This is a genomic window from Sporofaciens musculi (genome assembly GCF_009830285.1).
Lineage (GTDB): Bacteria > Bacillota > Clostridia > Lachnospirales > Lachnospiraceae > Sporofaciens > Sporofaciens musculi.
Window position 1 is genome coordinate 173,014 of sequence record NZ_WUQX01000001.1, and the last position, 115,343, is coordinate 288,356.

Sequence of the window (115,343 nt, forward strand, 5' to 3'; positions counted from 1 at the left end):
ACCGACCGCACCGATATTTTAAAGCCCATCGGTTACAAAAGACCCCAAAACAGCCCCATGACCGACACGGACATGAAATATATCCGGCTGTATCTGGAAGAAACTTACGGCCTGACAAGCGAAAAGAAGATACAGGACGCCGCCGACCTTGCCGCCAATGAGAACAGTTACCACCCTGTCCGGGAGTATCTGAACAGCCTGACATGGGACGGAACCGGGCGGGTGCGCTTCTGTCTGCGGCATTTTTTAGGGGCAGACACAGACCAGTACACCTATGAAGCCCTGCGCCTGTTTTTGTTGGGAGCCATCCACCGGGCATTTTTCCCCGGCTGTAAATTTGAGGTCATGCTCTGTCTGGTGGGCGGGCAGGGAGCCGGGAAGTCCACCTTCTTCCGTCTGCTGGCAGTCAAAGACGAGTGGTTTTCGGACGATTTGCGGAAGCTTGACGATGACAATGTATACCGGAAGCTGCAAGGTCACTGGATAATCGAAATGTCGGAGATGATTGCCACCGCAAATGCAAAGAGCATAGAGGAAATCAAGTCCTTTTTGAGCCGTCAGAAGGAAGTCTACAAGATACCCTACGAAACCCACCCGGCAGACCGCCCAAGGCAGTGTGTGTTCGGCGGCACATCCAACGCCCTTGACTTCCTGCCCCTTGACCGCTCCGGCAACCGCCGCTTTATCCCCATACAAGTATGCCCGGAACAGGCGGAAACGCACATTTTAGAGGACGAACCCGCTTCCAGAGCCTATATCAGCCAGGTGTGGGCAGAAGCGATGGAGATTTACAAAAGCGGCAGATGGAAGCTGACATTCAGCCCGGAAATGGTGCGCCACCTAAAGGAACGCCAGCGGGACTTCATGCCGGAGGACACCAAGGCCGGGATGATTCAGGCTTTCCTTGACAGCTACCCCGGCGATACCGTCTGCTCCAAACAGCTTTACAAAGAAGCCCTGAACCACTCCTTTGACGAGCCGAAACAATGGGAAATCCGGGAAATCAACGAGATAATGAACCAGTGCGTCACCGGCTGGAATTATTTCTCCAACCCCGGATGTTCGCCGGGTACGGCAGGCAGAAGGGATGGGAACGGGAGCAACCGGCAACGGACATCAGCAACGGGCGTGGAAAAACCCCGGAGGGATTTACGCCAGTGCCGGAGCAAATGGAGCTTCCCTTCTGAAAAAAACCGGCAAATAACAGCCCAATGCTATCCCGTTGCACACTTCGTTGCTATCCCGTTGCCGGGCCGGTTGCCGGGCAAAATCCCGTAACTGCGGGCTTTTCTCCCCTTTAACAACCAAAGCAACAGAAAAATAAAAGAAAAAGTATAAAATACCCCAACCGCCAGACAAGGATTAGTTCCAAGGTTTTTTGAAGCCCGTTGCCGGACTTCGTTGCCGACCGTCCCTGTCTGGCCTTTTCATGTATGGAGGACAACTGCCTATGGCGAAAAATAAAACAGAGATTCATGTCACCACAGTATTTGACGGTGAGCTGGACGCTACGGACGTTTTCGTGAGCCTCATCGCACAGAAACACAGCAGAAAAACAGATAAAGAATATCTTGCTAAACCACAAGAAATAGGGTATAATAAAGATGAGGTTCCAAGTGACCGTGTTCCGTCTGGATTGTGCGGGTAAACGGTTATGATGAACGCAATGGAATATACAGGGATGGACACACTTCTTGCCGGGAGCTTCCGGGCAGCTATCTATTGCAGGCTGTCCAAGGACGACGACCTTGACGGGACGAGCGCCAGTATCGAGAACCAGCGGGATATGCTGGAAAAGTTCTGCCAGAAGCAGGGATGGGAGGTTACGGCAGTCTATCAGGACGACGGCTTCACCGGCCTGAACATGGAACGCCCCGACCTGAAACGGATGTTGAAAGCCATTGAGCGGAAACAGATAAACCTTGTGATTACAAAGGATTTATCGAGGTTAGGACGGAACTACTTGCAGACCGGGCAGCTTATCGAGGACTTCTTCCCAAGAAACGGTGTGCGCTACATCGCCATGAATGACGGTATCGACACCATGCGGGACAACAACGACATTGCGCCCTTTAAAAATATCCTGAATGAGATGTACAGCAAGGATATTTCCAAGAAAGTCCATTCTTCCTATGTGCTGAAGGCGCAGAAAGGCCAGTTCACCGGCTGTATCGCCCCGTTTGGCTACAAGAAAGACCCGGAGGACAAGAACCACCTTCTCATTGACGGGGAAACCGCCCCGGTTGTCCGGCTGATTTTCGGATATGCGCTGGACGGCCACGGCCCCAACTACATCCGGCGCAGGCTGGAGGAAGAAAAGCACCCCTGCCCGACATGGTGGAACCGGAAGCGGGGACACCGGAACATCCGCACCAAATGGGAAAAGAAAGACCCGGAAAACGGGCGGTACGTCTGGGACTTCTCCGTGATTAAGGAAATCCTGATGAACCCCGTCTACACCGGCGCAATCGCTTCCCAAAAGACCGAGTACCGCTTTAAAATCGGCACTATCCGGGATAAGAAGCCGGAGGACTGGATTGTGGTGGAGGGGACGCATGAGCCGCTGGTGGACAAAAAGGACTTTGCGATTGTGCAGGAAAAACTGAAATCCCGCCAGCGACCGGGCAAATCCGGGGAAATCAACCTCTTTGCAGGGCTGATAAAATGTGGGGAGTGCGGAAAGGCTCTCACCATCCGCACCACGCATGAGAAGTTCCCGAAGCGGATTTTCTCCTGTAAGACCTACAATGCCTATGGGAAGCAGCACTGCACACAGCACCGGGTTGAATTTGACACGCTCTATTCTCTTGTGCTGAACAAAATCCGGGAGTGCGCCACCGCTGCCCTGACCGACAGCGAAGCGGTGGCCGGACGGCTGACCGACACCTGCCAGGCCGAGCAGAAAGACCAGCGGGAAGCGATGGAGCGCACCCTTGCCAAAGACGAAGAACGGATTGAAGTGCTGGAAAAGATGGTATTGCGGCTCTATGAGGACATGGTAGCCGGACGAATCACAGAAGAAAACTTCAATCTCCTGCTGGAAAAGACACAGAAGGAACAGGCGGAATTAAAGGCTAAAGTTGAGAAAGGCAGGAAACACCTTGCCAATGAAATCCGGCTTGCCGTGGACGCAAGGCAGTGGGTGGAATCCATACAGGAATACCGGGACATCACCGAACTGGACGCTTCCATCCTGAACCGCCTGATTAAAGAAATCGTTGTCCATGAAACCATAGACAGCGACAAAACAAGACACATTTCTATCGAAATTCATTTTAATCTCAAACCCATACCGGAAGTGGAGCAGGTCACAGGCTGACCGCTCCCCTGCTCCGGGGGATTCTTTAAAAACTCCATATATATTTCTTGACGTGCCGCCGCCCGCCAGAAAGCTGTATTGTTCCTACTAATTGGGGATAACACAACTGATGGCCGGAGGCGGGGTTGTCCTCATCGGCACACAGTTGATCCCGCTTCTTGGAAACCTGTTCGGTTAATGGAGGAAAGGGGACTCACTCATGTTCGATGGCATTTTTGAAGCAATCGAGGAGTGGATGAGAGAGCTTTTGACCAGGATGGTAACGTCCAACCTGACGGAAATGTTCACGGATGTCAATGAGAAAACCGGGGAGATTGCCGCTCAGGTTGGACAGACGCCGCAGGGATGGAACGGGAGCATTTTCAGCCTGATACAGAACCTTTCAAATTCGGTGATTGTGCCGATTGCAGGCATGATTATCACGTTTGTCCTCTGCTATGAGCTGATCTCCATGCTGACGGAGAAAAACAGTATGCACGAGATAGATACCTGGATGTTCTTCAAGTATTTTTTCAAGATGTGGGTGGCTGTGTATCTGGTCAGCAATACCTTTACCATAACAATGGCAGTCTTTGACGTGGGGCAGCATGTGGTGAGCGCCGCAGGCGGTGCCATCAACTCACAGACTGCCATCAATATAGATTCCATGATAGAAACGATAGAAACGACGATGGAGTCAATGGAGATTGGGGAACTTGTGGTGTTAGCTTTGGAAACCATGCTGGTCAGCCTGTGCATGAAGATCATGTCCGTAGTGATCACGGTGCTTCTGTACGGGCGTATGATAGAGATCTACCTTTACACTTCGGTTGCGCCAATCCCCTTTGCAACCTTTTCCAACCGGGAATGGGGGCAGGTGGGGAACAATTATTTCCGAGGGCTTCTGGCGCTTGGGTTCCAGGGGTTCTTTATGATGGTGTGCGTCGGCATTTATGCGGTGCTGGTATCAACCATCCAGATTTCAGACAACATGCATTCGGCGCTGTTCGGGGTGGCGGCATATACCGTAGTCCTCTGTTTCAGCCTGATGAAAACAAGCGGCTTGAGCAAGGCAGTGTTCAATGCGCATTAGACGCAGGAAGGGGGATTTTTTGAAGATTGGACTGATAGACGTGGATTCCCATAACTGGCCGAACCTGTGCCTGATGAAGTTGTCGGCTTACCATAAAGCGCAAGGGCATTCCGTAGAGTGGTGTGAGTCGGAAGGCAGGTATGACGTGGTTTACAAAAGCCGGGTGTTTACAGACACGTATTCCAAAGACACGGTTACTGTCAGGAATGCCGGGAAGGTAATCATGGGCGGCACAGGCTATGGGATGAAGGAATGCCTGCCGGATGCAGTGGAGCATAGTTATCCGGATTACGGCTTATATCCGCAGTTCCCGGATACGGCGTATGGCTTTTTAAGCCGTGGATGCCCACGGAACTGTGGGTTCTGCATTGTAAGCGGCAAGGAAGGGAGAAGGAGCGTACAAGTTGCTGATTTGTCTGAATTTTGGGATGGGCAGAAAGAGATAAAATTGATGGATGCGAACCTCCTGGCCTGCCCGGAACATGAAAAGTTGATACAGCAGCTTGCAGAAAGCCGGGCCTGGGTGGATTTCTCCCAGGGGCTGGACATCCGCCTGGTCAACCCGGACAATGTTTCGCTGTTGAATAAAGTCCGCACAAAAGCGGTTCATTTTGCATGAGACAATCCAAACGAAGATTTGACGGGTTATTTCCGGCGTTTTCTGGAACTGACAAATATAAAAAATAACCGGAGGCGGCGTGTATATGTGCTTACCAATTATGGGAGCAGCCATGGGCAGGATCTGTACCGGATAAACACATTGCGGGAGATGGGGTATGACCCATATGTGATGGTCTATGACCGGCCAAATGCGCCGAAGATTACCCGCCAGCTTCAGCGGTGGGTGAACAACAAACGGATATTTTATACGGTAAAGGATTTTGCGGATTATGCGCCTGCCAGGAAGGAGTGATTGATAGATGGCATTTGTATCCGTGCCAAAAGATTTGACGAAGATTAAGAATAAGGTGGTCTTGAACCTTACAAAGAGGCAGCTTGTCTGTCTTGTGGTTGCGGCGGCTGTGGGGCTGCCTTTTTATTTCCTCACGAAAAATTATATCGGGACGAGCAATGCGGCAACGGGCATGGTGCTTTTCATGCTCCCGGCATTTTTGTTCGCCATGTATGAGAAGGACGGGATGCCGCTTGAGAAGGTTCTTTTGAATATCATCAACGTGAAGCTGAAAAAGCCGGCAGTCCGAAGGTATGAAACAAAAAATATCTACGAGATGGAGGAAAGAAAAATAGAGACAAAACAAAAGAAAGGGGGAGGGACGCATGGGAAGAAAAAGAGAAAATAGGCAGACAGTCCGGATGACTGGCAAGGAGGATGCAATCAATCTGGATGACTGGCTGGACGAGCCGGAGGATGATTACATAGATTTTGAGAACAGTATCGCTTATTCCGGGCCGGGTGGAAGCAGGGGAATTAACAGAAAACTCACACGCCGTGAGAAAAAGGCGATGGAGAAAGCGGCGAAGGAGGCAGAGAAGCTAAGGAAGATCCAGGAGGAAGCAGACCGGAAAGCAGAATTGAAAGCCGCCCGTGAAGCAGAGAAAGAGGCAAAGAGAGAGGCAGCAAGGCAGAAAGCGGAGAAAAAGAAAGCCGTTTCTAAGAAAAAACCACATGCGGCATCGGCGGCACAAAAATCCGTTACGGGAAATGCGGCAACACATAAAGGCAGGAATACGGCAAAGGCGAAAAAAGCAAAAGAGAAACAGGTTTCCGCACAGCAGTCGATCCCCTACCGGGAGATGGCGAAGGACGGGATCTGCCGGGTGCAGGATAAATATTATTCCAAAACCATCCGGTTCTATGACATCAATTATCAGTTGGCGCAGAATGAGGACAAGAACGCTATTTTTGAAAACTGGTGCGACTTCCTCAATTATTTTGACAGTACCATTCATTTTCAGTTATCTTTCGTGAATCATCACAGCAACATGAAAGAGTTTGAATCTATTATCCAGATCAAGCCGCAGAACGATGATTTTGATGATGTGCGGATGGAGTATGCGCAGATGCTGAAAAACCAGCTTGCGAAGGGCAACAACGGGCTTGTCCGCACAAAATATATCACGTTTGGGATTGAAGCGGACAATATCCGAGAAGCAAAGCCGAAGCTGGAACGGATTGAAGCGGACATTTTGAATAATTTCAAGGTGCTTGGCGTATCTGCCTATCCTTTGAATGGGGAGGAACGCCTGCAGGTACTGTATGAAACCTTTAACCCTGAGGAAAAAACGCCGTTTCAATTCTCCTATGACAACGTGCTGCGTACCGGGATGGGGACGAAGGATTTCATTGCGCCCACCAGTTTTGTATTCAGGAACGGGAAGGATTTCCAGATGGGGGATACCCTTGGGGCGGCGTCCTACTTACAGATACTTGCCCCGGAGCTGACGGACAAGATGCTTGCGGAGTTCCTGGATATGGACAGGAACCTGATTGTAAACCTCCATATCCAGTCCTTAGACCAGATGAAGGCGATCAAGCTGGTGAAAAGCAAGGTGACGGACATTAACCGGATGAAGATCGAGGAGCAGAAGAAGGCAGTACGTTCCGGGTATGATATGGACATCATCCCCTCTGACCTCAATACTTACGGTGGGGAAGCGAAGCGGCTGTTGGAAGATTTGCAGTCCCGGAATGAGAGGATGTTCCTTGTAACAGCGCTGTTCTTAAATACGGCAAAGACAAAGCAGGAGCTGGACAACGCCGTATTCCAGACGGCGGGCATTGCACAGAAATATAACTGTTCACTGCGGCGGTTGGATTATATGCAGGAGCAGGGACTGATGAGCAGCGTCCCACTGGGATTGAATTTAGTCCCCATTAAACGTGCGCTGACGACCACATCCACGGCAATTTTCGTCCCGTTTACCACACAGGAATTATTTATGGCAGGGGAATCGTTATATTACGGCTTAAATGCGTTGAGCAACAACATGATCATGGTAGACCGGAAGAAGCTGAAAAACCCGAACGGCCTGATACTCGGTACGCCTGGTTCTGGTAAATCTTTTTCAGCGAAACGGGAGATTACCAACGCTTTCTTTGCCACGCAGGACGACATCATTATTGGAGATCCAGAGGGAGAGTATTATCCCCTTGTCCATGCGTTAGGCGGGCAGGTGATTCATATTTCTGCTACGAGCCGGGACTATATTAACCCGATGGACATCAACATGGATTATTCAGACGATGATAACCCGTTAGGGGTGAAAAGCGATTTTATCTTATCTTTGTGCGAGCTGATTATGGGTGCGAGAAACGGCATCGAAGCGGAGGAAAAATCGGTGATTGACCGCTGCCTGCCGATTGTGTACCAGAAATATTTCGATAATCCGGTTCCAGAGAACATGCCGGTGCTTGGGGATTTATACCAGTGCCTCCGGGAACAGAAGGAAGTGCAGGCACAGCGGATTGCGACGGCGCTTGAAATCTATGTAAACGGTTCTCTGAAAGTGTTCAATCACCGTACTAACGTGGAATTGGAAAACCGTATCATCTGCTTTGACATTAAGGATTTGGGGAAACAGTTGAAGAAGCTGGGGATGCTGATTGTCCAGGATCAGGTGTGGAATCGTGTCACCGTCAACCGTGCTTCACATAAGTCCACCAGATACTATATTGACGAGTTTCATCTGCTCTTAAAAGAAGAACAGACGGCAGCATATTCGGTGGAAATCTGGAAGCGTTTTCGGAAATGGGGCGGTATCCCGACAGGCATTACACAAAACATCAAAGATTTGCTGTCAAGCCGGGAAATCGAGAATATCTTTGAAAACTCGGACTTCATTTATATGCTGAACCAGGCGGCAGGGGACAGGCAGATTTTAGCGAAGCAGCTTAATATCTCTCCCCACCAGTTGTCCTATGTGACGAACAGCGGAGAAGGTGAGGGGTTGATTTTTTATGGGAGTACCATTATTCCTTTTAAAGACAAATTTGACCGTTCATTGCGCCTCTATGCGTTGATGACAACGAAACCTTCTGAGATGGAGCAAAATAGCGAAAGGGGAGATAATTTATAAAGCAATTAACACATTTAAGCCTGTTTACAGGCATTGGCGGCATTGACATTGCCGCTGAAGCCGCAGGTTTTACCACGGTCTGCCAGTGCGAATGGGCAGACTACCCGACTGCGGTATTGGAACGGCACTGGCCGGACGTGCCACGTTTCAGGGACATACATACATTGACAAAGGAGGCTTTTTATGACCGGACAGGACAAAAGGAACTTACGTTGCTCTCAGGGGGATTCCCCTGCCAGCCGTTTTCATCCATTGGAACCAGGAAAGGGTTTGCGGATGCCCGCTACCTCTGGCCGGAAATGTGCCGCATTATTGAGGAACTACGGCCCCATTACGTGCTTGGCGAGAATGTTGCTAACTTCATCAATATGGGGCTCAGCAAGACGCTCTCTGATTTGGGGAAGGCGGGATATTCCGTCTGGACATTCGTACTTCCTGCTTGCGCCGTCGGTGCGTGGCATGAGCGGAAGCGAACTTTCATCGTGGGGATTGATGTTTCCCACTCCCCTTGCATCAGACATTGGGACAAGGGCGGCTGTGCCAAGGGTGGAAATGACACCCAGGGGCGCTTTCCGTGGACTGAGGAAAAACGGCGGGAAATGGACGGCGGGACTGTCAGAAGTGATTTACTTTCTGGAGGAAGGAGCGGATGCAGCTATGCGAATCAACCCGGAATGGGTGGAATGGATGATGGGATTCCCGAAAGGGTGGACGGGAAACGTATCTGGGGCATAGAGCCTCCGTCAATACCACGTTTATGCTTCGATGTAAAAGACCGGAGCAAGCGCTTGAAAACATTAGGGAATGCGGTTGTTCCCGCACAGGTATATCCAATTTTAAGATATATTGCGGATATAGAAACAGGGAAATGCGCCCAGTGGTGCGTATGGGAGGGCGGAGTATGAAACGGTGGGTTGCGGGAATGATATTGCTCTGCTCCATGATTCTGTTAAGCATCAGTGGATATTTTTTCACAGATATGCTTATGCAGGAGCGGAAGGACGATGGATTGAAAGAGCAGTTGAAGGAAATCTATGAGGATTCTGAAAATATGGGACTGGAAGAAACGTCAGAGGAAAAGGACGGTAACGGGAATACGGATAATGGGGCAGCTTCTTCTTCTGTCCATCCGGGGCTGCTTGCGCTGCACAGGGAAAATCCAGACTGTATCGGATGGATTCGGATAGAAGGGACAGTGATTGATTATCCGGTCATGTACCGTCCATCAGAAGAAAACTACTATCTCCACCGGGATTTTTACGGGGAGTATTCAGCAAACGGCTGTCTGTTTCTTTCGGAACTGTGCAATCCAGAGACAAGTGACAACCTGATTATCTACGGACACCATATGAACAGCGGAAAGATGTTTGCGGCGCTGGATCAGTACAAGGACAGCGCATTTTATCTGGAACACCCGCTGATTTCCTATGACACACTGCACGGCAGTGAAACCTATCAGATTTTTGCCGTATTCTGTACGCCGGTATATACGGGAAGTGATTTTCCTTATTATACGTTTACAAAGGCGGAGGGTGCGGCAGATTATCGGGAATATATGAAAGCTGTCAAAGAACGTGCGTTTTATGATACAGGAATTTCGGCAGTTTTCAGGGATAAGCTGCTGACCTTATCCACCTGTGAGTATTCCCAAAAGAACGGAAGGGTTGTGGTAATGGCAAAGAAGATCCGCTAATAAGAAACAGATTGACAGATCCTGATACTTTGCGACATCGTGTCGCAAAGTTGGATAATGAAAGGAACAGCGATATGCGGGAACAGGAGTTTAAAGCAAGGGATAAAACTGTAAATAAAATGAGCCGTGATGGTCTGGTGGAAGAAAACCTGCAGAAGAAAGATTCTGTCCGGGTAAGCCAGAGGGAGCTGGGCAGCCTGACATTGCCTGGACAGGCGGTTGATTCTATTAATTTCCAAAAAGAAAGGGCAGATGCTAACAGGCATGGGCAGAGGGACAATATTTCTCCCGATGGGGAAAATCCCACAAAGGCAAGCAGGCAGCAACGGCAGTCTGCAAAAAAGCGGCGGCTGTACGAAGCGCAGACAAGGAATGCTGTGCCTGAAGCGGCAAACGAACCGTTATCTGGATTGCATTTGCCGTCTTTACCAGAAAACCATACACATTCCGTGCAGGAGCAGGACAGCGGCGGGGATGTGGAACCGGAAGTCCCGGAGGCAGGTTCGGTTCGGGGACTGTCGGAACATTCCTCACGCATGGGGAGCATCCGAGGGCATCCGTCCAGCGGAAGGAACTATGTTGAGGCGGTGGTGGAAACAAGCCACAACCGGAAGAAAAAGCTGGTGCAGTCACATTTCCAAAAAGAAAATGGACAGCAGGCAGGCGATGAAGATGGCAGTAAGGATTCCGGGAAAAAAGATACCCGATACCGGGAGACATCAGGGGATGCGGGAGAATCTTTTGATTCTGCCCGTGAAAGCATTAAGAAAAAGCAGAAACGGGAGCAGCTACATAAGGAACAGAAAAAGCAATCCACCAGACTTTCTTTCGATGATGATGAAGGCGGCATGGTACACGGGGCAGGCGTGGGGATCGGTAAAAAGGCTGCGTCTGCGGCGTCACATTCCATGTCAGCCTATGCACACGGGAAAGTGCATGAAGCGGAGCAGGATAATTCAGCGGCAGAGGGCGCACACCGGGCAGAGGTTATGGCTGAACATTCTTTACGCTATGCCATGCGTACCTCCCGCCGGATGGTGCAGAGGAAGCTTTCCCGGTGGAGGGAATCCCCGGAAGGGGAAGGCGTGAAAAGCCGCCTTCAGTTTGAAGCTTCACAGGAAACGGCAGAATCCATAGGAAAGCAGTTAGAAAAAACAGAGCAGGCAGAGAAAACAATCTGGAAAAAGTTCTGGCAGAAACAACGGATTAAAAAATCCTACCAGGCGGCAAAGCGGGGCGAGAAAACAACAGCGGAGGCGGCAAAAGCCACACAGCCCGTATTTGAAAGGATAAAGAGCAAAGCAGCGTTCGTCTTAAAAAATAATAAAGGGATATTTGGGGCAGCGGCAGTCATAGGGCTGCTTTTTTTGATGCTGTCGGCAGGACTGTCAAGCTGCAGTGCCATGATTGAGGGGGCGTCCTCCAGTATCATCGGCTCCACCTACCCAAGCACGGATGAAGATATTTATGATACGGAAAATGCGTATGCGGCATTGGAAGCCGCCTTAGACAGACAGATCAACAACATGGAATCCACCCATCCGGGATATGACGAATACTGGTATCAGGTAGACGAGATTTCCCATAATCCTTACCATCTGATTTCCTATTTCACTGCGAAATATGGGGAGTTCACTTACGAACAGGTAAAAGACGAAGTGGAGGAAATTTTCCGGGAGCAGTACAGCCTGTATGTGGATGAAGCGGACGATACAGTGACGGAGACAAAAACCGTTCGTGTCGGGGAATCTCTGGGGCAGGTGGTAACGAGCGGGTATTGTAACTGTTCCATCTGTTGCGGTGCATGGTCAGGCGGGCCGACTGCCAGCGGCGCATATCCTACGGCAAACCATACGATAGCGGTGGATGCCGCCAATCCCTTTGTGCCGATGGGGACGAAGGTTGTGATGAACGGCGTAGAGTATGTGGTGGAGGACACCGGGGCATTTGCCCGGTACGGGGTACAGTTTGATGTTTATTATGACAGTCATTCCGCTGCGTCTGCCCACGGGCATCAGACCTGGGAAGCGTTTATTGCGGATGATAATGGCAGTCAGGAAGTGGAAGTGACCACAATGGAAGTGATTAACCGTTTGGAGGTGACGCTTACAAACCATAATCTGGATGCCGTCCTGCGCAGCCGCATGGATGAAAATGAGGAAAAGCGGTATGACCTTTACAACGGGACTTACGGCAACCGGAATTATTTATTTGACGTGGGAAGCCTGCCCGGTGGTGCTGGTTCGGATGGTTATGGGTATGAAATCCCGTCCGAGGCATTGTCGGATGAAAAGTTCGCAAGGATGATCCATGAGGCAGAAAAATATTTAGGCCGTCCTTATGTATGGGGCGGGGCTTCACCGAGTACCGGGTTTGACTGTTCTGGCTTTGTCAGTTGGGTAATCAATAACTGTGGAAATGGATGGAACGTGGGAAGGCAGACGGCAGAAGGCTTACGTGGGTGCTGCGCTTATGTATCGCCGGCACAGGCAAAACCAGGTGATTTGATATTTTTCCAAAACACCTACCCGACATCCGGCGCAAGCCATGTAGGGATTTATGTAGGCGACAATATGATGATCCACTGCGGTGACCCAATCCAATATACGAACATAAGTTCTGCATACTGGCAGCAACATCTGCTCGGATTTGGCAGATTGCCTTAAAGATGCTGTCTGGTAGGAATAAAGATTGACATTATGATAATAAAGTAAGACATTTTCACAAGAAAATAAAGGAGAAGAATGGATATAAAAAGAAACCAAATATACGAAACCGACTGCATGGAAATATTAAAAAGACTTTCAGATTCAAGTATTGATTTAATTATTGCAGATCCGCCGTATTTCCGCATGAAGGGAGAGTTTGATTTTGTTTTCCAAACCATCCCTGAATATCTGGAATGGTGCAGGGGATGGGTAGAAGAATGTTACAGGGTATTGAAACCAACGGGGGCATTTTACTGTTGGGGAAGCTGCCAGACAATTGATAAACTTTCGGTTCTTGTCTTAGACCGGTTTGATTGGATTAAACGGAACCTAATTGTCTGGAATTTTTCGACAGGACGGCCGGGTAAAGCATCTTATCGGTATGAAAGTGAATTCCTTTGGTTTTACAGTAATCCCCTGCATGAAATCAATCAGGATAATATCCGTATTCCTTACCATGCCGGAGGTGAGAAAGATAAAAGAAAAAATCCAAAAGGGAAAACCTGTGGGAATGTATGGGAATGCCCAAGGATTATGCCGAATTACCGGGAAGCAACAAAACATCCGACACAGAAACCGGAAAAGCTGTCTGAAAGAATTTTATTGGCCAGCAGTTCTCCGGGGGATTTAGTATTGATACCATTTGCTGGATCAGGTACGGAAATTGTTTCCTGCATGAAAAAGAAAAGAGATTTTATTGCGGCAGAGATAAATCCGGCATATGTGAGGGAAATTATTCTGCCACGATTGGAAACAGTGAAAAAGGAGGGATTTTTTGAATAAAAAGCTACATCGCGTCTTGGATGAAATTCAGAAAACGGAAGAAAAGATTGCCGCATGGCAGGAGCATTTAGGGGAACTGAATGTCCAGAAGGAAATGCTGGAGGATGCAGAGATCATTAAGAGTGTCCGTGCTATGCGGCTTGGAAGCCGGGAATTGTTATCTGTCTTGGAGGGCATACAGAATGGGGCAGTCATACTTACTGAGAAGCTGGAAATGACGGATGGTTCTGACAGTAATGAAAGTACAGAGCCGGAGAACCTATCAGAATTAGCAGGGGGTATGGGTATGATGGAAACGGCAGAGAGCCGGACGGAAACAGCAGAGGGGATTATCTGCAGAACAGGAATTGCCGGAAGATACGGCAACGGAAAGGGAGGATTTTTAAGATGAAGGATAAAATCAAAAAATATCTGATGGTGGTTACAATGGCCGTGGGGATTCTGTCCTCTGCGGCCATGCCTGCATTGGCGTATACGGGCGGTGCAGAGCAGACGGAAGGTGATAGTTCAAATGCAGGAACCGTCACCGGGAATATCAGCGTGGAAACAGAAGATTCAGAGGATGAGCCAATCACAGAGGAACCGTCAGACACAGAGGATTCAGAAGAGGAAGAATCACAGGGCAGGGTGCAGGGGACGCCGTTCTCTGTGCCAGGGAACGGGCAGTTGGTGGATGATAAGACAGATGATGAAAGCAAACAGTTCTTAACGATCCAGACCAAAAACGGCAATACCTTCTTCATGGTATTAGACCGTTCCAACAATACGGAGAATGTCTATATGCTGTCCATGATTGATGAAAATGACCTGGCAGAGTTTATCGGGGAAACGGAAAAAGAGCCGGAACAGGAACAGCCTTCCGTAGTCATCCCGGAAACAGAACAGCCATCTGTGCAGGAGGAAACAGAAACGGAAACAGAGGAAGCGCCGGAAGAAAAGAAAGGCGGCATGAATACGGGTGCCCTGCTTGCGGTAATCGTGCTTTTAGCTGGCGGCATCGGAGGTTATTATTATTTTAAAGTGCTGAAACCAAGGCAGGACGGGGACGAAGCGGACGGTGAGGATCTGGAATTTTACGACGGCGGCGCATACGTCAATGAAGATCAGGAAGATTCTGATGAAGAAGGGGAGGATGAATAATGTTTTTGGTCATTGCGGAGAAACCGAGCGTATCACAGAGTCTGGCCAGGATTCTTTCCGCCGGGGAGCGGGAGGACGGCTATCTGTTCGGGAAAGACTGCATTGTAAGCTGGTGCCTGGGGCATCTTGCAGAATATGTTTCCCCGGAGCATTACGATTCTAAATATGAAAAGTGGGAGTTTGCCGATCTCCCCATCGTGCCGGAACAGTGGGAATTATCCGTTGCAAAAGATAAGAAAAAGCAGTTTGCCGTCTTAAAAAAGCTGCTGAACCGGAGTGACCTGGATTACGTTGTCAATGCCTGTGACGCAGGCCGGGAAGGAGAACTGATCTTCAAGCGTGTCTATGACCTGTCGGGCAGTAAAATCCCGGTCAAGCGGCTGTGGATCAGTTCTATGGAGGACAGCGCAATCCGGGAAGGGTTTGCCAACCTGAAAGACGGTAAGGAGTATGAAAATCTCTGCGAAGCCTCCGTATGCAGGGCAAAAGCGGACTGGCTGATCGGGATGAATGCAACTAGGGCATTTACCACGAAATATTATAAGCGGCTGACCGTGGGGCGTGTGCAGACACCGACACTGGCAATGCTGGTGGAGCGGCAGGATGCCATCGACAGGTTTGTGAAGGAAGCCTATTATAAAGTGGCGGTTGAAGGGGATGGGATTCGTGCCGTATCGGAATCTATTAAGGATGAAGCGGAAGGCATTGCCCTGGCTGAAAAATGCAATGGGAAGTCTGCAGTTATCCGCAAAGTGGAGAAAATACAGAAGAAGAACCAGCCGCCGAAGCTCTATGACCTTACTACGCTGCAGAGGGAAGCGAACCGTTTCTTTGGGTATACGGCGCAGGAAACATTAAGGGAGCTGCAGGAATTGTATGAAGCAAAGTTAGTCACCTATCCCCGGACGGACAGCCAGTACATTACGGCTGATATGGAGCAGACAGCTTTAGAATTGTTGGATTTGTTGCCGGAGTTGCTGCCTTTCTTACAGGAAGAATCTATCGGGAAGAATGTCAGGCATATTATTAATAATGGCAAAGTTTCAGACCACCACGCATTGCTGCCGACAAAAGAGGCATTGGAGCAGGATTTTGAAGAAGTGTCGGAACGGCAGAGGAATATCTTCCGTCTGATCGGGCAGCGTCTGGCGCAGGCAGTGTCCGAAGAATGTATTTATGAGGAAACGGCGGTTACGGTGCTGTGCGGGGGGCATGAGTTTTCTGCAAAAGGAAAGGCTATTGTCCAGCCTGGATTTAAAAGGATTGAAGATGTCTTCCGTAATGCTGTGCAGAAAGGGAAGCAGGTGGAGAAAAACAGTACAGACGATACGGCAACCATTCCGGAAGGATTGCAGGAAGGGATGGGGATTGCAGAAGTCCGGGCAGGGAACAATCGGCATTACAGTTCCCCGCCGAAACCATATAGCGAAGACACACTGCTTGCCGCAATGGAACGTGCCGGGAATCAGGATTTTGACGAGGATACCGAGAAGAAGGGGCTTGGAACACCTGCAACTAGGGCAGCTATTTTAGAAAAACTGGTTTCCTCCGGCTATGCCAAGCGGAGCGGTAAGCAGATTCTCCCGACTGCAGACGGGAAGGAGCTGATTGCGGTACTACCGGATTACCTGAAATCTGCCGCCATGACTGCGGAATGGGAGAATAAGCTGCTTCTGATGGAAAAAGGGAAGATGGACAGCAGCGAGTTCTTACAGGAGATTACAGATTTGATTGATACGATGATTGCAGGGTGCAGCGCCATATCCGGGGAGGAACAGAGCCGTTTCCATCAGAGGGAAAGCGTTGGAACCTGCCCGGTATGCGGGAATCCTGTGTATGAGGGGAAGAAGAATTTTTACTGCAACAACCGGGAATGTTCTTTCTGCTTATGGAAAGAGAACCGCTATGTTTCCAGTATGAAAAAGCTGGTGGATAAGAAGATGGTAATGGATTTACTGGCGGAGGGGCGTACCCATGTGAAAGATCTCTATTCACAGAAAACAGGGAAAACCTTTGCGGCAGACCTGTTGATGAAGGCAGAGGATGGACGTGCGAATTTCAGCCTGGAATTTCCCAAGAATAAGGGAAATGCGAAATCCGGCAGAAACACAGGTAGAAATAAAAAATAAAGAACATACCGCCCTTGTATCTGGAAAAGTATTGTGTATAAGGCAACTTTCCGGTGCAGGGGCGATATTTGATATGGAGGTTTTATATGGCAATGTTAAATGAAATCCGTGGGCTTGCGGAGTATGAGGCAAAGGCTGTCACCAGTTCCCCGCGGGACTGGATGAATTATCTGGATACGGCTGCAAAGCTGTACCGCTATTCCTTCCCGGATACGCTTTTAATCCATGCGCAGCGCCCGGATGCGACCGCCTGTGCATCGTTGGAACTGTGGAATGGGAAGATGAACCGGTGGGTGAACCGTGGGGCAAAGGGGATTGCGCTGATCGACGATACCGGGCCGACACGGAGGCTGCGGTATGTATTTGATATTTCCGACACCCATATGGTGCGTGGCGGCAGGACGCCGAACCTGTGGAGGATTGAAGATGCACAGAAAAAGGACATCCTTGGCCATCTGGCGGACACTTACGGGCTGTCAGAAGTGGACAGCGCAGACCTGCCGTTTGCTTTATCCGAAATTTCCCGCCAGTTGACGGAAGAAAACTTAGAGGAAGCGATGGACGGTCTTCTATATGAAACGGAGGGGACATTCTTAGAGGGGCTGGACGGGGACACGATCCGTGTGGAGTTTCGGCGGCTCCTGATGAACAGCGCCTTTTATACGCTGGCTGTCCGCTGCGGCCTTGACCCGATGGAATATTTGGAGGAAGAAGATTTTTCGGCAATTACTGATTACAATGCGCTGCCTGTGCTTACCTTCCTTGGGAATGCCACAAGCCAGCTTGTGGAGCCTGTCCTTGTGGACATTGGACGGACAGTGCGGAAAATCCTTATAGAAGAATTACAGAAATCGGTTGCAAATAAAGAGGACATCGGTTATAATGAATTTAGCGCTTTAAAGCATGAAAGTGAAAACAGAGAAGGAGGAAATGAGAATGGAACTGACTTACCACCGCAAAGGGGATTACCTGTTCCCGAACCTGACGATAGAGGAACCGAAAGTGGCCATCGGGAAGTACGGGATGCTGCGCCGGACGTTCCTGAAGGAGAACCGGAAGGGATGGTATCAGAGTATGATGCTGTCGGGGAAACTGGACAGGCACTTGATGGAGATCGAGCAGGCAGCGACGGAGAGGATGGAAACCCTGATGAAAGGGTTACTGGAGAAATACCCGGCTCCGGACAAGGAGAAAGACCAGATGGCGTGGGCAGCACATATGAATGGACTGACGGCAATGGCGGAAGAGAGCATCTTGAAGGAATTGGTATACAGCTAAATGAGGAAACAACAGAACAGGATCTGAGTGAAGCAGAGGAGAAACAAGCCTCTGCTTTATCTTTGCCCGATTTACCGACCGTGGAACAGCAGAAACGGGAGATTGAGGGGCGGATGCAGGCTTTGTATGCCGGGGAGGTTGCGATCCCTGCGGATGTGATAGATGAAGTTTTACGGAACGGCAGCAACCGGGACGGGAGCCAGCTTAGGATCATCTATAATTTTATGATAGACCAGACGCCGGAGGAATATACGGAGTTTGTCCGCAGGGAGTATGGCACAGGCGGCATCGGGCTTACCATAGGCGGCACAGAGTATTCTGTCTGGTATGACGAGCTTGGGATGCAGGTTGCCGTAGGGCATACGGTGACAGACCGGATACTGGATAAGGCATTTTTATCCTGGGAAGGTGTGAGCGGGCGTATCCACCAGCTTTTGAAACAGGGGGAGTATGCGCCGCAGGAGGTATTGGACGTCGCAAGGGATAACGCTTTGAATGAACACGCAAACGCACTCGCCTATCTGTATCAGGATATGGCGGATGGCGTTGCGGAGCTTGTATTTGAAGATGTGGAGGTATTCCGTGGCGGGTTCCCGGATAAAGTGGAACGGTTGCAGGCATTGTTGGCGCAGCCGGAATTTTTAAAGGACTTGAATGAACGTCTGGCAGGGCTGGCAGAGGCATATTCTTTGGACAAGGAGATTATGCGGTTCCACTTTTACCGTCCAGACAGGGTGTGCGAAAAATTTGAGAAGTTTGCAAAGGAAGCCGTACCATATCAGGCGAGGGACGGATTTGCATGGGAGGAACACCCGGTTTTTATCACAGAGGATGAGATTGACGCTTTTCTGCGGGGAGGCGGCGCATATTCGGACGGGCGGCTGGCTACTTATGCGTTTTTTATCCAGGATAAGACGGACAAGGAAAAAACAGACTTTATAAAAGAAAGATACGGGATAGGCGGCCAAAGTCATGCGCTGTCCGGTGCAGACCATTCCCATGCGGATTACAGCGGGAAGGGGTTGAAGCTGGCGAGAGGCTCTTATAGTAAGCCGGATGTGGAAATCTTATTAAAATGGCCAAAAGTGGCAAAACGGGTAACGGCTTTGATTGAAAACGGCACTTACCTGAAACCATCTGATTATTCCCGGATGCCTGTTTATGAGCGGGAGCGGATGGCAGGCAGGGTAATCAATTTTTATTACCATATGCCGGATGAAATTGAGCGGCCGTTTACAGACAATTTCCTGCATGAAGAGGCAAGGGAGGAACTGCCGCTTTTACTGGAAAATCCTAACACTGCGGAACAGCTCTTGGCAGATATGGACGCTGCCTTTGCCGCACTGCCGTTGGATTTTGAAGATTATGAGAAGCGGGCGCAGATCCTTACTGACCTCCACGGTTATGTGGAAGGGACATATACGATTTTCCCGGAACGGAAAAGAGAAGAAGTACAGATTGAAAATGGAGGGCAGTTATCCCTCTTTGATTTTATGGTTCCAGAAAAAACGCCAGAAAAGCAGGAAGAAACAAAAGAACCGCAAAAAAAGGCAGAACTAGGAATTAAGAGTGCGGAACCAGCAGAAGATAGCAGCGGCTCCGGCGAAACCAGGAAGTACACTTACGCAGTGGGGAACTTTATATATCTGGATACGGATAAGTTACACCGCATTACAGAAATCAAGAATCAGCACATATCGGTAAAAGATATGGAACATCCAGACCATAAAGAAAGCATAATATTTCTTGATTTATATGATGGGAGGTTAGATGTCTGCCCGGAACTGAACCGGCATCTGCTGATTGGCGGAAATGCATTAGGGAGGGACAGCCGGGCTATTTACAAAGAATGTCTGTATACTGCCCTTGCCGCCATTAAAAGCAGCGCAGCCTATGATGTCATCCGTTCCAGGGACGTAGATGAAGATATGGCGTATGATATTGTCCAGGAAGAACTGGACAATTTAATGGTGCGTAACAGGGAAAACGCCCCCGTTATGGCAGAAGCCTATGAGAACTGGGATGACTTCCGGGACTGGATGGCAGAGGATATTTTCCAGAGGACATACCAGGATTACCTTGTAGACAGCCGGGACGCCATTGCCCTGCATGAAAATGACCCGGAAGCACCGGAGTGGGCAAGGGGCATGGAGGTGGACGCAGAGTTACAGGAGATTGCGGCATTTCCAGAAGAAGCAAAGGAAAATTTGCGGGAAGCGGAAACGGCGGCAGGAGCAGAAACCGTAGATTCCACAAAATCCGCAGAACCGGATCTTATGCAAAGAAAACCAGGCATATTTGAATATGGGGGATTTCATTTTGAAGCCGTTGGGAAACTGCAGGAAAACTTCAACACACAGGACATTATCCGGAATACCGGGTCGCATAACGAACTTGGCATATCTGATTATGAAGATGGGGAGCATCTGTATTCGCACAGCAGCTTTTATGAAGCAAGCACAGACAAAACCGCAGATGTTTTCCGGTGCGTGGAAACGGGGAAGAATTATCTTCCAGGGGAGCATGAGCTGTTTGAGTATGTGGGGGAATTTATCCCTTTTATACAGCAGGAAAAGCAGGCGGAAGAAGCGGAGCTGCCACAGACGGGCGTAGCGTTTTCTGATCCGGAAGAATTGCAGGAGGAACCGGATGATGAGGAATACGATCTGATTGAAAACAGGCTGTTCCTTGCAATGGAGGAAGCGGACGTATATTTGGATGATTTTTCGCCGGAGCAGGTGGATGTGATTTATGAAGCAGCGGAGAAGGGCTTAAATCTTGTACCGATGCTGAACCCGGAGTTCCCGCCAGAGCAGATGCAGTTGATTGCTGACGTGATGGAGCGGATGGCTGCTAATGAGCAGGCAGCGTTTGGGAATGAGATCAATCCCCTGACAAACCATGTAATGAATCCCGAAGAGATCAACCACATCCGCAAAGACCGCAGATTACCTTTAGAGCCTGTTGCCGTAGATGGGATAGATGGAGCCGGAGAGATCGGAAACGGCAGTACCCGGCAGGCTGGAAGGGGAGAACTGTCACCGGAACTGGAACGCAGGGAAAAAATAAATTTCCATATCACCGACGATGACTTAGGCGCAGGCGGCCCGAAGCAGAAGTTCCGTGCCAACATGGACGCAATCCTTCTCCTGAAAACGCTGGAACAGGAAAGCCGACTTGCCACGCCGGAAGAACAGGAAACCTTATCACATTTTGTCGGATGGGGCGGCATCCCGGCAGCGTTTGACGATAAGAATGAAGCGTGGGCGGCGGAGTATGCGGAGCTGAAAGCGGCGCTGACGCCGGACGAATACCGGGAGGCAAGGGCGTCCACATTAAATGCGTTCTACACTTCCCCTACGGTCATCAAGGCAATGTATGAAGCATTGGGGAACATGGGATTACAGAAGGGCAACGTATTGGAGCCGTCCTGCGGGATTGGGAATTTCATGGGATTAGTGCCGGAGACTATGGACGGGCTGAATATGTACGGCGTGGAGATTGACAGCATTTCCGGGAAGATTGCAAAGCAGCTTTACCAGAAAAATAATATCTCCGTGCAGGGCTTTGAAACCGCCGCATACCCGGACAGCTTCTTTGACTGTGTGGTCGGCAACGTGCCGTTCGGCGCTTATAAGGTGGCAGACCGCAGGTATGACCGCCACAACTTTATGATACATGACTATTTTATCGCAAAGTCACTGGATCTGGTGCGTCCGGGCGGCGTGGTGGCGGTGGTGACGTCAAGCGGCACGATGGATAAGCAGAGTGCATCCGTTCGCCAGTATATAGCCAACCGCGCAGACCTGCTTGGGGCAGTCCGCCTCCCCAACAATGCGTTCCAGAGGAATGCCGGAACGGGTGTTGTTGCGGATATTTTATTCTTCCAGAAACGAGACCGGGCGTCCCTGGAGCAGCCGGGGTGGGTGGAACTTGGCACGACATCAGATGGGCATACGGTCAATTCCTACTTTGTGGAACACCCGGAAATGGTGCTTGGAGAATTTACCAAAGAAAGCACACAGTACGGAAAACAGGAAACTACGGTGAAACCGATAGAGGGCGCTGTCCTTGCGGAGCAGTTGAAGGAAGCGGTGAAGCATATCCGGGGGACGATTACGGAGCTGGAGTTGGAAGATTCCGAATTAGAGGAAACCGTAACATCTATCCCGGCAGACCCATCCATCAAGAATTTCAGCTTTGCAAACGTGGACGGGAAAGTATATTACCGGGAAAATTCTGTTATGAATTTAATGGAGCTGCCCGCTTTAACAACAGAGCGTGTGCTTGGGATGATTGAACTGCGCAATCTGACGCAGGCACTTTTGCAGTGCCAGATGGAGGATGGCAGTGATGCGGAAGTTGCCATGCTGCAGAAAGAATTAAACACGCATTATGATCGGTTTACCGCACAATACGGCCTGATCAGCAGCAATGCCAACCGGAGGGCCTTCTCCCAGGACAGCAGCTATTGCCTGTTAGCGTCTTTGGAACTGGTGGACGAGGAAGGGAAGCTAAAGCGGAAGGCAGATATTTTTACGAAACGTACTATCCGTAAAGCGGTGCCGGTGACAAGCGTGGATACTGCCAGTGAAGCCCTGGCCGTTTCCATCGGGGAGCGGGCAAGGGTGGACGTGCCGTTTATGGCAGAATTATCCGACAAGACAGAATCCGAAGTCACAGAGGAACTGGCGGGGGTAATTTTTAAAAATCCGCTGACAGACCGGTAGTGTAAAGTAGCCTATGAAAAACTGGAGTCAAAAAAATAGGCTCCATTAGAACTTTGATAATTGTAGATACGATAGATTTTGGCAGTGTCCGCCACCCTTGACGGCACACCAAAACAATGCTCTGAACGTCTTACCGACGGCGAAGAACTCAAGAACAGATACCAGTTTCTCCGTCTGATTCACAGCATTGTAGCATTGTTTTGGCGTGCCATCAAGGGCAGGTCCCTTCGGGATGGCTAGGTAATTACCTCTGGCTCGGAATCTAAGAACAGATGTGGGCTTAGCCCTGTTGCTGCTTTAAGAGTTCCTGTTGGCCCAGATAGATCAGGAGTTGCCATTTGCCGGGCATATTCCCAGCGCCTTCCAGCAGTTCCACTTTATTCAGCGGTTCCCTGCCGCCGGATTTCTCATGAGGACGCAGGAAGTTATAGTAAGCGACCCAGAGAGAAACGCTGTGTATTGCACCGCCATCCGTACCGTAACCGCAGGTGACACGATAAGATTCCCTGAATGTACGGTTCAAGCGTTCGATCACCTGTTTGAATGGCCGGAATTTTTTGGATACTTCGTCGTCATTGGTAAGGCCGATCACCTGCGTGATGAATACGTCCCAGCCTTTTTCAATCTTGAACTGCTGGGCGGCAAGCGGATACGCGCTGTATCCGTCAGCAATGAATTTCAGGGTTCTGTCAGGGAATTCCTTAAATTTATCAAATGCCATGCGCATGGTAAGAATACAGGGGCCGACATCTCTTGAAGTTGAGACCTGATAGCCGAGGATGGAGCGAGTTACTTTGTCCATGATGAGCCAGACATATGCTTTTATACCTTTGATTTTGATGTAGGTTTCATCAGCAGCAAGTTCGTTGGAAGGATTGTAGTCATAGGAATCTACAAAGGGACGGATGATGACAGCGGCTGTTTTGGCATAATTGTTGACCATGGTATGTGAAATGTCAATACCATGGATTTCTTTAAGGGCCTGTACGGTCTGCCGGAGAGAGAGTTTTAAGTTTACCCGGTAGGTAAGGCACAGCCCCATGATATAGGCGTTGTTTTTCTTATATCTGAAGGAGGTTGCCCACTTTGGGAGCTGGTTTAGTTCCATATCAAAAAAGTTTACAGAAAACTCGCGGTAAAGATAACGTAGTTTATATTTCCAGTATTCGGATTGCGGAAGCCCTTTAGGAAGCTTTGTGAGATTCCGCCGGTAGTAAGGACAGCTGTCGTTGACACACTTATGGATACGGAAATGTTTCCGGTCTTTGACAGGCTTTAGGGCATGCCCGCAATAAGGGCACTGTAGTTTGAACGGGGATGTTACTTTTTCACCGTTGACAAAGGTTTGCCCGCAGATCTTGCACTTAAACTGTCCGCGGCCGCCAGAGTTGTCATAGATATAGTCATGAGGGGCGCCGCAGAGAGGGCAGGCGGTATCAGTCGGAACGTTACGGGGTTTGCCTTTCTGGGGTTTGACAGGTTTTACGGCTTTGCCATAGCGGAGGAGGTAGTATCCGTTCCAGAGTTGCCAGTCCTGTTTGATGAATGGTTTGATGACAGGAAGTTTATCCGTGAGGAACTTTTGGTATTTAGGGCTGTGGAGTTCATCGTGAGCCCACTGCTTAAGAGGAATGTATCTGCAAATAAAAAGAATGAGCCAGCAAATTTGCTGATATTGTTCTTGAATGATTTTAAGTAAATATAGTATAATGTTATCCATAAAGCAATGATTTACCTTTCGTATTTTGTTGAGTGTGGTGCTTACATTATACACGAAAATAGGGGATCATTGCTTTTTTAGTTGTAAAAAGCTAAAAATTCCCTGAAAACATGAGGTTTTTAAGAAAAATAGGATTGTAATACTTTACAATACCGACAGACCAGTGGGAGGCATCGGATGAATATTTATCCGGCAATGTCCGGGAGAAACTTACGGTCGCAAAGCAGTTTGCAGAAAATCATCCGGAATATGGGATCAATGTGCAGGCATTGGAGCGTGTGCAGCCGAAAGACCTGGAAGCGTCGGAGATTGAGGTGCGGCTTGGGGCAACCTGGGTAGATCCGGTTTATATCACGGAGTTCATGGGGGAGCTGTTCCATACGCCAAGCCATTTATTAGAAAACCAGATTGACGTAAAGTATGCGAAAGTCAACGGCCAGTGGAACATTTCCGGGAAAAGTGCGGATTCCCGTGGAAATTCCCTTGTCACAGCCACTTACGGGACACAGCGGGCAAGCGGCTACCGCCTGTTAGAAGATGCGCTGAACCTCAAGGACACAAAAATCTTTGATACGGTTGTGGAGGACGGCAAGGAAAAACGTGTCCTGAACAAAAAAGAAACCATGATCGCACAGCAGAAGCAGGAAATGATAAAGGAAGCCTTCAAGGAGTGGATTTTCCGGGACATTGACCGGAGGGAGGATTTGTGCAGGAAATACAACGATTTATTTAACAGCGTCCGTCCCCGTGAATACGACGGGAGCCATATCCAGTTCGCAGGCATGACACCAGAGATCACGCTGATGCCCCACCAGAAAAATGCGGTGGCGCATATTTTATATGGAAACAATACGTTGCTTGCGCATTGTGTAGGGGCTGGCAAGACATTCCAGATGATTGCCGCCGGGATGGAGAGCCGGAGGCTTGGGCTGGCACAGAAGAACCTTTATGTCGTGCCGAACCATCTGACCGAACAATGGGGCAGCGATTTTCTGCGCCTGTATCCGGGTGCAAATGTCCTGGTTGCCACGAAAAAGGATTTTGAGCCTGCAAACCGAAAGAAGTTCTGTTCCCGTATCGCAACAGGTGATTACGATGCCATCATTATCGGGCATAGCCAGTTTGAGCGCATCCCCCTTTCCAGGGAACGGCAGATTGCTGCCATCGAACGGCAGATGAACGACATCACGGCGGCGATTGCAGAGCTGGCAGAGGAAGAAGGCACACGCTACAACATTAAGCAGATGGAAAAGACGAGGAAAACACTGGAAACAAGGCTTGCGAAGCTGAATGACCAGAGCCGGAAGGATGATGTGGTGACATTCGAACAGTTAGGCGTGGACAGGCTGTTCGTAGACGAGAGTCACAACTATAAAAATATGTTTTTATACACAAAGATGCGCAATGTTGCCGGGATTTCACAGACGGACGCACAGAAAAGCTCCGATATGTTCATGAAGTGCCAGTATCTGGACGAGATTACTGGAGGGAAGGGCGTCACTTTTGCAACCGGGACTCCTGTGTCGAATAGCATGGTAGAGCTATATACCATTATGCGTTACTTGCAGTATGACACCATACAGAGGATGGGTCTGGGGCATTTTGATTCCTGGGCGGCGGCTTTTGGCGAAACGGTGACAAGTATAGAATTAAGTCCTGAAGGCACAGGATACCGGGCGAAGACAAGGTTTGCCCGTTTTTTTAACCTCCCGGAGCTGATCGCATTATTTAAGGAGAGCGCCGATATTCAGACAGCGGATATGCTTGATCTTCCGGTTCCCGAAGCGGAATATATCAACGAAGTGCTGAAACCAAGTGAAGAACAGCAGGATTTGGTTAGTTCTTTTGCGGAACGGGCAGAGGTCGTCCGTGCCGGGAATGTAGACCCGTCACGAGATAATATGTTGAAAATCACTAACGACGGGAGGAAATGCGCCCTGGATCAGCGGCTTATCAATGACATGCTGCCGGATGCGGAGGAAAGCAAGGTCAACCGCTGCGTGAATAATGCTTTTAATATTTGGGAAAAGACTTCGGCAGACAAAGGCACACAATTAATTTTTTGCGACCTGTCTACGCCAAAAAACGACGGCACGTTCAACGTTTATGACGATGTGCGGGAAAAGCTGGTGGCGAAAGGGATCCCCAGGGAGGAAGTGGCGTTTATCCATGAGGCCGGGACAGAAACGAAAAAAGCGGAATTATTTTCAAAGGTACGCTCCGGGCAGGTGCGTATCCTGCTTGGCTCTACGCCGAAGTTAGGAGCCGGGACAAATATACAGGACAGGCTTGTTGCCCTACACCACCTGGATGCGCCTTGGAAACCGGCCGATTTAGAGCAACAAGAGGGCCGTATTCTTAGGCAGGGGAACCAAAATGATAAGGTTCAGATCTACCGGTATGTTACCGAAAATACATTCGATGCCTACATGTGGCAGATCCTAGAGAACAAGCAGAAGTTCATCAGCCAGATCATGACCAGCAAATCCCCGGTACGTGCCTGTGAGGACGTGGACGATACGGCGTTAAGCTATGCGGAGATCAAAGCCCTTGCTACGGGTAATCCCTACATCAAAGAGAAGATGGATCTCGACATCCAGGTGAGCAAACTGAAACTTTTAAAGGCAAACCATACCAGCCAGAAATACCGTCTGGAAACGGAGATTGCAAGGAATTACCCGGTAAAGATTACTGCATTAAAAGAGCGGATTGCAGGCTTAAAAGCAGATGCAGAGGACGTGAAGCCAATCCTTGAGAAAGAAAAGGAAAAAGACGATTTCTCCATCGTTATCGGCGGAAAAACCTACACAGATCGGAAGGAAGCAGGGACAGCACTGATAGCAGCCTGCGCCGGGCTGAAAGCAGTGGATGCGGCCGGGCAGGTCGGAGAGTTCTGTGGGTTTAGGCTGTATTCTGACTTTGACAGTTTCAACCAGGTTTACAAGCTGACCATTAAGCGGCAGTGCAGCTACCAGATTGAAGTTGGGAAAGATCCGTTAGGGAACCTGCAGCGCATTAGCAATGCACTCTCCGGGATTGGGAAGAAGCTGACGGAATCCGAATTGAATTTGGAAACTGTACAACAGCAGCTTGCCACGGCAAAGGAAGAAGTGGAGAAGCCTTTTGCAAAAGAGGAAGAATTAACGGAGAAGATGGAACGGCTGTCGGAATTAAATGCTTTGCTGAACATGGATGATAAAGGGCCATCGGAAGCGTTGGGTATGGAGGAAGATGTGCAGGGAGTGGCAGATTGTCCGAAGAAAGCGGTCAACTATGCAGGTCGGGTGTCGGATGCTTCACGGATTGCAGATGGGTCAAGGAAGCCTTCGGTGCTTGGAAAGCTGAAAGAGGCAAAGGAAAGGATTGCCGGGAATCATAGGGACAGTCAGAAGCTGGAAAAGAAAAAGGAACAGGAATTATAAGTAGAGAAGCCATACCACAGTGAATGATGGGATGGCATTTTTTATGCGGGTAGCCGGGAATAATACAGAGTTTTTCCGGCTGTCTGTTTTTTGCAGATAAGTAGAGTGCCTGACAGTGCGCACTTTGCAGGATAGGCATAGCCTGTCCATGAAAGCAGAAAAATAAGCTGGATATGCCAGGAACCTGTTTTTTATATTTTTTGGGACAGTCCTATGGCATATGACGAAAAAGAATGGAGGGAATTTATAAGAATGGCCGGAAAACGGGAAGAGCAGTTGAAAGAGATTACGGAACGGCTGGAACAGGGCGTAAAGGATTTATTTACATCGGAAAAATATACGGAATATCTGAGAACCATGTCGCAGTTCCATAATTACAGTTTTAACAACACGCTTTTGATTGCGATGCAGAAGCCAGCGGCAACCTTGGTTGCGGGCCTGGCTACCTGGAACAAGAAATTCAACCGCCGGGTAAAGCGTGGGGAGAAGGGGATCAAGATCATTGCCCCTGCGCCGATCAGGGAAAAAGAAGAAGTAGAGAAATTTGACCCGGAAACAAATGAGCCGGTGCTGCGCCCAGACGGACAGCCGGAGACAGAGGAAGTGGAGCATTTCATCCCACGGTTCCGTGTGGCAACGGTATTTGACATTACGCAAACGCAAGGTGATCCACTCCCAGAGCTGGACACGCCGGAGTTGATGGGGAGTGTGGAGAACTTTGAGATTTTTATGGAAGCAATCCGGATGGTGTCCTCGGCTCCTATGCGTTTTGCAGAGATTGAAGGAGATTCCAAAGGGTATTATAGCAATGCCAATAAAGAAATCGTAATCCGGGATGGCATGAGCGAGAAGCAGACCATGAAAACAGCTGTCCATGAAGTGACACATGCCATGTGCCATGACCGGGATCTGATGGAGGAGCTTGGGGAAAAGAAAAACAAGATGACCATAGAAACGGAGGCCGAAAGCGTAGCCTTCACAGTCTGCAGTTTCTTCGGTTTCGATACGTCAGACTACTCATTCCCATATTTGGCGGGATGGGCCAGCAGCATGGAGATGAAGGAACTGCGCAGCTCTATGGATTTTATCCGGAAAACGGCAGGCACATTTATTGACGGCATGGTGGAGAACATCCAGATGCTGCAGAAAGAAAAAGCGGCAGAACGGGAACTGGCAGAAGATGATTTCGTATTCCAGTTTGCCCCGCTTGGGGAAGATACAAAAAAGTTCTACCTTGTAGATAATGTCGGGCGGGTAGATTTTCTAAGGCTGTTACATGACTTTGCTGACCAGAATGGGGGAAGTGGAAACCCGGAGCAGTTCTTAAAAGCCCATGGGGTACACCTGGATTTGTGGCGGGATTCGGAAGATGTGGAGAAAAACCAAGGGATGCCGGAATTTTATGATGTCCTGTATATGGATGCAGATCATATTGTGGATGCAGCAGAATTTTCTATTTTAATACAGGTGGAAATGATGATCAGCCGTGCGGAGTACGGGCATACCGCTTTGGGGAAGGAGGCGCATAATCTGGCTGTCCTGTATGCCTATAAGCTGGACAATCCAAGGGACACAAGGGAGCTGGTGAATAAACTTGCGGAGGCTGTGGAAAATCCAGAAGCGCATAATCTTCAGGAAATCATGGAGGACGCACAGGCAGAGATTGACTTCCTGCCCGACAACCAGACCGGACTTATGCAGATGCATGAATTTGGTTACCGCAATGATTCCATCCTGCCGCTTACAATAGAAAGGGCTGTTGCGCTGCACAATGCGGGGCTGCATATTTACAGCCTGCAGAAAGATGGGAGTTCAATTTTGATGAATACAGAAGATGATATTAGGGAAACCGGAGAAGATGGCATGTTCGGCATTGACGCAAGGGCATGGGAAAGTTACCAGGTGATGGAGTCTGTGCGTGAGGAACATGCAGGGCAGGAGCATTTGGACGAAGATATGCTTTTCAGCGACAGCCAAGACCGCTATGCCATCTACCAGATCAGGGATGACGGCAAAGGCAGGGAATACCTGTTTATGGGTACGGAATATCTGAAAGGGCAAGGGTTTTCGGTAGAATATGAAGATTACCGGATGGTTTACAGTGATGTGCTTAGGGAAAATGAAACGCTGGATTCCCTGTATGAAAAATTCAATATAGGGCATCCGTTGGATTTTACAGGGCATTCCCTTTCCGTCAGCGATGTAGTGGCCATAAAGAGGGATGGGGAGGTTACGGCACACTATGTGGATTCCTTTGGGTATACAGAGCTGCCGGAGTTCTTTTCACAGAGGGAGAAGACCATAGAGCAGGAAAAAGAAGCAGAGCCACAGGAAAGCAGCCTGCAGGAGCCGCAAAGAGACGATACAGAAAAGCAATATCAAGAAATAGAGATTTTTGAAGTCCCGGCATTATTTTCTAATGGAAGGATACCGGAAAAAGAAGTGCCATCTGAGCTTTACCGCTATGACCTGCGTGGTTCTGATTATGATCCGGGCATTCCGGTCACTGTGGAATATTATGTGGGAGTCAACCATGCCGGCACAATCCTCTCTTCGCTCTGTCTGCCTATCCCGGAAAGAGAGTATTTGTATCTTGGGGAAGAACTTAACTTTACTGGCGGGATGGCGACAATCGAACAGCTAAAGCAATCAGCAATAGCGCTCAATGAAAGCCTGGATACAAAAGAAAAAAACAAAAGCAGGAACAACGGATACAGAATTTGATAATTCATTCCAATGAGGAACTTTTATATACAGGTACAGATGATTGTTACGCTCTTTTTCAGATCAATGAAGATACGAAAGGCCGGGATTATTTACTTTTAAGTATGGAAGCGATCAAAAAAGACGGCTTAGAGGTGGATGGTGCGGATTATTCCCTGATTTATGGCGGCAGGCTCAAGCTATCAGATGATTTGGAAAGCGTCCGTACAGAAATAACATTTTCTCTCCCGGAAGGCTATACAGGGCATTACCCGACTACCGGTGATGTGATGGTTATGAACCGTAAAGGTAAAGTGACGGCTTATTTTTTGGATACTTATGGCCCTGTGGAACTGCCTAGTTTTATTGAACAGAGGAAACATGTACTGGAGGAAGAAGCAAAACGGCGGATTCCGGAGGAAGAAATGTATCCGCCACTTTATACGCACACCATTGCTTACGCAAAGGAACATGGAAGGATAGAGGATTACCGGGAATCAAGAAAGCTGAACCTGGACTGTAAAAAAGCAGTTGAGGACGCAATCCGGGAGAACTTTGATGGGATGCATCTGGCGCATGACGCCGCTAAGGGAGTCCTGGAGGAATATGGTGCAGAACGTGTGGTATTCATCCTTGCCAACACGGTACAGCATTTGGAGTATGACGGAAGGTTCTCCTTCGGGAATAAAGCGTGGGCAAAGGGTTATGAGATACCGGAAAACGTAAACCGGGGGATGGATATGAACGATGATTATGTGGTAAGTAGCCACCCGGCTGTGCTGGACGGGTTTATCGGGCTTGCGAGGGATGAGATACAGGAACAGGAGTTAGGGAAGGAAGAACGTGTGCAGATTAATGAGGAAACAAAAGGGTTTATTGTAAATGGGCATTTTGGCACATGGGATACAGTAGAAGCAAAAGAGATCAACGGCGAGCTATTTTACCGGATGGAACATGAGGAATACGGGGATTCTGTGGCCTCTATTATTGTCAATCAGCAAGGGGAACTGGTGGCGGAGGATCTGGAGCATGGGTTTGACCAGGGGGCAATGGAAGCCATTGGCGAGTATTTTTCGGAAAAGGGGATAGAAATGGAGCCAGAGCCGCCGTTCATTGCACAATACTATGTCATACAGAACGACAATGGAGGCAAAGCAGAAAGGGAATATCAGTATTTTGCAGATATAGATGCGGCGGTTGCTGCCTACCATCAGATCCCGAACCATATGGATAAGCGGCTTGGCATGGAGAGCAGCGAACAGCCGCCCTCCCGGATGTCATTGATTGAATGTAAAAATGGATTGGAAACACTTACGGACATAGAAAAATATTCCTTAAGCGGAAAATGGGTGTGTGAGGAAACAATGGAAGCGTCAAAGAAAGCAAAAGCGTATCTTGATAACTATGATACTGAAATTGCATACCAGACCGGAAAAGGGTATTTTTCCATCCAGACTGTTTCTGACGGCTACGACTATACGATTTACGGTAAGGATTTCCGGGAGATTGACGGAGGCGTGTATGACAATCCGGATATTTCCATCGGTGAAGCGATGGAAGCAATCCTTTCTGATGAAGGCATCCCTATGACAGCATGTAAAGTTATGGACTATGAAGAACTGCAGGAGAAAGCTGAAACAGCGGCACAGGAAGATCTGCAGAAGGCGCAGGCGAAACTGCCGCTTATTTCTGATATGACAGAGCCGGAGCCTGCCTTAAACGGCCAAAGCCGGGCAGGGATAGAGGAAACCGTACTCTGCTATGCCCAGGCGCAGATTGATGAGATGGGGCTGTCGGAGGAAGTGGAGCTGCTTGGCGCAAGGGTATATGGGAGCCGTTCCAGGGAAGGGCTGTACCATGAAGGCTCGGATATAGATGTGGTGGTGTCTTACAGCGGCGATTTGAAGGAGGATGCTTTCTTCAATGCGTTACATGAGGGGGATTTTAAGATAGCGGGAATCCCGATTGACATCAATCCAATCTCTACGGAAAAGACGGGGACGTTGGAAGAATATTTAAAGAGTGCGGAAGAATATCTGGACGAAAAACAGAGCCATATGGAGATTTCTGAAAATAACGGACAGACAGAGCAGGAGACAGCCATTACGTTTTATGTGGCGGAATGTACGGAGTTTCCCGTATTGGGTGAATACCATGAGCGGCTGGAAACACTGCAGGAAGCGATGGAACTGTATGAAAAAATTCCGGCAGAGAGGATGAATGGCATTAAGGGGATTGGCTTCCGCTTGGAGGATGGCAGCATCTATGACGGGAATTTTGACTTAATGGTGATGGGGGAAATGCAGACGGAATTTATCAATGAGATCCCCCAATACCGGGACAGCCCGTTAGTACAGAAGGCGATTGCGGATATGGAGGCAATCCTTTTGGAACGGAGGACGGAGCAGGAAGTATCGGGATCAGCAGAGAAAGAAGAACCGCAACAGCCAATGCCAAAGTTAAAAAAGGAAGAAAAAGCTGTGCAGACAGCGGAAAACAGGAACCCAGACACAGTGGCACAGGAATCCGGCAGAGATACGGCGGGAGTGGAAAAGCAATCTGCAGAACCGAAGAAAGCGTCTGAAAACGCCCCCAAAACAGACAGGAGCATATCCGGCGTTAGTAAAAAGCAGTCCGTCCTAAATGCCCTCCGGGAACGGCAGGCAAGGATGAAAGCGCAGGAGAAAGAAAAGCCGGGGCAGGAAAGACAGGGGCAGAAAGCACAGTCAAAGAAGAAAGGAGAACCGGAATTATGATGGTGAGGTTTGAGGAAAATGAATATTTCCTGATAGCAATGTTTCAGAAGGAAAGCAGGCAGGCAACCATAGAGGAAATACATAACGTAATCCCCTACATCGGCAGGGATGAAGAAATGCTCGCACTTATTAACAGCACATTGGAAAAGCTGTGGTTCCTTACGGATGAGGCATTTTTAAATCTGGATTTGGAACCATACAAAGAGGAGCCGGTGGAGGAGGAATGATGGATGTGAACCAATTTGCACTCTACCAGCTTAAAAATATCCCGGAAAACAGGCAGATACGATTCCGGGCTTACAGTATGCTGCAGGAAAAGGGAATCCAGATACAGTATAAGGACTATGAGCAGGTGTACCTGGCACGGATGCAGCCGGGAGACGAACCGGAACAGATCCGCAGGCGTTTCAATGAGAAACTGCCACGGACATTTCATGGCCATTCGATCAGCGTCAGCGACGTGCTTGTGCTGAATAAGGACGGCGTTGTGGTTTCCTACTATGTTGAGAAAGATGGGTTTACCGTCATAGCAGGGTTTATCCAGAAAGGTTCATCCGGCGCACTTGTGTCGATTGATACGTCAGATTTCCATATCGAAGGGAAAGAAGGGAGCTGGCACGCTTTTGACAGCATTATCATAGACGGCAGGCAGTTCTTCCTGATGGAGCATGAAACCTATGGGAAAGAAGTGGCATGGGTTGTGCTGGATGAAGAAGGGAAGATAATTGTAGACCATACATATCAGGGATTTGACCAGACGGCCTTACAGCAGATTAAGGATTACCTCAATCCACCGCAGCTTACCGCAGAGCCGCAAAAACAGGAAATACCCGATGGGAATATCCAGATGCCGTCCGGCAATACTATGGATAGGCCACCTATGGAAAACTGGCAGAAATATATGGAGAATGGGGAGTATCTCCGCAGTTCCGAGATAGAGGAAGAACAGAACTACAACATGATTGACGGCAGACGCAATAATATGTCTCCCAAAGGGAAGAATGGCAGGGCATCCGTCCTGGCAAAGCTGCGCCGCAAACAGGCGGAGATTGCAAAGCGGTATGGGAAGCCTGCGCAGCAGATGGCAATGGCAGAGGATATGGAGCGCAGACGGAAGTAAGGGATGGAGAAGTGTCTGGCGAACGCTGCCGGATGCTTCTCCCTTTTTATGTCTTGAACAATCGGGAGTTTCTCTGTATAATAAAACCATAACAGGCAGGGCATAGCTGATCTGCCAGGCCGATTGGCAAAAACCGGAACCGGGGTGATATTATGCAGGGTGAAACATTACAGGAAGAACCACAAGAGAAAACAGCGGAGAAAAAGGAGACATTTGCAAAATACACGGCGAAAGACAGTGTTTTCGGGGCGCTCTTCCAGGATAAGAAATATCTGATGCAATTATACCGTACACTCCACCCGGAGGATGCGGAGACGACGGAAGATGCGCTTACAGACATTACGATAAGGAACGTCCTCACGAACGGGATCTACAATGACCTGTGCTTCAGAGTGGGGGATAAAGTCATGTTTCTGGTCGAGCATCAATCTTCATGGACGATGAATATCATTATACGTGTGCTGATGTATTTAGTGCAGATTTACCATGATTACTTTGAGGAACAGGGTGCAGACTTATACGGGAGTAAGAAAGTCCATGTTCCAGTACCAGAGTTATACATGATTTTTACAGGAGAGCGTGCCGACAGGCCGGAAACGATCTCACTTTCTAAAGAATTTTTCGGTGGGAAGGAATGTGCCATTGAAGTAAAGGTGAAAGTGCTTTATGGCGGCAAAGGAAATGACATTATCAGCCAGTATGTAGATTTTACAAAAGTATATAATGAACAGGTGAAACAGTATGGAAGGAGCCGGGAGGCTGTCACGGAAACCATCCGTATCTGTAAAGACAGGGATGTGCTTCGGAAGTTTTTGGCAGGCAGAGAAAAGGAGGTTATATCTATTATGATGGCTTTGTTTGATGAAGAGAAGATCATGCGTACCCATATCGCAAGTGAAAGGCGTGAGGCCGCAAGGGAAGCAGTAAGAGAGGCAGTAGAAAATATGTTAAAGACTGGGAAAATGTCAGCTGAGGAAATCGCTGGGTATTTTACGGAGCTTTCCGTGGAAGATGTCCGGGAAATTGAAAAAGGGCTGTTACAAACGATATAATACCTGGTGACAAACAGACACACAAGAAAGAATATTGGAATCCCCGGCTGCAAATGGATACAGCCGGGGTTATTCATATGGAGGATAAAGTGAAGGAATCAGAACTGATAGGGAAAATACATTCTGCTGTCTATCATCAGTGCCAGCAGAGAGGGTACGCCGCCCCGGCAGATGTATTGGTTGACGTGGGAGTGCTGCCTAAGCAGAAATATGAGGACTGGAGATTCGGGAAAGTACGGTATCTGGAAGCGGTCTGTACGTGTAATTTAAAGAAACTTTCTTTTATTATGAAACAGATCCGCTCCTATGCAAAGAAAACAAATTTAAAACCGTCATTCTGCTATTACAAGCGGTGGGGCGTGAAGAAAAAGCATGGGCATAAGCCGGTAATCCCCTTGCGGTTCAGCAAAAGCGGAAACCCGGAGATTGAAAAAGCATATGCGACACACTATGTGGATTTAGGACGGACAGAGCAGTTGAAGAAAGAAAAGATGGAGAAAGCGGCAGCTGCAAACCAAGCTGGAACATCGGATAAGACACAAGATATGCCAGTAAATATTCCTGACAGCAGAAGCGGAGCGTAAAGTGGGGGAAGAAATGGGAAAAGAACCGGACAAAAAATATAAAACCATGAAGAAAATCATGGATGCTTTAGAGGATATTTTATGCTCCTACCAGGGCAGGGGACATCAATCAGTATATGTTGATCTGGATTCCCTTGCACTTTTTACAAGCCTGATCGCATACAGACAGATACAGGTAGAAAATTACAGGTACGATTATGATGATAATATCCGGGAGGACGAAAAAGTTGCCCAGATTTACAGGGAGCTTGCCCCGCAGACAAGGTGGCGTGTGGGACGGTATACCCAGATAGAACCGATACGGATGAACGCATTAAAGCAACTTTCATCCTTGGGTATGCCGACGTATCAGGGACAGATTTATTATGCAGATACAGGCTCTGTCCTGGTATGTGGGGAAATCCTGCCCTATGAGATTTTCCAGTTGTTTACGGATATGCCGGGATTGAAGAAATTGTATGTTTTCCCCTACCCGTTTCGGGAGAGAGAGGAAAATCCGCTCTATTTCTCTTTTAAGCCGACAGAAGCGGCACGGGAGGAAATGCGGAAATATGTGGAGAAGAAAATGGATGAAATGTGCCGTATCATGAGAGAGAAAAGCGAAAGCATCAGCGGAATAATTCCTAAAGTGGATGAAAAAGATTTGCTTTAACATATCCGCTTCATTGGCATCATGACAGCCGCAAGGATTTGATAAAGGAATCCTGCGGCTGTTTTTCTGCCAGTAAGATTAAGAAATATCGGCGCTTTTCTGTTTTTCCGGCTGTCGGGTGTTTGGCTGCCCTAAAATCTTATCGACATTGGAGCAAACGGTATTCAATTCTTTTTGGTAATCCCGGTAGTAATGGTAGGTTTTCTGTGCCTCTTTTTTCTGTTGGAGCAGCTTTTCCTTTTCTGCTTTCAATAGCTTCATGGAGGGGAGCTTCCCGTCTGCGGACTGCTCCTTTAAGAATTTCCGTGCGGCTTCATAGAGTGCGATTTCCGTCGGATGCTCCTGCCGGAACTGCCCTTTATTCTTTGCTTTCAAAAACTTTTGGTAGACAGGTTTATTGGCAAGGTACTGGCCCGTGTAATGGATCTGCTCGTTTATCTTCCGGAGATTATCTTCCACAGACTTTAAATCTTTTCTGGAAGTGGAAGCATGGCTTTTAATCTCTGAAAAAGAATCTTCCAGGGAATCCCTTGTATCATACCCATGCTCCTGTATATAAGCGACCGTCTTAGCCATCTCTTTCAGGTTTGAAAGTTTCACCTTGTTAGCGTAGGCGGCATTCTGCTGTGCCTTTACGCAATCCTGCAGATCAACCACTAGCCGCAAATCTGACTTGATAAACAGGATTGATACAGCTTCCTCTTGCAGTAGATTGGATGGATGGGGTGCGGATTTCTCCGATTCCGTATTATATTTTTCCACGTCAACCGTTTTCTTTTTGTTTTCTTTACTCTTTGCATTTTCCTTAAACAGCTCCCGGAGGTAATCTTCTTCATAATGCGTGCCAAGCATCCTTCCGGTGATATACTTGTTTCGTTCCGGGTGAAGGTAGCTGAACCTGCCACGGCTGACTTTCAGCCGAATATTATATTTTCCCAAAAGCAATGCCTGGAAATCTTCCTGGCTGCAGGAAACGGCTGCGGCATCTTCGATTGCAGACCGTAGGAAATCTTTCTGTGTCTGGAATACCGTTTTTCGCGGCGCAAGTCCGTCTGAAAGGAGCTGTCTGTTACGTTCATCCAGTTTCTTTTGCCCTCTTCGTCCTGCGTGGTATTCCCGGTCTGTGATTTTCTTCTCTGCCGGGGCAAGCAGATCTATCTGGTGCAGATGTTCCCGGCGGCATATATCCATGAGCGATTGCTTTAAGTGGATCAGGTAATCTTTGGTAACATGATGCTTATACCCGGCACGGGAATCGCAGGCCCGATCCATAAAGTCCTGGCGTTCCACATCAAATTTCCGTAAGCTGTTGATTACGATATGTACGTGGATGTTTCCGCTTCCATTATGCCCGTCCATGTGGGTACAGACAAGAGACTGATGTCCGGGGAAGTTCTTTTTTGTGTATTCCATTCCGATCTGCTGTGCCTGTTCTCCGGTTAATCCATTTTCTGCTGCGTCCTTTGGATCGAAGCTGATGATGTAATGGTGGGATTTGATTTCATCATAGGATTCGTTTTTGCGGTATAGGGCGTTCAGTTCCCTGCACTCCATATCAAACGTGAACGGGTCACAGTTTATGCCGTCCATGATATATTCCTTACGGGGAATCAATTCACCATTTTCATCAAGTATCGGTTTGTTGGTATCTTCATCATGTTCAAACATGAGATAACGCTGTATCTCTGCATAGTTGGCATTTTTACTCGCTATGTGTTTCAGTATTGCCATCCAAGCTACCTCTGGCGGAAGAATGGAAATCCCCCGCCATCTTCAAGACTTCAAATTTCATTTCATAGATTCTGGCCACGCTCTGGTCGATTGCCTTACGTGAATGGATGCCGCCGCTGTTAAAGTGCCTTGCAATCTGGTTTAAGTTGCTGCCGATTTTCCCAAACTCTGCAACCAATTTTTTTAATTCCGGCAGGTCTGCCACAATCTCATATTTCGCTGTGACCTTCTGCTTCATAATTTGTTTTCGGACATATTCAGCCAGTGTAAGGTGCGTAGCTTTAGCGTTTTCAGAGACGATTTCATATTCCGTATCGGTAAGGCGGAGCATAATCTGGTGCTTATGTTTTAATTCTTTTTCCTTTTTTGGTCTTGCCATGGCATAGTTCCTTTCTGCAAAAATTGTGAGAATGATGTTTCCCTCTTTGTTATATAAAGACTTAAAAAGAGTTCCTATAATATAAGCCGATTTGAGAATGTCAACGGGAAATGAAAAAGGATTTTTATAGAAATATTTAGATTTCTCCGTGATTGGGACAATCACACTGCGACTATTTTTATATAGAAGCCAATCTGCATATTTGGAAAATATGCTGGAACCGAGGGCATGGGGAGCGGAATCACCATCAAGTTTGCCGGGTAAGCAAAATCCACGAAGTGGGTTTTGAGTAACTCAGGCGAATCTTGCCCTTTTGTTCAGAAAAAGTTTACATTATGTTTTGGAAACAAGTGTATTTATATGGTGCCTGTGATAGAAAATGGGCGTTTATTGTGCTATAATACGTTAAAGTGGCAAATTAGATTTTAAAAGGAGATAGATACAGGATGAAACAGATTTTATTGGTCGAGGACGATCTGAGCTTAATCAACGGATTGTCTTTTGCTGTGAAAAAAGCAGGATATGAGTTGGATGTGGCGCATACCAAAAGTGAAGCGGGTGAGATGTGGGAGGAAGGAAAATACGATCTGGCGGTTCTGGACGTGTCCCTGCCGGATGGCTCTGGGTTTGATATATGTAAAAGCATCCGGCAGACGTCGAAAATGCCGGTCATGTTCCTGACCGCTATGGATGAAGAGACGGACATTATTATGGGGCTGGATATCGGCGGGGATGATTATATCACGAAGCCGTTCAAGCTGGCAGTGTTCCTGTCGAGGGTCAACGCCCTGCTTCGCAGGAGCGATAACTTTAGTCAGGCGGATACGGAACTCAGTTCCGGCGGTATTGCCATCCGGCTCTTAGAACGCGAGGTATATAAAAATGGCGAGAAGATTGAATTGACAGCGAATGAATATAAACTCCTGCGCCTGCTGATGGAGAATCCCGGACAGGTGCTTTCCCCGGAGCAGATTCTGGGGAAACTCTGGGACTGCAAGGAAGATTATGTGGATGGCAATACGCTGACGGTCTATATCCGCAGGCTGCGTACTAAAATTGAGGATGATCCGGGAAAACCGGAGCGGATTATGACGGTGCGCCGCATGGGTTATAAATGGAATCCAGTGGAGTGAGGTGAGGGATAAATGAAGATACTGGCAAACAAGAAAATCAAGGTGCTGTTTAGTAAAATAGTAGCCTGCATCGTGATTTTTGTTTTGACAGCGCTATTGCTCACATCCTTTGAGGCAGGATCTACGGCGCTGGTTATTGTCCTGTGCATGGTTGATATGGGAGCGGCAATCCTCATTTTCTGTTACGGCTATTTTAAGGAACAGAATAAGATCATGGAAACGGCTGTGTCACAGATTACGGAATATATTTCCGGTAACCATGAGGCACGCATTGACTGCGATGAGGAAGGAGAAGTGTACCGGCTACTACATGAGGTAAATTCTCTGGTTGTTATACTGAATGCGCATATCGAGCAGGAACGCAGGTCAAAGCAGTTTTTAAAGAATACCATATCGGATATTTCCCATCAGTTAAAGACACCGCTGGCCGCATTAAATATCTACAATGGTCTTTTGCAGGGTGAGGCGGAGGAGCTGCCGGAGATTCAGGAATTTGCTTCGTTGTCAGAGAAAGAACTTGACCGGATTGATACGCTGGTGCAGAATCTTTTAAAGATTACAAAGCTGGATGCCGGCTCTATTGTGCTGGAGAAAAAGCCGGAAAATGTGGCGGGGATGATGCAGGATGTGGAGATGCATTTCGCATACCGGGCGGAACAGGAGCAGAAGGAACTGCTCCTGTCCGGGGAGGAAGATATCGTATTGTCCTGCGACCGTGACTGGCTGCTGGAGGCGGTGGATAACATCGTGAAAAATGCTCTGGATCATACAGAGAGTGGGGATACTGTGGAGATTAAGTGGCGGAAATCTGCCTCGGCGGTTCAGATTCGGGTTAAGGATAACGGGTGCGGCATCCATCCGGAAGATCTGCACCATATCTTTAAACGGTTCTACCGGAGTCGTTTCTCTAAGGATAAGCAGGGCATCGGGCTTGGTCTTCCGCTGGCGAAGATGATTATTGAAGCACATAATGGTACGATAGAAGTGAACAGCGAGCCTGGGAAAGGGACGGTCTTTACCATCAGCTTTCTGATTCCTACAAAATTGTAGGGAAAGAGTCATCTGTCTGTAAGGTAAAAGGTGTATCCTGATCTGTAAGGAAAGATATCTGTAAAAAGGAATGGAGCAGGGAGGTGTAAGAAGTGCTGTGCGGGATTTCATTTATTGTGCTTTTGATCGCGGTTTTGGTTTATGCAGGGATTATGGTGCATGATCCCAGGACGCTGTGGAGCGGCGTTTCCTTCTGGGGGATGCTGGCGTGTCTGGCACTGTTTCTGTTCTTTATAATATCCGAATATTCAGAGCATCTGGTGTCCCACGACTGGATCATCGGCATTCTGGCTGTCCTGTTTATAGCTGTGGTACTCTGCGCTCTGGCTTTGCCGGGATTTATGGTTGTGATGTTTTTTGTGGAAGGTGTCAGGGTCATCCGGCGCGAAGGGATGAAACCGTCCAATCTGCTGGCGTTGCTCTTTGCGGTGCTGCTGTATGGGTATCTGGCTGTCTGGCCTGGAATCGGAGATTTGACGGAGCATACTTTCGGAACCATGGCCTATGCCATCGTCAGCTTCGCTGCGGCTTATGTGCTGGTGCTGATGTCCATGTATACGTTTTCTGCCCTTCTGAATCTGGTTCATTTGAAAAAGAAGCGAAATGCAGATTATATTGTGGTACTTGGCTCCGGGATTCTTGGCACACGGGTAACGCCGCTTCTGGCGGCCCGGATTGATAAAGGTATTGAGTTATTATCCTGCAATCCAAATGCGATATTGATACTTTCCGGAGGGCAGGGACAGGGCGAGGATATTTCAGAGGGAGAGGCGATGACAGCCTATGCGATAGGAAAAGGCGTAGATATTGAAAAAATTATAATAGAGGCAAAATCTGTATCCACAGAGGAGAATCTGCTGTTTTCAAGGCGGCTGATGGAGAAAGAAAATCCGAATGTGATCCTTGTCACCACAGCTTATCATGTGTTCCGGGCACTGCTCCTTGCCAGAGGGCAGGGGATGAAATGTGTCGGCTATGGGGCAAAGACGAAGTGGTATTTTACGCTGAACGCCCTGCTCCGGGAATTTGCCGGGTATCTGAAACTGACATGGAAACGTCATGCCCTGGTGGCTGGCATTTTGGTGGGAATTATGATAACGACACGGCTTATGGCCTTGTTTCTATAAAATGAAGGGATACTGCCAGCGAAAAGACTTTTTCTTCCGGTCGGCAGTCCCTTATCCAGATGCTGCCCGTTATGATGACGGTGCAGCTTTTTTCATATCCTACAAAATTGTAGGCTGAGAGTCATGTTATTGTAGGATTTGGGTGGTATGCTTGTAGCAGTTCAGGTAAAGAGCAGAGTTCCAAATAGCTTTTGCGGGAGGCATCTGCTTTTATCTCTGGGCAAAACAAATCAATGAAAGAGGTGCATAAGTATATGGATTTACTGGAAGTAAGATCAATTTCCAAAACTTACGGCAGTGGTGAAGCGGCTGTACACGCATTAAAAAAGGTTAGTTTTTCAGTTCCAAAAGGGGAATATGTTGCTATCATTGGAGAATCTGGCTCCGGAAAAAGCACATTGCTTAACATGATTGGTGCGTTGGATAACCCAACATCGGGCAAAGTATTGATTGATGGAAAAGACATTTTTACAATGAAGGAGAGCAAGCTGACCATTTTCCGTAGGCGGAATATCGGTTTTATTTTTCAGGCATTCAACCTGATCCCGGAGCTGACCGTGGAGCAGAACATTATTTTTCCGGTACTTCTGGATTACCAGAAGCCGGATCAGAAATATTTGGAGGAGATGTTGGATGTGTTGAATTTAAAAGAGCGCCGGAACCATCTGCCGAGCCAGTTATCCGGTGGACAGCAGCAGAGAGTGGCGATTGGGCGTGCGCTGATTACTCGTCCGGCTCTGATCCTTGCAGATGAGCCGACCGGTAACTTGGATACGCAGAACAGCAGCGAGGTGATTACATTGTTGAAAAATGCGTCAAAAAGGTATGCGCAGACGATTATTATGATTACACATAACCGGGGCATTGCACAAACAGCAGACCGGGTACTGCAGGTGTCAGATGGAGTCCTGACTGACATGGGGAGGTGCAGTGAATGAAAAGCTATTTAAGCCTTATCCCGATTTCAGCGAAGGTTCACAAGCGCCAGAGCCGGATGACACGAATTTGTATTATTCTTGCTGTCTTCCTCGTAACGGCAATTTTTTCTATGCTTGAAATGTGGATGAATGGGCAGACAACGGCAATGCGCCATAATCATGGAGATTGGCACATTGCCCTTCAGAATGTACCGGAAGATAAAGCAGAAGAGATTTGCGGAAATGCTAAGGTTGAGGTTTCCTCATGGTATGATGCGATCAATGTTGATACTGACCAGGGCTATTATATAAATGGCAAAAATGCGGTTTTATATGGTGCTGAGGAAGCATACGTTACAGACATTATGAATTATCCGGCCGAGGGTTCTTATCCACAGGATAGAAATGAAGTTGCCCTCAGCACTGATGCAAAAGAACTTTTGGGGATTAGGGTAGGGGACAGTATTACCTTAAACATGCCAGCAGGAGTTTTTGAATATACCGTTTCTGGATTTTATGAGGATGATATAGAGTTTAACGATATCATTGAAGGTAGCTGCGTGTATATGAACAGGGAGACATTTGATAAAGTACGCAGCTTGAATGGCGTGGAAGCATCGTCTCAGTTTTATATCCGGTTCGAGAAAGAGAATGGTTTGAAGAAAGCGATTGCTGAAATGAAAGGGCAATATAATCTTATGGATGAAAATGTTAAGGAGAACACGGCAGTTTTAAGTCTGCTGGGAGCCAGCTCCAATGAAAGTGTAAACAACCTTTATCCTCTGGCAATCGCTTGCTTGGTAATCATATTGATTGCCGGTGTTTTAATGATCTCAGGCTGCATGAACAGTAATGTGGCGCAGCGGACAAAGTTTTTTGGAATGATGCGGTGTGTAGGGGCAAGCAAACAGCAGATTGTACGTTTTGTAAGGCTTGAGGCATTGAACTGGTGTAAAACCGCTATCCCGATTGGATGTGCATTAGGGACGGTAACTTGTTGGATATCATGTACGATATTGCGGTTTGTTGTAAAAGGAGAATGGGTGGATATGCCTCTTTTTTCGGTGAGCATAAGCGGCATTCTTTGGGGAGCTGTTGTGGGGGTAGTTACGGTATTTATTGCGGCGCAGTCTCCTGCTAAACAGGCGGCAAAAGTTTCCCCGGTAGCAGCAGTATCTGGAAATGTGGAATCATCAAAAAAAGTGATCCATGCGGCAAATACAAGACTTTTTAAAGTAGAAACTTCCCTTGGAATCCACCATGCGACAGGTTCTAAGAAAAACCTGTTTCTGATGACAGGTTCGTTTGCCCTTACAATCGTATTGTTTCTGGCTTTTTCCGCCTGCCTTGATGTTGTGCATAAATTGCTTCCATCAGTGAGTGATTTTACACCGGATATTACGATTGCGAGCCAGGACGAATCAAATTCCATAGATAGAAGTTTGTTAGAAGATATTTCAGAAATATCGGGTGTAGAATCTGCTTTTGGCATGATGCTTGCTACGGACTATCCTGTTGAAATTAACGGCAACGCAGGGAAGATTGACCTGTTTTCTTATGGGGATTTTATGCTGGACAGCTTCAAAGGGTCAATGATAAGCGGAGATTTATCAAGCGTTTACGGGGATTCTGATTACGTGATGGCGGTCTATAATGAGGCCGGGCATCTGAATGTGGGGGATAAAATAAAGATTGGAAATCATGAGATTGAAGTAACATGTGTTGCTTCCGAAGGAGTTGGGAGTGTCAGCGGCGCGACCGTTGTGGTTTGTTCAGAAGAAACCTATCGGAATCTGACAGGGGAGCAGGATTATGCTACCGTGAGCATAATAACAAAAAGTAATATATCCGAATCGGAAGTAGAGCAGATACGTGATTTGTCTGATGGATATCAATTTTTCGATGACAGGGAAGAAAAGAACGATGTTTCTGGATCCTACTGGGTATTCCGAATTGCGGCATACGGTTTCCTAGCAATCATTTCTCTGATAACCGTGTTGAATATTATGAACAGCATTTCAATGAGTGTATCTGCAAGAGTGAAGCAATATGGAGCAATGCGTGCTGTTGGAATGGAAAGCAGGCAGGTTACAAAGATGATAACGGCAGAGGCAGTAGCATACGCTGTTTGTGGCACAATTGCAGGAACTGTACTTGGGTTAATACTTCACTATTTGATTTATGTGAAGATTGTCATTAGTCATTTCGGTGGTTTTTGGAATATTCCATTTACTACAATTGGAATTGTATTTTTGCTGGTTGCCTTTTCGTGCATTATTTCGGTTCATGGACCGGCGAAACGTATGAGGAACATAGCAATCACGGATACGATTAATGACCTGTAATTGGAACGGCAGATAAAAACTGCGGCACAGTAGGAAAAGAAAAAGCTGCTGTGCCGCAGAATTTCTACACAGTAGTTTCAGAATGTGAGAACGGCATATGGAAAATAAGAGTTACATTTGCAGCACATTGATTCGGCGGGGCAAGGAAATAGGAATGATTGCTGCATTGTATGTATTTATGGTTCTGCTCGGCCTGCTGTTTCTTGGCGTTGGTATTGTATGGGAACTGGCAGATTGTATTGTTAGAAAGCTGGAGAAGGATGGATGCTTATGAGAAGAAGGCAGAAAAAGAAACATTCGGGTAGAAAACTTTTGCAGAATCTGATGACGGTTCTGCTTTGCATATTCGTTGTGGCAATCGCTTTTTTCGGTGTGAAAGGCTATCAGATGTACAAAGAAGCAGTGACGGAAAGGCCGATCAATGAGCGCGTGGAAGAAATTCGTGGCATGGAAAGGTTTACTCCTTATTCCGAACTGCCACAGTTTTATATAGATGCCACGATATCCGTGGAGGACCACCGGTTTGAGAACCACTGTGGGATCGACTTGATTGCAATTGGGCGAGCTGCGCTGACGGATATCAAGGAACGGTCATTTGTGCAGGGCGGGAGTACGATCACGCAGCAGCTTGCGAAAAATATGCTTTTCACGCAGGAGAAGAGGCTGGAACGGAAGGCCGCGGAAGTGTTTGCGGCGCTGGAATTGGAGTCCGGCTATACCAAAGAAGAAATCTTTGAGCTGTATGTCAACACATCCTATTTTGGAAATGGGTACTGTGGTGTTGGCGAGGCTGTTGCCGGATATTTTGGGAAATCGCTTTCTGAGCTGAGTGAATACGAATGTGCGATACTGGCGGGGATTCTCAATGAGCCCTCTCATTATTCACCAGAGGTGAATAATGAATTGGCAGTACAAAGAACAGAAATAGTTCTGGATAGTATGGTGGGAAATAAGATAATTACATGGGAAGATGCCAGAAGAATTAAAACGAAAGAATAATTGAATAAAGATAAACGAGGTGCAATTACTAAATTCAGTGATTGGCCTCTTTTTTATGCATATTAAAAAAGAACAGACGAAAATCGCAGAAATTATTACAACAAATAACGGTATTTTTACATCAGAAGAAAATGAGGAAAAGGTAATGGTATAATTGAACTATCAAAAAAGCAGGTGAGAGCATGAAAGTTGTAAAAGATTATATTAAGAAATTAGGATTCGTTTTTAAAGAAATTTTCAAAGCAGGACCAAGTGTATTTTTTCTTTCAATAGGGTCAATGGCGATTGCTGGTATTAGTCCGGTACTCATTACTTATCTGACGGCAGAATTGATTGAAAAATTGGGACAGAATATTGGAAATGATTCTCAGACAGTATATGTGAAAGTAATAGGTGCATTTATAGTGATGTTTCTTCTTGTTGTAATATCATATGCTACTGAAAGCATAAAGACAGTCATATGTGCTGTGGCGGGATTAAAACTATCCCATAATATTGAAAATTTAGTCGCGGATAAGTTCCAAAGTATCAAACAGGAAAGAATTGATAATCCTGAATTTTTGGATTTGCATTCAAATACTTTGAATAGATGCGGCTCTGAGCCGCTGAATTTAATGGAAAGCCTATTTGGTACTGTTGCTAATGTAATAAGTCTTATAGGATATACGATTATTATAGCGAAACATAATATAATAGCGTTTTTGGTTATTGTTATTTTCACAATTCCAATCATTGTTTTTAAGAGAAAATATCAGGGATTGACATTCCGATTTTACAATGAAAGAACAATGCAACTGCGAAGGATTATGTATTATCTGGAATTACTGACGGAACCTGAATACACGAATGAGGTTAGAGGGTACAGATTATATGATTATATTAGAGACCAAAGAGAAGAACTGTTCCGGGATTTTATAAATGGAAATACAAAAATTGCTGCAAAAGAAATTACAGTGTCATTGATAACCAGTTTGATTTCTATGATAGGAGCTATCTTAGTTGGCGTATGGCTGATCCATAAAACGATTGCAGGAACGATATCAGTATCAGAATTTTATTTGTTGATTACAGCAATTATGACGCTTGCTACTGATTTACTGGCGTTATCGGATCAGATAGCATCAAACAGTAAAAGTATGATGTTTATCAATTACATATTTGATTATATGGAAGAGCCAAATTTGATAGAAAACAGCGATTTGAAAATCACGGAAAAATCGATACATGATATTTGTTTTGAAAATGTGAGCTTTAAATATACAGGTTCTGACAACTATGTATTGAAAAACATTAGTGTGAGCTTCAATACAAGTGAAACAGTTTGTCTTGTAGGTGAAAATGGAAGTGGAAAATCTACTTTTGTTAAACTGTTGCTAAGAATTTATGACCCGACAGAGGGGCGCATATTATTGGATGGCATAGATCTAAAAGCATATGATATCAATGAGATACGAAAATTTTACGGTGTATTGTTCCAAGATTATGTGAAATTTTCTGATAGCGTCCACAATTGTATTGGTTTTGGAAATATAGATAATATACAAAATGATGAGGGGATAGCAGAAGCTGCTAAATTAACAGGTGCGGATACATTTATTGAAAACTACAAGGATGGATATGAAACAAATTTAAGTAAAATGTTTTTCAATGATGCAATAGAGCCATCTGGAGGACAATGGCAGAAAATAGCCATTTCAAGGGCTGTTTATTCGGATGCTCAGGTGTTGGTTTTGGACGAACCGACGGCTGCACTGGATCCTAAATCAGAGGTGAAAATGTTTGATACATTCAAAAATATAAGTGAGTTAAAATCGACGATAATTATTTCTCATAGAATGTATATTACAAAATTATCAAATAAAATCATTCTGTTAGAAAACGGAAATCTTGTAGAAGAAGGAAGCTTTGAAGAACTTATTAAAGTGAAGAAGGAATTTTATTCCATGTATAAAATACAATCGGACAGTTATTCCATGTCTGTCGAGTAGAAAAAGATAAAAACGGGTTATTGATTATTTATATGGTCTGCTATATAGATGATGTAGGAAAGGAAGTGAAAATATGCAGGATAAGAAAGTTAATCTGAAAAAGGTCAATAAGACCAACAGTTCAACAGTAAGAACTCTGGATTGTCATTGCACTTGTGGAGGAAGAGTTTTGCAGGCTGTTACGAAAGGATATTTAGGAAGTTTCCTTTAAGCAAAATTATAACAAGATATGTAGAAATTTATTTTAGTAGAGGTGATTTGAAATGAGCAATAAAAGACCAAATTTGAAGAAAGTTAATACGGCAAATGCATCAACAGTAAAGACATTGGCATGCCATTGTGGCTGCGAGGGTAAAGCCGTTACAGCTTTTACATTGGGCTATTTGAAGAATTTCGCGAATAATTAGAAATCACGCAGGAAAATATCTTTTGGGTATTAAATGCAATTTGTAAGGAGGTGAAATCATGACCATTAAAAGAGTTAATTTGAAGAAGATTAACAAGGCGAATAATTCAACGGTGAAAACCTTGGATTGCCACTGTGGATGCTCAGGTAAGCCTGTATCAGCATATAGCAAGGGATATGTAGGAATGTTCTTGTAATCTCTAAAGCCGGTACATATCAGATATAAAATCTGAAAATAAAAAACCATCTAATAGCAGACTATATAAATAATCAATACCCCGATAATGAGAAGGAGAAAAAATGTATTTATCAAAAGTAATTAAGGCGGACAATCATTTGTACGTCTATGATGCATTAAACAACAAATTTGCTACGATTAATTCGGAAAATGATTTGTTAGATGACAACAGTTATGTGGAATTTTTACATGATAACAATTTTAGAGATATAAAAAAGCCATGTGAATTTGAAATAAAATATCCTTTTAGTGAAGATGAATTAAAAGGAATGTTTAGCAATAAAGTAAAAAGTGTTACTTTGGCACTTACTGAACAGTGTAATTTAAGATGCAAATATTGTGGATATATGCCGAAGTATTTGGATCATGACTATCATTTGAAGGAAATGTCAAGAGAGATTGCATTTATGGCGATAGATTTTCTTATGAAAAATTCACAGGAAAGTGATGTGTGTAATATTGGTTTTTATGGCGGAGAACCCCTACTTCGGTTAGACCTTATAAAAGAATGCATTGCCTATGTGAAAGAAAGATATCCATTCAGACAGCCTACCTATAATATTACGACAAATGCAACGCTACTCAATGATGAGGTAGTTGCATTCTTGATTGATAATGATATTCAGATAACCATTAGCCTTGATGGACCGGAAAAGGAGCAGAACAAATACCGTGTCGATGGAAGTGGTAAAGCCAGTTATGATAAAGCGTATCAGAATATTCAGGAGCTTTGCAGAAGCTATCCTAAATATTTTAAGGAAAGTGTTAACTATAACGTGGTTCTGTATAATGGAGCCAGTGAGAAACTCTTTGAGTCTCTGGATAATCTGTGGAAATCAGATGTGACGCTGGTAGATTTGTTTGAAACGGAATATTTTAAGCAGGTAAGGGATAAGAGGGATGATGAGGAAAGAAAAGATGAGCCATTTGATGCGAAAGTTTATGACTTTGCTTACAGAAATATGTTGATGAATATGAAAAAATATTATAATGCGTTTAATACATCAGAAATCAGCAATATCATTCTTCCAGGTGGTTTTTGCATCCCCGGTGTGAGAAAAAACTTTATTACCACAGATGGGAAAATCATCGTATGTGAGAAGGTGGATGAAAAAGAGGAGCTTTTTGAAATCGGAGATGTTTATATGGGTATTGATATGAAAAAGATTAAACGGCTTGTTGATGAGACTGTAAAATGCTTAGGCAAATGCAAACATTGTTGGGCTGCCAGATTCTGTAATATTTGTTTTATGGATGTTTTGAAGCCAGGAAATGAATATTGTGAACAGTCTCGAAAAAATGTAGAAAATGAGTTGGGATATTATCTTGACCAGATTTGTGAGGATAGAGAGTTGGTTAATTATATATCCAATATATCACTAATTTAGATACGAGGAGGATGAAAATGAAGATTGCATTGATTGATATTGGAGTTTCTAAAAAAGCCGTTGAAAATGGAATGGAAGTCCGGCATTTTTCGTTAAATAACGGAGAAATGGTAGAGAAATATAAAGAGCCAGAAGAAGAACATGGTACACGGTGTTTTAAGGAAATTATGGCGAATGCAAGGAACATGAACACACAGATTTTAGATCTGAATATATCAGATGCATCAGGGTCACTGCAGGTATTGCCCATGATTGTGGCAATAGAAAAAGCCATTGAGGAACGGGTTGACATGATTAACATTAGTCTGGGTTTAACTGCATATTCGCAGGAACTGTATGACATATGTGAAAAAGCTGCACAAAACAACATCGTGGTTTTATCTGCCGCATCGCACAAGAATACGATTTCGTTCCCGGCAGATTTTAACAATGTGATTTGTGTAAATGTGGATCAGAATCAGACGGAAAAAATAAGAACAGTTGGACTCTCCACTGTTACTGTGTCTATGAAAGATTATATCATTACAGAAAATGGAGTAGAGTTCGATTTTGGATCTTCGAGTATGGCTTGTGCAAGGGCATGTGGCTATTTTTGCGTTACGCTTGGAGATGCACCGTTAAATGATAAGTATAAGGTATTGTTGAAAAAGTACAATATTAAGCTTCATGATACTGATAGCATTCAGGGTGACAATACGATGGGGGAAAGCGAAATAAAGAATATCCTGTCAAATAATAAGACGGCTGTTGTGCTTTTTCCAGAAACTGCGGCAAGTAGAATTAAAACAAATATGCTGCATAAAAATATCGTAGCGTATTATGATTATGAAAGAGACGGTTTTTATACGTTTGCTGATGATAGTGAAACTGCGGATTTTGATGTGATAATGTTGCTGAGTTCGTTATATTATGATTTACAGTTCCCATCAGCAATCAAAGAAAAGTATAAGGATTATCGGATTGTTTGTATTGGAAATTTCCTTGGAAAAAATGACAACAGTTACCTGTATGATTACGATAAGTACAAGGCATCGGAAATGACAGTTTTAGAAAGACCTGTCATTGCGGTTGCTGGATTGTGCAGCGGATTAAACAAGGCTGATGTGCAGATTGAACTGCTAAGCAGATTAAAAAAAGACGGGTTAGACATTAAAGCGGTTTCTAATAATCCGATAGGATTGTTGTATGATATGGAAACTTTCAACTATCCAATAGAATTGAAATTCCCGGATGTCGTTTATTCTATAAATAAATATATGTACCTGACGGAAGTAAATGAAAATATGGATGCATGGCTCATTAACATTGGTGGTGCAATCGGTCAGGTAAACAATTTGAATACATACAATTTTGGGAAATTGGCAGATGCCTATTTTTCTGCGGCAAACATAGATGTGGCCGTCATGTGTGTAAATACTTTTGTCGATGTGACAAATTTAAAGTTACAATTGGCAAATTTATACAAACATGGAATTGAAAATATATTTGTCGTTTTGTCCCATAATGATATTGATGCAACGACGATGGATTACAAGGATGGTTTGCAGACTTATTATGTGGATGATGAAAAATATCAGCAGGCATTGAAATATGTGAGATCCAACATCAAGGAAAAAGTATTTTCATTAAAAGACGTTCAGAATGGAAGTCTTTATACGAACATAATTGATGTGTTGAGTTAATAAGACATGATAAAAGAAATGGAGTTGTTGTACATATGAAAAAGATATTGAAATTATTTGGCTTGCTCCTGACATTGACAATGATTTCTTCAACGACGGCACTGGCAAGTGAGAACAATTATAGAGTTAGCAATCTGATCGGGGTAGAGCAAAGTGAGTTTGAGCAGATGATTGCGGAAATACAGAGTATCAAAACTGCACATCCGGAGTATACAGAGGAGATAATCTTAGAGATTATGGACGAACAGCATCAAGGACGTGAAAGAGGAATTGCAGACATCTGGAATGCACTTACAGATTCAGAAAAGAAATTATGTATTCGCTATCCCTTTGATGCCCTGAAAGTAAATACGGCCAAAAACATTGCTACTTCTCAGACAGAAGCAAAATTTGGGTCAAATGGACTGGGAGATAGAAGCGATGCATTTCGCCATGGGATCTGGAATGCGGAAATGGCAGTTCTGATTGGAAAAGAAAAAGCAGAAATGTTTGCTACGGCACATGAAGATAAAGATGTTACAGGGAATGAATCTGATGGGTATCCAAAGGTAGCACACAAGGACATGGATTTACATAACAATGAAGTGGGGAGAACGATAGGCGAAAAGAACAGCGGAGCCTCGGAGGACGAAATGGCAGATATTATTTATCAGAACATTTATTCTGGAGAAACGCAATTTATATGGTTACATGAGTAAGGAATGAGCAGTGCATCAGCACTGCTTATCTTTATGATTGACGTAATTGATTACTTCTATTATTTGTATCGAAGCACAATAAATAACGTATCATAGAAATATAGTGTTGTTAAGAGGTAATCAAATATGGAAAGTCGTATCAAACAGCTTCGAGAAAAAAGAGGTATAATACAGGAAACTTTAGCGGCAGAATTAGGGATAACACAGCAGATGCTTAGTAAATATGAAAGGGATATTACACTTATTAAAGTGGATATTCTTAAAAAGATTGCGATGTATTTTAATGTAACAACAGATTATCTGCTAGGAACTTCAGATGTAAAAAGGGATTTACAGGGACAGATGAGAGTGAATAAAACGTTAGATGAATATTTTGATTTGATTGAGGTATATAAAGATTTAGATCAATATGACCGGGAAGTGGTATGGTCGGTGATGCAAGCAGTTAAAAAGGCAAGTAAAAAAAGGAAAATAAAATGTAGAAAACAGAAAACAGAAGAGAGTTGATAAAAATGCTGAATATAGCGGTCTGTGATGATGACATCCAAACTACTGGTAAAATGGAGAGGATAATACAGAAAATTGCGAAGAAGAATTTTGTGGATACGGATATAGAGGTGTTTTGGTGTGGAGAAAGCCTGGTGGATGCAGTTACAGAGGGAGCCTGCTTCGATATCATTTATCTGGATATAGAGATGGATAAGGAAGATGGGATTTCAGCGGCCAAAAGAATCAGGCTATATGATAAAAATGTCCTGATTATTTATGTTACCAGCCATGAAAATCATATGAAGGAATCCTTCGAAGTACGTCCGTTTCAGTTTCTGGTAAAACCAGTAAATGATCGACAAATGGAAACATGTTTTAAGGCTGCTTATGATGACATAAATAATGGAGAATTTTATTTTCGGTACAGCTACCAACGAATAAACTATAAAGTGCCTATTCGGGATATCCTGTATTTCGAAAGTAATAAAAGGAAGGTATTTATTGTAACGGAAGATGCAACATTTGAGTTGTATGGAAAATTAAATGAGATTGAGAATAGATTGAAAACATGTAAAAACTCATTTTTACGTGTTCATCAATCGTTCCTTGTAAATTACAAACATGTGAAAGGGCAGGCTTATGATTTTGTGATAATGGATAATGGGAAAAAGCTTTCAATCAGTGAAGACAGGAGAAGGATGATTAGCGAACAGTATTGTTCAATGGAGGACACATTCTATGTTGATAAATAGAATATTGCTGTTTGGAATAGATATTTTGCTCTCAGGATTTTCACTCTACTTGTTTTATAGTTATTTCGATATATTTTTTGAAATAGGGAACGAAAAAATATCATTGATAATGGGGTCTGCTGTGTTTTTGGCATGGCAGCTTGTTGTGCCAAATAATAGCATGTTACCTGTCTACGTAAATATTGGAATTACTACAATAGTAACAATGTTTGCAGCACTGGTTATATATGATGGGCAATTCTGGAAGAAATGTATTTTTGCGGTATCTTTTAATGCAATTTGGATGCTGATAGAAATATTAAGTGGTGATCTGCTTCTGATTTACTGTAAGCAACTAACAGAGCTTCGGGAAATGGAAAGGGTGGGTTCATTTGCCTCAAAGTTGTTGTTCCTATTTGTGATTATCTCTTTAAAAAGGGTATTTATGAACGATGATATTAAAGATTTGTCAGTTAAATACAGTTTAATGCTTGTTTTAATTCCAACAGGAAGCATTTTCATTATGAATAATATCTTCACGCTTTGCTATAAAGTAAACAGTAATCGGGCAAATTTCAATTCGGCAATTACCGCTATCATGTTGCTGTGTATGAATGTTTTGATTTTTTACATTTATATGAAACTGGCAGATGACTTGCGACTGAGACGGATGACATCCACCTATGAGCAACAATTGGAGTTGTGCGAGCGACATCTGCAGGAACGGGAAATTTCCATATTGCAATTACGTGATGTAAAGCATAATATGAAAAATAATCTGGTGTCAATACTTGCACATGCAGAGAATGGGGAGTGCGATAAAATTATAAGTTTTGTCCATGAAATAATGGAAGAGGGAGCAATTACTACATCTACAATTACAAACAGTGGAAACATTGTGATAGATTCCCTGGTTGGATATTGGTACACAATGGCACAAAAGGCGAGAATAGATTTTTCCGTAGATGTCAGTATTCCTATGAAGATGCCCTTTAAAGGTGCTGACTTATGTTTGATTCTTGGTAATTTACTTGAAAATGCTGTGGAAGGGGCAAAGAAAGCGGAGGGTGAGAAGTATATAAGGCTTCATATGAAATATGATAAAAAGAATTTGCTATTGTTTATGGTAAACAGCTATTCTGGGAAACTTATAAAAGCAAAAGGTAATGTACTAAAATCGACAAAACAAGATGCGGAAAACCATGGCATTGGTTTGTTATCCGTGAATCGAGCGGTAGCTAAATATCATGGAACAGTAGTAATTGAAGATTCTATACAGGGAGAGTTTAAAGTAAAAGTTGTATTATATGGCGAACAGAAATAATTACATGAACAGTCGATATTATTACATCATATAAATGGAGATGAGTGTATGATGATAAAATAGCAAGATAAGATTCAGTGGAATAAGATGAAAGTGGTGCTGTATGGAACAGGTATTATTATTTAGCAACAGTAGGAAAGTGTTTGAAGTCACAAATGCAATAACATTAGGGGAATACAAGCTGTCATGGTGTACATATGATTTGTTGAAAGAAAATCAGTATCCGCATTCAGATATCATTATAATGCACTTTGATAAAAAAATGACGAAAGATGGGACATTTGAATCTATTATTAAGGTGAAAGGAAGGTTGGGACATACAATCCCGATTCTTGCATTGATAGAAGAAGGAAACCCACAAGACATATTTTCAATATTGAATGCTGGGGCATATGATTATTTAGAAAAAACAGATGATATACAGAAGTATAGAAAGAAAATTGATGAGCTTGCTTTATGGAATTGGTATTTAAAACACAGTGATCAGAAAAACAGCAGTGATGATTGAAATATATCATTGCTGCTGTTTCGGCTATGGGGAGTTGTTTTATAGAAAAAGTTACATGAATACTCGATTTTTTTACAAGAAGCAAATTTATAGGACTTTTTGTGGTAAAGTATTACTGTAAACAAAAGAAAGGAGATTTATAATATGAACACTAAAAATTTGAAAAATCAGACGGCGAACATGTTGGCAAATGCATCACTCAAACTGGGGAAAATGTCTGCAGACAGTAAGTGCTGCTACATCTTTCATCAGCCAAAGATGCCGGAAGCATTAAAGAAAATGAAGAACACTAAATAATGAAGCAGTTATCGGAAAGATTGACGAGATACGTCATTAAAGCCGGTGCGGTTCCAGAAGAATTATATGCGGTATATCAATATGGCTTTCAAATCGGTCTGGAAATGCTCTGCTGTTTCATTACCTGTTTGGTTATAGCAATATATCTGCATATGGTTTCTGAGTTTATGGTGTTTACTTCCATTTTTATTTTGCTGCGAACTTATGCGGGTGGAGTGCATTTGAATAGCTTTTTTGCATGCTTTCTGTGTTCTGTTACCGTGCAGACAGCAGTGATGGCCATTTCCTGTATATATAAACTGCCAATCATTGGGGCATGGTTTATTATTTTAATATGTGGAGCACTGGTAGTAAAAATTTCACCTGTAGAAAGTAAAAACTGGGAATTGGACGATGATGAAAAATGTCATTGCAGGAACGTGACCATAAAGATTATTGGCGGCATTCTTATATTTGCGGGGTGCTGTACATTAGCCGGGAAACATGGAATTGTATCGCTTACTGCATTGACTGTTCTGGTGGTGTTTGTTTCCTTATATATTGGTGCAGCAAAATATAAAATTGAAAAGTGTAAGGATATGCGGAGATGATAGATTCTATCGTTTCCGCATTTTATTTTAGAAGAAAAGAAGAAAAGCCTGTTAAAAATAGGCAATTTTCATAGTTAAAACGTCCAATGGGTTTCGGCTCATATGGGCGTTTTTATATAAAGAAAATTTTTTGAAAATTTTCTTCCATACCCCAACATTGGGCATCACTCATACGGGATAGGAGTGAAAGGGAAAAAGGTCCTTTGCTCTGATCCTGTTGGCCGGGAAGGAGGTGAACTCTATGAAGCAACCTTCTTCCTTGGATGAGGAAACTGTCAGACACCAGTTTGACCGGAAATGCAAGCTGGCATTAAAAGGTGAACTGGTAGATTATACAAGGCATATAGACTATCTTAGTAAGCATGAAGTGATTCTCTCTGAATTATCAGAAAGAGAATTAGAAAGCCTTTCTGTTATCGACGAGTATGATTCGGAGTATTTCGATTTTCAGGCATTAGGCTATGACATCCGGCTAAAGGACATGTTGCTTGCGGAAGCGTTAAATGCACTGACGGAAAGAAAACGTGATGTAATCATGCTGTCGTATTTCCAGGGGCTAAGCGATGCCGATATTGCAAGGAAGCTGAACCTGGACAGGAGTACGGTAAATGAGCATAGGAAACGCTCGCTTGAATTGTTAAAACAAATGATGGAGGAACGTAGCAATGACAATGAAAACAAAAAGAAAAAATAATGAAGATGCAAGATTGCTGCCTTTTTGTGTCATTAAGGCAGCTACGGAAGGCGATATCCTGGCAATTCATAAAGTGTTGAACCATTATGAAGGATATATCACAAGTTTATCTGTACGGAGGATGAAAGACAAATTCGGAAATGTTCATTATTGTGTGGATGAAACACTGCGCCAGCGTTTACAGACAAAGCTGCTCATGACAATATTGAATTTTAAGTTGATACGATAAACGAAGCAGGCAGGCATCCCTTTCTGTCAACCTGATATTCGTTTTTCATACGCACCTTGACAATTTCATATGGTGAATCCTGCAGGATGTACGAAGCAGTTGAGCTATTTAATGAATACGCCATGACTATCTGTACCTGTCACTTTGCGACACGATGTCGTAAAGTGGCGGGTATTGGAAACGAAGGAATGTTGATTCGGACATTGAAGTAAAGATACGAGCGATAACTATTTGATTACTGGCAGAGGGACAGGGACTTTGCGGCGATGATGCTGTTTCTGACAATGATACTTCCGGAGGTAAGCTGCTCCGGTCTGAAAAGATTGCAATTTTTATGGAAAATCTGCCACTGGCAGTCTTTTCCGTAAGTTATGGCAAATGGCGCTGTTTCCCCACAGCCGTCTGCAGGATTTGTTTTAGGCATAAAAATGCACATATAAGACAAGCAGAACAAAATATATTGATAAAGGAACAAGCTGGAAAGGGCGTGTTTATTTTGAATGTAGAAGAAATGAAAAGAATTGATGTGACAAAAGTAAACCGGGCAGATTTAGTTGATGTCAAAGATGTGAGCATAAATCGGTTTCTGAATCAGGAACGGCAAATCAATGATTTTGTAAGCCAGATTAAGAATCCCTACTGTTACAAATATGGTGATTTCATCGTTAAGATTGGATTTGAGAATACGGAAGTAACCCTGACAGACCGCTTAAAGGAATTAGTTTTAAAAACAGCTAATTCAGTGTGATTTTTGAATCCTTATGGACAAACAGGCAGGCGTATGATAGAATAAAATCAGGACTAAATCCATATGTGGAAACCTGATTTTATGGTCATTTCAGCACTATAAAATTAGGAGAATATTTATGGAAAAAAATAATTTATTCAAATCTTATATGGCTGCTGTATATCTTCGTTTATCAAAGGAAGATGAAGATTTGTCGCTTAAAACAGAGAAATCCGAGAGCAACAGCATTGCCAATCAAAAGGCATTGATACTGAAAGAGTTAAAATCTATGCCGGACGTTACCCTGTTCGATATTTATATTGATGATGGATTTACAGGCTTGAATTTCGAAAGGCCTGCGTTTCGCCGTATGCGGAATGACATTTATGAAGGAAAAATAAACATGGTGATCGTAAAGGACTTATCCCGACTTGGCAGGGACTATATCGAATCCGGGCGCTATGTGAAAAAGATTTTTCCGTCATTAAATGTCCGTTTCGTTTCTGTACTGGATCACTTTGACAGCCTGACAGCTTCACAGAGCGATATGAATTTACTGATTCCGGTAAAAAATTTTGTAAACGATAATTACAGCCGGGATATATCCGGCAAAGTACGGAGCCATCAGGAAGTGATGCGTGAAAATGGTCTTTATGTAGGGGCATATGTGGCATATGGCTATAAAAAGGCAGAGAACGACAAAAATCGGATTGAACCGGATGAATACTCGGCGGATATAGTAAAACGGATTTTCGCATGGAAATTGGATGGCATGAATGCCGGAGCGATTGCAGATAAGCTCAATCAGTTAGGCGTGATTCCACCCTCTGAATATAAGAGGCTTATGGGAATCAATTATAAATCCGGGTTTCAAAAAAATTCTAAGGCACAATGGACGGCAGTGACTGTCACCCGGATTTTGAAAAATAAAATTTACATAGGGGTTCTGGAGCAAGGCAAGCGTGAGAAGGTGAACTATAAACTTGACAAGGTTGTAGAAAAGCCTGAAAGCGAGTGGGCTGTTATAGAAGGCAGCCACGAACCCATCATAAGCCGCACAGATTATGAAAATGTGGAACGCCTGTTATGCCGTGATACACGCACCGCTCCTGCGAAGAAAAATTTATATCTTTTTTCTGGGCTGCTATTTTGCGGTGAATGTAACCGCAGTATGGTAAGAAGGCAAAATAAGTACAAACACAGTTCCTATGTATACTACATTTGCTCTACCTATAATAAAGGGAAAGGCTGTACCAGACACAGCATTGAAGAAAGTACATTGAAGGAAATCGTGCTGGATTCTATAAAGAGGCATATAGAGCAGATTGCAGAATTGGATCAGATTTTGCAAATGACGGATTCTATGGAAATTCAATGTGAAGATGTGATAGCAAACGATACGGAGATTCTTGCAAAATACGATGAACTGAACAAATGTAAAAAAATGGAGCTTACATTGCACAAGGATTTGTTTGACGGCATGATTTCTAAAGAAGAATACATACAATTCTCACAAATCTATTCAGAACGTGCAGAAACGATTGAGAAGTCGATTCAAGCGCTCCGGCAGGAAATAGAAACCATTTTCCAGAATGGACTGCTTTCTAATGAGTGGATTCGGAAATTTGCCAGTAACAGGAACATAGATGAACTGGACAGGACTATTTTGCTTTTACTCGTTGAAAAAATCATCATACATGAAGATTGCCGGATAGAAATCATTTTTAAATATAATGATAAATATAAGACTGCCTGCCGGATTGCAGAGAATCTGTCAGAGCCTGCAAGACAGGGGGTGAATGGATCGTGGCAAGAACCGCAAACAGGTATTTGAAAGCACAGCCACCCACAGCACGATCCAAAGAGATTTTTCTTGCGGGGAACTATCTGAGGTTATCTGTGGACAGCGACTATACGGGAAGTGATTCGTTGGAAAACCAACGGAAACTTGCAAAAGAGTACGCAGAAAAAAATAAGGATGTATCTATTGTAAAAGAATATATTGATGACGGAAAATCCGGAACCAGCTTTGATCGCCCGGCATTTACGAGAATGATTGATGATCTGAAACGGAAAGAAATAAATTGTGTGATCGTAAAAGACTTATCACGCTTCGGGAGGGAGTATATCGAAGCCGGAAATTACATTGAAAAGGTGTTCCCGTTTTTGGGAGTGCGCTTTATTTCCATTGTGGACAGATACGATAGCTGTGATGCAGGATGCGATAAAGAACTATTGCTGATTTCGTTAAAAAATCTGATGCATGAAATGTATGCAAGGGATATTTCAAAAAAAGTTGGCAGTACCTTTCAAATTAAGCAGGAAAAAAGGATGTTTTACCGTTCATCAACTATCCCTTATGGATATAAGATGGATGAATCGAACGAAAACTATTGTATTGACGAACCGGCAGCAGAGATTGTAAGGCAGATTTTTAAGCGATACAGACAGGGAATGTCCCAATATGAGCTTTGCAGGCAGCTTTACCAGAACAACGTATTAACACCGTCACAATATCGCCAGACAGGAAGAATTTTTAAGAGTCCGGAAGATACGTTGAAAATCTGGCAGTCATCTACCATAAACCGGATTTTAAAGAATCCCGTTTATATGGGGGATGTCTTGCGGCATAAGACGCAGCAGAGCTTTTGCGAGGGAAAGAAATCGGCAAAAGTTCCGGACGAAGAACAAATACTGCTTACAGGGAATCATTCTCCGATTGTGGATAAAGATACTTTCCTGTCTGTCCAAAACAGATTAGCACAGATAAAAGAAGAATTTGCCGCTTATCGGATGCATTCTGATGTGATTGCAAAATCTAAAGTATTTGAGGCCGATGTACTGGAGAATAAAGTGTTTTGCGGCAGTTGCAAAGCCGTTATGGTAAGAGCCGTGGAATACCGTAAAGTAAATGAAAAAACAGAGCAATATAAAGTGTACCGCTGCAGTACCCACAGAAAAATTTCAGACTGCTGTGATTCCAGATATATAGAAGAACAGGCATTGTGTGAAATCCTCTACTGTACCATCCAGGAGCAGTTACTACTGATAAAAGGATTAAAGAAGCAAATTGAGAACGACGTACAATTTTCATTTGAAGGTAAGTTACGGCATATCGAACATGAAAAACAGCGGATTACAAATCGAAAAGCTCTGCTTGAACAAGAATATCTGGAGCAATATGCCAGATACACTGAGGGGAGATTAACCGTTGATGAATTTCAGGAATTTCGGAAAACTTATACAGGCCAAAAGAAGTCCTGTGATATGCAGGCAAAGGAATTAGAAACAGAAGAAACGAAAATCAGAAAAAAAAGAACATCCATTAAGAAAATGTTTTCTGCATGGATGGCACTGGATGGTGAAACCCGGCTGACAGAGGCTATGGTTCATTGCTGTATTGAACGGGTGGAAGTATTCCAGGACAAACGGATTGATATACGGTTAAGCTATCAGGATTGCTTTGCTATGTTAGAAAAATGGACGGAGGGAGGGAAATGATTCTATGATTATAGCGTTATATATGAGGCTTTCAAAAGAAGATGATGAAGTCGTGGATGAAAGTAACAGCATTACAAATCAGAGGTATATACTCCGTAGATATATAGAGCGGATGCCGGAACTATCCCATTATAGGATTGTGGAATATGTGGATGATGGGTACAGCGGTAAGAATTTTGAGCGTCCTGGTATTGGACGGCTCCTGGAAGAAGTAAAATCCGGCAAAATTTATGGAATATTGGTCAAAGACTTTTCACGCTTCGGGAGAAACCATATTGAAGTGGGAAATTACATTGAAAAAATATTCCCCCTGTTAGATGTAAGGTTTATTGCCGTGAACAACCATTTTGACAGCGCAGATTATATGGGAACAACACCGGATATGGATGTCGCTTTTGAAAACCTGATGTATGACTATTTTAGCGAAGAAAACTCTATAAAGATTAAAAGTGATCTCTTCCATAAAAGGATGCGTGGAAAGTATATGGCAACTTTCGCACCATATGGCTATAAGAAGTCACCGGAGGATCATAATAGGATTGTAATAGATGAAGAAGCGGCTGATGTAGTAAGGCTGATTTTTCGTTTATATGAGGAATGCGGCGTAAAAGCGGAAGTGGCAAGGCATCTGAATGAAAAGAATATCGCAACGCCACAAGAGTACGCAAAGAAAAAAGGCATTGCAAAACACTGGAAATATGAGCAGGAGAAAAAATTCTGGAACGGCTCTATTATAGGACGGATATTGAAAAATCCCATTTATATCGGGAATACCGTTTTTCACAAAAAGGAAGTGATTGAGGTCGGTTCTAAAAGGACAAGGTGTCTGCCGCAAGCTGAATGGGAAACCTGTGAGAATACGCATGAAGGAATTATTCCCAATAAGCAGTTTGAATGGATAAATAGTAAAAATTTTAAAGCTGGCAATTATTTAGAAAAAAAGAAACCAGAAAAAGATTCTGCCATATCTTATGAAGGGGCTGAAAAAAAAGGATTGCACAGTATCAGATCAAGGAACAAAAAAAGTATGATTCCGTGGTATACTGTGAAGGAGAGAAACGAAAAAGAGGGGACAAGGATTCTCCTATCAAGGGAATTGTAAAATGCGGCGGCTGCAGGCACCATATGATCCGTCGGAACAGGCGGAACGCTTCTTATTACTGTAGGCATTACTATGAGATTAAGGATTCCGGATGCTGCTCGGAGAATGTGAAAGAAACAGAGCTGATGGAGATTGTCAGAGAGGCAATTTGCAGGCAGGCGGCGTTGTTCGCTGACCGGAAAGAATTGTCCAGGCTTTACCGGGATGTGGCGAAACAGCAAAAAGAAAAAACAGCAAAAGAGCAGGAATTTCTCCGGAATAAAATCCAAACGTGCAAGAATGAGAACTTTATCCTGTATGAACAGTATAAAAAGGAAGAAATTGACCGTTGTAAATTCCAGGAACAACGTCAGAAGAATTTGAGGATGTTAGAGGCATATCAGCAGCAGCTTGGGCAGTATGCAAGGGATGATGAGGAAACAGATGTAGATAGATCTGGTATTCTCTCTTTATTGGAGGGAAAAGAGAACTTGTCAGAATTAACAAAGGAAATCGTGGAGCAGCTTGTCTCCGCTATTTATGTCTATGGAAATGGGCAGGTGGAAATTGTCTTTAAATTTAAAGATGAACTGGAAAGTTTTTTCGATTCGACAAACAATTCCACGGTTCAAAAAAATATAAAAAAAACCGTGTCATTAACTTGACACAAGGGGGGTTGAAGGCCATGGAGGAACTCGGGAAGTTGAAGGAGGAACGGAGGGCGGGACGGATTCCTGGGCCTGTGAGGCGGCAGGGGATTGCAAGCAATGAGATGTGTACGTTTCTGATTATTAATATTTCATCGCTACAGTTGATCCCGGTAAATGTGATTGCCTACCGAAGCCAGTACGGGAGCGTAAACCCGGCGGCGATCGTGGAGCCGGGGATTGTGGCGACGGCGATGAGTACGGTGGCGGCGGTTGTTTTTTGTAAGATGATGGATGGGAAGCGGAGGACATAACATCTTCCGCTTTCATAGTTTTCTAGAAGACAGTAACCTATTCTGTTTTTAAACAGAGTAGGTATTTACTATTTACATTATATGAAGTATAATCAAAACAAAACACCCATGTGATTGTAATAGAAGTTTATGTTATAGAGGAAGAAGATATGGCAATATTAGATTGGGATAATTTTGAAAGAATACATGGAGGGGTAGGAGGCGCTTGGAAAGCTTTTGAAAATGTCTGCTTTGAGTTAGTTCGAAAAAAATACGGAAAAGAAAGCAACGTAAAAAAAGTAAGACCTTTCATGGGAGACCACGGTATTGATATTTATGTGAATCATATCGGGGTTGAACCAATTCATATTTATCAGTGCAAATATTTCCAAAATGGTGTGGGAAAATCCCAACAAAATCAAATTCGGGAATCATTTAGTACAATAATGAGCAGTGAAGACTATGAGGTTTCTTCATGGACACTTATGTTTCCTCAGGACATGACCTTTGAGGAAAATATATGGTGGTGTAAATGGAAAACTAAAATGAACAAAAGAATGCCTAATGTAGAGATCTCATGTTTGTGTGGCCAGGCATTAATTCAGGAAATACAGGATTATGGTATTTATGATAAATATTTTAGTGGATTTACAAATGATAAATATAATGATGTAGAAAAGAAAGAAAATGCTGCTTCTGTCATAGATTCATATATTAAAAATTATACAAGTGTGATGTTTTTGCAGGAGGAGGATGAACCGCAAATAAAGCTAATGGATTTGTATATTAGTCCTGAATATGAAATTTTTTTATCAGAAGTAGAAAAATTAGACGACCCAAATTTGGATTTAACAGAGTATGTTGAAATATTTGCCAATGATGATGGGAAATCAAACCAAAATACGTTGCCAGTACTTTTTATTGAGGGACATGCTGGTATTGGAAAAACAACTTTTATTTCTAAAGTGGCCCATGATGTTCAGGAAGGAAAAATTCTTGCAGGAATTAAACTGTACATAATATGTTTAAGAGATTTAGTCCCAAGTGGAAAGAGGATAAACCTGCTAAATCCATGGATGGATTTTTATGAGTATTTAGGTATCTGTCCATCGTTTGAAGAATTTATGATAGAAATGAATGGGACGGTTCTAATCTTGGAAGGATTTGATGAATTATCTATGATAGATAATATTCAAAATGAGAACAAAAGCACGTATTTTAACAAATTGTATCACATTATGAGTCAGTATAAATGCAACTGCCATCTTATAGTGACTTCCAGGCCAGATTATTTGGTTGAGGATAATGACTGGAGTAAAATTACATTTTGCAAAATTATTATCAAAATAAAACTTCTTTCCAAAGAAAAAAAGCTGGAATGGATTCACATGGCAGAACAGAAAGGATTACGAGTCAGAAAAGGAATAAAAAATGACATTGTAAACAGTCAGAAAGAAGATATTAATGTAATTATAAGCACACCATTTACCCTATATTTAATTGTGCATAATAATATAGAACTCGGAACTTCCTATGAACTTTGGGATATTTATTTTAAAATATTTGGTATAGAAACAGCAAAAAAAAATTATGATCGAATTGCTCATCCATCTGAAATTCTAGTGGATTTTATTTTTGATATAACACGTGAAATTGCTTTTTTATGTTTACCCATAATAAACTAGATATTTCTTGGAACGAAATAGAAATAGTGATTAATAATTTGAAATTTCAAATAATGATTTGGAAAGAATGAAAGAAATTGGCGTAATACACAATAATAGTTTTTCGGAGGCAAGAATCGAATTAAGGCGTTTGCTAAGGAATAATTATGCATTACATACTTATTATAAAAGGAGTGAAAATGGTGGGGGACTGGCCTTTGTACATAATTATATAAAAGATTTTTTTGTATATGAAAAGATAAGTAATACGCTGAATGAGGCATATAAAAAACTAAAGCCAGACAAATTAAATACCGATGATATAGAACAGATGAATATTATTTATTATGAATTGTTCTCTAGCAATTTTTTGAATGAAAAGGTTATTGAATTTTGGAATCAAATATAAGAAGTGAAAAAAATCTAACATAAAAACTCTCATTTGGATAAAACGTGAGTGCAGTGATTTTCCACAGAGAGTATTTCCAGTTGTGTTTTCTGATATGTTAATAAATGGTTTTTGCTATCCAGATAGAGTTACAACGAAAATTGATAGCGAATGCATAGAGAAACCGATAAATGAGTCTTATAATTTGTGGGTATTGCATAAAAAAATATATAATTATACGAATGCAAATGAAAATTATATTACAATGCTTATAAATAATGAATTTAAATTGGGCTCTAAAGTGAAATTTTTCCGCATACTTATTAATGAATTATTAAGCATTAATAAACAACTTTTTCAGAAATTAATCTCCAGGATATAGATATAAGTGGCACTGATTTTAGTAAAGCAGATTTGTTTCGATGCAATTATTATAAAACAAATTTAATTAGAGCGGATTTCAGCGATGCTGTTATCAATGAGAGTAGTCTGAAATCAGCTAAATGCATGAGGGGCAATTTCAGAAAAATTCATATGTATCAAGTTGATGCAAATAGAACAAATTTTAATAATGCAAATTTGATGAACGCAGAACTACAGAAAACAAACCTGAAATCTACTCAGTTTGTTGAAGCAAATTTATGGGGTGTGACATTTCATCAGTGTATCTTTTTAAGTGACAATTTTACAAAAGCAAATTTAGATGAGTGTGTTATTAAAAATTCTGAATCTCCATAAATGTAAATTTATTAATACGAGTCTAAAAAGGGTCGATTTTCAGGACATAGAATTTTACGATTGTGTATTTCGGAATATAGAATTGGAAGATGCAAATTTGGGGAGCGCTTTATTTTATGGAACAAATACAATTAAAGGAAATTTTAGCAGAGTAAAATTTAGAACGACAAATTTTTGTGATCAAAGATTCAAAAACTGTAATTTTGAAAATTGTGACTTTACAGGCACTGATTTTTCCAAAGCAGTATTAAATAGAGTATGTATGGTTTATGCAGATATTAAGTCGGCGATACTAAAAAGCATAGAGATTATATCTTCTAACTTAAATAATTGCAATTTGGAGAACATTGATATGTGGGGAGCTAAATTGAGTCGTGTGTCTTTAGAAAAAAGTAATTTTTCTTATGCGAAATTACAAGGATGCATTATTGAAAAATCAAATTTGTCATACGCCATTTTAAATGATATATTGGCGACGGAGGCAGTATTTGATGAGACGAATTTTAGTGATGCAAACTTAATAAGAGCAAATTTAGAAGATGCAAGTCTTAAAAGAGCTAATCTTAAATATGCCAATTTATCGTATGCAAATATGGCGAATGTAGATTTTTATAAAGCAGATTTGAGAGAAGCTAATTTGCAGGGGGCTGATATGCGAGGAGTCAATTTAGAACAAGCAAATCTGACTGGTGCAAATTTAATAGGAGCTAATTTAAGTAATGCGAATTTAAAAATACAATTATTAAAAATACTATTTTTAGAGGTGTGCTAGGTAAAAGGAAGAAAGGAAATATAAAATATGCTTTATTAAATAACGCAAATATGGAGGGTGTTAAATTAAGGAATATAAAAGGATATACTCAGGAAGATGTTATTAAAATGCTAATTTCTGCAGACTGTAGAAAGGCGGATTTTACATCCATACCGCAACATATTAAACAGATGATTTTGAAGTAAAGTTATAGTTAAAATGATGAATTGAAAAAATTGGTGTTAGTCAAAATTTGTTGATAGCATTCTAAACCAATAGTAACTGATAATTATAGACATTTTCACGCATTTTAATAACATGTTTGTCATACTCAAAGAGCGTGTCAAGCTTCAAGAATAAATTTCTTTGTAGCCCTCCTGTAGGGAATTAGATACAAAGAGATTGACTGTATTAGATTTTACATAGGAGGAAGATTCAAATGAATATACTGTTTAAATCATTTCATAATATTAATGTTCCCGAAAATGTTATCCGAGTAATACCAATTCCAGAAGATTTTGATGAATTTATGATAGAGTTTCTTCTATATTCTCTTCAAAACAAAAGTATCAAACGTTATAAAATGATTGATAAAAACACTGAGGTTCTTAACTGCATTCAAAGGATTACGAAAGAATGTCTAAGTGAAACTCAGAAGGATACAGAAGATACAGATACAACACTGGAATTTTCCAATAGTATAGCTTTGAAACTATTAAGAGAAGAGCAAGCTGTCCAGCAATTGATTGAAAAAATGCGAATTACAATTCAAAGAGGTAGCCTGATTCAAACTTTATTCAGAACGGATACTGACAAACTTATTTTTGTTGTTGCTAAAGTGGAGCATTCGGAATGGTATGAGGGTGAAAGTTTGGAAAAGAAGTTTGGATTTCCCGGAGATAAGAAATCAGTCTGGAAATCTGCGATTATCCCATTAGAAGTAACGGGCGATTTATCAGAAGATGATATCAAAATATACCGGAATAATGATTCAAAATATTGGACAGAAAAATTTCTTGAGTTGCAAGAAAAAAAGTCAGATGAAACAAATACGCGGGAAGTATTTGAGGCAGTTCAAACCATTTTGAGAAAGAATGTGCGTAAACAGTCAGAACGTGATTACCTAATTTTGCGTAATGCCTTGATACAGAAAATGAAAACACCTCAACAGATTAATTATACTCAGATGATTGATGATTTGGTTGGAAATTATATTCCGGATGCTGAAAGTTTGAACATTAATACTATTAAAGAAAAATTACTTGATTTAACTATAACAAAAACATTTGATACACAATTCAATGCTGTTCCGACGGTAATCAAAGAGAGAAAGCGTAAAGAAAAATATTTCCCGTCAGCAGGTATTGAAATAACTCTTGTGGGAGCGATCGAAGATTTTGAACATGTAATTATTTCAGAATCCGTAGATGGGGGCAGACGTTATCTTAAAATACGTTGTGATGATCAAAAAACATATGAGGCCTTTGCAACTAAGCAATTAAAGATAGAAACATAATTCTTATTATATGGATATACAACTTGGGAAGGAGAAATACCATGCTTATAGAATCTTGCAAAGAGATTTTTGGTGAGCCTGTGAATTATTATGAAGCAGCAACAGTTGTTGATGCTGATTATAAGATTTTTTCCGAGAATCTGCCGGATAAAAGTATATTGCTGAAGCTTTTTGAGAATCTTCCAAAACGTGATAATCTTGAGATTTCGATAAAGGATGAAAGTGACACGTATTTTAAGAGTTTGCATAATGAAATATGGATGGATGAATATATAAAGTTTTGCTCTGAACAGACGAACGGCGAAGAAATAAATATACATATTCATATAGAAAAACAAATTTTAGATGATACAGTATCGATTTATGATTTTGAGCGTTTTGCAACAATTTTCGAGGGAGAAAATCTTTTAAGACAGTTGGATTTTTTCGTAGCTTTGATGAAAGGAAGAAAAAATGGACTAAAAATCATTATAAACACACCAGATGTGTTAGTCACGAACTACATTGCTATTGCATCAGAAACAAGAGAAGTAATTAGTGGAAGAGCACGAGACTTTCAAAAATGTGAGGATGCCAGTATATTTATGAACAAAGCATATATGCCTTTGATACCACAAGATTTTTCTGTACAATATTGTAATGGTATTATTTCTGCCCGTATAGAGAAAATTTTTAAAACTATAGAGTCATTTTTGGCTCTCATGTACATCGTTAATATTTCTAACATTGTCCATGATAAAGCTATTATTCAGATACAACCTGGACAAAATTTTGAAATTGAGATCAATTCATATAAGTATAATTATGTTATTACAGAAGTATATAACTGGATATTCGCTGATGGAGAATCTCCAATAGACAGAGCTTCTATTGCAAGAAATATTATTAATGTTCATTGCAAAAATAGCAAAGCATTATTGAATATAGATTTGCCAGTGCTAATGTCTATTAAATCAAATTATATGATTTATCAGAAAGATACTGTGCAGAAATATCTTGAACTAAAAGAACAGATTTCAGAATGTATCTCTGACACAACTTTACAGTTCCAAGATGCAGTGGATGGGCTAATTGAAGGTATACGTAATAATCTAATTGCGATTATTACCTTTATTATTTCATTAGTATTGACAGATTCGCTTAATGTTGAAAATCTTATTGAAGAGCAACTTCCTCGTAATCTTCAATTGGTTATAGGAATTTTTTTGATAGCATCAGCAGCATATTTATTTGTAACAAGGAAAACAGTGAATACTAAATGGGAGCTTATCGTTGACCGATATAATAGACTTAAGGAGAACTATCAAGATATCTTAGATGCTAGTGATTTAGAAGATGCTTTTGGACATGATGAAATGATTAGTACTTATCAAAATAGGCTGAATAATTATAAGAAAACTATTACAGGAATATGGATATTATTTATCGTTTTAGTAACTATAATTGCAGTAATTTACTCATTTGATGTAGGGTACTGGGGAAGACTATTAATGCAGTTCCTAACAAGAAGCAAATAGCGTTCAGAAACAGCTGCGTCAATATGCGACGGCATTGTGGAAAATTCTTTTGAGAAGTTAGATATTCTGTTTCTATTGAAGGAAAAGAGAGCTTACAGGAATTACCAAAAGAAACTATTGAATAGCTTGTCTCCGTTATTTATGTCTATGGAAATCAACAGGTGGAAATTATCTTTAAATTCAAAGATGAACTGGAAAGTTTTCTTAAATCGACAAACAATTCCACGGTTCAAAAAAATATTTAAAAAATTCGTGTCACTACCTTGACACAAGGGGGGCTTCGTGCAATGGATGAATTAGGGAAATTAGAGGAAGACCGAAGGAGAGGACGGATTGCGGGACCGGTAAGGCAACGGGGAGTCGCCAGCAATGAGATGTGCACATTTCTGATTATTAATATTTCTTCACTGCAGTTGATTCCTGTGAATGTGATTGCCTTCCGTAGCCAGTACGGAAGTGTGAATCCGGCAGGGATTGTGGGCGCGGGGATTGTGGCGACAGCAATTAGTACGGTGGTGGCTGTAGTTTATTGTAAGATGATGGATGGAAAGCGGAGAGTATAATACTCTCCGCTTATAGATTTATTATAACAATTCGTTGTGTGCAAAACAGATAGAGACTATAGAAATTATCCAAAAAAAGACTCTATCCCTTCACCGCTCCTCCCATCATCCCAGAAATCAAAAACCTCCGAAACACCAACGCCGTAACCGCCGGCGGGATAACCGCAATCATCCCCGCAGCCGCCGTCAGCCCATATTGAACAGAATCCTTCGTCATGAATTCAGACACCACGATGGCAACCGGCTTCGTCTCAAGAGAGGACGCAAGAATCAGCGGTATCTGGAATTGGCTCCATGTATTCAAAAACATAATCAACGCCGCCGACAGAATAATCGGATAGGACGTCGGCACAATAATTCTTAAAAAAGAGGCAATCCTCCCACAGCCGTCAATCAACGCTGCTTCCTCCAATTCCTTGGGTATCGTTGCAAAATAATTGGACATGAGCCACGTCACTAAAGGCAGATATGAACTGACATACACCATAGAAAGCCAGAACACATTATCCAACCAATGTCTCGCTACGAACAGACGGAACAAGGGAATAATCGTAGCCATCACAGGAATTACCATGGTAATCAGAAGCAGATTCTTAATCAAACGCCTCCCCCGAAACTCCATTCGGCTTAACGCATACGCGCTCATCATTGAAATCGGTATCCCAAGCAACAGCGTCGCCCCCACAGCCTTTAACGCATTTTTAATGCCCATCATCAGAACAGAGCCCTTCTGCGTCCCTTCCGTCAAAAGCTCACGGTAATTGTCAAATGTAGTCGCCTTTGGCAGCAGATTCGTACTCTTTTCCATCATGGCATATTCCGGAGTTACGGACAACACAAACGTCCACAAAAACGGTCCCATTGTTAGAATCAGAAAAACTGTCAGGGCAGCCAGATAACCAATCCTTTTCCCAATTTTCATCAGTATTCCACCTCCCTGTTAAGATTCCTAAGGTAGAACACACCCAGAATTCCCGCAAACAACATCACGAGATAAGTAATGGCGCTTCCTTTTCCAAAATCCAGGAAGGAAAATGTAGTCAGATAGCTTTCCACCAACAGATTCTTTCCCAAATCACTGTATCCCGACAGCGCGATAATCTCATCAAACACGTTAATCGCCGTGACAGAGGTTGACGTAATTCCAATTCCCAGAAACGGCAGCATCAGCGGCAGAGTTATCCTCTGGAAAATGGTTCGGCTGTTTCCACCGTCAATCCGCGCCGCCTCATAGATCCCGTTGGGAATAGACTGCCTCCCCGCCAGACACACCAAGGCCATAAACGGGATACTTCTCCAGGTCACAACCAAAGAGACAATCACAAGTAAGGACCACCTAGAGCTGAGCCATTCAATAGGCTGGCTCACAAACCCAAGACCTATACAGACTTTATTCATAAACCCATATCCGGAAGAAAACACAAATTTCCATAAAATTCCATTTACATAAGGCGGAAGCGCCCATGGCAGAATTGCCACCGCCAACAGAAGCCCTGACCATTTCACATCAATATTAAGGAAAATTGAGACCAAGAATCCTAGTACTGTAGTCAATATCACCACCACTGCCAGAATAAACAACGTATTTTGGAAACTGTACCAGAAAGAATCTGATTTCAGTATCGTCCCATAATTGCGAAGCCCCACTACACGGATGTCTGCTGGCGCCGTCAGCTTCCATTTTTTTAGGCTATATGAAAATGTGGCTATAACCGGATAAAATACTAATACACCCATGATTAGAATCATGGGTGACAGTAAAAGATAAGGTAATATCTTCTTTTTCATATTATTCTGCCGCAAGCTCGGCAACCTTCGCCTCCATCTCTGCGTAAGCCTCGTCCGCGGACAGCTCTCCTAATGCCATCTTATTGATTGCATTGTACATCGCATTGCTCATCTCAGAATAATAAGCCGGAATTCCATCTGGGAATGGAGATGCAATCAGCTCAGCCTGTTCCATCATGGCGCCTGCATTCTGGATTGTTCCATTATCAATCAGCTTCTTCAACACAGAATTTCGAGTTGGAATTGCCGTATTCGTTTCGTTCAGCTTTTCCTGCATATCGGCAGAAGTATACCACTCGATAAATTTCTTCGCATCCTCTTTATTTTCAGAGAACTTCGTAACACCAAGAGCCTCCGGAAGCGCCATGGTAACGGTAGCTTTTGCATCCTTCCCTGGAACCAGAATCGGCGTAATCTCACCAATCACGCTGCAATCATCCTCATTTGTACTCTTGGATACAAAAGAAGTCGGACCAGTCAGGAAATTAGCAGAACCGGATAAAATCCTCTTGTAAGCATCCATACCAGAAGAAGTCTTATCAGCAGGATCAACCAATTCATCCTTAATCAGATTCTCCTCATACTTCAAGGCTGCAAGCACAGAATCCTTATTCAAAGTCCCGTCGTCGTTAAATACAACACCATTCATGGTATAGGCAAGCCACATCAGATATGTGGAGGTCTTCTCCTCCGCATTCAACGGCAGAGCAAAAGGATAATCACACACACCCTTCTCTTTCAGGGTCTTACAATTCTGGTAAACTTCATCCCATGTCTGAGGTTCTCCGCTGATTCCTGCATCCTCGTACTGCTTTGTATTGTAGTAAGACAGACGGTAATCATTGGCATACGGAATAGCAAGCACTTTTCCGTCCTTGGTAAATGTCTCCAACGTCGGCATATCAGACTTTACATCATCGGCTACCTCAAGAGGCTCCAGCCAGTCAGCCGCATAAAACTCACCTACCCAGGACCAATCCACTTCCACAACATCTGCCACAGCCTGTCCCCCTGCTGCCGCTGTTACCAGCTTGTCACGGATATCATCCCATCCAACCTCATTTACAACAACCTCAATCCCCGTCTCGTCGGTAAATGCTTTGAGCTGTTCATCTGTAGGAATCGCCCAGTCAGGAGCCATGAACGTAATACTGCCCCCTTCTTTACCCTCCTTGTCCTCTTTGTCCGTACTTTCTGCACCGTCCGTATTAGATGACGTGTCTTTGGGATCTTCTTTACCGCCGCAGCCGACTGCCATAGACGCAGCCATAGATGCAACAAGTAACATGGTGATTAGTTTCTTTTTCATTGATTTCCTCCTTCGCAATGACATATAAATAGGTTTCTCCAAACATTATATCAGTATACATATCAGCCTTCAAATTGATATAATCAATATATCAGTTTTATTTATTGATAATATTTATATATCATTTGCTTTAAAATTGAAACAGAAGCTTCCCACAGTACGTCTAATAGATAGAAGGATAAAAAGGAGGGAAACAGCACATGGATGAACTGATCCAAAAAGCAAAACAAAAAAATCCGGATGCTTTTGAAGAACTAATCCGTCTGCACATGCAAAGTATGTACAAAGTAGCCAAAGCATACCTTTCATCAGATGAAGATGTGGCAGATGCGATACAGGAAACCATTATTACCTGTTACGAGAAAATTTCGTATCTAAAAAATAATGCTTATTTCAAAACGTGGATGATAAAAATACTGATGAGTAAATGCTGCAATATCCTAAGAAACAAAAAAATGATGGATTCCTTAGAGGAACCAACAGAGCAGCCAATTTTCGACAGGAGTTTTGAGGAATTGGAATGGAAGGAAGTCATTCAGCTCTTAGACGAAAAATACCGCATGGTTATGGTGCTCTATTATATAGAAGGATTTCGTACCGGAGAGATTTCCCAGATTCTTGACATGAATGAAAACACGGTACGCACCCGCTTAAAGCGCGGACGTGAAGAACTTAGGAGTATTTATCTCAATGACAAAAGGAGGGAGAAATCCAATGGAAGAAAGAAAAGTATGGCTCGAAAAGCTGCAGGAAGACGCCGAAATACCGGAAATTGTATATCAAAAAGTGGAACTGGCTTTTGACAGAATACGGACTGTACCTAATCCGACAGGCGCAAGAAAAATGAAGGTAAAAACAAGCGGCAGCAGAAAAAAATACGCTATCTTCATACTGGCGGCTGTTCTCATGATTGGCACACTGTCAGTCAGCGCCGCCACATATTTTCACTGAAATGACAAGTTCAAGGAAGAATATAAGGTCACGCCAGAGATCGAGAAAAAACTAAACGAATCCAATACAGCAAAAGAAATAAATCAGTTTACAGAACATGACGGTATACGGTTTGAAGCTGTCCAATCCGTTGCAGACGAAACTGCTGCCATTATCGTCATAAAAATCTGTGGAAGCGAACAATTCCCTCTACGGACACGCATGAACTTCCGCAATATAGATATAAATGTGGGAGATATGGAAGATAAGGTTTCCATAGTGGCAAACCTCCTTGAATCCGACTCGGATGCACAGCCTGACGATATATGGAACGATGGATGGACATATGAGCTGATATTAGTAAATAACGAGGAGGGCAGCCTGCTTGGTAAAGAGATAAAATTAACATTTACCGATATTATCGATTCTTATGAAGAAAAACGCACCCTCACAGAATTACCTCCTCTTCTGGAATCCGTATGGGAGCTTTCAATCGTTCTGGACAATGAGGATAATGGAAAAGAGTATGAAGTGAACCAACAGATAGCCAGAACAGAAGCAAAAATAAATAAAATTCGTGTATCTCCAGTCGCCTTCACAGTTGATTTTGACTGGAAACGCCAGATGAAAACAGAGACCTCTATAGGTGCAAACGGCGAGACAGAAGCCTTCGAGCATGCGGTGAATCCCCCTGAACTTATGGGAGTCGTTCTCGAAGATGGAACTGTACTGGAAAATATTACTGATTTTTACAATGGACATTACACAAATGAAGAATTTACACAATACCAAGCAAGAGGGGTGTTCAACCAATTTATCGAATATGAAAACGTGAAAGAGCTGATTTTTTATGCGGAGGGTGAAATCGGTATGGAGGCCGAGAAAGTATATGTGTCTGTAAAATAATAGTAACAGTGAAGCCGGAAGGCTGAACTGTTGTTACTGTTCACACCCATGGTGTTCACAGTAACGAATCCGGCCTATTTAAAGTTGCCTTACGGCAAGAGGCTGGATTCTGACCCCATTACCGTACTGGCCTGTAGCCGTGCAGCGTAGTGCACGGCTCAGGAGTGAACAGTAACGAACTGTTACAAATAATATGAAAAATTTGCTTATTATGCTTGCAATTTATCTTCACAGGGTATAATATAAATATATCACAACGTAGTTTTTAAAACTACATGTCATGTTTTGTTATACTAGGAGGTAATTATATGTCACATACACTCGAAGAACATATCAAAGACCCAGGAAGCGCGATTACTCATTTTATCGGAATGTTAATGGCAATATTTGCAGCCGTTCCCTTACTAATCAAGGCAGCCCATGAACCAGGCAGGATTTACGTAATCTCCATTGCAGTATACGCTGTAAGCCTGATTCTGCTGTATGCTGCAAGCACCACATACCATACATTTAACCGTTCGGAGAAGATAAACACCATCTTAAAGAAGGTAGACCACATGATGATAAGCGTTCTGATTGCAGGAAGCTACACTCCCATCTGCCTGCTGGTACTCGGCGGCAGAACAGGAATTATCCTGCTATGTATCGTATGGGGAATCGCCCTCATTGGTATCCTGCTTAAAGCCTTCTGGGTATACTGTCCAAAATGGATATCCTCTGTCCTCTATATCGGAATGGGATGGACCTGTGTACTCGCATTTACCCAGATTCTAAACTCCATGTCTGTTGCCGCGTTCGCATGGCTTCTGGCAGGCGGAATTATCTACACTGTAGGCGGAGTCATCTATGCACTGAAGCTTCCGCTGTTTAACAGCAGGCATCGGTACTTTGGGAGTCATGAAATTTTCCATCTGTTCGTAATGGGTGGAAGCGCATGCCATTTTATCGTAATGTATGCATTTGTACTGTAAGCAAAAAGAGTACTATATGAAGACAATAGATATCATTAGGAAAACCATCACTATAATATCTATGAAAAAGCTTATATTAAAGCAAGTTTGTTTTCTTAATGTAATTCTGGCATTTGATATTATCTCCTCACAGTAGTCTCTTTCTAGTTGGGGGAAGCTGCCTATATTTTTACCAGTTTCTCCCCAATATCTTCCATATAGTTTTTGGAGATATTGATCCCTTTCTAAAGACGCTATATACGCATAATGCAATAAATTAGCTGTTACTATTTTACCAGAGGTTTTTTTCATGCTATCATTAACTGGATAAAACGCCCACATTGAAACAGCCATGGACATAATTAATCCTATAAAAATAACACTGGATAAAAGGGAACACCCCTCTGCAACACTTGTTTCTGCCAAAAAAGCTGCCATTGCAACATTAAAAGCAATCATCGCCCCATTCTTTGCCTCCAAAAAATGGAGCCAACTATTGGTATTATCGAAAATCCTCTGTAACAACTCACTCCTATCGTTAATATTCTGTTCCATATCTCTCCTCTACACGCAAGGCAGTGTTCTTATCATCTTAAAAGCCTGCTTAAGCGTCTGTTCAAAGTCCGGTACTTTACTTAGATAATTTTTATTAATATCCGGCAACTCACTTTCCGTAATCCATTGAACTTTCTCATGCTTGTCATTTGCCTTAAAATCTTTTGGCTCATAATCCCCGATTATCCTTGCCAAAGTAATAATTCCCTTATCCATCTTCTCCCCATCGCTTAATTGAGAGTTATGTTCAATCTGGTACAAAGCAATAGGAATAGGCTCTTTAATCTCCCTTGTGTCATCAAGGACAGGGGCTATTTCAATATTAAAGTCCTGCTGGTATTCTTCTTTAATCTTCTGAGCAATACTCTTATCAATCACAGCCTTTGCACAACCAAATTCCCACGCCCCTTTATGCTTCTCCCTGCCATCTGCCCTTTTTGCTACAAGAATTTTAATCTTCTCCCCCTCTTTTTTAAAACAGACTGCCACACAATGAATCTGCATTAATTCCGTATTGATAAATCTAGTCTGGTCATAAGTGGCCTCTTTAATCAGTTGCTGTAGCCGTTCCATCTTCTCTGTCAATTCTCTATCCTGTAATATCTTGTTCAACGCATAGAGAGGATTCGTATACATCCCAACATCTCGAATAATCTTTTCATCCTTATTAGACTCCCGATTGTCATAATACTCTTTGAGCAGATCACTCTCATCACACACATCAAACGTAAAACTATTCTGAAATTCAAGCTCTTTCTTATAAACATCACAATACGCTTTGGGGTCGTGATACCAAATAACAGGGTATAGTTTATCATTCCAAATACCCTTAAGCCTTCGGTACGTTATGATATGTAAACAAGACAGACTCCCCGTCTTTTGCGCAATTAGATAGGCCAATTCATAACTCAGAATCATACGACCATCTTCCGTATGTCTGGCAATACGAAAACCTGTATCAATATCATTGCCCAAAAATTCAAATATATCGTGCCCTTCCTGAGACTGATATCTTTCAAAAATATTATCCGCATTTTCCAACAGAATGTCTTCACTTTCAATATCCCCAACATCAGTTACGGCAGCCAGCCACGCAGCCGTCTTTAAAGACAGAATATTCTGAAGTTTCATCATATTAAAATTCTGGTTAAAATTAAAAAAATCTCCTTTCTTAAGTCGATGAATTGTCGAAACCATAATTCTAAATATTCGGCTCACATATTCACACAATTCATCTTCATCACGGATCTTAATTATAAAGATTGCCTCGTCTCCCAACACTCTCCACATCTCAGAACTCTTAATCTGATTTCCAACTTCCCTACGAAGTTCTTTGAAAAGAAGATTAAGAACCTGTGCCCATCCATAATAATTAATAGTCTTATATGCTGTAGAATTTACAATATCAAAAGAAAAGAACAGAACTACATCTGGCTTCCTGCTAGCTGGATGTTCTTCTGTCCTCTCTTTCTCTTTTGGTAATGAATCAATCTTGCTTTGTATTGACTGTAACGCTTCTCTTTTTCTTTCTACCATTTTAAATACCCTAACCATTTTCCCCGATTCGCCGCCGCACTCACCGAAACATGAAAATATCTGGCAATCTCGGCAGTATTCACTAAGCTTCCATCTGTATGTTCATCCATCACTCTTTTATATTCATCCTGAGGCATCAAAAATGCCGCCGCAAATTCGTTTGACTGATATTCCAATTCAGAGTTTCCATTCCGATAATATGAAATATAGTCTTGCTTTTTCCATCGCTGTTCATTCGTCTGAAATCCCATGTGCAGAAAGAGATGTCCTAATTCATGCGCTATGGTAAAATTCCTTCTTTCTTCCGTCTGGTATGGAGACACTTTAATTATAAAAGAATCTGAACCAGACTTTCTTATCTTACCATCAGAAAAACTGTCTATCGTAGGATCTTCTTTTACAGTACCTCCCATAGAACGTACCACTTCATCTATATTGGTAATAGGAATCTGTATATCATAAATATTTATGACTTCCTGTGTCATAGCATCAATAAGTTCTTTCATTTTATAGTTCAATGCCATATGGAGACCTCCTTCCTCCTTTATTATATGTTATTTTTTCTAAAAAAGCTACACTTATATATTTGTATTGTTCTTTTGTTATTATACTAAATTTTTTTACTTTTTGCAACCTTTTCAGAACATTTGTTCTTTCCTTCCTCCCTCCTGGCTGGCAACCATCTTCTCCTTTTCCTTCTTCTTCATCCGCTTAATTGCATACTCCCGCTTCATTGCTTCTTCTCTTGTAGAAAACTCCTCGCAATAAACCAGCTTTACAGGACGCCTTGACTTGGTATACTTGGCGCCTTTTCCCAAATTATGCGCATTAATACGCTTCTTAAGATTATTCGTCCATCCTGTATACAAAGTCCCATCCTTACACCGCAATATATAAGTATAGTTCATAACCTTTCTCCCGACTCTTTCGTATATCAAGATTATATCCCATATCACCAAAAAATCAAAGGGCTATCTATACGCTCTTATAGGACTCTTAAACATACCTTACTGGACGAAGTCCACCAGCCCGAAGGGCATGTATTACGGTGTGCCCTTGGGTATACATTAGTGGACGAGGTTTACTTACACATAAAAATATCCCATACAGACAAGCCCTGTCATTTCCTGCTTGCCTGTATGGAATACCTGAACTAACTCAATCTGCCTGAAAGCCCATATCGTAATTCCTATATATCTTACTCCTCCAGATATTCAACCGGATTAATGGGCTGTCCGTCTTTACGCATCTCGAAGTACACGTTGCTTCCTTCTACACTATAGTATTTCGTTGGCTGGCTCACATATCCAATCACACTTTTCGCCTCTACATAATCCCCGACTTTCACAGGAACCTCCTTAAGCTGCCCATAGAACAGCTCATATCCATTTCCAATATCCACGTTGACTGTCGTTCCAGTCTCAGCCGTCACATCAATGGACTTCACAATTCCTGTAGTTCCGCAGATTACCTGGTCTCCCTCTGCACCAGAGATGACCACAGCCGGATTGTACTTATACTGGTCCAATGTTTGGAAATATACCGTCTTGTCCATACTGTAGCTCATAATAATCGTACCGTTGACCGGCCACAGCAGTTGGCTGTTCTCATTAAATGTAATCGCCCTGCTGCTCCCTTCTGTCTGCTGTACGTCTGTACTGTCCGTCTGCTCTGTCGTATCCTCTGGAGTCGGCTCCTCCGGCTTTTCTTCTGGTTCGTCATCTACCTTATTGTTAATCACAAGGTTATTTGCTTCCTCTGCTGGTTCCTTCTTCTTCTCATCTTTTGTATCATCTTCTTCTGCAAGCGCAAGCTTCTCCTTCTGCTGCGTCCGTTTGTAGTCATTAAATGTATATGTTCCCACTAACGCAATAGCTGCCACGAAACAGACTACGGCCGCAACAGCAGCACTTCTCTTTTTCTGTGAAGGTCTTTGCCTCTTGTTCATCTTATCACCACCTCTGACTATATTTTTGCCAGATAGTGATAGACTTATTCTACGTCCAGTAATATTTCTGCGACTTCTTTTATCTCGGTTCCTTCAAAAAAATATTGTAAAATAGAATCGTATGTACCTCCCTCCTTAGCCATCTGATTTGCAGAATACTGGCTCATTCCAAGTCCATGACCTTCGCCTCTCGTGGTAATTCGTATTTGTCCGTTGTAACGCTGCAGCGTGAAACATCCGGAAGCAAGGCCATAATTATTACGAAATTCTTCTCCGCTGATATTCTCCTGACCGACCCGCACACTCAACACATATCCGGCAGTATCCGCAGCCGTAATCTCTGCATCCATATCCTCCGCCATAACAGTTCGTATCTGCTTCTCATTTTCAATATCGTAAGGGCAGTCCACAATCTTGAGATATGGATAGTCTTCACTCCCCAAAACCTCCTTCCCGTCACGGGTACAGCCATTACTTAATCGGAAGAACGGCGTCAGCGCAAGATTTTCCCCATAAAGCAGCACCATTCCTTCCGTGTCTTCCCAAGCCTCCTCAAGTTTACGGTAATACTTCGGATATTTATTTCCCCAGGCAGCCTCCATCTGCTTCTGTGTCCAGAATTCCTCCTCAAGCACAGTATCTTTGCCCGATTCCTTAATCTTCCGGTAAACCTCTGTCCGAACCAGTACTGCCTGTGCCTTCAATGCTTCTTTCTCATAGGATGCGGGTATCACCTTCGCCAATATCCCGATACAGTATTCTTCAATAGGCATCTCCGATTCCTGCTCCCCGCTCCTTACCTTTACCCTTGCACTGTCAACGTGGGAATAAGAAGTAATGCTTGACCCATTTAAAAACACCGTGATAACATATGGCAGCAAAATGATGATAATCAAGTAGCACCCCAGTCTTTTAAGTTTCAGCCGCATAAAAAATACCCTCCCATACACTGTATGGAAGGGCAGGCTGTTTTATGCCAAAATTTTTATTATTCTACTTTTACGTCAATCTTTACCGGATCAAGTTTCCAGATATCCTCCACATACTCACGAATCGTACGGTCAGAAGAAAACTTACCGCAGCATGCCGTATTCAACAACGCCATCTTAGCCCATCTTTCCTTATCACGATAGGCCTCCTCTACCTTCTGCTGGGCCTCTGCATATGCACGGAAATCCTTCAGAATAAAATACATATCTGCTCGGTTTCCACCCTTTGTCGTAAGCAGAGAATCGTAAAGGTCACGGTACATCTCCGTATTGCCATTCGCATAAGTACCGTCAACCAGTTGATTAACCACTCTGCGCACATCCTCGTCATTGTTATAGACATCCCATGGATTGTAGCCGCCGTTCTGCTCGTAATTGATAACCTCATCCGAACTCAGACCGAAGATAAATGCATTCTCAATACCAACTTCTTCTACAATCTCCACATTTGCGCCATCCATAGTTCCCAGAGTCGGCGCGCCGTTCAGCATGAACTTCATATTACCTGTACCGGACGCTTCCTTAGAAGCCGTAGAAATCTGCTCACTCACATCCGCCGCCGCAAAAATCCATTCTGCATTGGATACACGGTAATCCTCGATAAATACTACCTTAATCTTTCCATTGATGCTACGGTCATTATTTACCACATCTGCAACAGAATTAATGAGCTTGATAATCTCCTTTGCCCTGATATATCCTGCAGATGCCTTTGCACCAAAGATAAAGGTTCTTGGGAAGAAATTCTTCTCAGGATGCTCTTTAATCTGGTTATACAGATACATCACATGAAGGATATTCAACAACTGCCGTTTATACTCATGGAGACGCTTCACCTGTACGTCGAAAATAGAGCGCGGGTCTACCTCAATTCCATTATGCTTCAAAATATACGCTGCCAGGAATTCCTTATTCTTATACTTAATCTCCATAAATTCTTTCCAGGCATCTGGATCATCCGCATACTTCTTAAGTCCGGACATCAGAGACAGGTCTGTAATCCAATCCTTTGTGCCAAGCTTCTCCGTTACCCAATCAGCCAGCCTTGGATTTCCATGCATGAGAAAACGTCTCTGGGTAATGCCGTTCGTCTTATTATTAAACTTCTCAGGCATCAACTGATAGAATTCTTTCAACTCCTGGTTCTTAAGAATCTCTGTATGCAGCCTTGCAACACCATTGACTGAATAACCTGCAACAATAGCAAGATGGGCCATCTTCACCTGTCCATCTCTCAAGATTGCCATCTTCTTGACCTTATTCTCATCTCCCGGATAGGTCTTACGGATATGTTCAATAAATCTGCGGTCAATCTCCTGCACAATCTGGTATACACGCGGAAGCAGCCTTGAAAACAAGTCAATCGGCCATTTCTCCAACGCCTCCGCCATAATGGTATGATTGGTATAAGCACAGGTCTTTTTTGTAATCTCCCATGCTTCCTCCCATCCAAGTCCCTCCACATCCAACAGAATACGCATCAATTCTGCTACGGCAACCGTGGGGTGAGTATCATTCATCTGGATAGTCATCTTCTCATACAGCTTCTTAATATCATCATGATTCTTCTTATACTTCGCAACTGCTGCCTGAAGGCTTGCAGATACGAAGAAATACTGCTGCTTCAGTCTCAATTCCTTACCAGCATAGTGATTATCATTGGGATACAGAACTTCTACAATATTCTTCGCAAGATTCTGCTGCTCAACTGCCTTGTGGTAATCGCCGCGGTCAAAGGACTCTAACTGGAAGTCCACAATCGGCTCAGCATCCCAGATACGCAAGGTATTGACAACATTGTTATTATAGCCCACAATCGGATAATCATAAGGAACCGCCTTGACAGACTCATAATTCTCCTGAACAAAATGAATCTTGCCTTTATCATCATATTCAACACGGATATTTCCGCCAAAACGTACCTCCTTGGCATATTCCGGCCTTCTCAGCTCAAAAGGATTACCGTTCACAAGCCAGTTATCCGGCGTTTCTACCTGATAGCCGTTCTCAATCTTCTGCTTGAACATACCATAACGGTAACGGATACCACAGCCATAAGCCGCATATCCAAGGGATGCCAAAGAATCCAGGAAGCACGCTGCCAGACGGCCAAGACCGCCGTTTCCAAGAGCCGGATCCGGCTCCTCATCCTCAAGCAGATTCAGGTTCACACCCATCTCCTCTAAGGCTTCCTTCACTTCCGTGTAAGCTGTCATGTTAATCAGATTATTTCCAAGTGCCCTTCCCATCAGGAACTCCATAGACATATAATAAACAATCTTCGGATCATCCTTCTCATACTGCTTCTGTGTTGCAATCCAGTTGTCAATGATCGCCTCCTTCACAGCATAGGAAACTGCCTGATACAACTCCTGCTCTGAGACCTCCTCAATCTCCTTACGGAACAGATGTTTTACATTCTGCTTAACTTCCTTCTTAAATGTCTCTTTCTCAAATCTCGGATTATACATATTTTTCCTACCTCTTCCTTTCCCCTGCGGGGCAGACAAAAACTGCCCCCCAAAGTAACGTTATTTCCTCTCAACTCCAAGAGTTACCATCTCACCGTTAATCTTCCATTCCTTCACATATCCTGCCGGTGCAGCTTTCGTAACCTTCTGCGCAAGAGTTTCCTCTCCAATGGTATCTCTATTAGCGGCAAATACCGCCTCTGCCTTGTCGGTTCCCTCATAGGTAATCTCAATCTGATCCATAACCTCGAACCCTGCTTCCTTACGCATGGTCTGTACTTTACTGATAATCTCCCGCACAAAACCTTCCTCAAGAAGTTCTTCTGACAGGTTCGTATCCAGAACAACCGTAATACCGTTGTCATCCTCAGATACATATCCCTCCATCTGAGCGCTTTCAATCAGTAAATCCTCCCGTGACAGTACAACCTCCTGACCGTCAATCTGAAGCTTCAAGGCATCCGTATCATTTAATTCATCCATAGCAGCATTGCCATCCATAGAACCAAGCATTGCCCTGATTCCATTTAACATTTTACCATACTTTGGACCCACTGTCTTTAGTTGAGGTTTAAAAGAATATGTCGTAAAATCACGAACCTCTTGTGTAAATGTCATAGATTTTACATTCAATTCATCTTCTACAATCTTTTGATAAAATTCCGGAAGTTCAAAATCCGCCTTCACATACATCCTGCCAATAGGTTGACGATTTTTAATATTTGCCGTGTTCCGGCACGCACGGCCCATGACAACCAGCTTTAACACCTTATCCATGTTCGCCTCAAGCTCATGGTCAATACATGACTCGTCCGCCTTCGGGAAATCACACAGGTGGATACTCTCCGGTGCGCTCTTATCCACACTCTTTACAAGATTCTGGTAAATGTCCTCTGTCATAAAGGGAATCATCGGCGCCGCCGCCTTACTCACACCAACCAGCGCTGTATAAAGAGTCATATAAGCGTTAATCTTATCCTGCTCCATTCCCTTCGCCCAGAAACGCTCACGGCTTCTTCTTACATACCAGTTGCTCATGTCATCCACAAACTCCTGTAATGCTCTGGCGGTCTCTGGAATCCTGTAATTCTCCAGATGGCTGTCCACATCCTGAATCAGCGTATTGAGCTTGGACAAAAGCCACTTATCCATAACTGATAGCTTATCATATTCTAATGCATATTTTGTCGCGTCAAATCCATCAATATTCGCATATAATACGAGAAATGCATAGGTATTCCACAAAGTTCCCATGAACTTTCTCTGTCCTTCTACGACAGCCTTTCCATGGAAACGGTTTGGCAGCCATGGCGCGCTGTTCACATAGAAATACCAGCGAATGGCGTCTGCACCATATTTCTCCAAAGCGTCAAAGGGATCTACTGCGTTACCCTTGGACTTGCTCATCTTCTGCCCCTTCTCATCCTGTACATGTCCAAGAACAATAACATTCTTATAAGGCGCCTTGTCAAATATCAGCGTTGAAATTGCAAGGAGAGAATAAAACCATCCGCGGGTCTGGTCCACCGCCTCGGAAATAAAGTCCGCCGGAAACTGCTTCTTGAACAATTCCTGATTCTCAAAAGGATAGTGAAGCTGCGCAAACGGCATGGCGCCGGAATCGAACCAGCAGTCAATTACCTCCGGTACTCTATGCATCTCTTTTTTGCAGACCGGACACTTGATGGTCACTTCATCAATGTACGGGCGATGCAGCTCGATATCCTCCGGACAGTTATCCGACATCTCTTTTAACTCTGCAATACTTCCAATAGAGTGCTGATGTCCGCATTCACACTCCCAGATATTAAGCGGAGTCCCCCAGTAACGGTTACGGCTGATACCCCAATCCTGAACATTCTCAAGCCAGTCACCGAAACGTCCCTTTCCGATGCTCTCTGGAATCCAGTTGATGGTATTATTGTTTGCAATCAAATTTTCCTTCACGTCCGTCATCTTGATAAACCAGGATTCACGGGCATAGTAGATTAACGGGGTATCACATCTCCAGCAATGAGGATAGCTGTGCTCGAAATTCGGCGCATCAAAAAGCATTCCCCTTGCCTCTAAATCCTTCAATACCTCTGGATCTGCCTTCTTCACAAATAATCCGGCAAATGGCGTCGATTCCGCCATATTTCCCTTTTCGTCTACTAACTGGACGAAGGGCATGTTATACTTCCGACAAACCTTGGCGTCATCCTCACCAAACGCAGGCGCAGTATGAACGACGCCTGTACCGTCTGTCAGTGTAACATAATCGTCGCAGATCACATAAAAGGCTTTCTTGTGCTGATTGGCGATTCCGTCTGCCGCACACTGATACAGCGGCTCATACTCCTTGTACTCCAAGTCTTTGCCCTGGTAAGTTTCAAGCACCTCGTAGGCCTTTTCTCCCTCCTTCGCAAGAGAACCAAGCACCGTATCCAAAAGAGCCTCTGCCATATAATAAGTATATCCGTCGATACATTTCACCTTCGCATAAGTCTCTGTGGGATTCACGCAGAGTCCCAGATTAGAAGGCAGAGTCCAAGGCGTTGTCGTCCACGCCAGGATATACGCATCCTCCCCCTTTGCCTTAAAGCGTACAATGGCAGAACGCTCTTTCACGTCCTTGTAGCCCTGAGCCACCTCCTGGGCGGAAAGAGGCGTTCCGCAGCGGGGACAATAGGGAACAATCTTGAAGCCCTTGTAAAGCAGACCCTTATCCCATATCTGCTTTAACGCCCACCACTCGGACTCAATGAACTCATTGTGATAAGTGACATAAGGATTCTCCATATCTGCCCAGAACCCGACGGTACTGGAAAAATCCTCCCACATTCCTTTATATTTCCACACACTCTCTTTACACTTGTCGATAAATGGCTCAAGACCGTATTCCTCAATCTGCTCCTTGCCGTCAAGTCCCAAAGCCTTCTCCACCTCAAGCTCTACCGGCAGTCCGTGAGTATCCCAGCCTGCCTTCCTTGGAACCTCATAGCCCTTCATGGTGCGGTATCTTGGAATCATATCCTTAATTACACGGGTCAGAACATGCCCGATGTGGGGCTTGCCGTTAGCGGTCGGCGGCCCGTCGTAAAACATATAAAGCTCGTTGCCCTCTCTCTCTTCCATACTTTTTTCAAAGATATGGTTCTCCTGCCAGAACTTCTCGATCGCTTTCTCTCGGTCAACAAAGTTCAAATCTGTTGAAACCTTTTTATACATATGCTCCTCCTTCTTATACATTGTTGGACGAAGTCCACCAGTCCTTTGGGTATACTTAAGCCAAAAAAGCTCTCGTCCTGAATAGGACGAGAGCTAACCTCACGCTTATAAACCACCTAAACATACAATCATATGCCTTCCCTGTAACGGGGGAACTCCGTCAGCGCCTACTTAACCTTCTGGGTATCCCAATAGATACCTCGTCTTTCGACAGCCGCAGCTCGGAAGTGATATTCAGACATGCCTTACTCGTATCAGGCTTCCACCCTCCCTGACTCGCTGTAGCTTTCCGATATGTCTTACTGTCTCCGTCAACACTTTTTCTGTGTGGGTTTAATTATAGTCAAAACCCAGGATATCGTCAAGAGTTTTTTAAACCTCATTCGCAGAAATCTTATTTTTCTACCATATCCTGTCGATAAAAAAAATAGAATAAAGTGTCATTATACAAGTAGGAGGTGAATATTTTGAACTTTTTCACGATGCAATCATTGGGTAAATATACAAAAACTATGGAAATGCAGATGAAGTGGCAGCAGAAGAAATCAAACAATGACTTTACTGCAGACGGCACTACAAAATTAACTGATCCAATCGCACGGCAGGCAGAACAAATCCGTTTAGCCCAGGCGGACGGCTCATCCAAGCTTTCTTCACAGATCAGAGCGAAGCTGGCAAGCGGCAAGAAATTATCGCGGGAGGAAATGGAATATCTGCAGAAGAATGATCCTCAGACATATCAGAAAGCAAAAGCGCTGGAAGAAGAACAGAAAAGTTATGAGGAGGAGCTTAAAAGGTGTGAGACGAAGGAAGATGTCCAACGCGTGAGAATGAATCGTACGGCAGCTTCTCTAAGCGTAGTCAAAAGTGTTGAGAGTAATTCTGCTATACCCGAAAGCGCAAAGCTTGGAATCATGTGGCAGGAGCTCATGAAAAGCAAAGCTTTAGAGGAAACCCTTAATACATTTATAGAAAGCGGCAGATATGCCCAGCTTCCCACAGAAGCAGAAAAACTGGAGGCAGAAAAGGCTCTTGAAGAAGCAAAAGCTGCAGAACTTGAAATCGAAGCTTCCGAAGAAACTATGGATGATACAGATCGCAATAAGAACGAAGTAAGTGCAGACAGTGTGACGGAGGATATTCTAAAGGATACAGTAAATGATACTTCACTCCATGAAGCTGAGCAAAGAAACCGAGCTATTTTGCAAGAGCACAAAATGACACTTGCGGAAGCTGAAACAACGCCGGAAGCTCTAAAAGTAAAACGTGCCAAAGCCCATGCTGCGTATAAAGAGAACCAAGTCGAAATCCCTGAACAGATTATGGATTTAAAAAATTAAAACAAAATATTTTGAAAAAACCGCTGTAAGTCCTGTATTTCAAGGTCTTACAACGGTTCTTTTCTTCATTGGCTGTTCCTTTTAATCTTCCTTTTCTTTCTTTTTCCGTCAAGAATTAGCTTCACAAGAATTGCCACTAACCCGACAAGCAGGACTCCTGCCGCGCCAAGGGCACATTTCTTTATTATCTCCTTGTCCTCAAGGAGCCCTTCCTTCTTAGCCTCTCCACCTTTCACATTCTCCTGCTTCTGCGCTTTTTCTGCCTCCTGCTTCTCATAATAAGTCTGGCTTAAGACCGCCCTGACACTTCCCACAGGATTACCCTGAAAGCTGTACGTCAGAACACCCTCTTTGTCAGCTTCTTCGTCCGGCACAATCTCCATATCTAAATCCTGGAACTCAACTCCATTGGGCACGACGATATTCTTCTCAGCCAAAATCTCAACCACATCCTCCGACTTCTCATTGGCCGCCGGAAGCGCCTTGCTGAAATTAGCAAAGCCATACTCCAACAGGTTCCTGGTATCCGGATAAACATTCACCCCATGAGTCTTAAGCACCACACATACAAGCTGCATATCCCCGTTGTCCGCCATTGTAACCAAGGTTGACAGCGCCTCATCTGTATATCCGGTCTTTCCGCCAATCGCAAACTCATAATAATTGGCGTTGCCCTCCTTCAGCATCTTATGCTTTTGCTGGAAAATATGCTCCTCCGTAGTCTCAGACGCCGGAATCGTATACTGCAAAGTCTGGACAATATTAAAAAATTCCGGATGCCTGAACAGCTCACGGCCAATTAACGCCATATCCCTGGCACAAGTATAATGGTTATCATCATGCAGTCCGTGAGGATTGACAAAATTAGAATTCTCCCCGCCAAGCTCTTTGCATCTGCTATTCATCTGCTCTATGAACCAGGCATAATCATGTTCCTTATTCTTTCCCACATTCTCGGCAACCCCATAAGCGACCTCATTTGCCGAGGCAAGAAGGGTAGCGTACAACGCCTGCTCAAGAGTGATCTGATTGCCTTCCTTCATACCGATATAGGCATCACCTGGCTCTAAAAAGGCAAGGCTCTCATGGGAAAATACCACAGGGTCTGTAAACTCACCGTTCTCTAGCGCCACCAGCGATGTCAGAAGCTTCGTAATACTCGCCGGAAAATGATGGTCATCTATATTCTTCGCATATAAAATCGCGCCTGACTCCACCTCCATGACAATGGCTGCTTCGCCATACGTCCCTGGCGCCTGAGGCCAGCCCTCTATCTCATTTGACTGAACCGGCATAGCATAGACTGTGTCCAACTCCTGCTGAAGACGTTGTTCCTCTGTCAACTCCCCCTGCTCCTGTGCAGGGGGCGCCTCACCCTGCCCTGCATCAGTAGCAGATGCGGCCGTCCCCAGACATATCCAAAGGATTGCCGCCCAGGCGGCAATCCATATCTGTTTTCTCCGTCTCATATCTACTCGGCTTCTGCCTCTTTTTTCAGATAATAGAAGCCAAAGGCCGGAATATTCACGCCTCTTGCCTCCATCTTCTCACCTGAAATCAAATCCACATACATACCATCTTCTTCATTGATCCATGCTGTCTTATCATACTCGCTGAAATTAAATATTCCAATTAGCTTCTCGCCTTCAAAATACCTTCCGATAGACAGAACGCCGGCTTCCCAAGTCTCAATGGTCCATGTATCCGCAGTAGATACAAATACCTTCTCTGACTTACGAATCTTCTCTAACTGTCCCAATCTCTGGAATACCTTGCCCTCCACAGTATCTGCATCTGTAATATTCTCTGCCAAATCCCATCTCATTGCACCGCGGTGGATGTAACGGGAATCAGCCGCCTTGTGCGGATCTTCTTTATAAGTATAATCATTTACCTGTCCAATCTCATCTCCGCTGTAAAGCACAGGAATTCCAGACTGCATAAACATATACGCATGAAGCATAATATCCTTTTGGATTGCCCTCTCCATAGCCTCGGCATCCTGCTCGAAACCTGCCTTCTCGATACCGCACATAGAAGCAGTCGTTCCGCAGAACCTTGCGTCGCCAGTGATTGGGTCTGCATTATACAGCTCTCCGCGGCTGGTGCTCTCACCCACATATCCCTGGAAATAATCATTCAAGTACTGCTTGTGAGGACGCTCACGGATTCCCTCCCGTAAAAGAGACGCATAATCCAAGCCCCATCCAATATCATCATGACAGCGCAGATAATTCAGGAACACATATTCCTTTGGCAGACGGTTGACAATGTCAAGCTGCTGCCGCAGAAGTCCCACATCCCTGGTTGCCACAGTATGCCATGTGGTAGCCATGGTCGTAACATTATAAAGCATATGACACTCCGGCTTCTCCACAGTTCCAAAGTATGGAACCACCTTCTCCGGCTCCATCACGACCTCACCCAGAAGAAGAACGCTTGGACATACAATCTCACCAATCATACGCATCATGCGGACAATAGTATGTACCTGAGGAAGATTCCTGCACTGTGTATTCAGTTCCTTCCATATATATGGAACCGCATCAATACGAATAATATCAATACCTTTATTCGCCAGGAATAAGAAATTATACATCATCTCATTAAATACTCTTGGGTTCTTATAATTCAAATCCCACTGGTACGGATAGAAGGAGGTCATAACAAAATGCTCTACCTCTGGAAGCCATGTAAAATTCCCCGGCGCTGTCGTCGGAAATACCTGCGGTACAGTCTTTTCATACTGAGCCGGAATCGAATAGTTATCAAAGAAGAAATATCTGCTCATGTACTCTCCGATTCCCTGTCTTGCCTTCTTAGCCCACTCATGATCCTCCGAAGTATGATTCATGACAAAATCCATACAGACATTGATATCCTTCTTATGACATGCCGCAGTCAGACTCTCCAGATCCTCCATGGTACCAAGCTTCTCCTGCACCTTACGGAAATCCGCTACCGCATATCCACCGTCAGAACGCCCTTCCACCGTATCCAAAAATGGCATCAGATGGATATAATTTACATTACTTTTTTCAACATAATCAAGCTTTGATTCCACACCCTTCATATTACCGGCGAAATTGTCGATATAGAACATCATGCCAAGCATATCGTTCTGCTTATACCAGTCAGGACACGCCTCGCGGTTCTGGTCAATCTCCTTCAAATCCTTGTTACGTTCTTCGTAAAAACGATAAAGATTGTCGCACAACTCTGCAAACATTGAACTATTCCCGTATAACTCCATATAGAGCCACTTTAGTTCATCGAAATGTCTTGCAAACCGCTTCTCATAAACTGCTCTTTGCTCTGCCTTTCTGAAAGCTTCGTTATCTTCTGCCTTCACAGCTTCACTCGTACTCTTTGCTTTGGCTTCCTTATCTTCTGCCTTCACAGCTTCACTCGTACTCTTTGCTTTAGCTTCCTTATCTTCTGCCTTCACAGCTTCACTCGTACTTTTTGCTTCGGCTGCATCTTCACATACCTTCACTTCTTCTACGGCACTCTCAGAAACCGCTTCTGTCGTCTTTACAGCTTCTTCCTCTTGAGTTTCCACTTTAACAGCTTCCATATCCTCACTCTCCACCTTTGTTTTGACCTCTGCCGCCTGCACCGCTACATTCTGTTCTACAATATTCTGTTTTCCCGTGTTCTGCTTTGCCGCAGCTTGCTTGCGCTCTTTTCTTGATTTCTTTGCCATAGTATTTCCTCATTCCATATATTTATCTCCTCCGGACATTCCAAAACATATGCCCTTCGGGTGAGTGGACAGCAAAAGCAACCGTAATCATACCAATTCCTTCCTGCCAATCTTATTATACTAAAATATATCTTAGGTGTAAAGTTCCTGCACGTGATTCTGTCAGCTTCTAAGAATCACAACCCCTTTCTTCTTAAGTTCCAGGCAGTCTCCGCTTCTATACACCTTTCCGTCAACCAGATTCCGGCAATCCCTGTCCAGAACCACCGTACTGCTCTCCTTCTCATGATTGATCAAGAACAGCGTCCTACCCTTTTCATTGACGCGGACTGCCGCCTCCACACCCTTCGGAGTGTTCATAACCGGCTCAACACCTGCCTCCTGAAACACATTTTTCAGAAAATGCAGATAAAATTCCTCATTCGACCGAGTTCCCACATAATAAGAAGTTCCGCTTCCATAATGATTCCTGGTCAAAACCGGCATCCCTCTGTAGAAATCCTCCTCATATCTGCTCATCTCCTGGGCGTCCTCCAAATGCATTAAATCACAAAGCATGGAGGCCGGATACTTTACACCGTCATAGACAAAAGAATTACTCTCCCCTTCCGGCAAGGCGTCATTTTCCTCCACCCATATTCCAAGCACATTCCTCAATTCTCCAGGATATCCGCCTTCAATCACCAGGTCGTGCTCGTCCACAATCCCACTGAAATATGTAGTAATAAACGTTCCTCCCTGGTCTACATACTGATTCACCTTCTGGGCATATCCTGTCTTTGTCATATAGAGCAGCGGCGCAATCACCACCTTATAAGGAGACATGTCATCCTCAACGCTGATAATGTCTACCGGAACATTCTGCTCAAATGCCGCCGTATAATAATCCTTCACAGCATCCAGATATTTCATAAGAACGCTCGGCCCTGCAGAATACTCTAAGGCCCACCAGTTATCCCAGTCAAACACAATCGCCGTCTTAGAAGGCGTGCGCCCCTCAAGGAACTCGTCCTTCAGTTCTTCAAGCTCCCTTCCCAGAGCCTCCACTTCAAGAAATACCCTGGTATCATCCCTTCCCGCATGGTCAATCACTGCGCCATGATACTTCTCACACGCACCGCGGCCTCTGCGGATTTGAAAAAACTGAATGGCATCCGCCCCGTGCGCCGCCGCCTGTAGGCTCAAAAGCCGCATCTCTCCTGGCCTTTTCAGCTTGTTATAGTGATGCCAGTTCGTCACGCTTGGTGTCTGCTCCATTAATACAAACGACTGCTGCCCCTTAATGCCGCGCATCAGGTCATGGCGCATAGCAACCGCCGCCGGACTGTCTAACGGTTCCGGATAGCTGTCCCAGGAGACGAAATCCATCTCCCCCGCCCATTTCTGATAATCCAAATCCTTAAAAAATCCCATCAGATTCGTGGTAATAGGCACATCCGGCATCTCCTTCTTTATTGCATCATATTCCAGGCGAAAACAATTAAGAATACTGTCTGACATGAATCTTCGATAATCCAGAGAAATCCCCTGAAACATCGTGCGCTCTCCTGCATCTCCATGAATAAAATGCTCGCTTTTCAGATTGGGAAGTACAATCTCGTCCCAGTCATAAAAGGTATGGCCCCAGAATTCCGTGTAAAAGCAGCGGTTGACTTCCTCAATCGTTCCATATTTGTCCTTAAGCCACTCCCGAAATGCCTTCTCGCAGTTCTCGCAATGACATTCCCCTCCAAATTCATTGGACACATGCCATGCCACAATATTGTCATAATCCTTGTACCGCTTCGCAAGCTCGCCCGCAAGCCTGGGCGCATACAGCCGGTAAGTGGGACTATTGGGGCAGGAATTATGCCTCCCTCCAAAGCTTCTCTTGGTTCCGTCTGCATCCGTCCTCAATATATCCGGATGCCGCTTCGCCATCCACGCAGGATGAGCCCCTGTCGCCGTAGCCATACAGACCTTAAGCCCATTTTCCCGCACCAACTCCATAATCTTGTCCAGCCGTTCAAAGCAATAAGTATCCTCATTGGGCTGCAGGGACGCCCAACTGAACACATTCAGGGTGACCATATTGATATGGGCCTTCTTCATCATTCGCATATCCTCCTGCCATATCTCCTGCGGCCATTGTTCTGGGTTATAATCCCCTCCATACAAGATTTCCTTTACATTTTTTCCATATGCCATAATACTCCTCCTTTTCGGCAGAAGCCACTTTTTAATACTTCGCATTAGGCTTCCTTCTATAAAAAATCAATTTTATAAACTGTCTTCTGTAAATATGCTCAATGTATCTGCTTCGTAATTATACCTAAGAATCTTTACCTCCAAAAGCTCTTTCGCCCCTTCCACGATATGTCTAAGACCCTGCACTAACGACGGCATCATGGAAGCCATCTGCGGATTATCCTTACCTAAATATGCAAAATCATTGTCACATAAGCCAATCAACAGGCCTGCGCACTTATGCGCTTCGCAGAATTGCCGAAGCAAGGGTCGATACAGCGCACCCGACGCACAGCGTTCCCTGAGAGCGCCTGTAACGCACCACACGCGGCTTTCTTCCTCTGCATCCTCCATTGCCTTGGCAATTCCCCTGATAATAGGAAGTTTATTCTTATCCTCACACCCTTCCTCAAATTCTCGAAAATACTCTGAAAAGGGAATAATCTCCGTATGCATAATCGTAACTGTACTTTCTAAAATGGCGTGAAAAATATCCTCTTCTGACATCCCCTCACATTCTACATCCTCTGGACTTAGGTAAACCGGCTCAAATATATATTTGCTAAGTAACTCAGGATCAAACATAAAATATACGACCGACACCCCATATTTGGTCCGGTATCTGTATACCTCCGGACTTAAATCCGCTGTTTCCAGTTCCATTGTCAGTAATGCTAATTCATTTTTCTTCAACATCGCTTTCTCTCCTTACACTCTTGACTCTACAACCACTTTGTCATTTTAAAATCCTCTTTAAGTACTATGTTATACTGTATATTTTACTACGTTCCGAAGACATTTGCCATATTATTATAGTCGCAGTAAGACTATTATTCAATACACGTTTTTTTCTTTTTTATAATGGGGAAAAAGGTATGGTGATTCGTATATGATATTTGAAAATATCCGGAATTTACGGGAAGATAACGATAAGACACAGAAGGAACTGGCTGAATACTTAAATATTAAACAGACAACATATTCTAAATATGAATTAGGCAAAATTAATATCCCGATTGAAATGCTAATTAAGCTGGCTGATTTTTATGACGTATCCCTTGATTATCTGACGGGAAGGGATTCCAGAAAAAACAGAACATAAATAGGGATGTCGTCCTAAGCAAAAATGGTATATTTTATGCTTAGTGTGACACCCCTATTTATCATTTGCTCGTATTGAGTTATAGTAAATAATTATTCTCTTTATCAGCCACCTGCAAGGCCGCCAGCGTATACGTCGCATACCCCTCGGCCACAAGCGGCTCTAATTTGCAAAGAGCTTCAGCCTCCTCATAGCTCTGTGTCTTAAAAATAACCATACCTGCAACACCTGGATAGCCTTTAAGCGGGCCGCAAAGCACTATTTTCCCATCGGCGTCTAAATTTCTCAGATTCTCTACATGCCTCGTAATTACCGCCTTTGTAACTTTGTTATAAGTCTTTCCCTTTTTTATTGTCATTACATATAACCATTTTTCCATGTCTTCTCCTCCTAAATCCTGTCATTTACGTCAGTTTTCATCCAAACTACACAAAATTACATATAGATTTTAACAATATCAGCCGCTCTTTCTTTGAGCATGGTGCGGGCTATCTCCGGCTCAATAATTTCAACATACTTTCCAAAAGATAGAAGATAATTAAAAGTCCAGTTGTTCAGCTCATATTGAACTGTTACGTAATAATTCCCATCATCACATAAGCAGACTTGATCTTCTTGAAATTCATCATATAGCCTATGTGCAATTTCAGTGGAAAATTTTAATTTTAAAACGGGAAAATTACATTCTTCTTTACATTCAGACGTCAATAAATAATCCGAAGACAGTTCGCGCTCAAAAGTCTCCTCTGTGACCTTAAGATGCTTGATTCTGGACAGACGAAATATTCTAATTTCTTCTCTGTCTCTGCAATGTCCTACAATATACCAGGCATGTGATTTGAAAACTAACCGCAAGGGTTCTATTTCTCTCTCTGATTTTCTTAATTCAGAATTAAAATAGTAAAACGAAATCACATGTTTATTGAGAATCGCATACTGTATATCAGAAATTTTAATTTTTTCTTTTTCATCACTAAGGCAATTAAAATTCTAATTTCTTCTTGACTTTTTAGTTTAGATTATTTTCCCCTATTCGGACATTAGACAATCTCTAATTTTTTCTCCCAGAAATTGAAAAAAGGCATAGTCCAAATACACCGATTGAACTAAGCCTTATGGCATTGAGCAGACACTTTTCTATAAAAGTTCTCTATACCCTTATCCTCAATTATGAATCTGGCGGCAAAACGCCTTCCAATTATCCCTTTTTAGGTTATTGTCGCCGTTCCGTCGCCATGATTTCCTTATCACCTTGATACGCCAATATTTAGCTTTAAAGATACTTTTCAGAGGTTTCTGGACTTAAGTTATACTGCTGTTGAATCTTGATCCGAATCGTCTGTAGAGGAATATTTAACTCTTTTAATAAAGTAACTGTTCCCCTAATGCCTTCTTCTCTTCCCATCTCTCTTCCCTTTTCTTCTGCCTCTTCCCAGATTTCCTGTTCTCTCATTAACAAAGTCATGTATTCCAACCTCCATTCTTCACTTGCTTTTATCTGCGCCACCCTGTCTTCAATCTCTTTTACAAAGGGACTATCACTTTTTTCACCGTTTACATATTTAAGAAATTCTCTTATTTCCTCATCCTCTGCATTGATGTAATCCTTGGCATTGAAAAAAATCTTCTTCGCACCGTCGTTTAGCTTTAATTCCTTGTCCTCTATACAGAAATTCTCAAATGTATATTGCGCTTTCTCTTGATGAAACGGGTCAAATGTACAGATAAATATCACATAGCTTTCTTTTAATTTCTTGTAATTTTCTCCCTTCTCTATTGTATTCAAGTCTATCATCCCTTGGTAGTATCGGCTTCTCTTCGGCAAATTCCGCTTATCTGTCGTTTGCATCTCCAAATCAAAGACCCTGTTCCCATCTTCGATATATACGTCTAAACATATACTCTTCGCATCCTTTTCAATATTGATCGACTTCTGTTCTTCCAAGTATACAATATCCCTAATCTTGGTTTGAAGCAGTCTCTCCAGAAGCTTTTTGCAGAGTTTCTTATCCTGCATAACCTTGGCAAACATGAAATCATCTTTTATCTCTAGTTCTTCCCATGCTTTGATTGCTTCCTGCATCTCCATCGCCATTCATCTCCTTTATATTATATTACCATGTCTTTTACTTTTACTCAATTTAAATTCTTCCGCAATCAAAAAACCTGGTGAGTCGGTCATGATCAGTCTGCCCTACACATATGAGTAATATTATTAATTTTTCATACGAAATCCATTTTCTCAAGTTCTTCTAAAGAATCTTTCCTGTAATCATAAATAAGGAGTTGTCTCTGTATAATCTTCCCCGAATCCGAACGCACGCTTCCAACTCCATCAAGCAACTCCCTTATAGTCATAATGGTATTTTCATTTACCATGCTGAGGAGAGCATAATCGTTATTAGAGAAACCCACTAATAAATGCCTGCAATCGCAAGTCATGCAAAATTTCCTTAATAGACGTTTATAGAAACCGCCAACCGCACCACGTTCTCCAAGGATATTAGTAACACACCAAAGCCGTTTATTCTTATTCTCAATTTTCCTCATTACTGTTGCCAGTCTCTTGATTACCGGAATTAATGACCTTTCACAAACCCGTTTCAAGTCTTCTAAATATTCTGGGAAAAGCATAATTCTAGGCTGAGTCATAATAACGGTATTTTTTAATACTTTTTGGAAAAGTTCATTTTCCCTCATTCCAAAATAGAAAATATCAGAATTATTTAAGTAAATCGGCTGAAAGATTAATTCATTCATAAGTTCAAAATCAAACATATAATAAACAACGTTAAACCCCCATTCAGTACGGTATCTATATATATCTGGGTTTAAGTTTTCGGTTTCCAGTTCCATCAGAACGACTTCCAATTCTTTGCAGGTAACCATATTTTTAATTCTTCTTGGTTGATTGCCCCATCTTTTAATTCTCATGGATTAAAAGCCCCCCTTTCCTTTTTAAATCTTTCTTTTTCATAGAATAGACCACAAAAATGGTACGGTCTTGGGCTGGAATGGAGATATCGTACCAACTCCATATACGTTTCTTCTTCATAGTGTGTTTCTTGCCTTTAACCTCAATGGCATGGAAATTATTCTCTGAATACTCCACTTCTTCGGTATATAAGTGCAATCTATCTAAAATCTCAATCAAATCATTCCGAAGATGGTTCAAAAATAATGTTACATAGTCGTTATCACTTGCTTTTTCAAACTCAAGGATATAGCCGATTTCATGAAGCACCATTCTTGGAATTTTATATTCTTTCAGTAAAGGATTTATATTCCTCAGCATTGAAAGCTGATTCTGGTTAAATATTTTAATCTGCATATGTATAACCTTCCTCCCTATATAGAAGAAAGCCGAAGCGCATGTTTTGCACCTCGGCTTGTCTTCCGTATGATTTTCTATTAATGGCATTATACCATTGCTATTACAAAAATGCAATATATTACTTTACAAATATTATATTTTACATTGTTTATGCAAATCATTAATTCATATAAAATTTTATCAGTGGGGTGATTGTATGGATAAAACAGGTTCACATATAGAAGAATATACCAAGTTAGGGTTGAATATCGCTTATTACCGCAAGTTGAAAGGATTAACGCAATTAAAACTAGCTGAGTCGGTCAATATCAGCCGTACACACATGAGTAATATCGAAGCCCCTAATATTCCTACGTCTATATCGTTAGAAACCTTGTTTAATATTGCTGATACCTTGGAAATACCTGTTTATAAACTTTTTATATTTAAAGATTAATCGTACTATTTCTGTTTTCCCTTAACGGAGTTCTTGGTCGTAGTTTTACTCTTTGTCTCTTTTTCGTTTTTCTTAGGCTTTATCCGTTCTAATAACTCTTTTAAGATTTTCTTTCTGGGATATTCCACCAGTTTCCAATAGGACTGGCTATGGCGGATTCCCAGAAAAAGCGGATGGACGCCGATATTATCATTAATATAATTCATATTTTCCTCATTCACGGTTAATCCGGCTAAGGAAAGTCGGCTCTGCGTCACCTGTGCAAACAGATTAATGATGGTGTATGAATTTAATCCCAATTCAGCAAGATGGTTCAGAAGATGGTTATTAGTGGAATCCTCCACATAGCAATTTTCCTGCGTTCTGGTAGGGTATAATAAGATAAAGTATGCATGACTGCCTGCAATCCCCGTAATCTCTTTCTTAATGCTGTATGTCCTGTTCCCGTCCTCTGATGATAGTATCTCTGTTTTCACAGCTATTTCCGTTTTTACTAAGTTTTTCATAGGTTTTCCCCTTTCTTTTTTTCGATTAAAGAATGATGTAGTAATTATTTAATAAATCAAAATATAACTCGTTCCCTAAGAAATCTGAGTTATCTAAAGTATCCGTAACCAAAACAGACAAATCTGTTTTATTTACCAGTTTCTTGATATAGGTTTCCGTCCGTTTTCTCCATAGGTCTTTTCCAGATTCATCCATACTTCCATATTCTAAGAATGACCAGTATAGTTCTTCGCCCCGTTCCGTTAGCAATCTCCCTATATGGTTTAATTCCTTATAAGAAAGAGGCATAATACACCCAAAGACTTTTAAATATATTTCATTTACCCCAAACTTTCTTAAATAGCCTTCCTCATTACGGTAAAATTGCAGGGTGGATTCATTTTCATATAACGATAAGTATTGCTGATATAGGTTTTCCCATTCTTTCGGATAAAGGGAGATATAAGCAGTCAGTTCCTCAATCCATTCCTTTTCCGTACCCTCATAGAAATCCGACGGTTTGTTAATATCATGCAGATTCAGACATTCATTGCCATTTTCCTAGTAATTGCCTTCATATAATCTCTGCTCAAAATTTTTACTCATAGTAGTTCCTTTCCCGAAAAATCGTAGTAATAGCTTTATTCTATGTACCCCGTCCCTCATCCCCTCCCATAAGGGACGGGGTACACAGAAAATCCTCTACTAATCTTTCATACGAATTAATTATTAAATCTCTTAGAAATTAAGTATTATTTTTAGTAACATATTATTTTTCAGATAAAGAGATTATCATAGAATTTTTAACCAAATAAATTCTTGGTTTTGTAAAATATGATTATAGATAGTAGAATTTTTTGAAATGTATCAATATGTCTAACCTGCCGATGGCGACGGCGTCGCCATAAATGGAGATATCCATTGTAAATGACAGCAATATAGAGACACCAAAAAAGGTTAGCATACCCCAAAATTAAGATACGCTGACCTGCTTATTAACCCTTTATAAAGTGTATGAGCGTCATATAGTAGCCGTACAGAAACGCTTATTTCCTCTTAAATCACCCTATTTCCCTCTATTGGGACGTAAGATAATCTCTGATTTTTTCTCCCTGAAAATGAAAAAAGCCTAGTCCCAATACACCGATTGAACTAAGCCTTATGGAATGGAGTAGGGGGGTAGTGTAGAATCGAGACTGTAAATAATCTTGTGTCTTTGGAGAAATAATCTTTACTGGTAGGAATCAGATATGTAGAAATCTGCTGTCGAATATCATTACTTTTATGTTGTCGAATTCTTTTTATGATAATAGTATTACCAGATAGTCAGGTTTTATACATATTTATTGATTTTTTGGCACACCAATCAGACATTAGCAGCAGAAACTCTTTCCGTGGGCTCTGCCCACACCCGGCCTCCGGAATAAGACCGGGAATTTCTGGCAATACTGCTAATGCCAATGAAATAAGGCCGGAACGTTTTGATGCGATATGTCGTTCCGGCTTTTCATTTTACAGGTACCGGGTAAGCCTCTCCCCGTACAGGACGATCAGCTGGTTCAGCACCTGGTCCCAGTTTCTGTAACGCTGTGTCCATTTTTTGATCACATTTCCACTGGCAAGATAAAGCATCTTTTCCAACGCGCTGTCGCTGGGGAATACGCTCTTTGTCTTTGTCACTTTCCGATACTGGCGGTTCAGTCCTTCTATGATATTTGTAGTATACATGATACGCCGGATATCATCTGAAAACTGAAAGAAGGAACTGACGTCTTCCCAGTTATTCTCCCAGTTACTTATCGCATAGGGGTATTTCCTTCCCCACTTTTCTTTGATCTTTTCCAGTTCTGAAAGAGCAGATGTTTCATTGGGGGCATTATATACTGCCTTGAAATCTGAGGAAAATTTCTTCTGGTCACTGTAATTGACATATTTGAAAGAATTGCGTAGCATATGGATGACACACCTCTGGATCTGGGCATCCGGATAGACTGCCCCTATCGCTTCCTTAAAACCGGGAAGCCCGTCCACGCAGAAGAACAGTACATCCTGTACACCGCGGTTTTTCAGATCATTTAACATGCCCAGCCAGAACTTGCTCGTTTCATTAGCTCCTACTGTGATGCTCAGGATATCTTTGTAACCATCTGCTGTGATGCCCAGCACGATATAAGCCGCCCGGCTTAAGATGCGCCCATCCTCCCTGACCTTGTAATGGATGCAGTCCATGAACACAAAAGGATAGATCAGATTCAACGGACGTGACTGCCATTCCTTTATTTCCGGCAGGACCCTGTCTGTGATCTTGCTGACCATTTCTGCTGACAGTTCCATCCCGTAAAGATCTTGTATCTGGTCATGGATGTCTCTTGTGCTCATGCCCCTTGCGTAGAGGGATATCACTTTTTCCTCTATCCCGGAAATATCCCGCTGGTATTTTGGGATCAGTTTTGGCTCAAATTCCCCTTCCCTGTCCCTTGGGACATCGATCTGGAACTCTCCATACTGACTCTTCAATGTTTTAGGGGTATGTCCATTTCTCTTATTGGATGTAGGAGCCTCTCTTTTCTGATTCTTTTCATAGCCGAGAGACGCATCCAATTCTGCCTCCATGAGTTCCTGAAGGATATCCTTGAAGCTGTCTCTGAGCAGGCTGTAGACATCAGCTACGCTGTTTAGGTTGTTATCTGCAATAATCTGTCGAATCTGTTCTTTTGTTGCTGGCATAAAAAATCCTCCTTTTCGATAAGAATTGTCATATCTTGATTCTTACCAAAAAAGAGGTATTTTTTTCCAAAGACACAAATTATTCTACACTACCGTAGAATCTCTCTATTAAAGCTCTATCCCCCCTATTCTCAATTAGGAATCTGACGGCAAAACGCCTTCCAATTATCCCCTTTTAGGTTATTGTCGACGTTCCGTCGCCATGATTTCCCTATAACTTTTCACCTTGATACGCCAATAGTTAGCTTTAAAGATACTTTTTAGAGGTTTCAGGACTCAGGTTATACTGCTGTTGAATCTTAACCCGAATCGTCTGTAGAGGAATGTTTAACTCTTTTAATAAAGTAACTGTTCCTCTAATACCTTCTTCTCTTCCTTCCTCTCTTCCTTCTTCTCTTCCCATCTCTCTTCCCTTTTCTTCTGCTTCTTCCCAGATTTCCTGTTCTCTCATTAACAAAGTCATGTATTCCAACCTCCATTCTTCACTTGCTTTTATCTGCGCTACCCTGTCTTCAATCTCTTTTACAAAGGGACTATCACTCTTTTCTCCGTTTACATACTTAAGAAATTCTCTTATTTCCTCATCCTCTGCATTAATGTAATCCTTGGCATTAAAAAAAATCTTCTTCGCTCCGTCGTTTAGCCTTAATTCCTTGTCCTCTATACAGAAATTCTCAAATGTATATTGTGCTTTCTCTTGATGAAATGGGTCAAATGTACAGATAAATATCACATAGCTTTCTTTTAATTTCTTGTAATTTTCGCCCTTCTCTATTGTATTCAAGTCTATCATTCCTTGATAGTAACGGCTTCTCTTCGGCAAATTCCTCTTATCTGTCGTCTGCATCTCCAAATCAAAGACCCTGTTCCCATCTTCGATATATACGTCTAAACGTATACTCTTCGCGTCCTTTTCAATATTGATTGACTTCTGTTCTTCCAAGTATACAATATCCCTAATCTTGGTTTGAAGCAGTCTCTCCAGAAGCTTTTTGCAGAGTTTCTTATCCCGCATAACCTTGGCAAACATGAAATCATCTTTTATCTCTAGTTCTTCCCATGCTTTGATTGCTTCCTGCATCTCCATCGTCATTCATCTCCTTTATATTATATTACCATGTCTTTTACTTTTACTCAATTTAAATCGTCGTTTTGCTCTTTGTTTCATTTTCGTTTTTCTCAGTCTTCATCCCTTCTGACAACTCCTTCAAAATTTCCTTTCTGGGATATTCCACCAGTTTCCAATCGGACTTGCTATGGCGGACTTCCAGAAAAACGGGTGGACGCCGATAATATCTTTCTTCATCCTGTCTACAGTTAGTTGATAGAGTGGTCTTGAAGGCCGTTCGCTCTCTCATAGTTTAAGGCTTCTATACTTCATTATATATCTTAGAAGTTAGGTATTATTTTTAGTAACATATTATTTTTCAGATAAGAGATTATCATAGAATTTTTAACCGAATAAATTCTTAGTTTTGTAAAATATGATTATAGATAGTAGAATTTTTAGAAATGTATCAATATACTTGATTTGAAGATGACGACGCCGTCGCCGTTGTCGTCGCCATAAATGGAGATATTCATTGTAAATGACAGCAATATAGAGACACCAAAAAAGATCAGCATACCCAAAAATTAAGATACGCTGACCTGCTTATTAACCATTTATAAAGTGTTTGAGCGTCATATGATAGCCGTACATAAACGCTTATTTCCTCTTAAATCACCCTATTTTCCCCTATTGGGACGTAAGATAATCTCTGATTTTTTCTTCCGGAAAATGAAAAAAGCCTAGTCCCAATACACCGATTGAACTAAGCCTTATGGATGGAGCAGACGCTTTTCTATACGAACTTCGTTCGTGGGTCCCTCCTTACCACAAATAATGGAGTATAGGGGAGTCGAACCCCTGGCCTCAACAATGCGAATGTTGCGCGCTCCCAACTGCGCTAATACCCCATGCCCAAATTATAGCACAAATCCTCCTGGAAGAAAAGATAAATTTCCTAAAAATCTATCTCTTTGCCTTCCGATATCCTGCGTTCTGAGCCTCCTCCTCGGTCTGGAATACCACCAAATGTTTAGAATCCGCCATTTCTTCATACGCCGCCTGTCCTGGACAATGATAAATCTTCGACCTGGAATTCCCGCGAATTACTCCCTTGGAATCCTCCGCCTGTGTAATATCCTTATCTCCCTTTGCATTATCTCCGGTGGCATAATCAATGGAAACACCAGGCTGCACATTATAGACAAACACATTAAAAGAAATCGATTCTCCCTCGTCCTCTACGGAATAGGCCTCCATCTGAACGCCATTTGCCAGAAGGTTATCCCCCTCAAAAACCGGAGTAACCCTGTATAAGACATGACAATCTGTTTCCTTCACATAATCCGCCACCATATTTTCAAACGGCAGCATCCCTTCTACGTTCATATACCGAGTACCTGTAATCAGATTCCTTTCATTGGCATTCTCCCCAGATAACTGATAACCAATCAAATGACACCGATTATAAAGATATTTACCGTCCACATGCTCATATTTAACAGTCTGCCATCCAGTCGGCTTCACCTGACTAATACTCTCCCTCTCCCCCGTCGGCATCAAGTCCGCACCCACACTGGCATAGGCCACCCCGCATCTTCCAAGGCTGTCCAACTCACTGTACGTTTCAAACGACTCCTCGCCAGACCCATCATCGGGAAAATCCGGTTCATTTCCATTAATCTCCACATACGGCTCACCGGAATACTCTGGAATATCATCAAGGGAAATGCTCTCCTTACCGCCTTGTATCTCACTTTTCAAGCTATCTTCTGCACATGCCGTCAGAAACAAACAGCAGATTACCGCCAACAGCCAGCCATATACCTTTTTATGCCCGCAAAACCTAGAATTCTTCATCATATCTTTTTATAGACCTCCTTTGTAATTCTCTCATGGGACGATCCCTTGAATTCCTCCGTTCTCTCTAACATCCATTTTTCATTTAAGTCCAGAGTAAAATAAACATCTGCCGGATAACGGCGGTTCCATCTATACAAAATCACAGCCTCAATCCTTTGCAGATACTCCCCCACATCTGCATCCTCCACAAAGCAAAACTCGCCTTCCTTCGCCTCACCAAGAAAATTCTCTGAAACAACAATTCCCACAGCATCTTTAAACAATTTTCCGGAATACCCGTTCATATAGAGTTTCTTTCCCCCACATTCCTTCTGCAAATTCTCCCGCAACACCCGATCCTGGCTCTGGCGGCGGCGGTGAAACATCATTCCATTCTTTTCATCCACGCATACAACCACTATCATTTATTTACCAAGCCCTCCCACATATACTTTTCAACGAAGCAATCCATTCTTCGATTGCCTGTACCAATATAAACTGCTGCTTTAGAACCTCTTTCCCTGTCAATGGGACATTGTCATCCTTTTCTTTTAGAGAAATGTTTTCATTCAAATAATCTTTCAGCATCTTTACATGCTCCTCAATATTGTCCAGACATTCCTTCTGCATCTCCTTAGACATACTCTCCAAATTCACAATAACTGCATTAAAATCTAAAAATATATTGACAGGCTTGCAGGATATTTCAAGCATTAACTTCTCAAATTCTTTCTTGCCTTCATCCGTCAATGTATAAACAGCCTTTTCGGGCATTCTTCCATCTTTTTCAATATGACTTGAAATAAACCCCTTATCCTCCAACTGAAGCACTTTTTTATAAATAGACGGTGTACTAATTTTGACCCACTTTGAAATATTCCTATAATCCACCAGTTTCTGAATATCGTATGCACTCAAAGATTCCTTCCTCAGCATACCCAAAACAATTAAATCAATGGTAGCCATAAAAAACTACTCCCTTCCCCATATTCAATTCTTGACACCTAGTATAAATTATAGTATTATAGATTTTACATTGCAATTACTATATTTTTATAGTATTATAATATTATTTATTTTAGCAAGGAGAAATGAGACTATGAACAACAAGAAGACAGAACTTCTCGGAAACGCACCTATTCCCAAAGCTCTCTTAGCAATGGAAATTCCTACCATGATTGGGATGTAGGTAAATGCTTTCTATAATCTTGTAGACGCGTATTTTGTCAGCGGATTAAGTGAAAGCCAAATGGGGGTAATCTCCATCTATACCTTGCTGGACGTAGTCCACCCATCCGAAGGGTATGCTTTACGGTGTGCCCTTGGGTATACCCTCTTGGACAAATTATTGTCGGACTTGGCCTGCTGTTCGGCAACGGCGCTGCCTCCTATATCTCTCGGCTGCTTGGCCACGGAGACGCAAAAAATGCTGATAAAGTTGCAAGTACAGCTATATACAGCAGTATTTTCGTAAGTGCAGCCATAATTATCATTTTTACAATTTTCTTACATCCCATCTTGACACTTTTAGGTGCAACGGACAGTATCCTTCCCTATGCTTCCACCTATGCGAGCATTTATATTATTTCCAGCATTTTTAATGTGTTTAATGTGACTATGAACAATATTGTGACAAGTGAAGGCGCTGCCTCTTTGCGCGCAAATGGCATTACTATGATGCTTTTTGGATTTCATACAGTATATTCCCCCTGTTCCTGGCTCTGGGAAAAGGCAGAGGATTTATCCTTGGTGCGTGCAGACAAGGCATATGCTTTATTCCTGTCATTTTATTTCTTCCAAATATATGGGGGTGAACGGAATTATCTATGCTCAGCCGATTGCGGATCTACTGACTGCCATCATTACCATTTGTATGGCAGTATCGCTTCATAAATCTTTATAAAAAATTACCTGCCATAACTACAAAAAGTCTCTCCATATGGAAGATAAGCTTTCTGACTTTATAAAAAGCTTATCTTCTTTCCGAAAGAAACAACCCCATTAAGGTAAAGCCTATTCCAAGCATAGCCATCCATGTAATTGTTTCTTTCAACACAATAACCGATGTGACAACGGTAATAACAGGAACCATATAGATATACACACTTGTTTTGACAGCGCCAAGTATTTTGACAGCATAATTCCAAGTTACGAAACAGAGCGCTGATGCACCAATACCTAAATAACTAAGATTTATGGTATACTCTGGCTTTATAAAATTTTGAACATTCAAGTTAAAATCAAAAATAATAAGGAATGGAAGCATAAAAATAATTCCGTATACAAATATCCTCCTTGTGGTTTGAATTGTATGATATCCGAAGCTGCTGATTTTTCGTGTAAGTAACGAATAAACTGCCCATACGAAGGCTGCCGCAATCGCTAAAATATCCCCAATAGGGTTTAGATTCAATTTTGAACCGTTAAAACTGATGAGGCATACTCCAATCATAGCCACACTAAAACCTACAAAGAATTGTACTTTTAATTTTTCTTCTGTTTTCATAAATAGATGAGATAAAACAGCGGTAAAAAATGGTGCGACAGAAATAATAACACCAACATTAGAAGCCATTGTATAGGTTAATGCTATGTTTTCAAGCAAATAATATAAACATATACCACACAGCCCCGCAGCCGCAAATATAATCTCCTGTTTTTTGTCCCTTAATTTTAAGCGTTTGGGATAAACAGTTATTAACACAATTAATCCAAGTAAAAATCTGTAAAATAGTATTTCTATCGGTGTAAACTCTGTAAGCAGTATTTTTGTAGATATGAAAGTAGTGCCCCAAATTGCAATCGTAATTAGAGCTGTGATATGTCCTGTGGTAGTTCCTTTATCCATGATTCTTGCCGCCCTCCTTAAAAATGCGCCTGTATGCCGCAGGCGACAGCCCTATAAACATATGAAAGAAATTGGAGAAATGGCTTTGGTCTGAAAAACCCGTCCGTATAGCGGCATCTACCAAAGGTACTCCTTGCTCTAACATCTCCTTTGCTTTGTCTATCCGAACAATTTGAAGATACCTGTAGGGTGTAACTCCCTTCGACCTGGTAAATGCTCGAAGCAATGTAGACTTACTAAGACCGCTGCATTTACAGAGATTTTCCAAGGAAATATGTTCTGCAAAATGCGCTGACATAAATACGCAGGTCCTCTCTATTTCTTCTCTGCACTCTGGAATACATCCCTCATAGGGCTGTCCGTATTGTTCAATAAGTAAAGAGATAAGAAGCAATAGCATTTCTTCTTTTTCAAATTCTTTTGAACCTTCCATAATGCTCTGGTGTAAAGAATGGAGATAGATATTAAGCTCATCGTTTTTAATAACATTCTCTGAAAAACCAAGCAATTCTCTCTGTCCTGTTACTTCTTCCACTAATGACAACATTGTTTCTTTTGAGATATTCAAACCTCTATAATCAAAAGCTTCTCCATCACATTGCACACAACTATGATTATCATTGGGATTAAACAAAAGAATATTTCCCTGACCTACTGTATATTCTTTGTTTTTGCAGGATAAGCAATGTGTCCCTGATTCTATAAAACCAATCACATAATAATTATGAAAATGATTGGGGAATGACTGCACGATTCCCTCAAAACGATATGCTTCAAGTCGCAAATCATCATCATAACAGACTGTTCGTATTTCTTTCTTCATCTCAACACCTCCTGGTATACCTTAATGGACGTCGTTCCCCCGACCTGTTAGGGAGGATATATTACGGGATGCCCTTTGGGTTTAGTTTATTATACTCGAAATATTTACCAATTTCTTGTATGATATCTTCTTATTTCTAAAATTAAAAAAAGATATTGAAATTTTGTAAACCATGCTATTATTATATCATAAGTAGTAAGTAGTAACCAATAAGTAATAAGGAGGACATTAGAATGAAAGATTTATCCCTTACACAAGAGTATATGATTTGCACAGTAAATGAAAAGGGGGATTTGCTCGGTTATAATCAAAATGCGGTGGCGTGTCTGATTGTTAGTGGACTTTTGGAAATGCAAATGACAAAAAGGTTAGTGTCTGCTCCAAGTTACCAGAGCATATGGCATATCTAAAGCCCCTTTATAATATTATAAATCAAGGAAAACCTATGAAAGCGGAAAAGGTAGTAGAAACCTACACCATTGCTTTCACAAATAAAAAGCTATATGAACTTTTAGATCCACTAATGGAGAGTTCAAAAGAAGCTGACGTTGTAGAGCCTGTTAAGGCAGGCCTTTTAGGAAATAAATATGGCTATGCTCCGAAAAAAGACGTCATCACAGGGATTATTGAAAAAATTCGTTCTGAATTATTGGAAGATGGTGAAATATCGGAGGATGTTATCGCATTAACGGCGCTAATGGATAAAGCAGGTAATTTGAAAGATTATTTTTCAAAATATGAGCAGAAAGAATTAAAAAATAAGATAAAAACAATTAAACAGAGCGAGGCAGGAACTCTTGCAAAAGAAATGGCTCAACATATTGATGCTCTGGATATTGCTGCAATCTTTCCTGTATTGTTCTCTAATATTTAGTGAGGTTGGTTGATATGTCAAGACAAAGGAGTATGAAGGTAATAGAAAATTCTGAATATGTAACGATTGGCGAGTTAGTAAGACTATCAAATGTACGATATAGTACATTAAAATATTATACCGAAGAAGGGATGCTGCCATTTGAACAGGCAGAAGAAAATTTAACAAGACGTTATAAGCGTGAACAGAGCATATCACAAATTCAAAAAATTAAAGCCTTGCGTCAAGAAGGAAAATCTATCTCCGAAATTAAGGCTGCCTTAAAAATAGACTTCTTTTGACTTAACTCAGCTTATGCTAGGCCGCCGCATGGTAACACCATAGCGGCGGATTTTCTTTGCGCACTCCTGCTCTGGATTATTCTTCATTTATACCGTTCGATTATGATTTATTTGCAATAACTGAGGATTAAACATTTATAAAACAAATCCAAGATTATCCAGTAACTTTTCTATATTTTCACCTAATGCCATTTTTGCTATTGTATTGCTAGGGCTTACGAATTCTATGAGCTGCCTGTACAAATATGGTTCTCCGTAGGGTGCATCAGAGCTATACAGACATTTTTCAGGCAACTCAATTAAGGCCATTTTTGTGGCAATAGAAGCAAAAGCGGCTGAAAGATCTAAATAAGCATTTTTATGTCCTTTTACAAATTTAATTACATCAATCCAATTTGAACCGCCTAAATGCCCAAAGATAACAGGTATTTCTGAATACTTTTCACATAACGCCATTAGCCGTCTGATCCCATCTAATGTAACTGGATGAAAGGTGTGTACCCAGACAGGATATAACCTTGTATTCTGAATTGCCTGGAATACCGTATCTAATTCCATAATCTGTTGTTCATTGCCAGGAGTAAACTCTCCTATTCCACATAAAGAATGGGCTGTTATTTGATTTTCTATCCATTCCTGCGTTTCTTCTAAACTTAATCCCAACGGAACAGAACCAAATCCCAAAAAGCGGTCCGGCTTATTTTTGATGACTTTCGTAACCTCTAAAATATTCTTTTCCAACCGGCAGATATTATCACGTTTGCTATTATCTCCTGCAAGAACTTTGTATAATGCGTTCATCTCTGATTCAAGCTCACCTAAATTTCTCGCTTTTTCTGGATGTGGTGCAGAACAAAAAAGTATTGTCTTATCCACACCTGCAGTATCCATTTTGTCCAACTGTGTTTTTGTTGGGAACATGATATGTTCATGACTATCAATAACCATATTTACGCCTCCTAGACAAATTTGATATAATATAAGTATCTCTAAAAAAGAATAAAATTCAAGTACGCACTTTTTTGAAATGAAGTATCTTTTTTAATACTGTACCTAAAAGGCACACCATAAGATATGCCATTTGGGCGGGTGGACTTCGTCTAGTAAGATAATGAAAGGATGGGGATGTTCATGGCAAAGACACAAGGGATTGACAAACAATGTCCTATTGAAGCTGGTCTAAATATTTTAAGCGGAAAATGGAAATTAAAAATATTATGGTATTTATCAAAAGGGACAGTCCGTTTTAATGAACTGCAAAGACTTTTAGGAAACATCACGACAAAAACATTAGCAGCACAGCTTCGGGAACTGGAGGAGCAAGGAATCGTTATAAGAAAGGTTTTTCCAGAAGTCCCTCCTAAAGTTGAATACTCTTTAAGCGAACTAGGAAAAACCCTTACTCCTATCTTGTCGCAGTTATGCGATTGGGGAAAAAGATACCATGCTTATATGGAAATTTACCTTGATTAACTTTCAAGGATTTAAATATAATGCTAAACTTTTTAAACATGAGCTTATTCTATTAATATTTATAAAAAAACTAAAATGCTTCTTTAATTCCTTTACGGTTCAATAAAAACAAACAGATCGGCACTCAGTATACATATGGAAAACAGTCTATAACTTTTACTGTAAGCCTTATCCCAATGATTTCAAATTATTTCTATACTCCTGCAGCTCACTTTCATCCGTGTGATCTAAAACAAATTGCAGCTCATTCGTGACCTTTTCACGGTCATACGGAAGATAAGCTGTCACAGGCGTAAAATTTGAAACCGTGTTTGCAAATAAATGTGTACGTATATTTAAGTTATTGATCAGCATTTGCAATTCATGGATACGCTCTTTTTCTTCAGCAGGGACAAACAAGCCCTGCTGTGCCATCTGGTACAGCTCTGTGTCTGGGAAAAGCGTGAGTGAGTCCACGGAAACAAAGTACGGATTAAGCTGGCTGAACAGCTCTGCACTATTCCTCGCATTTCGATATCCACCATTTTTTCCCGCAAGACCTGTCATGTAAACAAAGTAGTACTCAATACCCACTTCATCTAATTTCTTGCATTGTTCCAAAATATCAGTGGTTGTATATCCCTTATTTGCAAGGGCAAGCGTTTCGTCATCGCCGCTTTCTACGCCAATGCTCAGCCCGTTAATGCCCATTGCCCTCAATTTCCTAAGCTGCCATATTTCTTTGTTTTTGATATCACGGATGCTTGCAAACATAGCCATTGTCTGGCATTTAATCAGATAATCCCTTACGGTCAAAGCCCTAAGTTTTAGGTTTTCGTAACTCATGGCAAAAGGATTTGCACCTGTCCAGAAGATTCTCCTAGCATATGGCTGGTAGCCTTTTATCTCTGCTAAATCTTCCTCAAATTCTTCAATAGGCGACATTCGGAAACACTCATTTTTATACAGGCTACAAAACTTGCATTTATTATAGGTGCAGCCAGAAGTAGCCTGTATGATGACCGAATGAGCTTCATATGGTGGTCGCCAAGTTCTGCCTGTAAAATGTATAATTGTCACTCCTCTCCTCTTTTCTGCACATCTTTTTATGCAGAAAGTAATACCCGCAGGGTGCTTCCTTTACAGATGATGGACACTTCTTCTATATTTCTTCAATTCTTCTTCGCTGACATTACCTATGATTTCATCAAGAAATGACAACAGCTTTTTCTTGTCTTTTGGCAGTTGTCCGTGAAACTGGAATGCATTGGAAGCTCCCATCGCTGCAAATATTGTGGGTATCTGCAAATTTTCGATAAGCGTCCGTACCTCTTTGTATTTTTCCAGTTCGCTTTCTTCCTGCCAGTTCCCATGCTGTATTTCTGTAAAAAGTTCAGAATCGGGATAAATCGTAAGCATATTTGCCCCAATAAGCGTAGGATGTATCTGATTGCATAGATCAGACGTCAATTTTGCCCCTATTTCTCCACGACCTACCCCAGAAATACTTACTAAATAAAAGAAACTGTAATGAATATCCGCTGCGTCTAATCTTTGGCATTGCTCTATGATGTCGGCAGAGGTATATCCTTTGTTCATAAACCGCAGGGCTTCGTCGTCGCCTGTTTCTATTCCTATTGTTAGACCGTCATACCCTAAAGCCCGCAGTTTGGCAAGCTCCTCATCGGTTTTAGGAGTAACGTCTGTAATCCTTGCAAACGAGCCGATAGATTTTACGGACGGTAGATATTTGTGGATTAACCCTGCAATATCAGCTAACTTGTCATAGGACAACACGAATGGGTTAGCTCCGGTCAGAAACACTCGGTCTATACGCCTACTGTTCCAACCTTTGACTGCTCTTTTTACCTCCTGCAAGTCACACTCAATATCCTCCATAGGGGACATTCTGAATTTAAACGGCAAATCATTATACAGCGTACAAAACTTACATTTGTGATGCGTACATCCCGCTGTCACCTCAATCAGAAGTGATGCCGCTTCATACGGCGGTCGCCAAATTGTTCCTGTGTAGTGCATAAACACATCTCCTTTCCTCACTGATCCCATGATTTTAGCCATAACGGTATACCCGCATGGTGTTTTTTGTAGCTTATACTAATTATACTTTTGTACAATTATTTTACAAGTACTGTACTTTTTTATAGTACCTATATAAAAGTGGTACATTGATTTATAAGGAACTGTGTGTTATACTTCTTCCATAAAGGACAGCGCGAAAGGGATAAAGAAACGATTTATAAGGAACTGCGTGTTATACTATTTCGGAAAGGATTATCAGGAATGAAAAAAAGTACTTTGGCTGTTGAACGATGTAAAACAATTTCTACCATACAAAAAATTTTAGGTGGTAAATGGAAAATCGAAATCATTTATTATATTGCCTTTCAGGATATACACCGCTTCGGGGAACTTCGCAGGCATATTGGCGATATTACGGAATCAAGTCTGACAAAGCAGCTTCGGGAATTGGAAGGTGATGGATTCATTACCCGCCATGATTATAAAGAAGTCCCTCCCCATGTAGAATATAACCTTACTGAATTGGGCAAAAGTTTCATTCCTGTCTTTGAGCATATGAAACAATGGGGAGATGAAAACCTCAAAATTTAATCCTCAAACCATTCTATATAAGAGAAATCACATCATTTTCAAGCGGAGAAATCTGTAGGGAAAGAAGGGCAGTATTCAGCCTTTTGCTGTTCATACAGCTTGGTACAATGTTCCACATTGCACAAGGAATCCGTTACATTTCCATATTTCTCTCTCCTCCTCCAAATACTTAGAAAATAAAAGTCCTCGAAAGTCTATAATGGTTAGAAGTTTACCTTAACTTACTTTCGAGGATTTAAGTATTACGTTGTTTAAAAAGCTATATATCGCCTCTTTTTCTCTGTTCTTTCAGCTTTTGTTTCCATTCTTTTGCTAAAGCAGTCTGGTGTTAGTATATAAGTGTGGACAGGAAAAGTTGAACAAC

Annotated in this window: 105 protein-coding genes, 1 tRNA gene and 7 pseudogenes (1 of these 113 running past the window's edge); 75 read left to right on the plus strand and 38 right to left on the minus strand. The window is 42.7% G+C overall.

Going from position 1 to position 115,343, the window contains the following annotated elements:
• The 18 genes and pseudogenes from GN277_RS00875 to GN277_RS00970 form a co-directional block, all read left to right on the plus strand.
• Positions 1–1,187 (plus strand): annotated as a pseudogene (locus GN277_RS00875) (VapE domain-containing protein); it begins 156 nt to the left of the window's first position.
• Between the two features lie 263 nt (positions 1,188–1,450).
• Entirely contained in the window at positions 1,451–1,648 is a 198-nt protein-coding gene (locus GN277_RS00885) for a hypothetical protein (protein WP_016223833.1), read from the plus strand.
• Between the two features lie 6 nt (positions 1,649–1,654).
• Positions 1,655–3,319, plus strand: a complete 1,665-nt coding sequence (locus GN277_RS00890; RefSeq protein ID WP_022743059.1) for a recombinase family protein — start codon at positions 1,655–1,657, stop codon at positions 3,317–3,319.
• A 94-nt stretch (positions 3,320–3,413) separates the two neighbouring features.
• Positions 3,414–3,497: pseudogene (locus GN277_RS00895) on the plus strand (Maff2 family mobile element protein); the annotation flags it as partial.
• 21 nt (positions 3,498–3,518) lie between these two features.
• Positions 3,519–4,391: a VirB6/TrbL-like conjugal transfer protein, CD1112 family gene (locus GN277_RS00900; RefSeq protein ID WP_159749060.1), complete on the plus strand. Its 873-nt coding sequence runs from the start codon at positions 3,519–3,521 to the stop codon at positions 4,389–4,391.
• 19 nt (positions 4,392–4,410) lie between these two features.
• A complete protein-coding gene (locus GN277_RS31345; RefSeq protein ID WP_330587021.1) occupies positions 4,411–5,010 on the plus strand; it encodes a hypothetical protein in 600 nt (199 codons plus the stop codon).
• Between the two features lie 18 nt (positions 5,011–5,028).
• Positions 5,029–5,304 carry a hypothetical protein gene (locus GN277_RS31350; protein ID WP_330587022.1) on the plus strand — a complete coding sequence of 92 codons (276 nt, stop codon included), beginning with the start codon at positions 5,029–5,031 and terminating at the stop codon, positions 5,302–5,304.
• A 7-nt stretch (positions 5,305–5,311) separates the two neighbouring features.
• Positions 5,312–5,692 carry a PrgI family protein gene (locus GN277_RS00910; RefSeq protein ID WP_159749062.1) on the plus strand — a complete coding sequence of 127 codons (381 nt, stop codon included), beginning with the start codon at positions 5,312–5,314 and terminating at the stop codon, positions 5,690–5,692.
• Complete coding sequence (locus GN277_RS00915; RefSeq protein ID WP_159749064.1) at positions 5,670–8,429, plus strand: VirB4-like conjugal transfer ATPase, CD1110 family; 2,760 nt, start codon at positions 5,670–5,672, stop codon at positions 8,427–8,429. Before GN277_RS00910 ends, GN277_RS00915 begins: the two co-directional genes overlap by 23 nt.
• The gene (gene dcm, locus GN277_RS00920) at positions 8,426–9,334 is read left to right on the plus strand and encodes a DNA (cytosine-5-)-methyltransferase (RefSeq protein ID WP_159756242.1); all 909 of its coding nucleotides are present in this window, start codon (positions 8,426–8,428) and stop codon (positions 9,332–9,334) included. Before GN277_RS00915 ends, dcm begins: the two co-directional genes overlap by 4 nt.
• Positions 9,331–10,122: a class B sortase gene (locus tag GN277_RS00925; RefSeq protein WP_159749066.1), complete on the plus strand. Its 792-nt coding sequence runs from the start codon at positions 9,331–9,333 to the stop codon at positions 10,120–10,122. The genes dcm and GN277_RS00925 overlap by 4 nt, the downstream gene beginning before the upstream one ends.
• Before the next feature lie 74 nt (positions 10,123–10,196).
• Positions 10,197–12,788, plus strand: coding sequence for a CD1108 family mobile element protein (locus tag GN277_RS00930; protein WP_159756245.1), 2,592 nt, complete (start codon positions 10,197–10,199; stop codon positions 12,786–12,788).
• 117 nt (positions 12,789–12,905) lie between these two features.
• Positions 12,906–13,613: a DNA-methyltransferase gene (locus GN277_RS00935; RefSeq protein ID WP_244324541.1), complete on the plus strand. Its 708-nt coding sequence runs from the start codon at positions 12,906–12,908 to the stop codon at positions 13,611–13,613.
• Positions 13,606–14,004, plus strand: a complete 399-nt coding sequence (locus GN277_RS00940) for a DUF4315 family protein (protein WP_159749070.1) — start codon at positions 13,606–13,608, stop codon at positions 14,002–14,004. Before GN277_RS00935 ends, GN277_RS00940 begins: the two co-directional genes overlap by 8 nt.
• The gene (locus GN277_RS00945) at positions 14,001–14,753 is read left to right on the plus strand and encodes a CD1107 family mobile element protein (RefSeq protein ID WP_159749072.1); all 753 of its coding nucleotides are present in this window, start codon (positions 14,001–14,003) and stop codon (positions 14,751–14,753) included. The genes GN277_RS00940 and GN277_RS00945 overlap by 4 nt, the downstream gene beginning before the upstream one ends.
• On the plus strand, positions 14,753–16,882 hold the full coding sequence (locus GN277_RS00950) for a DNA topoisomerase 3 (RefSeq protein ID WP_159749074.1): 2,130 nt from the start codon (positions 14,753–14,755) through the stop codon (positions 16,880–16,882). The genes GN277_RS00945 and GN277_RS00950 overlap by 1 nt, the downstream gene beginning before the upstream one ends.
• A gap of 86 nt (positions 16,883–16,968) precedes the next feature.
• On the plus strand, positions 16,969–22,890 hold the full coding sequence (locus GN277_RS29690; RefSeq protein ID WP_456300582.1) for an Eco57I restriction-modification methylase domain-containing protein: 5,922 nt from the start codon (positions 16,969–16,971) through the stop codon (positions 22,888–22,890).
• A gap of 78 nt (positions 22,891–22,968) precedes the next feature.
• A complete protein-coding gene (locus GN277_RS00970) occupies positions 22,969–23,130 on the plus strand; it encodes a hypothetical protein (RefSeq protein WP_159748948.1) in 162 nt (53 codons plus the stop codon).
• 40 nt (positions 23,131–23,170) lie between these two features.
• Here the strand turns inward: GN277_RS00970 and GN277_RS31965 are convergent, their stop codons facing one another.
• Complete coding sequence (locus GN277_RS31965) at positions 23,171–24,610, minus strand: DDE-type integrase/transposase/recombinase (RefSeq protein ID WP_159748950.1); 1,440 nt, start codon at positions 24,608–24,610, stop codon at positions 23,171–23,173.
• Between the two features lie 155 nt (positions 24,611–24,765).
• On the opposite strand from GN277_RS31965, the pseudogene GN277_RS00980 reads away from it, so the two are divergent.
• The 8 genes and pseudogenes from GN277_RS00980 to GN277_RS01015 all read left to right on the plus strand — a co-directional run.
• Positions 24,766–28,032 (plus strand): annotated as a pseudogene (locus GN277_RS00980) (helicase-related protein); the annotation flags it as partial.
• Between the two features lie 213 nt (positions 28,033–28,245).
• Positions 28,246–30,756, plus strand: coding sequence for an LPD28 domain-containing protein (locus tag GN277_RS00985; RefSeq protein ID WP_159749078.1), 2,511 nt, complete (start codon positions 28,246–28,248; stop codon positions 30,754–30,756).
• A gap of 104 nt (positions 30,757–30,860) precedes the next feature.
• Entirely contained in the window at positions 30,861–33,491 is a 2,631-nt protein-coding gene (locus tag GN277_RS00990; RefSeq protein ID WP_244324544.1) for a DUF3849 domain-containing protein, read from the plus strand.
• Entirely contained in the window at positions 33,488–33,718 is a 231-nt protein-coding gene (locus GN277_RS00995) for a transposon-transfer assisting family protein (RefSeq protein WP_159749082.1), read from the plus strand. Before GN277_RS00990 ends, GN277_RS00995 begins: the two co-directional genes overlap by 4 nt.
• A complete protein-coding gene (locus tag GN277_RS01000; RefSeq protein WP_159756251.1) occupies positions 33,718–34,611 on the plus strand; it encodes a YodL domain-containing protein in 894 nt (297 codons plus the stop codon). Before GN277_RS00995 ends, GN277_RS01000 begins: the two co-directional genes overlap by 1 nt.
• 152 nt (positions 34,612–34,763) lie before the next feature.
• Complete coding sequence (locus tag GN277_RS01005; protein ID WP_159749084.1) at positions 34,764–35,663, plus strand: hypothetical protein; 900 nt, start codon at positions 34,764–34,766, stop codon at positions 35,661–35,663.
• Between the two features lie 53 nt (positions 35,664–35,716).
• On the plus strand, positions 35,717–36,247 hold the full coding sequence (locus tag GN277_RS01010) for a hypothetical protein (protein ID WP_159749086.1): 531 nt from the start codon (positions 35,717–35,719) through the stop codon (positions 36,245–36,247).
• A 13-nt stretch (positions 36,248–36,260) separates the two neighbouring features.
• Positions 36,261–36,899 (plus strand): hypothetical protein, encoded by a 639-nt coding sequence (locus tag GN277_RS01015; RefSeq protein ID WP_159749088.1) that lies wholly within the window; start codon positions 36,261–36,263, stop codon positions 36,897–36,899.
• A 78-nt stretch (positions 36,900–36,977) separates the two neighbouring features.
• Here GN277_RS01015 and GN277_RS01020 read toward each other — a convergent pair whose 3' ends face one another.
• Both GN277_RS01020 and GN277_RS01025 read right to left on the minus strand, forming a co-directional pair.
• Positions 36,978–38,630 carry a relaxase/mobilization nuclease domain-containing protein gene (locus tag GN277_RS01020; protein WP_159749090.1) on the minus strand — a complete coding sequence of 551 codons (1,653 nt, stop codon included), beginning with the start codon at positions 38,628–38,630 and terminating at the stop codon, positions 36,978–36,980.
• Positions 38,602–39,009 carry a plasmid mobilization protein gene (locus GN277_RS01025; protein WP_159749091.1) on the minus strand — a complete coding sequence of 136 codons (408 nt, stop codon included), beginning with the start codon at positions 39,007–39,009 and terminating at the stop codon, positions 38,602–38,604. Before GN277_RS01025 ends, GN277_RS01020 begins: the two co-directional genes overlap by 29 nt.
• A gap of 446 nt (positions 39,010–39,455) precedes the next feature.
• On the opposite strand from GN277_RS01025, the gene GN277_RS01030 reads away from it, so the two are divergent.
• The 22 genes from GN277_RS01030 to GN277_RS01120 all read left to right on the plus strand — a co-directional run bounded on the left by GN277_RS01030 (position 39,456) and on the right by GN277_RS01120 (position 57,842).
• Entirely contained in the window at positions 39,456–40,142 is a 687-nt protein-coding gene (locus GN277_RS01030) for a response regulator transcription factor (protein WP_159749092.1), read from the plus strand.
• A 12-nt stretch (positions 40,143–40,154) separates the two neighbouring features.
• Entirely contained in the window at positions 40,155–41,192 is a 1,038-nt protein-coding gene (locus tag GN277_RS01035; protein WP_159749093.1) for a sensor histidine kinase, read from the plus strand.
• Positions 41,193–41,284: 92 nt separating this feature from the next.
• The gene (locus tag GN277_RS01040) at positions 41,285–42,319 is read left to right on the plus strand and encodes a YdcF family protein (RefSeq protein WP_244324545.1); all 1,035 of its coding nucleotides are present in this window, start codon (positions 41,285–41,287) and stop codon (positions 42,317–42,319) included.
• A 254-nt stretch (positions 42,320–42,573) separates the two neighbouring features.
• A complete protein-coding gene (locus tag GN277_RS01045) occupies positions 42,574–43,257 on the plus strand; it encodes an ABC transporter ATP-binding protein (RefSeq protein ID WP_159749094.1) in 684 nt (227 codons plus the stop codon).
• A complete protein-coding gene (locus GN277_RS01050) occupies positions 43,254–45,581 on the plus strand; it encodes an ABC transporter permease (RefSeq protein WP_159749095.1) in 2,328 nt (775 codons plus the stop codon). Before GN277_RS01045 ends, GN277_RS01050 begins: the two co-directional genes overlap by 4 nt.
• Before the next feature lie 97 nt (positions 45,582–45,678).
• Positions 45,679–45,855, plus strand: a complete 177-nt coding sequence (locus GN277_RS29235; RefSeq protein ID WP_204162684.1) for a hypothetical protein — start codon at positions 45,679–45,681, stop codon at positions 45,853–45,855.
• Complete coding sequence (locus tag GN277_RS01055) at positions 45,852–46,580, plus strand: biosynthetic peptidoglycan transglycosylase (protein WP_159749096.1); 729 nt, start codon at positions 45,852–45,854, stop codon at positions 46,578–46,580. The genes GN277_RS29235 and GN277_RS01055 overlap by 4 nt, the downstream gene beginning before the upstream one ends.
• 182 nt (positions 46,581–46,762) lie before the next feature.
• Positions 46,763–48,568, plus strand: a complete 1,806-nt coding sequence (locus tag GN277_RS01060; protein WP_159749097.1) for an ABC transporter ATP-binding protein — start codon at positions 46,763–46,765, stop codon at positions 48,566–48,568.
• Between the two features lie 73 nt (positions 48,569–48,641).
• Complete coding sequence (locus tag GN277_RS32300; RefSeq protein WP_204162685.1) at positions 48,642–48,779, plus strand: lachnocin family radical SAM-modified peptide; 138 nt, start codon at positions 48,642–48,644, stop codon at positions 48,777–48,779.
• 52 nt (positions 48,780–48,831) lie between these two features.
• Positions 48,832–48,975, plus strand: a complete 144-nt coding sequence (locus GN277_RS32305; protein ID WP_408641649.1) for a lachnocin family radical SAM-modified peptide — start codon at positions 48,832–48,834, stop codon at positions 48,973–48,975.
• A 58-nt stretch (positions 48,976–49,033) separates the two neighbouring features.
• The gene (locus tag GN277_RS01065; RefSeq protein WP_159749098.1) at positions 49,034–49,171 is read left to right on the plus strand and encodes a lachnocin family radical SAM-modified peptide; all 138 of its coding nucleotides are present in this window, start codon (positions 49,034–49,036) and stop codon (positions 49,169–49,171) included.
• 103 nt (positions 49,172–49,274) lie between these two features.
• Positions 49,275–50,600: a lachnocin radical SAM maturase gene (locus GN277_RS01070; protein ID WP_159749099.1), complete on the plus strand. Its 1,326-nt coding sequence runs from the start codon at positions 49,275–49,277 to the stop codon at positions 50,598–50,600.
• A gap of 17 nt (positions 50,601–50,617) precedes the next feature.
• Positions 50,618–52,282 (plus strand): S8 family serine peptidase, encoded by a 1,665-nt coding sequence (locus GN277_RS01075; RefSeq protein ID WP_159749100.1) that lies wholly within the window; start codon positions 50,618–50,620, stop codon positions 52,280–52,282.
• Positions 52,283–52,317: 35 nt separating this feature from the next.
• Entirely contained in the window at positions 52,318–52,980 is a 663-nt protein-coding gene (locus GN277_RS01080; protein ID WP_159749102.1) for a DUF6973 domain-containing protein, read from the plus strand.
• Positions 52,981–53,106: 126 nt separating this feature from the next.
• Positions 53,107–53,487, plus strand: coding sequence for a helix-turn-helix domain-containing protein (locus tag GN277_RS01085; protein ID WP_159749104.1), 381 nt, complete (start codon positions 53,107–53,109; stop codon positions 53,485–53,487).
• A 5-nt stretch (positions 53,488–53,492) separates the two neighbouring features.
• Positions 53,493–54,221 (plus strand): LytR/AlgR family response regulator transcription factor, encoded by a 729-nt coding sequence (locus GN277_RS01090; RefSeq protein WP_159749106.1) that lies wholly within the window; start codon positions 53,493–53,495, stop codon positions 54,219–54,221.
• The gene (locus GN277_RS01095; protein WP_159749108.1) at positions 54,208–55,524 is read left to right on the plus strand and encodes a sensor histidine kinase; all 1,317 of its coding nucleotides are present in this window, start codon (positions 54,208–54,210) and stop codon (positions 55,522–55,524) included. The genes GN277_RS01090 and GN277_RS01095 overlap by 14 nt, the downstream gene beginning before the upstream one ends.
• Before the next feature lie 103 nt (positions 55,525–55,627).
• Positions 55,628–56,032 carry a PleD family two-component system response regulator gene (locus tag GN277_RS01100; RefSeq protein WP_159749110.1) on the plus strand — a complete coding sequence of 135 codons (405 nt, stop codon included), beginning with the start codon at positions 55,628–55,630 and terminating at the stop codon, positions 56,030–56,032.
• A 144-nt stretch (positions 56,033–56,176) separates the two neighbouring features.
• Positions 56,177–56,329, plus strand: coding sequence for a cyclic lactone autoinducer peptide (locus GN277_RS01105; RefSeq protein ID WP_159749112.1), 153 nt, complete (start codon positions 56,177–56,179; stop codon positions 56,327–56,329).
• Positions 56,329–56,919 carry an accessory gene regulator ArgB-like protein gene (locus GN277_RS01110; RefSeq protein WP_159749113.1) on the plus strand — a complete coding sequence of 197 codons (591 nt, stop codon included), beginning with the start codon at positions 56,329–56,331 and terminating at the stop codon, positions 56,917–56,919. The genes GN277_RS01105 and GN277_RS01110 overlap by 1 nt, the downstream gene beginning before the upstream one ends.
• A gap of 241 nt (positions 56,920–57,160) precedes the next feature.
• Positions 57,161–57,613 (plus strand): RNA polymerase sigma factor, encoded by a 453-nt coding sequence (locus tag GN277_RS01115; protein WP_159749115.1) that lies wholly within the window; start codon positions 57,161–57,163, stop codon positions 57,611–57,613.
• Positions 57,591–57,842: a helix-turn-helix domain-containing protein gene (locus GN277_RS01120; RefSeq protein ID WP_159756257.1), complete on the plus strand. Its 252-nt coding sequence runs from the start codon at positions 57,591–57,593 to the stop codon at positions 57,840–57,842. The genes GN277_RS01115 and GN277_RS01120 overlap by 23 nt, the downstream gene beginning before the upstream one ends.
• Before the next feature lie 235 nt (positions 57,843–58,077).
• On the opposite strand, the gene GN277_RS01125 is transcribed toward GN277_RS01120, so the two are convergent.
• Entirely contained in the window at positions 58,078–58,266 is a 189-nt protein-coding gene (locus tag GN277_RS01125; RefSeq protein ID WP_159749118.1) for a hypothetical protein, read from the minus strand.
• Positions 58,267–58,302: 36 nt separating this feature from the next.
• Here GN277_RS01125 and GN277_RS01130 point away from each other — a divergent pair, with 36 nt between their 5' ends.
• The 14 genes and pseudogenes from GN277_RS01130 to GN277_RS01190 all read left to right on the plus strand — a co-directional run.
• Positions 58,303–58,590, plus strand: coding sequence for a DUF6870 family protein (locus tag GN277_RS01130; RefSeq protein WP_244324546.1), 288 nt, complete (start codon positions 58,303–58,305; stop codon positions 58,588–58,590).
• Positions 58,591–58,708: 118 nt separating this feature from the next.
• Positions 58,709–60,403: a recombinase family protein gene (locus tag GN277_RS01135; protein WP_159749121.1), complete on the plus strand. Its 1,695-nt coding sequence runs from the start codon at positions 58,709–58,711 to the stop codon at positions 60,401–60,403.
• Positions 60,376–62,070, plus strand: coding sequence for a recombinase family protein (locus GN277_RS01140; protein ID WP_159749123.1), 1,695 nt, complete (start codon positions 60,376–60,378; stop codon positions 62,068–62,070). The genes GN277_RS01135 and GN277_RS01140 overlap by 28 nt, the downstream gene beginning before the upstream one ends.
• Positions 62,071–62,074: 4 nt before the next feature.
• Positions 62,075–63,172: a recombinase family protein gene (locus GN277_RS01145; RefSeq protein ID WP_159749125.1), complete on the plus strand. Its 1,098-nt coding sequence runs from the start codon at positions 62,075–62,077 to the stop codon at positions 63,170–63,172.
• A 23-nt stretch (positions 63,173–63,195) separates the two neighbouring features.
• The gene (locus GN277_RS01150) at positions 63,196–63,816 is read left to right on the plus strand and encodes a hypothetical protein (protein WP_159749127.1); all 621 of its coding nucleotides are present in this window, start codon (positions 63,196–63,198) and stop codon (positions 63,814–63,816) included.
• A pseudogene (locus GN277_RS01155) lies at positions 63,816–64,112 on the plus strand (nucleoside recognition protein); the annotation flags it as partial. The gene GN277_RS01150 and the pseudogene GN277_RS01155, both read left to right, overlap by 1 nt.
• A gap of 110 nt (positions 64,113–64,222) precedes the next feature.
• On the plus strand, positions 64,223–65,776 hold the full coding sequence (locus GN277_RS01160; RefSeq protein WP_159749129.1) for an NACHT domain-containing protein: 1,554 nt from the start codon (positions 64,223–64,225) through the stop codon (positions 65,774–65,776).
• Between the two features lie 67 nt (positions 65,777–65,843).
• Positions 65,844–66,164: a hypothetical protein gene (locus tag GN277_RS01165; protein WP_159749131.1), complete on the plus strand. Its 321-nt coding sequence runs from the start codon at positions 65,844–65,846 to the stop codon at positions 66,162–66,164.
• 342 nt (positions 66,165–66,506) lie between these two features.
• Positions 66,507–66,881: a pentapeptide repeat-containing protein gene (locus GN277_RS01170; protein WP_280178633.1), complete on the plus strand. Its 375-nt coding sequence runs from the start codon at positions 66,507–66,509 to the stop codon at positions 66,879–66,881.
• Positions 66,847–66,930: pseudogene (locus tag GN277_RS32535) on the plus strand (hypothetical protein); the annotation flags it as partial. The gene GN277_RS01170 and the pseudogene GN277_RS32535, both read left to right, overlap by 35 nt.
• Positions 66,931–66,963: 33 nt before the next feature.
• Positions 66,964–67,653: a pentapeptide repeat-containing protein gene (locus GN277_RS01175; protein ID WP_456300602.1), complete on the plus strand. Its 690-nt coding sequence runs from the start codon at positions 66,964–66,966 to the stop codon at positions 67,651–67,653.
• A gap of 418 nt (positions 67,654–68,071) precedes the next feature.
• Positions 68,072–69,148: a nucleoid-associated protein gene (locus GN277_RS01180; RefSeq protein WP_159749137.1), complete on the plus strand. Its 1,077-nt coding sequence runs from the start codon at positions 68,072–68,074 to the stop codon at positions 69,146–69,148.
• 41 nt (positions 69,149–69,189) lie between these two features.
• Positions 69,190–70,665, plus strand: a complete 1,476-nt coding sequence (locus GN277_RS01185; RefSeq protein WP_159749138.1) for a hypothetical protein — start codon at positions 69,190–69,192, stop codon at positions 70,663–70,665.
• 266 nt (positions 70,666–70,931) lie between these two features.
• A pseudogene (locus tag GN277_RS01190) lies at positions 70,932–71,228 on the plus strand (nucleoside recognition protein); the annotation flags it as partial.
• Positions 71,229–71,310: 82 nt separating this feature from the next.
• On the opposite strand, the gene GN277_RS01195 reads toward GN277_RS01190, so the two are convergent.
• The 3 genes from GN277_RS01195 to GN277_RS01205 are packed head-to-tail and all read right to left on the minus strand — an operon-like array spanning position 71,311 to position 74,325.
• Positions 71,311–72,150 carry a carbohydrate ABC transporter permease gene (locus GN277_RS01195; protein ID WP_159749140.1) on the minus strand — a complete coding sequence of 280 codons (840 nt, stop codon included), beginning with the start codon at positions 72,148–72,150 and terminating at the stop codon, positions 71,311–71,313.
• Positions 72,150–72,977 (minus strand): sugar ABC transporter permease, encoded by an 828-nt coding sequence (locus GN277_RS01200; RefSeq protein ID WP_330587031.1) that lies wholly within the window; start codon positions 72,975–72,977, stop codon positions 72,150–72,152. Before GN277_RS01200 ends, GN277_RS01195 begins: the two co-directional genes overlap by 1 nt.
• 40 nt (positions 72,978–73,017) lie before the next feature.
• Positions 73,018–74,325 carry a sugar ABC transporter substrate-binding protein gene (locus GN277_RS01205; RefSeq protein WP_159749144.1) on the minus strand — a complete coding sequence of 436 codons (1,308 nt, stop codon included), beginning with the start codon at positions 74,323–74,325 and terminating at the stop codon, positions 73,018–73,020.
• Between the two features lie 200 nt (positions 74,326–74,525).
• Here GN277_RS01205 and GN277_RS01210 point away from each other — a divergent pair, with 200 nt between their 5' ends.
• The 4 genes from GN277_RS01210 to trhA all read left to right on the plus strand — a co-directional run bounded on the left by GN277_RS01210 (position 74,526) and on the right by trhA (position 77,132).
• The gene (locus tag GN277_RS01210) at positions 74,526–75,128 is read left to right on the plus strand and encodes an RNA polymerase sigma factor (protein ID WP_159749146.1); all 603 of its coding nucleotides are present in this window, start codon (positions 74,526–74,528) and stop codon (positions 75,126–75,128) included.
• Positions 75,112–75,276 (plus strand): hypothetical protein, encoded by a 165-nt coding sequence (locus tag GN277_RS01215; protein ID WP_159749148.1) that lies wholly within the window; start codon positions 75,112–75,114, stop codon positions 75,274–75,276. Before GN277_RS01210 ends, GN277_RS01215 begins: the two co-directional genes overlap by 17 nt.
• Before the next feature lie 237 nt (positions 75,277–75,513).
• Entirely contained in the window at positions 75,514–76,161 is a 648-nt protein-coding gene (locus GN277_RS01220; RefSeq protein WP_204162687.1) for a hypothetical protein, read from the plus strand.
• A 308-nt stretch (positions 76,162–76,469) separates the two neighbouring features.
• Entirely contained in the window at positions 76,470–77,132 is a 663-nt protein-coding gene (gene trhA / locus GN277_RS01225; RefSeq protein WP_159749152.1) for a PAQR family membrane homeostasis protein TrhA, read from the plus strand.
• 12 nt (positions 77,133–77,144) lie between these two features.
• Here the strand turns inward: trhA and GN277_RS01230 are convergent, their stop codons facing one another.
• From GN277_RS01230 to ileS, 8 genes are all read right to left on the minus strand, one after another.
• Positions 77,145–77,666, minus strand: a complete 522-nt coding sequence (locus GN277_RS01230; RefSeq protein ID WP_159749154.1) for a hypothetical protein — start codon at positions 77,664–77,666, stop codon at positions 77,145–77,147.
• 9 nt (positions 77,667–77,675) lie between these two features.
• Positions 77,676–79,202, minus strand: a complete 1,527-nt coding sequence (locus GN277_RS01235; protein ID WP_159749156.1) for a hypothetical protein — start codon at positions 79,200–79,202, stop codon at positions 77,676–77,678.
• Positions 79,196–79,726, minus strand: coding sequence for an ImmA/IrrE family metallo-endopeptidase (locus GN277_RS01240; protein ID WP_159749158.1), 531 nt, complete (start codon positions 79,724–79,726; stop codon positions 79,196–79,198). Before GN277_RS01240 ends, GN277_RS01235 begins: the two co-directional genes overlap by 7 nt.
• 114 nt (positions 79,727–79,840) lie before the next feature.
• Positions 79,841–80,110 carry a GIY-YIG nuclease family protein gene (locus GN277_RS01245; protein WP_159749160.1) on the minus strand — a complete coding sequence of 90 codons (270 nt, stop codon included), beginning with the start codon at positions 80,108–80,110 and terminating at the stop codon, positions 79,841–79,843.
• Between the two features lie 290 nt (positions 80,111–80,400).
• The gene (locus tag GN277_RS01250) at positions 80,401–81,150 is read right to left on the minus strand and encodes a M23 family metallopeptidase (RefSeq protein ID WP_159749161.1); all 750 of its coding nucleotides are present in this window, start codon (positions 81,148–81,150) and stop codon (positions 80,401–80,403) included.
• Positions 81,151–81,194: 44 nt separating this feature from the next.
• Positions 81,195–82,079 carry a SpoIID/LytB domain-containing protein gene (locus GN277_RS01255; RefSeq protein ID WP_159749163.1) on the minus strand — a complete coding sequence of 295 codons (885 nt, stop codon included), beginning with the start codon at positions 82,077–82,079 and terminating at the stop codon, positions 81,195–81,197.
• 59 nt (positions 82,080–82,138) lie between these two features.
• On the minus strand, positions 82,139–84,610 hold the full coding sequence (locus GN277_RS01260; protein ID WP_159749165.1) for a glycogen/starch/alpha-glucan phosphorylase: 2,472 nt from the start codon (positions 84,608–84,610) through the stop codon (positions 82,139–82,141).
• Positions 84,611–84,670: 60 nt separating this feature from the next.
• Positions 84,671–87,820, minus strand: a complete 3,150-nt coding sequence (gene ileS / locus GN277_RS01265) for an isoleucine--tRNA ligase (RefSeq protein WP_159749167.1) — start codon at positions 87,818–87,820, stop codon at positions 84,671–84,673.
• Positions 87,821–88,278: 458 nt separating this feature from the next.
• Between ileS and GN277_RS01270 the strand changes: the two genes are divergently transcribed.
• The gene (locus GN277_RS01270; RefSeq protein ID WP_244324547.1) at positions 88,279–89,160 is read left to right on the plus strand and encodes a hypothetical protein; all 882 of its coding nucleotides are present in this window, start codon (positions 88,279–88,281) and stop codon (positions 89,158–89,160) included.
• A gap of 65 nt (positions 89,161–89,225) precedes the next feature.
• Here GN277_RS01270 and GN277_RS01275 read toward each other — a convergent pair whose 3' ends face one another.
• The 4 genes from GN277_RS01275 to GN277_RS01290 all read right to left on the minus strand — a co-directional run bounded on the left by GN277_RS01275 (position 89,226) and on the right by GN277_RS01290 (position 95,788).
• Positions 89,226–90,629, minus strand: coding sequence for a D-alanyl-D-alanine carboxypeptidase family protein (locus tag GN277_RS01275; protein WP_159749171.1), 1,404 nt, complete (start codon positions 90,627–90,629; stop codon positions 89,226–89,228).
• Positions 90,630–90,631: 2 nt separating this feature from the next.
• Positions 90,632–92,866, minus strand: coding sequence for an alpha-amylase family glycosyl hydrolase (locus GN277_RS01280; RefSeq protein ID WP_244324548.1), 2,235 nt, complete (start codon positions 92,864–92,866; stop codon positions 90,632–90,634).
• Between the two features lie 162 nt (positions 92,867–93,028).
• Positions 93,029–95,053, minus strand: coding sequence for a beta-galactosidase (locus GN277_RS01285; RefSeq protein ID WP_159749173.1), 2,025 nt, complete (start codon positions 95,051–95,053; stop codon positions 93,029–93,031).
• Between the two features lie 72 nt (positions 95,054–95,125).
• Complete coding sequence (locus GN277_RS01290) at positions 95,126–95,788, minus strand: hypothetical protein (protein WP_159749175.1); 663 nt, start codon at positions 95,786–95,788, stop codon at positions 95,126–95,128.
• A gap of 193 nt (positions 95,789–95,981) precedes the next feature.
• Between GN277_RS01290 and GN277_RS01295 the strand changes: the two genes are divergently transcribed.
• Positions 95,982–96,194: a helix-turn-helix domain-containing protein gene (locus GN277_RS01295; protein WP_159749177.1), complete on the plus strand. Its 213-nt coding sequence runs from the start codon at positions 95,982–95,984 to the stop codon at positions 96,192–96,194.
• Between the two features lie 79 nt (positions 96,195–96,273).
• Here the strand turns inward: GN277_RS01295 and GN277_RS01300 are convergent, their stop codons facing one another.
• The 5 genes from GN277_RS01300 to GN277_RS01320 all read right to left on the minus strand — a co-directional run bounded on the left by GN277_RS01300 (position 96,274) and on the right by GN277_RS01320 (position 99,525).
• Positions 96,274–96,573: a YciI family protein gene (locus GN277_RS01300; RefSeq protein WP_159749179.1), complete on the minus strand. Its 300-nt coding sequence runs from the start codon at positions 96,571–96,573 to the stop codon at positions 96,274–96,276.
• A 56-nt stretch (positions 96,574–96,629) separates the two neighbouring features.
• Positions 96,630–97,151: a helix-turn-helix transcriptional regulator gene (locus GN277_RS01305; RefSeq protein WP_159756263.1), complete on the minus strand. Its 522-nt coding sequence runs from the start codon at positions 97,149–97,151 to the stop codon at positions 96,630–96,632.
• A 316-nt stretch (positions 97,152–97,467) separates the two neighbouring features.
• Positions 97,468–98,283, minus strand: a complete 816-nt coding sequence (locus GN277_RS01310) for an Rpn family recombination-promoting nuclease/putative transposase (RefSeq protein WP_159749181.1) — start codon at positions 98,281–98,283, stop codon at positions 97,468–97,470.
• A gap of 134 nt (positions 98,284–98,417) precedes the next feature.
• On the minus strand, positions 98,418–99,128 hold the full coding sequence (locus GN277_RS01315) for a hypothetical protein (RefSeq protein WP_159749183.1): 711 nt from the start codon (positions 99,126–99,128) through the stop codon (positions 98,418–98,420).
• Positions 99,118–99,525: a hypothetical protein gene (locus tag GN277_RS01320; protein ID WP_159749185.1), complete on the minus strand. Its 408-nt coding sequence runs from the start codon at positions 99,523–99,525 to the stop codon at positions 99,118–99,120. Before GN277_RS01320 ends, GN277_RS01315 begins: the two co-directional genes overlap by 11 nt.
• A 199-nt stretch (positions 99,526–99,724) precedes the next feature.
• Here GN277_RS01320 and GN277_RS01325 point away from each other — a divergent pair, with 199 nt between their 5' ends.
• The gene (locus tag GN277_RS01325; protein ID WP_159749187.1) at positions 99,725–99,964 is read left to right on the plus strand and encodes a helix-turn-helix transcriptional regulator; all 240 of its coding nucleotides are present in this window, start codon (positions 99,725–99,727) and stop codon (positions 99,962–99,964) included.
• A 5-nt stretch (positions 99,965–99,969) separates the two neighbouring features.
• On the opposite strand, the gene GN277_RS01330 is transcribed toward GN277_RS01325, so the two are convergent.
• The 9 genes from GN277_RS01330 to GN277_RS01370 form a co-directional block, all read right to left on the minus strand.
• Positions 99,970–100,470 (minus strand): DUF1643 domain-containing protein, encoded by a 501-nt coding sequence (locus tag GN277_RS01330; protein WP_159749189.1) that lies wholly within the window; start codon positions 100,468–100,470, stop codon positions 99,970–99,972.
• Between the two features lie 25 nt (positions 100,471–100,495).
• Positions 100,496–100,720, minus strand: coding sequence for a hypothetical protein (locus GN277_RS01335; RefSeq protein ID WP_159749191.1), 225 nt, complete (start codon positions 100,718–100,720; stop codon positions 100,496–100,498).
• Positions 100,721–101,962: 1,242 nt separating this feature from the next.
• Positions 101,963–103,177 (minus strand): IS256 family transposase, encoded by a 1,215-nt coding sequence (locus GN277_RS01340; protein ID WP_159749193.1) that lies wholly within the window; start codon positions 103,175–103,177, stop codon positions 101,963–101,965.
• 247 nt (positions 103,178–103,424) lie between these two features.
• A complete protein-coding gene (locus tag GN277_RS01345) occupies positions 103,425–104,264 on the minus strand; it encodes an Rpn family recombination-promoting nuclease/putative transposase (RefSeq protein ID WP_159749195.1) in 840 nt (279 codons plus the stop codon).
• A gap of 52 nt (positions 104,265–104,316) precedes the next feature.
• Positions 104,317–104,535, minus strand: coding sequence for a hypothetical protein (locus GN277_RS01350; protein ID WP_159749197.1), 219 nt, complete (start codon positions 104,533–104,535; stop codon positions 104,317–104,319).
• 528 nt (positions 104,536–105,063) lie between these two features.
• Positions 105,064–105,136: transfer RNA gene (locus tag GN277_RS01355), tRNA-Ala, on the minus strand.
• A gap of 55 nt (positions 105,137–105,191) precedes the next feature.
• Complete coding sequence (locus GN277_RS01360; RefSeq protein WP_408641714.1) at positions 105,192–106,085, minus strand: DNA/RNA non-specific endonuclease; 894 nt, start codon at positions 106,083–106,085, stop codon at positions 105,192–105,194.
• Positions 106,085–106,492: a ribonuclease Z gene (locus GN277_RS01365; RefSeq protein WP_159749201.1), complete on the minus strand. Its 408-nt coding sequence runs from the start codon at positions 106,490–106,492 to the stop codon at positions 106,085–106,087. Before GN277_RS01365 ends, GN277_RS01360 begins: the two co-directional genes overlap by 1 nt.
• A gap of 4 nt (positions 106,493–106,496) precedes the next feature.
• Positions 106,497–107,033, minus strand: a complete 537-nt coding sequence (locus tag GN277_RS01370) for a PadR family transcriptional regulator (RefSeq protein ID WP_159749203.1) — start codon at positions 107,031–107,033, stop codon at positions 106,497–106,499.
• A gap of 133 nt (positions 107,034–107,166) precedes the next feature.
• Between GN277_RS01370 and GN277_RS01375 the strand changes: the two are divergent.
• Positions 107,167–107,970: pseudogene (locus tag GN277_RS01375) on the plus strand (MATE family efflux transporter).
• A 69-nt stretch (positions 107,971–108,039) separates the two neighbouring features.
• On the opposite strand, the gene GN277_RS01380 reads toward GN277_RS01375, so the two are convergent.
• Together GN277_RS01380 and GN277_RS01385 are read right to left on the minus strand one after the other, a co-directional pair.
• A complete protein-coding gene (locus GN277_RS01380) occupies positions 108,040–108,915 on the minus strand; it encodes a DMT family transporter (protein ID WP_159749205.1) in 876 nt (291 codons plus the stop codon).
• Positions 108,908–109,738: an AraC family transcriptional regulator gene (locus GN277_RS01385; RefSeq protein WP_159749207.1), complete on the minus strand. Its 831-nt coding sequence runs from the start codon at positions 109,736–109,738 to the stop codon at positions 108,908–108,910. The genes GN277_RS01380 and GN277_RS01385 overlap by 8 nt, the downstream gene beginning before the upstream one ends.
• Before the next feature lie 233 nt (positions 109,739–109,971).
• Between GN277_RS01385 and GN277_RS01390 the strand changes: the two genes are divergently transcribed.
• From GN277_RS01390 to GN277_RS01400, 3 genes are read left to right on the plus strand one after another with little or no spacing between them, the layout of a single operon-like run.
• Positions 109,972–110,148: a hypothetical protein gene (locus GN277_RS01390; RefSeq protein WP_159749209.1), complete on the plus strand. Its 177-nt coding sequence runs from the start codon at positions 109,972–109,974 to the stop codon at positions 110,146–110,148.
• Positions 110,136–110,612: a GPP34 family phosphoprotein gene (locus GN277_RS01395; protein ID WP_159749211.1), complete on the plus strand. Its 477-nt coding sequence runs from the start codon at positions 110,136–110,138 to the stop codon at positions 110,610–110,612. The genes GN277_RS01390 and GN277_RS01395 overlap by 13 nt, the downstream gene beginning before the upstream one ends.
• A gap of 32 nt (positions 110,613–110,644) precedes the next feature.
• A complete protein-coding gene (locus GN277_RS01400) occupies positions 110,645–110,893 on the plus strand; it encodes a helix-turn-helix domain-containing protein (RefSeq protein WP_330587037.1) in 249 nt (82 codons plus the stop codon).
• A 135-nt stretch (positions 110,894–111,028) separates the two neighbouring features.
• On the opposite strand, the gene GN277_RS01405 is transcribed toward GN277_RS01400, so the two are convergent.
• A complete protein-coding gene (locus GN277_RS01405) occupies positions 111,029–111,841 on the minus strand; it encodes an amidohydrolase family protein (protein WP_159749215.1) in 813 nt (270 codons plus the stop codon).
• 183 nt (positions 111,842–112,024) lie between these two features.
• Here GN277_RS01405 and GN277_RS01410 point away from each other — a divergent pair, with 183 nt between their 5' ends.
• Positions 112,025–112,366: a winged helix-turn-helix transcriptional regulator gene (locus tag GN277_RS01410; protein ID WP_159749217.1), complete on the plus strand. Its 342-nt coding sequence runs from the start codon at positions 112,025–112,027 to the stop codon at positions 112,364–112,366.
• Between the two features lie 168 nt (positions 112,367–112,534).
• Here GN277_RS01410 and GN277_RS01415 read toward each other — a convergent pair whose 3' ends face one another.
• Together GN277_RS01415 and GN277_RS01420 are read right to left on the minus strand one after the other, a co-directional pair.
• Positions 112,535–113,425, minus strand: a complete 891-nt coding sequence (locus GN277_RS01415; RefSeq protein ID WP_330587038.1) for a radical SAM protein — start codon at positions 113,423–113,425, stop codon at positions 112,535–112,537.
• 60 nt (positions 113,426–113,485) lie between these two features.
• Positions 113,486–114,385, minus strand: coding sequence for a radical SAM protein (locus tag GN277_RS01420; RefSeq protein WP_159749219.1), 900 nt, complete (start codon positions 114,383–114,385; stop codon positions 113,486–113,488).
• 264 nt (positions 114,386–114,649) lie between these two features.
• Between GN277_RS01420 and GN277_RS01425 the strand changes: the two genes are divergently transcribed.
• The gene (locus GN277_RS01425) at positions 114,650–114,979 is read left to right on the plus strand and encodes a winged helix-turn-helix transcriptional regulator (RefSeq protein ID WP_159749220.1); all 330 of its coding nucleotides are present in this window, start codon (positions 114,650–114,652) and stop codon (positions 114,977–114,979) included.
• Positions 114,980–115,343 lie beyond the last annotated feature (364 nt).

Bases quoted from the DNA above. Each gene is read 5' to 3' on its own strand.
- GN277_RS01425 (WP_159749220.1), top strand. From the start codon at position 114,650: ATGAAAAAAAGTACTTTGGCTGTTGAACGATGTAAAACAATTTCTACC.
- GN277_RS01390 (WP_159749209.1), top strand. From the start codon at position 109,972: ATGAAAGATTTATCCCTTACACAAGAGTATATGATTTGCACAGTAAAT.
- GN277_RS01410 (WP_159749217.1), top strand. From the start codon at position 112,025: ATGGCAAAGACACAAGGGATTGACAAACAATGTCCTATTGAAGCTGGT.
- GN277_RS01230 (WP_159749154.1), bottom strand. From the start codon at position 77,666: ATGGAACAGAATATTAACGATAGGAGTGAGTTGTTACAGAGGATTTTC.
- GN277_RS01015 (WP_159749088.1), top strand. From the start codon at position 36,261: ATGGGAAAAGAACCGGACAAAAAATATAAAACCATGAAGAAAATCATG.
- GN277_RS01300 (WP_159749179.1), bottom strand. From the start codon at position 96,573: ATGGAAAAATGGTTATATGTAATGACAATAAAAAAGGGAAAGACTTAT.
- GN277_RS01100 (WP_159749110.1), top strand. From the start codon at position 55,628: ATGGAACAGGTATTATTATTTAGCAACAGTAGGAAAGTGTTTGAAGTC.
- GN277_RS01365 (WP_159749201.1), bottom strand. From the start codon at position 106,492: ATGATAGTGGTTGTATGCGTGGATGAAAAGAATGGAATGATGTTTCAC.
- GN277_RS01350 (WP_159749197.1), bottom strand. From the start codon at position 104,535: ATGAGAGAGCGAACGGCCTTCAAGACCACTCTATCAACTAACTGTAGA.
- GN277_RS01275 (WP_159749171.1), bottom strand. From the start codon at position 90,629: ATGAGACGGAGAAAACAGATATGGATTGCCGCCTGGGCGGCAATCCTT.
- GN277_RS01370 (WP_159749203.1), bottom strand. From the start codon at position 107,033: ATGGCTACCATTGATTTAATTGTTTTGGGTATGCTGAGGAAGGAATCT.
- GN277_RS01000 (WP_159756251.1), top strand. From the start codon at position 33,718: ATGGATGTGAACCAATTTGCACTCTACCAGCTTAAAAATATCCCGGAA.
- GN277_RS01260 (WP_159749165.1), bottom strand. From the start codon at position 84,610: ATGTATAATCCGAGATTTGAGAAAGAGACATTTAAGAAGGAAGTTAAG.
- GN277_RS01110 (WP_159749113.1), top strand. From the start codon at position 56,329: ATGAAGCAGTTATCGGAAAGATTGACGAGATACGTCATTAAAGCCGGT.
- GN277_RS01200 (WP_330587031.1), bottom strand. From the start codon at position 72,977: ATGATTCTAATCATGGGTGTATTAGTATTTTATCCGGTTATAGCCACA.
- GN277_RS01095 (WP_159749108.1), top strand. From the start codon at position 54,208: ATGTTGATAAATAGAATATTGCTGTTTGGAATAGATATTTTGCTCTCA.
- GN277_RS00985 (WP_159749078.1), top strand. From the start codon at position 28,246: ATGGCATATGACGAAAAAGAATGGAGGGAATTTATAAGAATGGCCGGA.
- GN277_RS01340 (WP_159749193.1), bottom strand. From the start codon at position 103,177: ATGCCAGCAACAAAAGAACAGATTCGACAGATTATTGCAGATAACAAC.
- GN277_RS01085 (WP_159749104.1), top strand. From the start codon at position 53,107: ATGGAAAGTCGTATCAAACAGCTTCGAGAAAAAAGAGGTATAATACAG.
- GN277_RS00885 (WP_016223833.1), top strand. From the start codon at position 1,451: ATGGCGAAAAATAAAACAGAGATTCATGTCACCACAGTATTTGACGGT.
- GN277_RS01345 (WP_159749195.1), bottom strand. From the start codon at position 104,264: ATGGAGATGCAGGAAGCAATCAAAGCATGGGAAGAACTAGAGATAAAA.
- GN277_RS01065 (WP_159749098.1), top strand. From the start codon at position 49,034: ATGACCATTAAAAGAGTTAATTTGAAGAAGATTAACAAGGCGAATAAT.
- GN277_RS01150 (WP_159749127.1), top strand. From the start codon at position 63,196: ATGATCCGTCGGAACAGGCGGAACGCTTCTTATTACTGTAGGCATTAC.
- GN277_RS00995 (WP_159749082.1), top strand. From the start codon at position 33,488: ATGATGGTGAGGTTTGAGGAAAATGAATATTTCCTGATAGCAATGTTT.
- GN277_RS01420 (WP_159749219.1), bottom strand. From the start codon at position 114,385: ATGCACTACACAGGAACAATTTGGCGACCGCCGTATGAAGCGGCATCA.
- GN277_RS01135 (WP_159749121.1), top strand. From the start codon at position 58,709: ATGGAAAAAAATAATTTATTCAAATCTTATATGGCTGCTGTATATCTT.
- GN277_RS01320 (WP_159749185.1), bottom strand. From the start codon at position 99,525: ATGCAGATTAAAATATTTAACCAGAATCAGCTTTCAATGCTGAGGAAT.
- GN277_RS01045 (WP_159749094.1), top strand. From the start codon at position 42,574: ATGGATTTACTGGAAGTAAGATCAATTTCCAAAACTTACGGCAGTGGT.
- GN277_RS01145 (WP_159749125.1), top strand. From the start codon at position 62,075: ATGATTATAGCGTTATATATGAGGCTTTCAAAAGAAGATGATGAAGTC.
- GN277_RS01070 (WP_159749099.1), top strand. From the start codon at position 49,275: ATGTATTTATCAAAAGTAATTAAGGCGGACAATCATTTGTACGTCTAT.
- GN277_RS01395 (WP_159749211.1), top strand. From the start codon at position 110,136: ATGGCATATCTAAAGCCCCTTTATAATATTATAAATCAAGGAAAACCT.
- GN277_RS01120 (WP_159756257.1), top strand. From the start codon at position 57,591: ATGAAAACAAAAAGAAAAAATAATGAAGATGCAAGATTGCTGCCTTTT.
- GN277_RS01205 (WP_159749144.1), bottom strand. From the start codon at position 74,325: ATGAAAAAGAAACTAATCACCATGTTACTTGTTGCATCTATGGCTGCG.
- GN277_RS01235 (WP_159749156.1), bottom strand. From the start codon at position 79,202: ATGGTAGAAAGAAAAAGAGAAGCGTTACAGTCAATACAAAGCAAGATT.
- GN277_RS00930 (WP_159756245.1), top strand. From the start codon at position 10,197: ATGCGGGAACAGGAGTTTAAAGCAAGGGATAAAACTGTAAATAAAATG.
- GN277_RS01220 (WP_204162687.1), top strand. From the start codon at position 75,514: ATGGAAGATAAGGTTTCCATAGTGGCAAACCTCCTTGAATCCGACTCG.
- GN277_RS01010 (WP_159749086.1), top strand. From the start codon at position 35,717: ATGGATACAGCCGGGGTTATTCATATGGAGGATAAAGTGAAGGAATCA.
- GN277_RS32300 (WP_204162685.1), top strand. From the start codon at position 48,642: ATGCAGGATAAGAAAGTTAATCTGAAAAAGGTCAATAAGACCAACAGT.
- GN277_RS01290 (WP_159749175.1), bottom strand. From the start codon at position 95,788: ATGTTGAAGAAAAATGAATTAGCATTACTGACAATGGAACTGGAAACA.
- GN277_RS01240 (WP_159749158.1), bottom strand. From the start codon at position 79,726: ATGGCATTGAACTATAAAATGAAAGAACTTATTGATGCTATGACACAG.
- GN277_RS01165 (WP_159749131.1), top strand. From the start codon at position 65,844: ATGAAAGAAATTGGCGTAATACACAATAATAGTTTTTCGGAGGCAAGA.
- GN277_RS01090 (WP_159749106.1), top strand. From the start codon at position 53,493: ATGCTGAATATAGCGGTCTGTGATGATGACATCCAAACTACTGGTAAA.
- GN277_RS00950 (WP_159749074.1), top strand. From the start codon at position 14,753: ATGTTTTTGGTCATTGCGGAGAAACCGAGCGTATCACAGAGTCTGGCC.
- GN277_RS01055 (WP_159749096.1), top strand. From the start codon at position 45,852: ATGAGAAGAAGGCAGAAAAAGAAACATTCGGGTAGAAAACTTTTGCAG.
- GN277_RS01195 (WP_159749140.1), bottom strand. From the start codon at position 72,150: ATGAAAATTGGGAAAAGGATTGGTTATCTGGCTGCCCTGACAGTTTTT.
- GN277_RS01115 (WP_159749115.1), top strand. From the start codon at position 57,161: ATGAAGCAACCTTCTTCCTTGGATGAGGAAACTGTCAGACACCAGTTT.
- GN277_RS29690 (WP_456300582.1), top strand. From the start codon at position 16,969: ATGGCAATGTTAAATGAAATCCGTGGGCTTGCGGAGTATGAGGCAAAG.
- GN277_RS01025 (WP_159749091.1), bottom strand. From the start codon at position 39,009: ATGGCAAGACCAAAAAAGGAAAAAGAATTAAAACATAAGCACCAGATT.
- GN277_RS01360 (WP_408641714.1), bottom strand. From the start codon at position 106,085: ATGAAGAATTCTAGGTTTTGCGGGCATAAAAAGGTATATGGCTGGCTG.
- ileS (WP_159749167.1), bottom strand. From the start codon at position 87,820: ATGTATAAAAAGGTTTCAACAGATTTGAACTTTGTTGACCGAGAGAAA.
- trhA (WP_159749152.1), top strand. From the start codon at position 76,470: ATGTCACATACACTCGAAGAACATATCAAAGACCCAGGAAGCGCGATT.
- GN277_RS00925 (WP_159749066.1), top strand. From the start codon at position 9,331: ATGAAACGGTGGGTTGCGGGAATGATATTGCTCTGCTCCATGATTCTG.
- GN277_RS01125 (WP_159749118.1), bottom strand. From the start codon at position 58,266: ATGCCTAAAACAAATCCTGCAGACGGCTGTGGGGAAACAGCGCCATTT.
- GN277_RS01075 (WP_159749100.1), top strand. From the start codon at position 50,618: ATGAAGATTGCATTGATTGATATTGGAGTTTCTAAAAAAGCCGTTGAA.
- GN277_RS01180 (WP_159749137.1), top strand. From the start codon at position 68,072: ATGAATATACTGTTTAAATCATTTCATAATATTAATGTTCCCGAAAAT.
- GN277_RS01005 (WP_159749084.1), top strand. From the start codon at position 34,764: ATGCAGGGTGAAACATTACAGGAAGAACCACAAGAGAAAACAGCGGAG.
- GN277_RS31965 (WP_159748950.1), bottom strand. From the start codon at position 24,610: ATGGATAACATTATACTATATTTACTTAAAATCATTCAAGAACAATAT.
- GN277_RS01285 (WP_159749173.1), bottom strand. From the start codon at position 95,053: ATGGCATATGGAAAAAATGTAAAGGAAATCTTGTATGGAGGGGATTAT.
- GN277_RS01210 (WP_159749146.1), top strand. From the start codon at position 74,526: ATGGATGAACTGATCCAAAAAGCAAAACAAAAAAATCCGGATGCTTTT.
- GN277_RS01330 (WP_159749189.1), bottom strand. From the start codon at position 100,470: ATGAAAAACTTAGTAAAAACGGAAATAGCTGTGAAAACAGAGATACTA.
- GN277_RS01105 (WP_159749112.1), top strand. From the start codon at position 56,177: ATGAACACTAAAAATTTGAAAAATCAGACGGCGAACATGTTGGCAAAT.
- GN277_RS01020 (WP_159749090.1), bottom strand. From the start codon at position 38,630: ATGGCAATACTGAAACACATAGCGAGTAAAAATGCCAACTATGCAGAG.
- GN277_RS01255 (WP_159749163.1), bottom strand. From the start codon at position 82,079: ATGCGGCTGAAACTTAAAAGACTGGGGTGCTACTTGATTATCATCATT.
- GN277_RS01310 (WP_159749181.1), bottom strand. From the start codon at position 98,283: ATGGAGATGCAGGAAGCAATCAAAGCATGGGAAGAACTAGAGATAAAA.
- GN277_RS01380 (WP_159749205.1), bottom strand. From the start codon at position 108,915: ATGGATAAAGGAACTACCACAGGACATATCACAGCTCTAATTACGATT.
- GN277_RS00900 (WP_159749060.1), top strand. From the start codon at position 3,519: ATGTTCGATGGCATTTTTGAAGCAATCGAGGAGTGGATGAGAGAGCTT.
- GN277_RS01280 (WP_244324548.1), bottom strand. From the start codon at position 92,866: ATGGCAAAGAAATCAAGAAAAGAGCGCAAGCAAGCTGCGGCAAAGCAG.
- GN277_RS01385 (WP_159749207.1), bottom strand. From the start codon at position 109,738: ATGAAGAAAGAAATACGAACAGTCTGTTATGATGATGATTTGCGACTT.
- GN277_RS01060 (WP_159749097.1), top strand. From the start codon at position 46,763: ATGAAAGTTGTAAAAGATTATATTAAGAAATTAGGATTCGTTTTTAAA.
- GN277_RS00990 (WP_244324544.1), top strand. From the start codon at position 30,861: ATGGAAGCGATCAAAAAAGACGGCTTAGAGGTGGATGGTGCGGATTAT.
- GN277_RS01325 (WP_159749187.1), top strand. From the start codon at position 99,725: ATGGATAAAACAGGTTCACATATAGAAGAATATACCAAGTTAGGGTTG.
- GN277_RS01245 (WP_159749160.1), bottom strand. From the start codon at position 80,110: ATGAACTATACTTATATATTGCGGTGTAAGGATGGGACTTTGTATACA.
- GN277_RS01295 (WP_159749177.1), top strand. From the start codon at position 95,982: ATGATATTTGAAAATATCCGGAATTTACGGGAAGATAACGATAAGACA.
- GN277_RS00890 (WP_022743059.1), top strand. From the start codon at position 1,655: ATGATGAACGCAATGGAATATACAGGGATGGACACACTTCTTGCCGGG.
- GN277_RS32305 (WP_408641649.1), top strand. From the start codon at position 48,832: ATGAGCAATAAAAGACCAAATTTGAAGAAAGTTAATACGGCAAATGCA.
- GN277_RS01080 (WP_159749102.1), top strand. From the start codon at position 52,318: ATGAAAAAGATATTGAAATTATTTGGCTTGCTCCTGACATTGACAATG.
- GN277_RS00915 (WP_159749064.1), top strand. From the start codon at position 5,670: ATGGGAAGAAAAAGAGAAAATAGGCAGACAGTCCGGATGACTGGCAAG.
- GN277_RS01250 (WP_159749161.1), bottom strand. From the start codon at position 81,150: ATGAACAAGAGGCAAAGACCTTCACAGAAAAAGAGAAGTGCTGCTGTT.
- GN277_RS01400 (WP_330587037.1), top strand. From the start codon at position 110,645: ATGAAGGTAATAGAAAATTCTGAATATGTAACGATTGGCGAGTTAGTA.
- GN277_RS00935 (WP_244324541.1), top strand. From the start codon at position 12,906: ATGGAAATATTAAAAAGACTTTCAGATTCAAGTATTGATTTAATTATT.
- GN277_RS01035 (WP_159749093.1), top strand. From the start codon at position 40,155: ATGAAGATACTGGCAAACAAGAAAATCAAGGTGCTGTTTAGTAAAATA.
- GN277_RS01030 (WP_159749092.1), top strand. From the start codon at position 39,456: ATGAAACAGATTTTATTGGTCGAGGACGATCTGAGCTTAATCAACGGA.
- GN277_RS00945 (WP_159749072.1), top strand. From the start codon at position 14,001: ATGAAGGATAAAATCAAAAAATATCTGATGGTGGTTACAATGGCCGTG.
- GN277_RS01185 (WP_159749138.1), top strand. From the start codon at position 69,190: ATGCTTATAGAATCTTGCAAAGAGATTTTTGGTGAGCCTGTGAATTAT.
- GN277_RS01405 (WP_159749215.1), bottom strand. From the start codon at position 111,841: ATGGTTATTGATAGTCATGAACATATCATGTTCCCAACAAAAACACAG.
- GN277_RS29235 (WP_204162684.1), top strand. From the start codon at position 45,679: ATGGAAAATAAGAGTTACATTTGCAGCACATTGATTCGGCGGGGCAAG.
- GN277_RS00910 (WP_159749062.1), top strand. From the start codon at position 5,312: ATGGCATTTGTATCCGTGCCAAAAGATTTGACGAAGATTAAGAATAAG.
- GN277_RS01315 (WP_159749183.1), bottom strand. From the start codon at position 99,128: ATGAGAATTAAAAGATGGGGCAATCAACCAAGAAGAATTAAAAATATG.
- GN277_RS01050 (WP_159749095.1), top strand. From the start codon at position 43,254: ATGAAAAGCTATTTAAGCCTTATCCCGATTTCAGCGAAGGTTCACAAG.